The sequence below is a fragment of the Amycolatopsis sp. NPDC000009 genome (assembly GCF_055563465.1).
The window spans coordinates 1-115343 of the sequence record NZ_JBVHDI010000003.1; the positions used below are offsets into that span (position 1 = coordinate 1).

Here is a 115343-nt window from a genome sequence, read left to right on the forward strand (position 1 = left end):
CACGCGGCGTCGCTGCATCAGGCTTGCGCCCATTGTGCAATATTCCCCACTGCTGCCTCCCGTAGGAGTCTGGGCCGTGTCTCAGTCCCAGTGTGACCGGTCACCCTCTCAGGCCGGCTACCCGTCGTCGCCTTGGTAGGCCATTACCCCACCAACAAGCTGATAGGCCGCGGGCTCATCCTGTACCGCCAGAACTTTCAACCAACCCCCATGCGAGGGAAGGTGATATCCGGTATTAGACCCAGTTTCCCAGGCTTATCCCAAAGTACAGGGCAGATTGCCCACGTGTTACTCACCCGTTCGCCACTAATCCACCCCGAAAGGCTTCATCGTTCGACTTGCATGTGTTAAGCACGCCGCCAGCGTTCGTCCTGAGCCAGGATCAAACTCTCCAACAATGTCGAATTCAATCGAGGCAATTTAATGCTCTCAAAGGAACCTCAAACGAGGTTCAAATACATAAGCTCTACTGGCTTAGTTCACTAGCACACTGTTGAGTTCTCAAGCAACACACCCCAGATCGCACCGCACTACACGGCCTTATCCGAAGCAGTTATTTCTTGGCTTTTGTCCGGAGCACACCCTAGCACCTGCTCGAAACTGCCGTTTCAGCGGGGGTAGAGTTACCTCTCCGGTTCGGGACCACCCACTCTACCACCATCCGGTGGGAGCTTGGTTCGTGTTCCCGGCGGCCGCTCGGTTTCCCTGGCGACGAAGAGAACATTACACGGCCCGAAACCGGCGTTTACAGGGGGGTCCCTTTTTTCGCGCCGGGGCTCTGACCTGCATCGATCGGGCCCTCCCCCGGAACCGGCTCGCCATGGGTGGCGACGACCGTCAGGACGACGAGGGCGGCGGCGAGCCCCGCGGTGATGTGGATGGGCGCCGGCGTGAACGACGCGGCGAGCACGAGCACCGCGGTCACCGGGAAACCGATCGCGATCGGACGGCATTCGTTGGTGGGACCGATGTGCATCAGCCAGACGCTGAGCAGATAGATCGCGACGGGCACGGTCGTCGCCATGGCGGCGGGCAGGGACGCGACGTGGCCGGTGTGGGTGTCGTAGTCGACCGCGACTTCGAGACCGGCACCGAGCGCGGCCGCCGAGGCGAAGATCAGGTAGTGCCCGTAGCCCCAGCTCGCGACGGTGACCAGGCTCTTCGCCTTCTCGAGCCGGGCGTGACCCGGCTGGTCGAAGTACAGCCACCACAACGAAAAGACCAGCACGAGCCCCGCCGCGGCGAGTGAGATCAGGCTGGCGGTGTGCTTGCCCTCGTCCAGCCCTTCCTTGACCGCGGTGGTCGCGCCGAGGATGGATTCACCCAGCACGATGATCGTGAACAGGCCGTAGCGTTCGGCGATGTGGTGCGGGTGCCAGCCCGTCCAGCGCTTGCGTTCGGCGATCACCGGGACCGCGAGTTCCGCGATCAGGAGCAGGAAGAACGAAGGCAGCGCCAGCGACTCCGGCAGACCGAGGCGGACGACCCACAGGATCTGGACGATCGTGATGCCGGCGGCGTAGCGCAACGCGGCCGGGCGGCAGTGCGGATCGGTCCGCGCGGCGCGCAGCCACTGCACGACCATCGCGAGCCGCATCAGGACGTAGCCGGCGACCACGATCGCGAAGTCGCCTTCGAACGCCGACGAGACACCGGCGGCGACGGTCAGCCCGCCCGCGATCTGCACCAGCGTCACCAGCCGGTACGGGACGTCGTCGGTGTCGAACGACGACGCGAACCAGCTGAAGTTCAGCCAGCCCCACCAGATCGCGAAGAACACCATCCCGAAGCTGAGCACTCCGTGCCCGATGTGGTTCTCGGCGATCGCGTGGTGCAGGCCGGCGGCGGCCTGCGCGACGGCGACCACGAAACACAGGTCGAACAACAGCTCCAACGGGGTCGCGACCCGGTGGCCTTCGCCGGAATCGCGCATCGTCATCGGCCGGTACCAGACCCTCAGCCGATTCCGCCGCCCAGAACTCTCCGCCATCAGTGCTCCTCGCCTTGTCGATCTGCGGAGATCTTCGCAGCCGAAGGCGGTTCACACACTCGGAGAAACGCGCGGCGGGTGGGTCCGGGCCGGGTGCACCTCCCCAGGCGACCCCGCGCGAACCCACCCGCGCGAATGCCTCACCGGTACTCGGCTCGCCAGCGGTGTCGAGCCGGCCGCCGCCGAACGGTCCCCCGCGGACGCCGACGACTGTCCACCGGCTCGTGACCGCGGGTGTCCATTCCAGAGAACTCCGGACTCACCACGATCGCTCCCGCCGATCGATCCATCCCCGATCGATCGACAGAAATACCACTGTCGGTAGCCAAGTCACAGCGGTGAAGGCTCCGTTAGGTGTACCCGGTTGCTCTGAGTAGCACCAGAGGATGACGACCTCAGTCACTCGGATGGAGCATTCGGTCTTGCCGAAAGTAGTCATCGCCCGCGCGGAAGACTCAGGTGCGTTGACTGTCGGCGGCAGCCCGCTCGGCTTCCTCCCGCTCAGTGAGCACTCGCCGCTTCCGGCGTGCACGGAGTTCGATCACGGCGAGTAAAAGCGCCGTGCTCGTCAACACGGCGGCGCACAGCATCGCGGCGGTCAGCGCCGACGGATAGCCGCCGTTCGCACCTAGTACCGCGTGGAAGACCGAGGCCAGGACGACGGTGCCGATCGCGGTGCCGATCCGTTGCCCGGTCTGCAACGCTCCCCCCGCCACACCGGCCATCGACGTCGGGACGCATTCCAGCGTCAACGTGGTGTTGGGCGAGATCACCATGCCGCCACCGACCCCGGCCACCAGCAACGGCAGCGCGAACCACCAGCCCGCCGCGGCACCTGGGTCCTGACCGGCGAGGACGGCGACCGTGATCATCCCGGCGATCACCATGACCAGCCCGGTGACGGTGAGCTTGCGACCCCACTTCGGCACCAGCCGTCCCGCGATCGCCGCCGACACGGCCGAGCCGAGGGCGAAGGAGGTGACGGCGAGCCCGGATTGCAGTGGTGTGTAGCCGAGGCCCTGCTGGAAGAAGATGGCGAAGACCAGCCACATCCCGGTGAACCCGCTGAAGTACAGCGCGCCGACGGCCGCGCCCGTCGCGTAGCCCGGGGTTCCGGTGAACAGCCGGGTGTCCAGCAGCGGTGGGCGGCCGCGCCGCACCATCGAGCGTTCCCAGCGTACGAAGGCGAAACCGAAGACCACCGCGACGAGGAACAGCCACCACAGGCTGCTGAGCCCGCCCTGTTCGGATTCGATCAACGGGAGCAGGACCCCGAGGACGGCGACCCCCAGCAGCATGATGCCGACGAAGTCGATCTCGCCCCGCAGGCTTCTCGCCGGAGCCTCCGCCTTCGGCAGCCATCTCAGCGCCAGCGCGAACGCCAGGATCCCGATGGGCACGTTCACGTAGAAGACCCAGCGCCAGCCTTCCGGATCCCCGAAGACGGCGAGGATCACGCCGCCGAGCACCGGCCCGACGGCGGTCGAGATCCCGACGGTGGCACCGAACATGCCGAACGCACGGCCTCGTTCCGCGCCGCGGAACAGGTCCTGGATCATCCCGCTGTTCTGCGGCGTCATCATTCCCGACGCGAAGCCCTGCAGGAGCCGCGCGATGATCAGCGTCGTCTCGTCCGGCGCCGCGCCGGCGAACGCGCTGGTCAGTACGAACGCGGCGAGCGCGAACAGGAACATGCGGCGGCGGCCGAGCGCGTCACCGAGCCTGCCGCCGGTCACCAGCACCAGCCCGAAAGCCAGCGCGTAGCCCGAAACCACCCACTGGATCCCACCGCTCGACGCGCCGAGGTCCCGCTGGATCGAGGGCAGCGCCGTGTTGACGATGCTGACGTCGAGCAGGCCCATGAACCCGGCGGCGAGGGAGACGGCGAGCGCCTTCCAGCGCCGGGGGTCGGGTTCGGAGGTGTTCATCAGGTGCTGGCGGCGATCCCGGGGATGCCCTTGAGCTCACCGATCAGCATCGACGTCACCTTGACCGGATAGTCGTAGAGCGCGAAGACCGTCTGGTTCTTGCCGACCAGCTTGAGGTGCACCGGGGTCTCGCCCTTGTGCGCCAGCAGGGTCTGCTTCAGTTCGCTGACCACCGACTGGTCGATCTTCTCCGCCGCGGCCAGCAGGACCAGCGGCAGATCGTCGTCGCCGTTGCCGACCTCGGACAGGTCGAGCGGCACGAGCCCGCCGCCGAAGATGGACATCTTGTCCTCGCGCCAGTTCACCCGGCCCTTCACCAGCACCGCGTTGTCCTCGATGAGGTCGGCGGAGAACATGGCGTAGGACTTCGGGAAGTACAGCACCTCGAGCGAGGCGTCCATGTCCTCGATGGTGCAGATCGCCCAGGGCTCGCCCTTCTTGTTGACCCGGCGTTCCAGCGACGTGATCAGCCCGGAGACGACCAGCTCGCCTTCCTTCGGCGGGTCGGCGAGGATCGCGGCGATCGGCCGCGGCGCGTGTTTGCGCAGGATGCGTTCGGCGCCGTCCAGCGGATGTGCCGAGACGTAGAGGCCGAGCATCTCCCGTTCGTAGGCCAGGAGTTGCTTGCGCGGGTACTCCTCTTCCCCGAACTTCAGATGCGCGAGCGGCGAAGAGGACACCGCGGCTTCGGCGTCGTCTTCCCCGCCGAAGCCGAAGAGGTCGAACTGACCCATCGCCTCCTGGCGTTTGAGCGGGACTACGGCCTCGACCGCGTCCTCGTGCACCTGGATCATCGAGAGCCGCGTGTTGCCGAGCGAGTCGAACCCGCCCGCCTTGATCAGCGATTCGATGACCCGCTTGTTGCAGGCCACCAGCTCGGACTTGTCGAGGAAATCGGTGAAGGAGGAGTACTTCCCCTTCTCCTCGCGGGTCTTGATGATCGACTCGACGACGTTCGCGCCGACGTTGCGGACGGCACCCATGCCGAAGCGGATGTCCTCCCCGACGGCCGCGAACCTCAGCGCCGACTCGTTGACGTCCGGCGGGAGCACCTTGATCCCGAGGCGGCGGCATTCCGAGAGGTAGACCGCGGACTTGTCCTTGTTGTCACCGACCGAGGTGAGCAGCGCGGCCATGTACTCCGGCGTGAAGTTCGCCTTGAGGTACGCGGTCCAGTACGAGATCAGGCCGTACGCGGCCGCGTGGCTCTTGTTGAACGCGTAGCCGGCGAACGGGAGGATCGTGTCCCACAGCGCCTTGATCGACTCGGACGAGAAGCCGCCGGGGAGCAGATCGCTCGACTTCATCCCGGCCTCGAAGCCCTCGAACTCCTTCTCGAGGACTTCCTGCTTCTTCTTACCCATCGCGCGGCGGAGCACGTCCGCGCGGCCCATCGAGTACCCGGCCACCTTCTGGCCGATGTGCATGATCTGCTCCTGATAGACGATCAGGCCGTAGGTGTCGGCCAGGATCTCCTTCAGGGGCTCGTCGAGCTCGGGGTGGATCGGCTTGACCTTCTGCCGCCCGTTCTTGCGGTCGGCGTAGTCGTTGTGCGCGTTCATGCCCATCGGGCCGGGGCGGTACAGCGCGCCCACCGCCACGATGTCGTCGAACTGGGTCGGCTGCATGCGGCGCAGCAGGTCACGCATCGGCCCGCCGTCCAGCTGGAACACGCCGAGCGTGTCGCCGCGGGACAGCAGTTCGTAGGTCGCCTTGTCGTCGACGCCGAGGGTGTCGAGGTCGATGTCGATCCCGCGGTTGGTCTTGATGTTGTCGATCGCGTCGCCGATGACGGTGAGGTTCCGGAGGCCGAGGAAGTCCATCTTCAGCAGGCCGATGGCCTCGCACGACGGGTAGTCCCAGCCCGTGATGATCGAACCGTCGTCGCGCTGCCACAGCGGGATGGCGTCGGTCAGCGGGTCGCAGGACATGATGACCGCGCAGGCGTGGACGCCGGCGTTGCGGATCAGGCCTTCGAGACCACGCGCGGTCTCGAAGATCGTCTTGCACTCCTCGTCGGTCTCGACGAGGGCGCGGACTTCGGCCGCTTCGCCGTAGCGCTCGTGCTTCGAGTCGACGATGCCCGAAAGTGGGATGTCCTTCGCCATGATCGGCGGCGGGAGGGCCTTCGAAATCCGGTCCGCGATCGCATACCCCGGCTGGCCGAAGTGGACGCGGGCGGAGTCCTTGATGGCCGCCTTCGTCTTAATGGTGCCGAAGGTGATGACCTGCGCGACCTTGTCGACGCCGTACTTGTCGGTGGCGTAGCGGATCATCTCGCCGCGACGGCGGTCGTCGAAGTCGATGTCGATATCGGGCATCGAGACGCGCTCGGGGTTCAGGAACCGCTCGAACAGCAGCTTCTGCGGGATCGGGTCCAGGTTGGTGATACCGAGGACGTACGCGACCAGCGAGCCGGCGGCGGAACCACGGCCGGGGCCGACGCGGATACCGACCTTACGGGCGTAGTTGATGAGGTCGGCGACGATGAGGAAGTAGGCGGGGAAGCCCTTCCCGATGATGACGTCGAGCTCGATCTCGATGCGCTCGTTGTAGTACGGGTCCGGGACGCCGTCCGGGTACCGCCACTTGAGACCGCGCGCGACCTCTTCCCGCAGCCAGGTGCCCTGGTCGTAGCCCTCGGGGACCTCGAAGAACGGCAGCCGGTCCTTGTGCGTGTACACGTCCTTGTAGGACTCGACGCGCTCGGCGATCAGCAGCGTCGAGTCGGCGGCGCCGGGGACCTCCTTGTCCCAGTACTCGCGCATGTCGGCGGCCGACTTCAGGTAGTAGCCGTCGCCGTCGAACTTGAACCGGTTCGGGTCGTTCAGCGTCTTGCCCGCCTGCACGCACAGCAGCGCGGAGTGGGTGTCGGCCTGGTCCTTGGTGACGTAGTGCGAGTCGTTGGTGGCGAGCGGCTTGAGGTCGAGCAGCTTGCCGATCTCGAGCAGGCCTTCGCGGACCGAGCGCTCGATCGGCAGCCCGTGGTCCATCAGCTCGAGGAAGAAGTTGTCGGCGCCGAAGATGTCCTTGTAGTCCGACGCGGCCTGGATCGCCTCGGTGCGCTGCCCCAGCCGCAGCCGCGTCTGCACCTCGCCCGAGGGGCAGCCGGTGGTCGCGATGATGCCGTGGTGGTTCTCCGCGATCAGTTCGCGGTCCATCCGGGGCTTGCGGTAGTAGCCCTGCATGCTCGCGAGCGACGAGAGCTTGAACAGGTTGCGCAGGCCGGTGGAGTTCTCGGCGAGCATCGTCATGTGGGTGTAGGCACCACCACCGGAGACGTCACCGCCCTCACCGAACTCGTCGGCGCCGCGCTGGTTCGACTGGCCCCAGAAGACCGGCTTCTTGTGGAACCGGCTCTCCGGCGCGACGTAGGCCTCGATGCCGATGATCGGCTTGAGCTCGTGTTTGACCGCCTGCTGGTAGAACTCGTCCGCGCCGTACATGTTGCCGTGGTCGGTCATCCCGACCGCGGGCATGCCCAGGCGCGCCGCCTCCTTGAACAAGGGGGCGATCTTCGCCGCACCGTCGAGCATCGAGTACTCGGTGTGCACATGCAGGTGGACGAAGGAATCGTTCGACACCAGCGAAAACCTCCCCTAGGCAGACGGGACGCGAAGCGCCCGAGGCACCCCACCCTAACCCCGGCAGGAATCGCCCGCCGCCCCTACCAGGGGGTGTGTCTCCGGCGTCTTTTGATAGGGCGCTCTCAGCCGAGGTGGTGGAGCGCATCGGTCACCGCTTTGACGTCGAACGCCGCCGGGTCGAACGCCGAGCTGTCGTCGAGACCGAGCCAGTCCAGCCGGTCTTCGTGGTCCGGATGCGCCGGGTCGGCCAGGATCTCGATCAGGTCGGCATAGCCGTGGATTCCGCCGCAGTCCTCGGGCGGCGCGGCGCGGCGTCCCCCCGTGCAGCGCGGGTAGGACGTACCTGGCTCCCTGTCGAGCACCTTCTCGACGAGGATCTCGTGGTCCCAACTATCGCCGAAGTCGTACGTGTACGGGAGCTTGCCTCCGACGCCGGTCAGCACCTGTTCCAGGGTGACCTCGGAATCCGGGAGATCATCGCTGTCGACGTCCTCGATCCCGTAGTCGCCGTAGTCGGTCGAGAACACGTGCAGGTGGCTGTTGTCCCATCCGAAAGCGACCTGGATCACGTCGTGCACTTCCGCGAGACTGAAGTCCGCGGGCACTTCGAGCCGCCGCCAGATCGGAGGCTTCGCGCCGCGTAGCCCCACCTTGAGCTGATAGATGGGTGCCGGGCCATCGGCCATACCGCGTTTCGCGGGCAGGTCCGGCGCGGTGAACATGACGAAATCTTCGGAGCCGTCGAAGTCGTACTCGTCCTCGTGCGACGGCTTGGGCTTGTCGGACACCGGCAAGGCCGCGAGCCGGGTACGGAGCAGGGTCGCCAGGAGGTGGTAGGGAAGCGACTCTTCGTCGTCGGGCTCGTTCGCGGCGAGCTGTTCCGGCGTCAGGTCCTCGTCGTGCACCGCCCGCGCGTCCAGTGCCTTCTCGGCCCGCCAGCGGAATTCCGCCGGATCGAGCTCCTGCTCGGAGTAGACGATCCCTTGGAGAAAGCCTCCTTTGAGGATCATCTCCTTTGCCTCGGGCAGACGGTCGACCTCGAGCAGGTGAATCATCGCGGCGGCGCCACAATCGAGGTTGTCGACGGTCACCATGAACGCGTACGACCTTCCTGCGCGGTGGCAGGTGCAGACCAGGAACTCGGCGACGTCATCCGGTTCGGTGAACGACCGGAGGCCCGCCACCTGGACTGGCTCAAGCAACGCGGCGGCCCAACCCGGCTCGGCAACCCCGGCCGCGGCGAGCCTGTCGCCTGCCTCGGTGATCGCCTCGGTGTCTTCACCGGCGACCGACGCGATCGCGCGCAGCATCGCCAACGCTCCAGGGGCGCCGGTCTCTTCGAGTCCCGGGACCAGCTCGTCGAGCAAGAAGTTCCCGGAGCCTTCCGTCGCCACCGCGACCGCTGAGACGAACAGAGCTCCGGTGAGCTCCGCGTCGAGCGGATCCTTCTCGCTCGACAGGGCTTCGCCGCGAGCGACCAGATCGGCTGCCATAGCGGCGGGGCCGGCGTCCTCGCCGACACACGACGGGCAAGCACACTCCTCAGGCTCGCTCTCCACCGCGAACAGCGCGGACTGACCGTTCTTGGCCGTTTTCCCGCTCTTGTTCGATTTACGCCCACGGCTTGCCGGACTCATGCGCACAGTCTCCCGCAGCTGTGCCGCACGGCACATCCGGGGACCGCCACCGGTCAGCTCAGCCGGGCCAGCCGCTCGTTGACCACCTCCCTGTCGAACCACTCCGGATCGAACCCGAAGCCGCCGAGCTCTTCGAGCAGCTCCTCGTTCTCTTCGTCGTACGGATCACGCCGTGCCTCCAGCAACATCTCGTAGCTCCGCTCGTCTTCACATTCCGGCGGCGGCGCGGCGCGTTCGCCGTCGAGGCAGCTCGGTGCTTCGGGGAGGCCGACCAGCTGCTCGACGCGAATCCAATGCCTCCAGCGCTCCGCCTCGTAGAGGAGCCGATGGCCTGGCGAGCTGACGACCTGGCCGAGTGTCACTTCGTCGTCGAAGCGGTCGCCCTCACCGCTCTGCGCGTCGACGCTGAAGCCGCCGTACGCGGTCTCGAACCGGTGATACTCCCGTTCGTCACGGTCGAACGCGGCCGCGAGGATCCGGTGCAGTCCGGCGAGGGTGACGTCGGAGCGGACTTCGAGCCGTCGCCAGATCGCGTCGTCCGGCTCGGCCAGGGCGACCGCCAGCCGGAGTCCGGTGACCGGCGCGGCCGGGGGCAGGACGAGGGGCAGTGGTTCGGCCGACGGTATGCGCGGCAGCGGCTCGTAGTCGGGAAGACCGAGCCACCGGCGTAGCTGGGCCGCGCGCTCGGGCAGGTCGGGCCTCGGATCTCTCCCCAACTTCAAGAGATCGGGGATCCGCTCCCGGATCCAGGCGGCGCTGTCCGCACTGGCGATCAAGGCCGTTTCGACCTGGCTCCGGAACTCGTCGGGGGTCAGCGGTGCCTCGACCACCTCGAAGCCGCCGTTGCGAAGAACCGCCAGTGCGTCCTCGGGGACAGGGTGGAGCTCGATCACGTCGACCTCGCGACCGTTCACCACCACCTCGACGCCCACCGAGCGTTTGCCGGCGGTCAGCGTCGCGGCCAGGACCACCAGATCCTGATCGACCTGGCCTTGGACGACGCAGCCCGAAAGCCCGATCGGTCCGTGGAGCAGCTTCGGCCAGCGCTCCACCCTGGTCACGTCCAAGGGCGGACGCGTCCGGTGGGAGCGCTGGTGCTTCGGTCGTTTGGCGGGCTTGCGGCCGCGGCTGACGGGGGACACGGGAGCAGTATCGCCATCGGCACCGACAGTTTCGGCGTCATGAGCAGCGACGATCGGAAAATGCTTGCCGACCTGGGCATGGATGTGCAGACTGACCAGCCGCCAAGATCAACCGAACGCCCGGAGAGTTGATGATCGACCTGCAGGCCATGAACGAGCGCGTGATCGCGGAGTTCCGCGCGAACGGCCGCCACGGCGACGGTCTCCCGACCTTGCTGCTCACCACCACCGGCGCCCGCACCGGGCGACGGCACGTGACGCCGATGCTGTTCCTGGCCGACGACGACCGCTACATCGTCTTCGCCGCCAACGGGGGCGCGCCCGGGCATCCGGACTGGTACCGCAACCTGGTCGCGGAGCCGTCCGTCGACGTCGAAGCGGACGGAGAGGCCTTTGCCGCCCACGCGATCGAGGTCACCGGAGCGGCTCGGGACCGTCTGTTCGCGAAGCAGGCGAAGGCGTTCCCGCGGTTGGCGGAGCATCAGTCGAAGACCACGCGGCCGTTCCCGGTGATCGCGCTCAAGCGGGTGTGACGCTCACGGTGGTCGTGAGTGGCGATTCGGGTGCTGGGTGCTGGGCTTGGCCGGGTTGCGAAAGCCACTTTCGCAACGTTGAAGGTTGCGAAAGTGGCTTTCGCGACACCGGCTTCAGACCTCCAGGCCTTCACGGACCGGAAGCCGAGGAGGTTGTGACGCTGGCCACCTCCGCGCGGGAATCCGGTGCCACCACGGAACTCCGCGTCCGCGAAAGTGCCCAGCCCGGGTTCCCATTCTCGTGCGGATACCCCATCGACACGGGGCTCGCAGACCGGATCGAAGCGCTCGGCTGATCTCTTGACAAAGGCATCGGGCCGACCGCACGATCTCGTCCCATGAACCTGTCTGACAGCCAGACAGCCGGACACGGTGGTCCACGACGCGTCAGCGCGATGGAGGCCGTTCTGGCCCACCTCCGCGGTGCCATCGAGCGCGGCGAGTACCCCGTCGGCGGGAAACTGCCGTCGGAATCCGCGCTCGGCAAGGAGTTCGAGGTCAGCCGATCGGTCGTCCGCGAAGCGTTGCGGGGACTGCAGGCACTCGGGCTCACCGTGTCCAAAACGGGCAAAGGGACCTTCGTGACCGCCACCGGTCCGGTCGAGAACCCCACCTTCGGGACCTACTCGGCCCGCGACCTGTTCGAGGTGCGGCGGCATGTCGAGATCCCCGTCGCCGGTTACGCGGCCTTGCGCCGCAGCACCGACGACCTGGACCTCCTCGGTCACCTCGTCGAGCGGATGGACGTCGAAACCGACAACACCGCGTGGGTGGCGCTGGACTCCCTCTTCCACATCACCATCGCCCAGGCCTCGGGCAATCCGGTGTTCGGCAAGGTCATCGAAGAGATCCGGGACGCGCTGGCCCGCCAGTCGTCCTTTCTCAACCAATTGGGGGACCGTCGGACCCGCTCGAACACCGAGCACCGTGAGATCGTCACCGCCATCGCCTCCGGTTCCGAAGCGGACGCCATCGCGGCGATGACCTCCCATCTCGAGCACGTCGAGGACGCGCTGACCACCATCGTGCGGCCGAGCCTCACGACGCACCAGAACAAGGACGACTGACACCGTGACCGAACAGACCCTCAGCGCGGACGGCAAAGCCGCGCCGGTGCCGGCCGACGCCGGTGACGCCGGCTACGACAAGGCGCTGAAACCCCGCCACGTCAACATGATCGCGATCGGCGGCGCCATCGGGACCGGCCTGTTCCTCGGCGCGGGCGGCAGGCTCGCGCAGGCGGGCCCGGCCCTTGCGATCGTGTACGCGGTCTGCGGTCTCTTCGCGTTCTTCGTGGTGCGCTCGCTCGGCGAACTCATCCTGTACCGCCCCTCCTCCGGCGCCTTCGTCTCCTACGCCCGGGAATTCATGGGTGAGAAGGGCGCTTTCGTCGCGGGCTGGATGCACTTCCTGAACTGGTCGACGACCGGTATCGCGGATATCACCGCGATCGCGCTGTACGCGCATTTCTGGTCGTTCTTCACCCCGATCCCGCAATGGGTGCTGGCGCTGATCGCGCTCGCGGTGGTGCTGGCGCTGAACATGGTTTCGGTGAAACTGTTCGGCGAGATGGAGTTCTGGTTCGCCATCATCAAGGTCGCCGCGCTGGTGGCCTTCATGGGGATCGGGATCTTCCTGCTGGTCACGCAGCAGCCGATCGACGGCACCACGCCGGGCTTCTCGCTGATCTCCGACCACGGCGGGATCTTCCCGGCCGGGGTGCTGCCGATGGTGCTGATCGTCCAGGGTGTCGTGTTCGCCTACGCCTCGGTCGAACTGGTCGGCGTCGCCGCGGGCGAGACGGAGAACCCGCGCAAGATCATGCCCAAGGCGATCAACTCGATCATGTGGCGGATCGGGATCTTCTACGTCGGCTCGGTGATCCTGCTGGCGATGCTGATGCCGTGGGACGCCTACTCGAAGCAGGAAAGCCCGTTCGTCACCGTGCTCTCGCATATCGGGGTGCCGCAGGCGGGCAACGTCATGAACCTGGTGGTGCTGACGGCGGCCCTGTCCAGCCTCAACTCGGGTCTCTACTCCACCGGCCGCATCCTGCGGTCGATGTCGCTGGCCGGATCCGCGCCGAAGTTCACCGGCGTGATGAACAAGAACCACGTGCCCTACGGCGGGATCCTGCTCACCTCCGCGGTCTGCGTGGTCGGCGTCGGCCTGAACGCCGTCGTGCCGAGCCAGGCCTTCGAGATCGTGCTGAACTTCGCCGCCATCGGCATCCTCGGCACCTGGGCGATCATCGTGCTTTCGCATCTGCTCTTCGTGCGCAAGGCCAAGCTCGGCGAGGTCGAGCGTCCGTCGTACCGGCTGCCCTTCTCCCCCTACACCGAGATCGCGACGCTGATCTTCCTCGTCGCCGTCGTGGTGCTGATGGGCTTCGACGAGGTCGGCAGGATCACCCTGTACTGCCTGCCGGTCATCGGACTCGCGCTGGTGACGGGCTGGTTCGGGGTTCGCAAGCGGATCAACATGGACGTCTTCGAGAAGACGAAGCTGTGATCCCCGAGATCCGCGTCCCCGCGCACGAACCGCTGGTGCACCTCCTCCGCGACGGAATGGTCGAGGGGGTGCACCACGGTTCGGCCGTGGTACTCGCTCCCGACGGCCGCGTGCTGTTCGCCGCGGGCGACATCGAGGCGGCCTTCTACCCGCGTTCGGCGGCGAAACCCTTGCAGGCCACGGCGATGGCCCGGCTGGGCGTCGAGCTGGGCCCCGCCGGGTTCGCCGTCGGCGCGGCCAGCCATTCCGGTGAGGAGATCCACCTCGCCGAGGTGCGCAGGACGCTCGACGGCGCCGGCCTCACCACGGAAGACCTCCTGACGCCCGAGGACCTGCCGTTCGACCCGGTCGAGCGTGACGCGTGGGTCGCTTCGGGACGGACGGCTTCGCGAGTGGCGCACAACTGTTCCGGCAAGCACGCCGCCATGCTCGCGACCTGCCGCCTGTACGGCTGGTCCACAAAGGACTACCTGGACGCCGGTCATCCGCTGCAGCGCGCGATCGCGGACTGCGTCGAAGACCTGACCGACCAGCGGATCCCGAAGGTCGCCGTCGACGGCTGTGGCGCTCCCCTGTTCGCGGTCTCGCTGCGCGGGCTCGCCCGCGCGGTCGGCAAGATCGCCGCGTCGGCGCCGGGAACTCCGGAAGGCCTTGTCGCCGAAGGGATCCGGAAGCATCCGGAACTGGTCGCCGGTACCCGTCGCGACGTCACCGCGCTCATGCGCGCGGTGCCCGGCCTGATCGCCAAGGACGGTTTCGAAGCCGTCCAGGTCGCCGCGTTCCCGGACGGGACGGCGATCGCGATCAAGATCGCCGACGGTGGCGACCGCGCGCGGCGGCCGGTGCTCGCCGCCACGCTCGCGCTGTGCGGTGTCGATCCTGACGTGCTGGAACCCACCCCCGGCCTGCGCGTGACGGGCGCGCTGGCCGAACCCGATCTCGCCGCCTGAGGAGCCTTCGATGCACCGCGTGGAACACGATCTGCTGGGGGACAAGGAAGTCCCGGCCGACGCCTACTGGGGCGTGCACACCGCGCGCGCCAGGGAGAACTTCCCCATCACCGGCACCGCGATCTCCGCGTACCCGCATCTGATCGAGGCGCTCGCCTCGGTCAAGGAGGCCGCGGCCAGCGCCAACGCCGAGCTGGGGTTGCTGGAGCCGGACGTCGCCGACGCGATCCGCGGCGCGTGCCGTGAGATCCGCGAAGGCGCGCTGCACGACCAGTTCGTCGTCGACGTCATCCAGGGCGGTGCGGGCACTTCGACGAACATGAACGCCAACGAGGTGATCGCGAACCGCGCGCTCGAACTGCTCGGGCACGAGAAGGGCGACTACGCCCGCGTGCACCCGAACGAGCACGTGAACCTCGGGCAGTCGACCAACGACGCGTACCCGACCGCGGTCAACGTCGCGACGATCATCGCCGTGCGCGAACTGGCCGAAGCGATGGTCGTGCTGGAGCAGGCTTTCGCGGCCAAGGCCGTCGAGTTCCACGATCTGCTGAAGATGGGCCGCACACAGCTGCAGGACGCCGTCCCGATGACGCTGGGGCAGGAATTCGGCACCTACGCGGTCATGCTCGGCGAAGACCGGCTTCGGCTCACCGAAGCGGTGACGCTGCTGCACGAGATCAACCTCGGCGCGACCGCGATCGGCACCGGCCTCAACGCCGCGCCCGGGTACGCCGAAGCCGCCGTCGCGCGGCTGCGCGAGATCACCGGGCTGCCCGTCGTGTCGGCCGCGGACCTCGTCGAGGCGACGCAGGACTGCGGCGCGTTCGTGCACCTTTCCGGTGTGCTCAAGCGGATCGCGGTGAAACTCTCGAAGAGCTGCAACGATCTGCGGCTGCTTTCGTCCGGGCCGCGGGCGGGGCTCAACGAGATCAACCTGCCGCCGGTGCAGGCGGGGTCGTCGATCATGCCCGGCAAGATCAACCCGGTCATCCCCGAGGTGGTCAACCAGGTCGCGTTCGAGGTCATCGGCAACGACGTCGCGGTCACGATGGCGGCCGAGGCCGGGCAGTTGCAGCTGAACGCGTTCGAACCGCTGATCCTGCATTCGCTTTCCGAGAGCATCACGCATCTGCGGTCGGCGTGCCTGGTCCTGGCGGAGCGGTGTGTCTCCGGGATCACCGCGAACGCGGACGTGATGCGGGGCTACGTCGAGAATTCGATCGGGCTGGTGACCGCGCTGAACCCGAGGATCGGGTACGCGGCGGCGACCGAGATCGCCAAGGAGGCGCTCGAGACCGGACGCGGGGTGGCGGAGCTCGTCGTCGAGAAGGGGCTCTTGCCCGCCGAGGAGCTGGCGAAGCTGCTGAAGCCGGAGACGCTCGCCCGGCTTTCCTGAGACCTGCGGGGCGGTACCGGGCGGTCCGCCCCGCGCCATGAAAGCGTCCTTCATCGCGGCTTTCGCGGTGAAGGACGCTTTCATTTCAGGCGAGTGCGGAGCCACGCGAGTACGGTCGTAAGCGGAAGGTGATCCTCCGCACGAAAGGCGGCCAGTGTGCTCGACCGACTCCTCGACCGGTACCTCGGCCTCCCGCCCGCCGAAGGACCCGCCCCCTCGGTGACCAAGGCGATCCCCGTGCCGATGCCCGACGGCGTCCGGCTGCTGGCGGATCGCTACGCCGTCCCGGCCGGCGAGCCACGTCCGGTGGTGTTGATCCGCACGCCGTACGGCCGTAAGGGGGTGACGGGCAAGATCTTCGGCGAGACACTCGCGCGGCACGGATTGCAGACCGTCGTCCAGAGCACACGCGGGACCTTCGGTTCCGGCGGCGAGTTCCGGCCGTTCCACCTGGAGAAGGAGGACGGCCTCGCCACCGTCGCCTGGCTGCGCGAGCAGCCGTGGTGTGACGGCAGGGTCGCGATGGCGGGCGCGAGCTATCTCGGTCACACGCAGTGGGCCGTCGCCCCGTACCTCGACGAGCCGCTCGAAGCGCTGTGCCTCGGCGTCACCGCGTCGGAATTCGTCTCGACGTTCTATCCCGGCGGGATCCTCGCGGTCGACAACATGGTCTCGTGGTCGGCGCTGATCGGCCGACAGGAAGGCCGGTTCGCCGGCCTGCCGAATCCCTGGCAGACGAAGAAGACCCGCCGCGCCATGGCATATCTGCCGGTCTCCGGCGCCGACGTCGCGGCCATCGGCGAACAGGTGCGGTTCCTCCAGGACGTCTCCGCGCACGCCGAACCCGGCGACGACTTCTGGGCGCCGTCGGACCACAGCGCCGAGGTCGCCGCGCTGACGACCCCGGTCTCCATGGTGACCGGCTGGTACGACCTGTTCATCTCCGCCCAGTTGCGTGACTTCAAGGAGCTCGCCGCGGCCGGGCGCGCACCGCGGATCACCATCGGGCCGTGGGCGCACGGCGAGCCAGCGAGCCTGAAAACCCTGATCACCGACCAGATCGGCTTCCTCTCCGCCCACCTCCTCGGTGATCGCGCGCCGCTGAGGCAGTCGCCAGTGCGTCTGTACCTCCAGGGCTCCGGACGCTGGCTGGACTTCGAAAGCTGGCCGCCGGAGTCCGACCCCACCCCGTACTTCCTTCGCCCTGGCGGGCTTTCCCCCGCGGAACCCGTCGAGGCGAAACCGGGCACGTTCATCTTCGACCCGGCCGATCCGACGCCGACCGTCGGCGGCCCACTGCTGTCGGGCGTGCAGAAACAGCAGGACAACAAGGTCGTCGAACAGCGGCCGGACGTGCTGCTCTTCACCGGTGACGTCCTGAGGCGCGACCTCGACGTCATCGGCGAGATCTCCGCGCTCGTGCACGTCCGGACCGACCTCGGGCACGGCGACGTCTTCGTCCGGCTGTGCGATGTGGACCGTCACGGTGTCTCCCGCAACGTCACCGACGGGATCCTCCGTCTTCGGCCCGGCACGCCGGAATCCGATGTGGACGGTGTGGTCGCCGCCGAGATCTCACTCGACCCGACGGCGTACCGGTTCCGGCGCGGGCACCGCCTGCGGGTGCAGGTCGCGGGCGGCGCGTTCCCGCGCTTCGCCCGCAACCACGGCACCGGCGAGCCGGTGCACAGCGCGGTGGACGGGAAACCCGCGCGGTTCGAGATCTTCCACGACCCCGCGCGGCCGTCCCGGATCACGCTGCCGGTGTTCGAGGGTTAAACCGGCACGACCCGCTGGTGCGTGGTCAGCCTGCCGTCGTCGTGCAGCACGTGGAACAGCAGCGACGGCGGCAGGTCGTAGTCGACCGGCCCGCCTTCACCCCACGACCGCAGCCCGTTCCGCTCCCACGGGAACAGGATGCTCGACCCCACCGACGGCGCCGACCGCAGCGGCACTCCCGCGAACGTCGTCGACGCCGCGGCGTGGACGTGCCCGCAGAGCAGGGCGACCACGCGCGGGTGACGCGAGAGCACCTCGGCCAGCTTTTCCTCACCGTACTGGCGCATCGCGTCCACCAACGGCAGCCCGAGCGCGACCGGCGGGTGATGGAAGGCGATGAAAGCGGGGCCGTCCCCGTCGGCGAGGACGCCGTCCAGCCACGCCATGGTCTCGTCGTCGAATTGCCCGTCCGGTTTGCCGGGGATACTCGAATCGGCCATGACGAACGTGACGTCGCCGACCGTGTGCGCCGCGTTGACGGGGGCGTCGTCCGGCGCCTGGCCGAGCAGCCCTTCGCGGAACGGGCCGCGCTTGTCGTGGTTGCCGGGGCAGACGAAGAGCGGGACCTCGGCTTTGAAGAGCTCGGCCGCGCGCCGGTACTCCTCCAGGGTGCCGTGGTCGGCGATGTCGCCGGTCACCAGGATCGCGTCGACCGGTGTCGCCAGGCCTTCCAGGTACCGCATGACCCGCGCGGTGCGTTCGTCGGCGCGTTCCCCGCCGTCGAGATGGTTGTCGCTCAGATGTGCCGTCACGAACATCGTGTCACCCCATGTCTTCCAGATATGCCAACGTTTTCACCCAGTTCCGCACGAGCAGGTCCACCGCCGTCGCGAGGTCGGAGACGCGGATCGCCTCGGCGATCCGGTGGTGTTCGTCGATACTCTCCCTGGACCGTTCGACGCCACCGAAATAACGCGCGTCATAGCGTTTCAGCAACGGCTTCGTCTGCTCCAGCAGGCGCAGCAGATGCGGATTCGTGCAGCGCGAGACGAGCAGCGCGTGCCAGCGGTCGTCCAAAGTAGACAAATCGCCCTGCCGCGCGAGTTCCGCGGTCATCTCGGCGGTGATCCGGTCCAGTCCGCCGGTGAGCCCGGCGAGGTCCTGCGGCGAACTCCAGCGCAACGCGAGCGATTCGAGCTCCGCGACGAGCGGGTACAGCTGCCGGGCCTCGTCCGGATCGAACGGCGGCACGAGGAAACCCCGGTTCGGTGCGGAGACGAGCAGCCCGCGGTCGGCCAGCCCGATCAGCGCCTCGCGCAACGGGGTCCGGCTGACGCCCAGTTCGCGGGCGAGGTGCACCTCGTTGATGCGGCTGTCCGCGGCGATCCGGCCGTCGAGCACGCGGGCGGTGATCTCCTCCGCGAGGTCGCGCCGGAGCAGGTTCCTCGTCATCGGTGCAGTATTGCATGCACTTCAGCCGTACTGTATTCAGTTAGGCATGACGGACTTCGATGTGCACCGCGCCCGCGCCGAGACACCAGGCTGCGCGGAGGTGGTCCACCTCAACAACGCCGGATCGTCGCTGCCGCCCGCCCGGGTGACCGACACCGTCGTCGGCTACTTGCGGGAAGAAGCCCTGATCGGCGGATACGAGCAGGCCGCGGCGACAGCGGAGCGGATGAACGGCGTCTACGCCTCGGCCGCGCGCCTCGTCGGCGCGGATCCCGAAGACATCGCCCTGACCGACAACGCGACCCGCGCCTGGCAGGCGATCTTCTACGCGCTGCCGTTCGCCGCGGGAGACCGGATCCTGACGGCGAAATCCGAGTACGCGAGCAACGTCATCTCGTTCCTGCAGATCGCGAAGCGCACCGGCGCCGTCGTCGAGGTGGTCGAGAACGACGAGTCGGGGCAGCTGGACGTCGAGGACCTCAAGCGCCGCGTCGACGGCGACGTCAAACTCATCGCCGTCTCCCACGTGCCGACCCAGGGCGGCCTGGTGAACCCCGCCGAAGAGATCGGCGCGGTCGCGCGCGAGGCCGGGATCCCGTTCCTGCTGGACGCGTGCCAGAGCGCCGGCCAGATCGACCTCGACGTCGTGCGCCTGAACTGCGACGCCCTCAGCGTCACCGGCCGCAAGTACCTGCGCGGGCCACGCGGCACCGGGTTCCTCTACGCGCACCCGCGGCTGCGCGAGCGCGTCGAGCCCGCGATGCTCGATCTTCATTCGGCGGCCTGGACCGCGCCCGAAACCTACGAAGTCGATCCGACGGCGAAGATGTTCGAGGTCTGGGAACGCGATCACGCCGCCCTGCACGGTCTCGGCGCGGCGATCGACTACGCCCTCGAATGGGGCCTGCCCGCCATCGAAGCCCGGGTCGCCGCCCTCGCGGCGAAACTGCGCGACGCGCTGCGCGAGATCCCCGGCGTCCGCGTCCACGACCAGGGCACGCGACAGTGCGGGATCGTCACGTTCAGCGTGGCGAAAACCCCGTCGCAGGAAGTGAAGCGGCGCCTGGCGGCGGCGAGGATCAACGTCAGCGTCACGGAAGCCACGTCCGCCCAATTCGACTTCGTCGCCCGCGGTTTGCCACCGCTGGTCCGGTCGTCGGTGCACTACTTCAACACCGAAGACGACATCGCTCTCCTCGTCGGCGAAGTCGGGAAACTGGCCTAGCGACGGGAAAGCGTCGACTCGGACGGCGGGGCGTACGGCAGCCCCGTCGTTTTCGCGCGCTTACCGAGCACCAACGCCTCTCCCAGCAGGCTGACGCCGATCGACAACGTCACCGGGCGCGCGTCGGGATGCGCCCCGGCCATCGTGGCCAGGAAGCCGACCCCGAAGTTCACCACGAGCGACAGCACCCAGACGCCGAACGTCCAGCCGGTGTAACGCAGCCACAGCACGCCGTCGCGCTCGAACAGTTTCGTGGTGGCGGCGCGCACCGCGCCGAGGCCGCATCCGACGCCGGACCCCAGCACGAGCCAGGCGCCGTCGGTGAAGGTGAAGTTCTCCAGTTTGGTCAGGCCGTAGACCCCGATCGCGAGCAGCACCATCGGCGCCCCGAACACCTCCCGGGCGACCAGCGGCTCCCCGCGCAACCTGCGCACGACGATCACGATCACCACGGCGACCACCAGCGCGATCAGCAACCAGGTCCGCATGAACTCCCCCTTTGTAGCACGACTGTGCCAAATAAAATAGCAAGGTCGTGCTATAAAGGCAACATGCCCAAGATCGTCGATCCCGATGCCCGGCGCCTGGAGATAGCCGAAGCCGTCTTCCGGGTGATCCAGCGCGATGGGCTCGCGCAGGCGTCGCTCCGGAGCGTGGCCGAGGAGGCCGGTCTCGCGATCGGTTCGGTGCGGCACTACTTCCGCGGCCACGACGAGCTGATCGTGTTCGCCATGCGGTCGCTCGGCGACCGGCTCGAGGCGAGGCTGCTGGGGCACCTCCCCGACCTGCTCGACCCCGCGATACCGCGCTCACGACGGCAGGAGATCACCGAAGCGCTGCTGGGCGAACTTCTCCCGCTCACCGAGCAGACCCGCGCCGAAACCGATGTCTGGCTGGCGTTTTCGGCCGCCGCGAAGAACCGGCCGGACCTCGCCGAGGAGGCCGTCCGCGTGTATGAGGGAGTACGCGCCCTCGTCCGGCGGGTGCTCGACGGCGCGCACGAAGCGGGCGGCCTCCTCGAAGGTCTCGACCTGGCCGTGGAGACCGAGCGGCTGGCCGCGCTCCTGGACGGGCTCGCGCTGTCGACGGGCCGGACGTCGCCGGAGCTGATGCGCACGGTGCTGCGGCGGCATCTGGAGAGCCTGCGGTGCCCGGAATGAGCACGTTCTACGAGATCGCCGCCCACGATCCCGGCCGCGTCGCGGTGATCGACGTCGACGGCCGGGAGACCACCTTCGGCGAGCTGTCGGCGCGCGCGAACCAGCTGACCCACGCCTTGCGCGCACTCGGGCTCGGCGAAGGAGACGGCGTCGTCGCGATCATCCACAATGGACTCACCTATTACGAGCTCCTGCTGGCGACCCTGCAGGCGGGGATGTACTTCACCCCGGTCAACCACCGGTCCTCACCGGGCGAGATCGCCTACATAGCGGCCAACAGCGGCGCCAAGGTCGCCGTCGCGGACGCGGACATCGCCGCCACGTGCACCGCGGAACTGGCGGGCCTGCACCGATTTTCGCGCGGAGAGACACCCGGTTGGGCGGACTACGCGGCCTGGGGCGCGGACCGGCCCACCACCACACCGGAGCTACGGACCGCGGGCCAGACGATGCTCTACACCTCCGGGACCACGGGGCGCCCCAAAGGCGTCCGGCGCGCCCTGTCCGGGCGGCCGCCCGCGCTGCACCCGATCCACGCGAACGTCCTCGAACGCCTGGACGTCCGGCCAGGGCGGGGTGTGCACCTCGTCGCCTGCCCGCTCTACCACGCGGCGCCGGGCATGTTCTCGACCGCGATCCTGCATCTCGGGCACACGCTCGTGCTGATGGACCGGTTCGACGCCGAGGAAACGCTGCGGCTCACCGAAAAGCACCGGGTGACGAGCACGCATCTGGTGCCGACGATGTTCCACCGCATGCTGCGGTTGCCCGACGACGTCCGCGCGCGGTACGACCTGTCGAGCCTGACTTCGGTCATCCACGGCGCCGCTCCGTGCCCGAAGGAGGTCAAGGAGCGAATGCTCGCCTGGCTCGGACCGGTGGTCCACGAGTACTACGGCGCGTCCGAGGGCCTGATCACGGCCGTGCACGCGCGCGACTGGCTCGCCGAGCCGGGGACCGTCGGCAGACCACTGGACGGCGTGCGCGTCAAGGTGCTCGACGACGACGGCTCGGAACTCCCCGCCGGCGAGACCGGGACGCTCTACTTCAGTTCCGCGCACACGAGATTCGACTATCACGACGACCCGGACAAGACCGCCGCCGCGCGTTCCGGCGAATTCGTCACCGTCGGGGACGTCGGTTACCTCGACGCCGCGGGGCGGGTGTTCCTGTGCGACCGGCGGACGGATCTCATCCTTTCCGGTGGCGTGAACATCTACCCGGCCGAGATCGAGGCGCGGCTGCTGGGCCATCCCGACGTCGCCGACGTCGCAGTGATCGGGGAACCGGATCCCGAGTGGGGGCAACGGGTCGTCGCGGTCGTCCAGCCGGTCGAGGGGACTGCCGGGGACGCCGCGCTGGCGAAGCGGCTCGAAGAGCACTGCCGAACCGAGCTGGCCGGGTTCAAGACGCCGCGCCGGTTCGATTTCCGCGAGCGGCTGCCGCGGACCGAGAGCGGCAAGATGTTGCGGCGGACGCTTCGGGCGGAATGAACGGCCCGTTCGGGCGGTGCGCATCGCGGTACGGTTCGCTCATGCGCCTGCGGTCCGTGACCACGCTGCTCGCCACCCTCGTTCTCGCCATGGCCGTCCCGGCGACGGCCGAGGCGACCCCCGGATCCGGCGTGACCGGGACGATCTTCCACCAGAAGACCGTCGGGGACACCGATTACGTGCTGCGCGAGGTCGTCATCCAGCCCGGCGGCTACACCGGCTGGCACTACCACGACGGCAGGCTCCACGCGTACGTCAAGGCCGGCACGCTGACGCACAACTCGGCCGATTGCGGGCTCGACGGCTTGTACCGCGAGGGCGCCGTCTTCACCGAGCCGAGCGATACCGTCCACATCGGACGGAACCTCGGGACGACGCCGGTGGTGCTGGAAGTGCTCTACGTGCTGCCGCACGGAAGCCCGCTGTCGCAGGACGCGCCCAACCCCGGCTGCCCGTTCTAGGCTCCGAACCAGCCCGCGACGTCCAGGCGGAAGCCGTCCGCGGGCGCCATCGTGCGGAGGTCCGTTTCGAGCGCGCGGACCCTTTCGACGCCCAGCGTGGCGGCCCACTCCTTGCGCAGCTCCTCGAAGATCGCCGCCGTCCGGCCGAGTGAGTCGAACCCGCGGCCGGTGAGCCGCACGACCTTGCGCCGCGCGTCGGCCGGGTCGTCGATGCGCGCGACGTAGCCGAGTTGCTCCAGCTTGTCGACGGTCTTGCCCGCCGCCTGTTTGCTGACCCCGAGCCGCCGCCCGATCTCGCTCGCCGTCGCTCCTTCGCGGCCGATCGCCTGCATGGCGAAGCCGTACGCCGGGCGGACGTCGGGATGCCCTTGTCCGGCCAATTCGGCGTGCATCCGGTCGATGATCGAGCGGAAGCCCGCGAACAGCAGGAGCGGCAGCTCGTAGCCGGGCGGATCGACAACCCGCTTGCCTGAATCGACAACTTGGTTTACCTTTTCGTCAACCACGTTGACCATCTTAAGGGGAAACCTTGTTCACCGATCACACCGTCGAAACCGCGCCCGAAGCCTCGCGGCGCTCGATGGAGGCGACCATCCGGAAGTTCGGCCACCTCCCCACCGCCGTCGCCCGGCAGGCGTCGTCACCCGAACTGCTCGACGGTTTCCTGAAGCTCAGCGCGAGTTTCGAGCGGACGACGCTCGAACCCCTCGCGCGGGAAACGGTCGTGATGACCGTGGCGACCCGCAACGGCTGCGAGGTGTGCGTCGAGATCCACACCGGCAAGCTGAAGGGGCTTCACGCGGACGACGACGTCATCGCGGCGCTTCGCTCCCAGGAGCCGGTGCCCGACGAGCGGCTGGAAGCCATCCGGCAGTTCACGCTCGCGGTGCTCGAAACCGCCGGCGCGGTCGACGACGAGACCCTGCGGACCTTCTTCGGCCACGGCTACACCGAACGGAACGCCCTCGAAGTCGTCATGGGCATCGGGGCCTACACGATGTCGACCTTGGCGAACAGGCTCATTCGCGCCTAGTCGCTCTGCGTGATCGCCCCTCGCGGCCCGGATCACTCCAATGGCCGCCGATCTTGATGTATCTGGGCAGACCCGACCGCCTCTTCTCTTGTGTAGCCGAAAGTTCGCCACCCGCGGCGCGGCGCACACCGGCGGTCTGGCCTGCCGAGGGGGCAGACCAGACCGCCGAAACCGAAAACGTTCCACAGGCTTTGGGGGTGCGTGAAGGCCCCCTTCCCCCGACTGAGCCGAGGGAAGGGGGCCTTCACGTGTCTCGGCCGCATTTAGTCGGCTAATGGCGGCAGCGCCGGCGCCACGACGTCAGACCTCGAGCGACCAGCCATCCGGCACGAAGCCCCGGGCGGCGGTCTCGCGTGACGGGATGGACGACACGCGTGTCCAGGCGGACGGCTCTCACCTCGAGTCTCGTTCCGCATTTAGTCGACTAACTGCGTGACGGGTCAGACGTCGAGCGCCCAGCGCACGTAGCGCATCGCCGGCACGAAGCCCGCCTTCTCGAAAACCCCGAACGCGCCCGAAGGATCCGCCGAGTCCACGTTCGCACTCGCGCGGTCGTACCCCTGCTCGGCGGCGGCCCGCAGCGCGTGCCCCATCAGCGCGCTCGCGACACCTCGCCGCCGGTACTCCCGAAGCGTTCCGATCACCATGAAGTGCGCATCGCGGACGCCGGTGGCCTCCGTGTCCGCGTCCCAGCACATGGTCACCACCATCCCCACCGCCGAGCCCGCCGCACGAAGCAGGAAGCTGACCTCGGGCCGGAAAGTCTGGTTGGTGATCTTGTTCCGCCAGAGTTCGGCGGGCATCGGCACAGCACCCCAGTGGTCCCGGTACGCCTCGTTCCGGACCGCCCGGAAGTCCTCGTCGTTCCGCTCCGACCACGGCTCGATCCGGAACCCTTCGGGGATCACCGGACCGTCGACGACGCCGAGCGAGTGCTCCATGCGCTGGAAGTAGCGCACGGGCTCGAAGCCCCGGGAGCGGACGAGCTCGGCAAGGCCCGCGATGCGCTCGGGCCGGTTGACGTCCACCACGAGCTTCGCGGACGGGTGATGCAGCGCGTGCACTACCTTGGCCGCCGCCACGCCCGCGTCGACAAGCGCGCCGCCGATCCCCCGGCGGCGATACGCGGGGTGGACTCCGCCGTCGAGGAAGACCCGATGGACCTCCTCGGCGGACGGTTTGAAGCGGATCTTCATGTAGCCGACCATCACCTCGCCGTCGAAGGCGGCGAGACTCGCCCGTTCGAGGTCCGCGTACGGGTCGATCAGCTCCTGGAGGGTGTCCTCCGCGGTGTAGTTCTCGCCGATCTGGTCGACGGTCTCCATCGCGTTGAGGAGGCCGGCCGACGCCTCGGCGTCCTCGGGCCGCAGTGGCCGCCACGTGAGGTCGTGCATGCGGCTGAACGTAGCCCGCGCGGGCGGGGCTGTCGCCGGGTTTTCGGTGGGCGCAGTAGGGATCGAACCTACGACCGCTCGGGTGTAAACCGAGTGCTCTCCCGCTGAGCTATGCGCCCGGGAGGTGACACCCGCGCACGGGTGCCACCGGTGAAGACTCAGGCCAGCGAGGCCACGGCCTTCTTCCACGCCTGCTGGTCGCGCGCCTCGCCGGGCTGGTTGACCTCGGCGAACCGCACGACGCCGTCCTTGTCGATCAGGAAGGTGCCGCGGGTGGCCAGGCCTGCCGCCTCGTTGAAGACGCCGTAGGCCTTCGCGACCTCGCCGTGCGGCCAGAAGTCCGAAAGCAGCGGGAACTGGTAACCCTCCTGCTCGGCCCACGCCTTGAGCGAGAACGGGGTGTCCACGGACACGCCGATGACCTGGACGCCCTGGCCGTCGTAGTCCGCGAACTCGTCGCGGAGCTGGCACAGCTCGCCGGTGCAGATACCGCTGAACGCGAACGGGTAGAACACGAGCAGGACCGGCTTGTCACCCTTGAAGGACGACAGCGTCACGGACTGCTTGTTGTAGTCGTTGAGCGTGAAGTCCGGGGCTTGCGATCCGACCTCGACGGCCATACCGGCGGTTTCCTCTCAAGAGCGAACAGGGGCCTGCGACGACAACCCTATCGTGTCGATCGCGCGCCCGGAGAGGTCACCGCTTGGTCTTGGACGACTTCGGCGAAACCAGCCGCGTGCCCGCCCATTTGGGACCGGCGCTGATGTTGGCCGTCTGCGCCAGCCCGACCTGCGGCACCGCTTCGGCGATGTCACTCGGCTCGACATGCCCGGGCTGGCCCGTCTTCGGGGTCAGCACCCAGATCACGCCGTTCTCGTTCAGGGGAGTCCGGACCTCGATCAGCGTGTCACCGAGATCACCGTCGTCTTCGCGCCACCACAGCAGCACCACGTCGATGACCTCGTCGGCGTCCTCGTCGAGGATGTCGCCGCCGATCTGTTCCTCGATCGCCGCACGAAGGTCGTCGTCGACGTCCTCGTCCCAGCCGATCTCCTGGACCACCATGTCCGGCTTGATCCCGAGCCTTTCGGCGACGCTGCTCTGATCAGCGTCTCCCGCGGCGACCACTGCTGTCACTCCTCCAACTACGACGGAGCGTGGTGTCGCGTCGGCCTGATCGACCGGGCGGGCACCACACTCGGGTACACGATGCCCGTTAGCGAACACTGGTGAAGCGTTCCGCGCAACCGTCCACACCGGATCTTGAACAACTCGTGTCGCGACGTACGGACATTCGGCCCACTCTCACGGGGCCAATCCGGGCGCGCCTGGGCACCGCCGGACGGCCTGCTTTAGGGTGGGAGAGAAAACGCGCGCGCGAGTACAGGCGCGTGCGAGGCGTGTCGCAATCGGGTCCGCGAACGTTACCGATCAGTAGCGGTGACGCGAACGGAACCGGAGGACGACGATGGAAGGCGAACACGCCCGCGTACGAGCACAACCAGCTACCACCTTTCGCAAGGAGACCCCTTGGCCCCGCAGAACGACGGCGCCTCCGGCAAGGAGACCCCGGCACGCGTCCGCGTCATCCGTGACGGATTGGCGGCGCACCTGCCCGACATCGACCCGGAGGAGACCGCCGAATGGCTGGACTCCTTCGACGAGGCGCTGGCCAGGGGTGGTCAGCAGCGCGCCCGGTACCTGATGCTGCGCATCCTCGAGCGGGCCAGGGAACGCCACGTCGGCGTCCCGGCGCTGACGTCGACGGACTACGTCAACACCATCCCCACCGAGAACGAACCCTGGTTCCCCGGTGACGAGGAGATCGAGCGCCGCTACCGCGCCTACATCCGGTGGAACGCCGCGATCATGGTGCACCGCGCGCAGCGTCCCGGCGTCGGCGTCGGCGGGCACATCTCGACCTACGGCTCGTCCGCGGCGCTGTACGAAGTGGGCTTCAACCACTTCTTCCGCGGCAAGGACCACTCGAGCGGCGGCGACCAGATCTTCATCCAGGGCCACGCCTCCCCCGGCATCTACGCCCGCGCGTTCCTCGAGGGCAGGCTGTCCGAGAACCAGCTGGACGGCTTCCGCCAGGAGTTCTCGCACGCCGGCGAGGGCGGCGGCCTGCCGTCGTACCCGCACCCGCGGCTGATGCCGGAGTTCTGGGAGAACCCGACCGTGTCCATGGGCCTCGGCCCGATGAACGCGATCTACCAGGCGCGATTCAACCGCTACCTGCGCGATCGCGGCATCAAGGACACCAGCGACCAGCACGTCTGGGCGTTCCTCGGCGACGGCGAGATGGACGAGCCGGAATCGCGCGGCCTCATCCACGTGGCCGCCGGCGAGGGTCTCGACAACCTGACCTTCGTGATCAACTGCAACCTGCAGCGGCTCGACGGCCCGGTGCGCGGCAACGGCAAGATCATCCAGGAGCTGGAGTCGTACTTCCGCGGCGCCGGCTGGAACGTCATCAAGGTCATCTGGGGCCGCGAGTGGGACTCACTGCTGCACGCCGACCGTGACGGCGCGCTGGTCAACCTGATGAACACCACGCCGGACGGCGACTTCCAGACCTACAAGGCCAACGACGGCGCCTTCGTCCGCGAGCACTTCTTCGGCCGCGACCCGCGGACCAAGGAACTGGTCAAGGACCTCACCGACGCCGACGTCTGGAACCTCAAGCGCGGTGGGCACGACTACCGCAAGGTCTACGCGGCCTACAAGTCGGCGCTGGAGCACCACGGCCAGCCGACGGTGATCCTGGCCCACACCATCAAGGGTTACGGCCTCGGGCCGTCCTTCGAGGGCCGCAACGCCACGCACCAGATGAAGAAGCTCACCCTCGACGACCTCAAGCTGTTCCGGGACGCCCAGCGCATCCCGATCAGCGACGAGGAGCTCGAGCGTGACCCGAAGCTGCCGCCGTACTACCACCCCGGCAAGGAATCGCCGGAGATCGAGTACATGATCGGCCGCCGGAAGGCGCTCGGCGGCTTCCTGCCGGAGCGCCGCCCGAAGGCCTCGAAGGCTCTCGTGCTGCCCGGCGACAAGGTCTACGAAGGCATCCGCAAGGGCTCGGGCAAGCAGGAGGTCGCCACCACGATGGCGTTCGTCCGGCTGGTCCGCGAGCTGGCGAAGGATTCCGAGATCGGCAAGCGGATCGTCCCGATCATCCCGGACGAGGCGCGCACCTTCGGGCTCGACTCGATGTTCCCGACGGCCAAGATCTACAACCCGCACGGCCAGACGTACACGTCGGTCGACGCGAGCCTGATGCTGGCCTACAAGGAGTCCGAGAAGGGCGTCATCCTGCACGAGGGCATCAACGAGGCGGGGTCCACCGCGTCGTTCACCGCCGTCGGCACCTCGTACGCCACGCACGGCGAGCCGATGATCCCGATCTACATCTTCTACTCGATGTTCGGGTTCCAGCGGACCGGTGACGGCCTCTACGCGGCGGCGGACCAGATGGCCCGCGGGTTCGTGCTCGGCGCCACCGCCGGCCGCACCACGCTGACCGGTGAGGGCCTGCAGCACGCCGACGGGCACTCGCTGCTGCTGGCGGCGACCAACCCGGCCGTCGTGGCCTACGACGCGGCCTGGTCGTTCGAGATCGCCCACATCGTGCGGGACGGTCTGCGCCGGATGTACGGCGAGACCGGGCCGGACGGCAACGGCGAGAACATCTTCTACTACATGACGATCTACAACGAGCCCTACCAGCAGCCCGCCGAGCCCGAGAACCTCGACGTCGACGGCCTGCTCAAGGGTCTCTACAAGTACGCCGACGCGCCGTCGGGCGACGGCCCGGAGGCGCAGATCCTGGTCTCCGGCGTCACGATGCCGGACGCGCTCCGCGCCCAGCAGATGCTGGCCGAGGAGTGGGGCGTACGCGCGGCCGTGTGGTCGGCCACGTCGTGGACCGAGCTTCGGCGTGAGGCCGTCGAGGTCGATCACGACAACCTGCTCCACCCGGGCGACTCCCCGCGTGTGCCGTACATCACGCAGAAGCTGTCCGGCGTGAACGGGCCGGTCGTCGCGGTTTCGGACTGGATGCGCGCCGTGCCGGACCTCATCCGCCCCTGGGTGCCGAACGACATGCTGACGCTGGGCACCGACGGGTTCGGGTTCTCCGACACCCGCCCGGCCGCCCGGCGGAAGTTCCTGGTCGACGCCCAGTCGATCGTGGTCGGCACGCTGAGCGCGCTCGCCAAACGCGGCGAGTTCGACCAGGCGAAGGTGGCGGAGGCGGCGCGGAAGTACCGTCTCGACGACGTCGCCGCCGCGGGTCCGCAGTTGTCGGATTCCGGCAGCGCCTAGCCATGCCATGAACGGTCCGTTCCTTGCGGAATTCGCGAGGAACGGACCGTTTCTTGCGTCCGGAACCGGACGAGCTAGGCTAAGACATCGGATGTTTGCGAGAGGGTGAGCGAGTGTGACCAAGCGTCGACTGCCGAAGCCGAGTGAGCTGAAGCAGATCCTGCGGCCGAAGCCGATCGTGCTCAACCCGACCGACCGGCGGCTGGCGGGCGCGCACACGATCGCCGATCTGCGGATGCTCGCCCGCAAGCGCACACCGCGGGCGGCGTTCGACTACACCGACGGCGCCGCGGAGCTGGAAGACAGCCTCCGCCGCGCCCGGCAGGCCTTCCGCAGCGTGGAATTCCACCCCAACGTCCTGCGCGGGGTGTCCGATGTGGACACCGGCAAGGAGATCCTCGGCAAGCGTTCGGAGCTGCCGTTCGCATTCGCGCCGACCGGGTTCACCCGCATGATGAACCACGAGGGCGAATCCGCGGTGGCCCGCGTCGCGCAGCGCAACGGCATCCCGATGGGGCTGTCGACGATGGCGACGACGTCGATCGAAGACCTCGCCGCGGCCGCCCCCGACGCCCGCAAGTGGTTCCAGCTCTACGTCTGGCGCGACCATAAAGCGGGCGAAGATCTGATGAATCGCGCCTGGGCCGCCGGGTTCGACACGCTCATGCTGACGGTGGACACCCCGGTCGCGGGAGCTCGGCTGCGCGACGTCCGGAACGGTCTCACCATCCCGCCCGCGCTCACCCTCAAGACGTTCGCCGACGGCGCGATGCATCCGGCATGGTGGTTCAACCTGCTGACCACCGAGCCGCTGACGTTCGCGTCGCTGAGTCATTTCGACGGCACGGTCGCCGAACTGCTCGACAAGCTCTTCGACCCGACCCTGAACTTCGACGACCTCGACTGGGTCCGCCAGACCTGGCCGGGCAAGCTCGTGGTCAAGGGAATCCAGAACGTCGACGACGCTCGTGACGTGGTCAAGCACGGTGCGGACGCGGTGCTGCTGTCCAACCACGGCGGCCGTCAGCTCGACCGCGCGCCGACGCCGATCGAACTGCTGCCCGCGGTGCTCGACGAGATCCAGGGCGACGCCGAGGTGTGGATCGACACCGGCATCCTCTCCGGCGGCGACGTCGTGGCCGCGATCGCGCGCGGCGCGGACGCGGTGCTCATCGGGCGCGCGTTCCTCTACGGCCTGATGGCCGGGGGCGAGCGCGGCGTTCAGCGGTGTGTGGACATCCTGCGCGCCGAGCTGGTCCGGACGATGCAGCTGCTGGGTGTCCGCACCCTCGCGGACCTCAAGCCCTCGCACGCCACCATGCGCTGACCCCCGCGCGTTTCGTCCTCTGGATGCGGTAGTTCGCGTCGCCAACTACCGCATCCAGAGGACGAAATGCGGGGAATCAGCGGGCCGAGGCGGAGAGTTCGGCAGGCGTGGTGCGGACCTGCTTCGCGGTCCGGTTCCAGCTCCACCAGCCGTGCACGACCAGCCCGGCGAACACGATGTAGACCGCCGCGGAGAAGTACAGGCCCGAGGAGAGCTGAAGCGGGACGCCGATCGCGTCGACGACCAGCCACACCAGCCAGAACTCGACGAGACCCGCGCCCTGCGCGGCGAAGGCGACCAGCGTGCCGACGAAGATCGCGGCGTCCGGCCATGGCGCCCACGAGGCGTTCAGCGCGTCGAGGACCAGCGCCATCGCGGTGGTACCGATCGCGAACGCGCCGATCATCACCAGGCGCTCGCGGAGCGTGCCCTTGCGGACGACGACGCCGTAGACCGGGTCGCTGCGGCGGGACCAGGCCCACCAGCCGTAGATCGAGATGGCGAGGATCGCGATCTGCCTGGTCGCGAGCCCGCCGAGATGCGCGGAGACGTAGACCGAGAACAGCAGCACGGTGGCGCCGACCTGCACCGGCCAGGTCCACAACGTGCGGCGTTGCGCCAGGAAGACCACGGCCAGCGCGAAGATCTGCCCCGCCAGCTCGGCGAAGGAAATCCACTGTCCGAGCACCGTGACACCGTTGTGCAGCAGCAAGTCCACGTCCGCACCCCTCTCCGTCTACCGCTCCAACATGCTCCGTACCGACGCCATTCCCTAGGGAGTGTGAGGTGCGGAACAGGCGGGCGGCTCGAGAGACGCTCGCAGGGACGCGAAAGGGCCCTCCACCGCGTGTTCCGCGGCGACGGGCCCTGTCGACTCCGCGTGGGCCCGGTGCCTTCCTCGATCACCGGGCCCACGCGGATGCTCACGAATCTACGCGACCGATGCCCACGGGCGAAGTCGGCGGCTCCGAACGGACCTCCTGCTTGCCGTCCCCGGCCTCCAGCTGGCCCTGCAGGTTGGCCAGCCAGCCCTGCCAGCGGTCCTGCGCCGGCTTGATCAGGCCGCCGCCGAAGCCGACGACGATCACGCCGCCGATGGTGGCGAGCACGGTGATCAGGATCGGTCCGGTGATGGCGGTCGCGATGTTCACCTGGCCGAGTGCCGCGATGATGCCGAACGCCATGATCATCCAGTAGGCGATCGTGCCGAGCAGCCGTCCCGCGGGCCGGGTCGACAGCGCCCCGGTCACCAGGTCGCGGACGACCTTCGCGACGGCGGCCGCGACGATCACCAGCACCAGCGCCACCAGGATCCGCGGCAGGAACGCGATGATGTCGTTGAGCAGCGCGCTGACCGGATTGCTCTCACCGAATACGCCGAACGCGAGCTGCAGCGCGATCAGGAGAATGAAGTAGTACACGAGTTTGACGAGGATCCCGCCCGCGTCGACATTCGCTTGTTTGAGCGTTCCGGTGAGTCCGGCCTTCTCGATGAGCTTGCCGAAACCGATCTTCGACAGAACCAGTCCCAATGCCTTCGACACGGCTTTCGCGATCAGCCAGCCGATCAGCAGGATGATCAGGAAGCCGAACAATTTCGGCACGAAGGTGGCGACAAGGTTCCATGCTTGCCCCAGACCGTCTTTCAGCTGCTCGCCCACGGCGAACTCCCTCCTCTGCGCATCCGCGACCTACCCGGTGCGGCTTGCGAGGGATCGTTGATCACCAGCACCGCACCGGCAACTCGGCGCCCCACGATCGAGTGAGTGAGCTAGCGGGAAAAGATCGACAAGTCCCATACTTGTTCCACCGGTGGGGACCGGGGAGACGAGGCCGTCCGGCGCAGCGAAAAACGCTAGCGCCGGGCGGCCTCGAGTTTTATGCGAATACCTTTCAACATTCACCGCCGATGACTATCCACTTAGGACACCGGCGGCGAAAGGCCGCAGGATGACGGCCCCCTTTGCCCGGCGGACTAGGATCGGCTGACCATGGCTGATGCGACCTCCGGACGGCGTGTGCCCAAGCACCACGGGCTGTCCGCCAAGACCCTCCGGCGGCTCGAACACGCCTCCGGCCGGCTCGCGAGCGCGAGTGTGGCGGTGATGGAGGAGCGGCTGAGCTGGTTCGCCCGGCTTCCCGCCGACCAGCGCGCGAGCGTCCTGCTGATCACCCAGGCGGGTGCCGCCGGTTTCGTCGACTGGCTCCGTGACACGAAGGAGGCCCTCTCCCTCACCACCGAAGCCTTCCGCGAGGCACCCGCCGAGCTTTCCCGCTGGGTGAGCCTGCGCCAGGCGGTCGGCATGGTCCGGCTCGCGATCGAGGTGTTCGAGGAGCAGCTGCCGGAGTTCGCCGCGAACGAGGCGGAACGCGCCGCGCTGATCGAGGGGATCCTGCGCTACGGCAGGGAGATCGCCTTCGCCGCCGCGAACTCCTACGCGGCCGCCGCCGAGGCGCGAGGTGCGTGGGACGCGCGGCTGGAGGCGCTGGTCGTCGACGGCATCGTCCGCGGCGACGCCGAGGAGGCGGTGCTCTCCCGCGCCGCCGCGCTCGGCTGGGATCCGGCGGCGCCCGCCACCGCGGTGGTCGGCACCCCGACGTCGGACGACCCGCCCGCCGTCGTGTTCGAGGTGCGCAGCCGCGCCGCGCGGGTCGGGCGCCCGGTGCTGCTTTCGGTTCAGGGCTCCCGGCTGGTCGTGGTCGTCGCCGGGCCCACCGATGGCAGCGTCAAGGACCGCGAGATCCTCACCAAGCTTTCGGTCGCGTTCGCCGAGGGCCCGGTCGTCGCCGGGCCGACGGTGCCCACGCTCGCCGAAGCACACCACAGCGCGACAGAGGCGCTTTCCGGCCTGCGCGCCGTCGTCGGCTGGCCCGGCGCGCCGCGGCCCGCGAGATCGATCGACCTGCTGCCGGAACGCGCGTTGTCCGGCGACCCCGAGGCCGAACGCCTGCTCGTCGAGCAGATCGCGCGACCGCTGGAGGAAGCGGGCCCGGCACTGCTGCGGACGGTGGAGACCTACCTCGACAGCGGCGGCGTCCTGGAGACCTGCGCGCGGACGCTGTTCGTGCATCCGAACACCGTCCGGTACCGGCTGCGGAAGGCGGCCGAACTCACCGGCCGCCACGCCGCCGAGTCGCGGGACGCCTGGGTGCTGAAGGTGGCGCTGACCGTCGGGCGGCTGGCCCGTGCCCGCGGTCTCTGGTGACCGCCGTGCTCGGACACCGCACACGCGTGATCAGAGACGTAACTCGCGTGATCAGAGACGTAACTCGCGTGATCAGGGGCGTAACTCGCGTGATCAGAGGCGGCACACGTGAGTTACGCCTCCAATCACGCGAGTGCGGCTCCCGATCACACGAGTAACGCCTTCCGGCACAGGCCGCGATGAACCGGACGGTAACTCTGCGCAGTGATGGACCTCATAGGGAAAGCTGGTTGAACCCGACAAGGCTTTTGGGTTAAGCGCGGAGATCAGGAAGGCGCTTTTGGAGGGTTCCGACAATTACGTCGGCCGGACTTGGTGAGCGTCGGCATCACGACCATGGTGGCCGAGAGTGTTCTCTAATGGGGTGACAGTTGCAGTCCTCGCCCCCGGCCAGGGTTCCCAAGCCCCCGGCATGCTCTCCCCTTGGCTCGAGCTCGACGGTGCCCGCGCGCGCGTCGAAGCCTGGTCCGAGCGGGCCGGTCTCGACCTCGTCCGCCTCGGCACCGAAGCGGACGCCGAAGAGATCCAGGACACCGCGATCACGCAGCCGCTGATCGTGGCGCTGTCACTGCTGGCGTTCGAGCACCTTCAGCGTGAGGCCCCGGTCGCCGCGGACGCTCCGGTCGCCGGTCACTCCGTCGGGGAGCTGGCGGCCGCCGCTGTCGCCGGGGTGCTGAGCCCCGAAGACGCCGTCGCGCTGGCCGCCGTCCGCGGCGCCGAGATGGCGAAGGCGTGCGCGCTGGAGCCCACCAGCATGGCCGCGGTCATGCTCGGCGACCCGGAGCAGGTCGTCGCGTGGCTCGAGGGCAACGGCCTCGCCGCGGCGAACCGCAACGGCGCCGGCCAGATCGTCGCCTCCGGCGCCGCCGACGCGATCGAGAAGATCGTGGCCGAGCCGCTGGAGGGCACGAAGGTCCGCGCGCTCAAGGTCGCGGGCGCGTTCCACACCTCCTACATGGCACCCGCGCGTGAAGCGCTGGCGGCCCACGCTGCGAAGATCACCCCGGCGGACCCGACGCGTCCGCTGCTGTCGAACGCCGACGGCCAGGTCGTCACCAGCGGGGCCGAGTACCTCGACCGGCTGGTCAAGCAGGTCACGAGCCCGGTGCGCTGGGACCTGACCATGGACGGTCTGGTCTCCGCGGGTGTCACCTCGACGCTCGAACTTCCGCCGGCGGGCACGCTGACCGGGCTGGTCAAGCGGCAGCTCAAGGGAACCGTGACCACCACGATCGCTCTGAAGACGCCGGCCGAGCTGGCGAAGATTCAGGGGCAGGAGGACGCTTCGTGACCGACCGATCCACTTTGCGGCAGGCGCCGGGCGCCGCCGGGACCCGCATCCTCGGTGTCGGGAGCTTCCAGCCCGAGAAGATCGTGACCAACGACGATCTCTCGAAGATCATGGACACCAACGATCAGTGGATCCGCGAGCGGGTCGGCATCGTCGAGCGCCGGTTCGCCGAGAAGGACGAGTCGCTGGTCGACATGGCGGTCAAGGCGGGCACCGCCGCGCTGGCGGACGCCGGCGTGGACCCGTCCGAAGTGGACACGGTCATCCTGCCGAACTGCACGATGCCCACCCAGATCCCGAACGCCGCCGCACAGGTGGCCGACCGGATCGGCATCACGCATCCGGCCGCGTTCGACCTCAACGCCGCCTGCGCCGGGTTCTGCTACGGCATCGGCGTCGCTTCGGACCTGATCCGCGCGGGCAGTGCGAAGAAGGCGCTCGTCATCGGCGCCGAGAAGCTCACCGACCACGTCGACCCGGTCGACCGCGCGAACGCGATCATCTTCGCCGACGGCGCGGGCGCGGCGGTGGTCGGCGCGGCCGACACCCCGCAGATCGGCCCGGTCGCCTGGGGCAGCGCGGGCGAGCACGTCGACCTGATCTACATGCGCGACGACAAGTGGATCTACCAGGAGGGCCAGTCGGTCTTCCGCTGGGCGACCACGCAGATCGCGCCGATCGCCCTGCACGCGCTGGAACTCGCCGGGCTCGAACCGTCCGATGTGGACGTGCTGATCCCGCACCAGGCCAACCTGCGCATCGTCGAAGCCATCGCGAAGAAGCTGCGTGCCAAGGGCGCCCGCGAGGACATGGTCGTCGCCGACGACATCAAGTACTCGGGCAACACCTCGTCCGCGTCGATTCCCCTGGCGCTGGACCACATGCGCAAGGCGGGCACCGTGAAACAGGGCGACGTCGTGCTCGCCGTCGGCTTCGGTGCCGGACTCTCCTACGCGGGCCAGGCCTTCATCTGCCCGTGATGAATACTTCCCCTGCGGGCACCGTGTCCGCAGGGCAGCCGAAAGCATCACCGAGAAGGGAACAACCAGTGGCAGACAACGCAGAGATCCTCGCCGGCCTCGCCGAGATCGTCGAAGAGGTCGCCGGTGTGGCGCAGGACGACGTGACGGCCGAGAAGTCCTTCGTGGACGACCTCGACATCGACTCGCTGTCCATGGTGGAGATCGCTGTCCAGGCCGAGGACAAGTTCGGCGTCAAGATCCCGGACGACGAGCTGGCGAACCTGAAGACCGTTGGCGACGCGGTGAACTACGTGTCGGCCAACTCCAAGTAAGTCCGACTTCTTGATTGGCGCCGACCTTGGGGAGACTCCAATGAGCAACATCGACGTCGTGATCACCGGGATGGGCGCGACCACGCCGCTCGGCGGGGACGTCGCGTCCACGTGGGACGGCCTGCTCGCCGGGGCGAGCGGGATCCGCCGTATCGAAGCCGACTGGGTCGACGAACTCGAACTGCCGGTGAAGATCGGCGCCATGCTCGCCGTCGACCCGTCCGAAGTCCTGCCGCGGGTCCAGGCCCGGCGGCTGGACCGCTGTGAGCAGGTGGCGCTCATCGCCGCCCGGCAGGCTTGGGCGGACGCGGGCTTCGAGCAGCCGACCGACGAGCATCAGGATGTGGAACCCGAGCGCCTCGGGGTGACCATCGGTACCGGTGTCGGCGGTCCGGTCACCCTGATCTCCCAGAACGATCTTCTGCACAAGCAGGGACTCCGCAAGGTCTCCCCGCTGACCGTGCCGATGCTGATGCCGAACGGCCCCGCCGCGCACGTCGGGATCGACCTGAAGGCGCGTGCCGGTGTGCACTCGCCCGCGTCGGCCTGCGCGTCGGGTGCGGAAGGCATCGCCGCCGGCTACGAGATGATCCGCTCGGGCCGTGCCGACGTCGTGGTCGCCGGTGGTGCCGAATCGTGCATCCACCCGATCACCCTCGCCGGTTTCGCCCAGGCGCGGACGGTGTCCACCCGCAACGACGACCCGGCGAAGGCGTCCAGGCCGTTCGACGTGAACCGTGACGGTTTCGTCCTCGGCGAGGGCTCCGGCGTCGTGATCCTGGAGCGGGCGGACCGCGCCAAGGCCCGCAACGCGCGGATCTACGCGCAGCTGAGCGGGTACGGGATCACGTCGGACGCGTACCACATCACGGGCAACCACCCGGAGGGCGTCGGCCAGATCGCCGCCATGCGGCAGGCGATGACGATGGCCGGGGTCTCCCCTGCCGACGTCGGCCACGTCAACGCGCACGCGACCTCGACGGTCGTCGGCGACGTCGGCGAGGCCGCGGCGATCCGCAACGCCGTCGGTGAGCACGTCGTGGTGACCGCCCCCAAGGGCGCGCTCGGCCACCTGGTCGGCGGTGCGGGCGCGGTCGAGGGGATCGCCACGATCCTGGCGATCTACCACGGTCTCATCCCGGCGACACTGAACCTCGAAGACCTGGACCCGAAGGTGCAGCTCGACGTCGTCTCCGGTGAGGCGCGCAAGGTCGAGCTGGGCGCGGCGATCAGCAACTCGTTCGGCTTCGGTGGGCACAACACGGCGCTGCTGTTCACCCCGGCGGCCTGATTTCAGTACGTGAAGGCCCCCTTCACCGCGTCTAGCGCGGTGAAGGGGGCCTTCACGTACTTCTTGGGTGGCGCGGGCGGCTTCATGGTCAGCTCACCGAACGCGGTGTTGCGAAAGCCACTTTCGCAACGTTGAAGGTTGTGAAAGTTGCCGGCCTTCCACGATGTCCGTGAAGGCCTCCTTCCCTACCCTGAAGGTAGGCAAGGAGGCCTTCACGGACATCTGAAGTTCGGGGCGCGGTGGAGGCAGGCTTTCGCAACACGGCTGTCTGCCAACCGTGGCGGTTCAGGCGTCCTGGCGTTTGACCAGATGCCGCCCGATCCACCAGGCGGCCTCCACCAGCACGATCCCCACCCCGGCACAGGCGAACGCCGACAGCGTGTACGCGCTCACGCTCGGGTCCAGCGCGAAGAACTTCTGTGTGAACGGGATCAGGAACAACGCGAGCGTCAGCACGACCATCCCGCCGATCAGCAGGATCTTCCACCACCGGTACGGCCGCGCGACGATCCCGAGCACCCACAGCGCGATCGTGATGAGCGTGATCAGCGCGGTCGTCCCCGCCTGGATCTTGTCCAGTTCGGACTGTCCGGATCCCTTGTACACCAGCAGATAGCTCACGAACGTCGCGGTGGCGATGACCAGCCCGGCCGGGACGGCCATCCGCATCACCCGCCCGACGAAGCCGGTGCGGGCGCGTTCGTTGTTCGGCGCCAGCGAGAGCACGAAGGCGGGCAGGCCGATCGTGAACCACGCGGTGATCGTGATGTGCCGCGGCAGGAACGGGAACGGCACCTGCGCGATGCCGACCATCAGCGCCAGCAGGACCGAATAGACCGTCTTGGTGAGGAACAGGTTCGAGACGCGTTCGATGTTGCCGATCACCCGCCGCCCTTCGGCGACGACGTGCGGCAGGGTTGCGAACTTGTCGTCCAGCAGCACGATCTGCGCGACCGCGCGGGTGGCCGGGCTGCCGGCGCCCATGGCGACGCCGATGTCCGCGTCCTTCAGCGCGAGGACGTCGTTCACGCCGTCGCCGGTCATCGCGACGGTGTGCCCCTTCGACTGCAGGGCACCGACCATCGCGCGTTTCTGCATCGGGGTCACGCGGCCGAAGACGGCGCGATCCTCGACGGTGTCGGCCAGCCTCTCGGCGTCGTCCGGCAGTTTCCGCGCGTCGACGGGCTTGTCCGCGCCCGGCAGGTCCAGGGTGCCCGCGACGGCGCCCACCGAAATGGCGTTGTCGCCGGAGATGACCTTGACCGCGACGTCCTGGTGCGCGAAGAAGTCCAGGGTGTCCTTCGCGTCCGGGCGGACCTTCTGTTCCAGCACCACGAGCGCGACCGGTTCGATCTCGCCGGGGCCTTCGGCCGCGTCGACGGCCCGCTCGGCACGGCCCAGCAACAGGACTCGCAAACCGCGCGAACCGATCTTCTCCGCCTCCGCCCGGTGCTCGCCCTCGGGCAGGAGGACGTCTGCCGCGCCGAGCACCCAGTCGCCGTCGGGGCCGAACGAAGCACCACTCCACTTGCGCGCCGAAGAGAACGGCATGGTCGTGGAGACCCGCCAGCCCGGATCGGCCCGGTGCGCCTCCGCGATCGCCTGAAGGCTCGCGTTCGGGCGCGGATCGGCGGCGGCGAGCGCGGCGAGCACGTCGTCCACCGGATGGCCCGGCGTGATCTCCCGGACCTCGGAAAGCCGCATCGCGTTCTCGGTGAGCGTGCCGGTCTTGTCCGCGCACACCACGTCGACCCTGGCGAGTCCCTCGATCGCCGGGAGTTCCTGCACCAGGCACTGCCGCTTGCCCAGGCGGATGACGCCGACCGCCAGCGCGACACTGGTCATCAGCACCAGGCCCTCGGGCACCATCGGCACGAGCGCCGCGACCATGCCGCGCAGCGCGTCCGGCCATGCCTGGTCGCCCGCGAGCTGGTTGTAGATCGTCAGCGCGCCGGCCGGGATGAGCAGGTACGTGATGAACTTGAGGATCTTGTCGATGCCCTGGCGCAGTTCCGACTTCACCAGGGTGAACTTGCTGGCCTCCGCGGCCAGCTTCGCCGCGTAGGACTCGTCGCCGATGATGTCCGCGCGATAGGTGCCGCTGCCGGCCACGACGAAGCTGCCGGACAGCACCTTGTCGCCGGGCTGCTTGACCACCGGATCGGATTCACCGGTCAGCAGCGATTCGTCGACCTCCAGCGCGTCGGCCGTCAGCGCCGGGCCGTCGACGACGATCTTGTCACCGGGCCCCAGTTCGACGAGGTCCCCGAGCACGACGTCTTCCGGGGCGATCTCGCTGCTCTGCCCGTCACGGCGGACGGTGGGCTTCGCCTGCCCGACGATCGCGAGCCGTTCCAGTGTCCGTTTCGCCCGGAGTTCCTGGATGATGCCGACCGCGCTGTTGACGATGATCAGCCCGCCGAACAACCCGTCGATGAAGTAGCCCGTCGACAGGATGAGCACGAACAGCACGCCGTAGATCGCGTTGATCCGGGTGAGGACGTTCGCCCGGATGATTTCGCCGGTCGTCCGGCTGGTCTTCGTCGAGACCGTGTTGGTCTGGCCCGCGGCCACCCGCTGGGCGACCTCTTCGCTGGTGAGCCCCCTCGAGGCGTCGGTCAGCAGGGCCGGCTGATCAATTGCCATGCCCGCGACTCTATTCCGCCCGGCTCCCGCTCGCGTCAGCCTCGGGGACCATGTCACCCCTTACTTCAGCATCTTTCGTGCTCGGGGTTGGTCCCGCCGTCGGTCGTGTCGACGCGCCACGACCCGCTCTCCAGTCGCAGCGGCAGTACCAGCCGCCAGCGGATGCACCCCTCCGGCAGGTACAGCGGCGCGTCTTCGACGTCCTGCGTACTGGTGAAGGCGACGAGCACCCGGAGCGTGGTCGGCGTGCCCGGCTCGACGCGGTAGACGAGGATGCTGCCGTCCCGAGTGGACTGATAGTCCTTCCTCCACTCCGCCGCGGTCTTGGTCTTGGCCCGCTCGCGGCTGACCACCGATGTCCACTTCGGATAGTCGCGGTCGTTGATGGCGTCGAAATACCCCTGCAGCACCTGCCGGACGCTCTGGTACCGCGGATGTGCGAAGACGTCCGGGGTCACCTCGACGACGGGCGAGCCGGGCTGCTGCTCCGGGGCGACGGACGTCGGCGACTCGCTCACGACCGGCTCGGTGGGCGCGGCCTCCGGGCGCGTGTAGAGATCACGTGCCAGCAGCCCCACGCCGACGGTCAGGGAGATCACGACCACGAGGACGGGGATCAGCCACCGCTGGCGAGAGAGGGGGCGAGGCTGGGCGGTCACCCTGAAAGGTTAGCCGCCCGCCTCTTCCGTCATCACCGGCGTCTACCCGACCTGGTGCAGCCAGGTGACCGGGGCGCCGTCACCGGCGTGCCGGTACGGTTCGAGCGCTTCGTCCCAGTTGGCGGCGAGGAGCTCGTCGAGCTTGTGCGCCAGCGATTCGCCGGTGCGGACCTTGCTCACCAGGGCGCGCAACTGGTCCTCGCCCACGACGATGTCGCCGTTGGCGCTGGTCCTGCCGTGCCACAGGCCGAGGCCCGGAGCGAAACAGAACCTCTCTCCGTCGACCCCCGCACTGGGCTCTTCGGTGACTTCGAACCGGATCATCGGCCACGCCTTGAGCGCGGACGCCAGCTTTCCGCCGGTGCCCGAAGGCGCACGCCAACCACATTCGGCGCGGAGCTGTCCTGGACTGGCGGGCTGCGCCGTCCACTTCAACTCGACTCGGGCACCCAGGGTGCCCGAAATGGCCCACTCGACGTGCGGACACACCGCAGACGGCGACGAGTGGACGTACACCACGCCACGGGTGTTGCCACGGGTGCTCACTGCTGACCTCCGCTACTCGACGAGGGGCGTCTTCCCCTACGACCTCGCGAGCTGCGCTGGTCAGGTGGCTCGTGCCGCCTCCCGGTACGCGTGAGCACATTGTGCACCCCAACTGTGCTGTTTGGCCACATGAACACCACAAGTCGCACCTGATTGGGACGCACGACTCGCGTGAAGGCCCCCTTCCCTCGGCTGAGCCGAGGGAAGGGGGCCTTCACGAGGGTTAACCCTGGGCGCCGAGCGACTTCGCCGGGGCGAAGGTGTCCACCAGGCCGGTGCCCTTGTCACCGCGGTCCCGTGTCGGCGACAGCCGGAGGGACCCCTCACGCGGGTGATCGGGTCTGCGGCGAGGAGCGGCGTCTCGCCTGAAGTACGTGAAGGCCCCCTTCACTACCTTCAGGGTAGGCAAGGAGGCCTTCACGGACTTTGGGACGGTTAACCCTGGGCGCCGAGCGACTTCGCCGCGGCGAAGGTGTCCACCAGGCCGGTGCCCTTGTCGAAGCTCGACGTGTACGGTCCGGCCGCCACGTACGGCGAGCCGTTGGCGAATTTGTACGCCGTGCCCTTGATCGCTGCCTCGATCTCACCCGGGCTCGCGTTCGGCGCGACCTGGAACAGCTGCGCGACGATCCCGGTGATCTGCGGCGCCGCCATCGAGGTCCCGCTGATCACGTTGTAGGTGCCGAGGTCCAGCAGTCCCGGGCCGTTCTTGGGCTGGAGACCCTGGGTGCAGATCGGCTGCGTCGGACGGCACGCCGAGAGGATGTTCTCCCCCGGCGCGGAAACGTCGGGCCAGCTCGCCTGGTCGGTCTTGAGGCCGCGCGAGGAGAAGTCGGACACCGTGCCGTCGCGGGTGCCGGTGCCCTGGTCGTTGAACGACGCCGCGGAAAGCACGCCCGGCGTCGGGTCCTGCCCCGGCGGGTTGGAGAGGTTCGCCGAACCGTCGCCGCCGTCGTTCCCGTTCGCCCACACCGTGACGACGCCTTCCGCGGCGAGCGCGCGCTGCAGCTTCACCGTCGCCGAGTTCGGGTCGAAGGTGCCGCCGCCGCTCGGGCCGTAGGAATTGTTGGTCACCTTGATCGGAGGGCACACCGAGGCCGCGACGCCCGCACCGCAGGGCGCCTTGTGGTTCTCCAGTACCCAGTTCAGCGCCGCGTCCGTGCCGAGCACGAGCAGCGCGGCCCCGGTCGAGACCGAAACGATCTTCGAGCCCGGCGCCGAGCCACCGACCTCGGTGCCGTCGGACAGCTTCAGCCTGCTCCCGGCGGCGATACCGGTGACGTGCGTGCCGTGGCCGCCCAGCGACAGCGTGTCGGTGTCGACGGAGGTCGGGACGTCGACGATGCAGTTCGTGGCGGTGCCGTTCAGGCAGAGGCTCTTGAGGTTGCGCACGACCCGCGTCTTGCCGTCGGCGCCCTTGAACGCCGGATGCGTCGGGTCGACGCCGGTGTCGATGACCGCGACCGAGACGCCCCTGCCGTCGACGGGAGCACCACCGGCGTCCTTGAGCTGCGTCTGGGTCTGGAGGCTTCGCGTCGCCGTGGTGCCGGGGCTGCCGTGCGCCTTGAGCTTCTCGTTGCCTTCGACGTAGGTGACCCCGGCGGCCCCGCGGACCGCGCGCACCTGGTCCGCCGTGCCCCGGACGGCGACGACGCCGATCTTCCGGAACGAGGTGATCTTCGCGAGCCCGGCCGTGCGGGCGGCGCGTTCGGCGGTGGCGATGTCGTCGGCGTGCACGAGCGCGGTCACCCCGGTGGCGCCGGTGGTGGCCGAGAGCAGGCGGGAAAGTCCGGGAGCGACGGGTGCGAGCGGTCCCGCGGCCTGCGCGGGAACCATCCCCACGGCCGGGACGGCTAGCAGGGCGACGACGAGTGCTGCACGTCGACGCCAGTGGCGAAATGCGGCCATGTGTTTCTCCTGGTGACAGAGGGCAGGGAACTGTCACCTACCAACGAGTACCACCCGGACGGGTGACGGTGCTCACGCGCATTACAACTTTTCGGACCAACATCACCCCGCCTACCTGCGACGTGTCTTTCGGTTGCTCCGGATGGAGGCGCTAGTTTGTGCAGCGAGACCGACGAGATGGGGAGGGGTTCGGTGCGACTCGTTCGCCTCGCTCAGCAGCCGTCCCGGGTGGCCGAGGACGTCCGCGCCGCGCTGGCTTCACTCGGCCGGGGCAGCAACGTCGTGGGCGGGGTCGCCCTGATCGGCGCCAGCCCGGTCGACGGCAGGCCGGTCGAAGCCGTCGTCGTCATGCCGAAGGGTGTCCTCATCGTCATCGGCGTCGACCTGCCGGATCCGGCGCTGAAACTCGAAGCCCCGCTCGGCGGGCCGTGGAAGGCCGACGGCTGGCCGCTGGTCCACGGCGACACGTCGATCAACCCGGCCACGGACGCGCTCTCGCTGTCCGCCGCGTGCACCCACAAGATCGCGGACGTCGCCCCTGGCGCCGGGCCGATCGGCACGATCATCGCCGTCGGGCCGTATGTGGAGACGGTCGACCAGCCCGCCGCGGATCTCGCCGGCTCGGTCCGCGTCCTCTACCCGACGGCGACGACGATGCTCGCCGCGACGATCTCCCTGGCCAGCGCGCCCCGCCCCCGGTCGGTCCAGCAGGCGCAGGAGCTGATCGCCGCGCTCGCCCCGGACGCGCCGCCGATGCCCGAAGAGATGTTGCTCGGGGAAGGGTTCAGCGCCTACTCCGACGACGAGCCGACGGTGATCCGCGAGAACCCGCTCGTCGCGATCGCGCCGACGGTTCCGGTGGAGCATCCTGGAAAGAGACCCAAGAAGTCGGCGGTCCCGCCCGCCAAGCCGGTGCAGGCCGCTCCGCCCGTTCAGCAGGCTGTCGCCGTGAAGCCCCCGCAACCGGAGGCCGCCCCCGCCGAGCCCGGTCCGAAGACACCGCACCAGTCCAAGACGGTGAAATGGCTCCCGGTCGCCGCGATCGGCCTGCTCATCGTGCTGCTGATCGCCGCCATCAGCGTCGCTTCCGGCGGTGACGACACGGCGTCCACGCAGCCTCCCCCGCCCCCGGCCCCCTCGACCAGTCCGCCGCCGAGCAGCAGCGCGGTGGAGAGCATCCAATTCACGTCGCGGGCGTCCGCCGCGGACCAGAAGTGCGCGTCGCACGCGTACGGCGACGTCCAGTCGAGCCTCCAGCAGACGAGTTGTTCCGCGGTCAAACGAGCGAGCTTCGCCGGCTCCATCGACGGCCGGAACGCCGCGGTGACCATCGCCGTCGTGGAGTTCCCCGACGCCGGGCAGGCGACCGCGTTCAAGGCCACCGCCGACACCCCCGGCGGGGGCGGCATCCTCGACCTCGCCACCGAGACCACTCAGTGGCAGGGCGAAGTCCCGGTGTTCGAAGGCGCCGCCTACCAGAGCAGCCTTGACGGGAAGTCGGTCCGGCTGGTCCAGGTGGTGTGGGTGCCGGGACCGTCCACTCCGGACGATCCCGGCCTCGTCCGCGGCGCGAAGGCCGCGCTCGAACTGCCTGTGCAGGGCTAGAGGCCGTACGCCTCCAGAAGGCGCAACCACACCTCGCTGATCGTGGGGAACGACGGGACCGCGTGCCACAGCCTCGGCAGCGGGACCTCCCCGACGATCGCGATCGTCGCCGCGTGCAGCAGCTCCGCCACGTCCTGCCCGACGAAGGTCGCGCCGACGAGGACACCGCGTTCGGTGTCGACGACGATCCGCGCCTTGCCCGCGTAACCGTCCGCGTGCAGTGACGAACCGGCCACCGCGATGTCGATGTCGACGACGCGGTGCGGCTTGCCCTCCTCCGGCCCGGCGAGCCCGACCGAAGCCACCTCCGGGTCGGTGAACACGACCTGCGGGATGGCGTGGTGATCGGCCGTGGCGCTGTGCGCGCTCCACGCGGCGGAGTCGACGGGCTCGCCCGCCGCCTGCGCGGCCACCGCGTCGCCCGCGGCCCTGGCCGCATATTTGCCCTGATGGGTCAGGGGCGCCCGGCCGGTGACGTCGCCGACGGCGAACAGCCAGTCACCGTCCACAGCGGACACCCGGCCGTTGTCGTCCGTGGTGAGCGGCGCGCCCGCTTCGAGCCCCAGCGTTTCGACGCCGAGCCCGTCGGTGGCCGGGCGGCGGCCGGTGGCGACGAGCAATTCGTCGACGACCAACCGCCGGCCACCCTTCAAGGCCAATTCCTTACCACCGTCCACAGCGGACACGGAGTCGAGACCCGAGCCGGTGTGCACGGTGACCCCGGCTTCGCGGAGCCCCTCGGCGACGGCGTCTCCCGCGAACTCCGGCAGCCGCGGCAACGGACGTTCACCCGAGATGATCAGGTGGACTTCGGCGCCGAGGGTGGCGAAGGCCTGCGCCATTTCGACACCGACGACACCGCCGCCCAGTACGCCGAGGCGGCCCGGAACCTTCTCCGCCGAGGTCGCCTCTCGCGAACCCCACGGGGAAACGGTGTCCAGCCCGGGGATCGACGGCGTCCGCGGGACGCTGCCCGTGGCGACGATCACCGCGTGCCGCGCGGTCAGGACGTCCCCGCCGTCGACCGTGATCTCCCGTTCACCGGTGATCCGCCCGTGGCCGCGGATCGGGACGATCCCGGCGCCTTCCGCCCACTCGACCTGTCCGGTGTCGTCTCCCTTGCCGGTGAACCAGTCCCGGCGCGCGAACACCTCGGCCGGGTCGACCGCGTCGCCCACCGGGACGCCGGGAACCCGTTTGGCGGCGGCGAGGAGGTTCCCCGGCCGCAGCAGTGCCTTGCTCGGAATGCAGGCCCAGTAAGAACATTCGCCGCCGAAGCGTTCGTGTTCGACGAGCGCGACCCGGAGGCCGCCCCGCGTTGCCCGCTCGGCGGCGACCTCGCCGACCGGGCCGCCTCCGATCACGATCACGTCAAAATCCTGTGCTGACATGCATTCAGCGCACACCACCGCGCAGCTTCGCGCAACCTGCCGCTATCCTCGTGTCGCTGCGTGAGTCATCAGCCGCGGGTCAGGTTTCACCGTGCCGGTTACGCAGTAGAACGATCGAGCGCGGGAGGTTTTTCATGGCCAGGAACACTGCTGTGCATTTGCTGGATGATCTGACCGGCGAGGCGGCCGAGGAAACGGTCGCCTTCGGTTTGGACGGAATCGCTTACGACATCGACCTTTCGGCCGACAACGCCACCGCACTCCGGGAAATCCTGCGTGCCTATGTGGAGAACGGCCGCCGGATCGGCGGACGGAAACTGCGGCCTCGGGTCGTGCAGCGGCCCAAGGGCACACGCGTGACCAAGTCGACGCCCAAGACCGCGGCCACCGCGGCGAAGGCCGAGTCGAAGACGGCCGCGAAGCCGGGCCGCAAGCCCGCCGCGAAGGGCGTCGCCGGCCGCAAGCCCGCCGCCGCCAAGAAGGCCGCCGCCACCCCCAAGGCTCCGGCCAAGACCACGGCGAAAGCCACCGCCGCCAAGGCGAAGTCGACCCGCGGCACGGCGGCGAAGACCACCGCGGCCAAGGCGCCCGCCGGTCGCGCGAAGGCCGCGGCCGCGGCGAAGACCCCGGCCAAGGCCGCACCGAAGGCCACTGCCAAGACGACGGCCACGAAGGCGGCTCCGAAGAACGCGGCCGCGAAGACGGCCTCCGCCAAGGCCGCGCCGAAGGCCGCGGCCAAGGCTCCGGCGAAGAAGGCAGCCGAACCGAAGAAGACCGCGCGCGCCTCTCGCAAGGTGCCCGCCGTCACTTTCTCGGCCACGGAAAAATAGTTTCGCTAAAGGTAAATGGCCCCCTTCGCGTAATCGCGCGAAGGGGGCCATCTTGTGTCCGGTCTCGTGAGTGGTAATGACGGTTCTAACCGTCATTACCACTCACGAGACTTTTCGCTGAGCGCCTTCGGCATGCCATTCCGGGTAGTGGTACCGCGTGTGCTGGAGCGAGCGATACAGCTCCAGCTCCTCGGCCGAGGGCTTCCGGGTGGTGAGTTCACCCAGTTGCGCGGCCGCCGCCACGCGGACCGCGGCCGTGACTTCGGCAACACCTTTGCGCAGGCCGTGCTCGGCGAGCGACGCGACCCGGCTCCGGTGGGAGTCGAGCGGACGGGGATCGGCGGGTGCCGAAGTGAGATACCGGCCGACCCGTTCCGCCGCCGTCGAGACGAGCAGCGTGGAATGCGCGAGCAAGCCCGTTCTCGTCCGGAACACGGCGAAACCGCACAGCTTCGCGTCACCCACGAACAGGCCTCGATCACCGAGCCGCGACGGCAGCCCGAGTTCGGCCACCGTCGCGGCCATCAGTTCCCCGAGTGCTTCCAAGGGTCTGACGGACTTCTCCGCCAGACCGAGCCCCGGCAGGACGAGCGTGATGTTGAGATTGCCGGGATCGTGGAACACGGTGCCGCCGCCGCTGGCCCGGCGCAGCACCGGGACGCCGTCGCTCGCGCAGACGTCGGCCTTGACCTCGCGTTCGATCTTCTGCCCCCGCCCCACGACCACACAGTCGGTGTTGCGCCAGATCCACAGGACCGGCGCCTCCGGTGCGGCACGCAGGAGGGCTTCGTCGAACGCGAGGTTGTCGGCCGGGTCGTCGAACGAGGCGACGACTTCCGAGGGACCGATCACAGTGCTTTGAGTTCCTCCACGATCTCGCCCACCGACGATTTGGCGTCGCCGAAGAGCATGCTGGTCTTCGCATCGTAGAAGAGCTCGTTGTCGATGCCGGCGAAGCCCGAGCTCATCCCGCGTTTGAGCACGATCACCGACCGGCTGTGGTTCACCTTGAGGATCGGCATCCCGTAGATGGGCGAGCCCGGATCGGTCTCCGCGGCCGGGTTCGTGACGTCGTTCGCGCCGATCACCAGCGCGACGTCGGTCTGGGCGAACTCGGAGTTGATCTCGTCCATCTCCTTGAGCTGCTCGTACGGGACGTCGGCCTCGGCGAGGAGCACGTTCATGTGCCCCGGCATCCGGCCTGCCACCGGGTGGATGGCGTACGCGACCGTGATCCCCTTGGCCTCCAGCAGTTTCGCCATCTCGCGGACGACGTGCTGCGCCTGCGCGACGGCCATGCCGTAGCCGGGCACGACCACGACCTTGTTGGCGTACGCCATCTGGATCGCGGTGTCGGACGCGCTGGTGCTGCGGACCGGCCGGACCTCGCCGGATCCGCCGCTCGCGACCGCCGTGCCGCCGCCGAACCCACCGGCGACGATGGCCGGGATCGACCGGTTCATCGCCTTCGCCATCAGGTTCGTCAGGATCGAACCCGAGGCGCCGACGATCATGCCCGCCACGATCAGCGCGGTGTTGTCGAGCGCGAGCCCCATGGCCGCGGCCGACAATCCGGTGAGCGCGTTGAGCAACGAGATGACGACCGGCATGTCCGCGCCACCGATCGGCAGCACGACCACCACGCCGAGCACGCCGGCCGCGACCAGCAGGCCGATCATCAGCAGTTCGGCGTCACCGCCGCTCGCGATGACCACCGCGAGGACGATCGCGGCGATCAGCACCAGGGCGTTCACCGGCTGCTGCAGTTTGCCCAAGGTGATCGGGCGGCCGGAGATGAGTTCCTGCAGTTTCCCGAACGCGATGTTCGAGCCCCAGAAGGACACCGAACCGACGATCGCGGCGAACAACGACGCGATCGCGACGTACGCGGGCTCATGCGCGTAGCCCTCGGTGGTGCGGAACTCGACCCACGCGATGAGCGCGACCGCCCCGCCGCCGACGCCGTTGAACAGCGCCACCATCTGCGGCATCGCGGTCATCTTCACCTTGCGCGCGGAAGGCACGCCGACGACGACACCGATCGCGACGCCGAGCGCGATGAGCAGCCAGTTGCTCATGCCCGGCGTCAGCAGCGTCGCGATCACCGCGATGGCCATGCCGACCGCGGCGATCCAGTTGCCGCGCACCGCGGTGCGCGGACCGGTCAGGCCCATGAGGCCGTAGATGAACAGGGCGAAGGAAATGATGTAGAGGACGGCGATGAAGTTCGTCACTTGTCACCACCGTCTTCCGGCTTCTTCGCCTTGAACATCGAGAGCATCCGGTCGGTGACGAGGAAGCCGCCGACCACGTTGATCGTGCCGAAGGCGATCGCGATCACCAGCAGGATCTTGTTCAGTACGCCGTCGACCCCGAGGCCGAGCACGATCAGCCCGCCGAGCAGGACGATGCCGTGGATCGCGTTGGTGCCCGACATGAGCGGGGTGTGCAACGTGTTGGGCACCTTGGAGATGACCGTGAAACCCACGAATCCGGCGAGTACGAGGATCGCCAAACTGCCTACGAGCATCACTCGCCTCCTTCTTCTTTTCCGGCCACGCAGGCCCCGGCGACGATCTCGTCGGAGAAGTCGAGCGCGAGCTTGCCTTCGGAGTCGACGAGCAGTTCGAGCAATTCGGTGACGTTGCGCGCGTAGAGCTCGCTGGAATGCGCGGGCATCTCCGCGGCGAGGTTGAGCGGCGAGCAGATCGTGACGTCGTGCTCGACGACCTCCTCGCCCGGTTTCGTCAGTTCGCAGTTGCCGCCGGTCTCTCCGGCGAGGTCGACCACGACACCACCGGCGGGCATCCCCTTCACCGCGTCGGCGGTGACGAGGACCGGAGCCCGGCGGCCGGGGACGAGCGCGGTGGTGATCACGACGTCGAACCTCGTGATCGCCTCCGTGAGCCTGCGTTGCTGCTCGGCCTTTTCCTCGTCGGTCAGCTCGCGGGCGTACCCGCCCTCACCGACCGCCTCGATGCCGAGGTCGAGGAATTTGGCGCCGAGCGACTTCACCTGCTCGCCGACCTCGGGCCGGACGTCGTACCCGGTGGTCTGCGCGCCGAGCCGTTTCGCCGTCGCCAACGCCTGCAACCCGGCGACACCGGCGCCGAGCACGAGCACCTTCGCCGGCGGCACCGTCCCGGCCGCGGTGGTGAGCATCGGGAAGAAGCGGGTGAGCTTCTCCGCGGCGAGCAGGACCGCGCGATATCCCGCGACGCTGCTCTGCGACGACAACGCGTCCATCGCCTGCGCGCGGGAGATCCGCGGGATCGCCTCGACGGCGAAGGCGCGCACGCCCGCCGATTCGAGCGCCGTTATCCCGTCGGGATCACCCCTCGGATTCAGGAAGCCGATGAGAATGGTGCCCTGTTTGAGCTTCGCGACTTCGGCCGCGCTCGGAGGCGCCACCTTCACCACGATGTCGGCATCCCACGGATCGCCGATCACCGCACCCGCCTGCTCGAAGGTCTCGTCGGCGAGCAGCGCGCCGGCGCCCGCCCCGGGCTCGACCACCACCCGCAGTCCGCGTCCGGAAACGCGCTCGATGAGTTTCGGTACCAGCGCGATACGGCGTTCGCCTTGTCCGGTTTCCCGGACCACACCGACCGTGAGCTGCTCGTTCTCTGCCGCCACAGGCGACCTCCTCGCTGGAGAGGACCACACGAACCCGCACTTCTTACCACGCCCGGCCGACAACTTTCCTGGCTGAACGTATCCGGGCGGCATCTTTCCGTGACATCGCTCATCACGATCGATCCAGCCAACGATCCAGGTGTGCGATGTCATAAGGGGCTTATGGCAGCGCTTTCCGCATCACGGAACGCTGCGCCAGTTCGGCACGCCCAGGAAGATCAGCCGCAGCCGCCGTTCGGCCGTGCGCCCGATCTCGTCGTCACGCGAAGGCGCTTCGAGCAACTCCAGCACCGTCGTGAGCATGGTGGTCACGATCAGGTCGGCGAGCAGGTGGAGATCTTCGGTGCTCCATTCGCGGAGGAAATCGAACCGCGCGAGGTCCACGGCGAGTTCGCTGACGAAGAGCTTGAGCTCGAACGCGATCGCCTGCCGGACCGGTCCGGTGCCGCCGTACCGCTCCCTGGTCAGGAAATGGAAGTGATCCTCGTGCGCCCGGACGTGCTCGCGAAGGATGCGCACGGACGTCCTGATCATGTCGTTGTACGCGGCCGGCCTGGTGCGCGCCGACCGGATCATCGTGCGCAGCGTGCGCATCGATTCCTCGACGAGCGCCACGCCCAGCTCGTCCATCGACGCGAAATGGCGGTAGAACGCCGTCGGCACGATCCCGGCCTGCTTCGCCACCTCTCGCAGGCTGAGCCCGGAGAACCCTCGTTCCGCCACCAGGTCCAGGGCGGCGTCCAGCAGCGCCTGCCGTGTGCGCTGTTTGCGCTCCTGCCGGGAAACGGGCTCCGTTGTCACGACGGACAGCGTAATCGCCTCCGCACTATCACCCACGTCACATCACCCTCCTCTCGCGTTGACAAGCGCGACCGTCGCCACTTCACTATTCAGTGTACAAGCGTTCACTGAATTTGGGAGAAGTGATGACGGCACTGGTACCGCGCAGGGCCAGGCGGCTGGCCTCGCTGGCCGAGGCCCTGCTCACGCCCCATGGCATGGACCGCTACCTCGAACTCGTCGACCCGATGCTGGTCCGCCGCGAGATCCGCGGCCTGGTCACCGACGTCCGGCGGCAGACACCCGACACGGTCACGCTGACCATCCGGCCGAGCCGGGCCTGGCGGGGACACGTCGCAGGCCAGTACGTGCGGGTGACCGTCGAGATCGACGGCGTCCGCCGGACCCGCTGCTACTCGCCCGCCGGTTCGGAGCACGACGGATCACTGGAACTGACCATCAAGGCCGACCCGCAGGGGCTCGTCTCGCGGCACCTGAACCGGACGGTCACCATCGGCTCGGTGCTCGGACTGTCCACTCCGGACGGTGAGTTCACCCTGCCTTCGCCGAGGCCCCGGCGGATCCTGCTGCTGAGCGGCGGGAGCGGGATCACCCCCGTCCTGTCGATGCTGCGCACGCTGGCGGACGAGAAGTACGAGGGCGATCTCGTCTTCCTGCACTACTCCAACGGCGCCGAGGACGCGCTCTACCGCGCCGAACTCGACGGCCTCGCCCGCCGCCTGCCCGGCCTGCGGGTGGTACACGCGTTCACTCACGCAAAGACCGGCGGCGACCTGCACGGGTTCTTCTCGAAGGAGCACCTCGCCGAGGCCGCGCCGTGGTACCCCGACGCCGAAACCTTCCTGTGCGGACCGAAGCCATTGATGGATTCGGTCCGCGAAGTCTTCGAGGCCGACGGCCTGGGCGCACATCTGCACACCGAGGAGTTCACCCCGCCGGCGCTCACCTTCGACACCGAGAACGCCGAAGGGCAGGTGCGGTTCGCGCGCAGCGGCCGCGAGTTCGCCAACTCCGGGAAACCGTTGCTGGAGCAGGCGGAAGAGGCGGGGCTCAGCCCGGAACACGGCTGCCGGATGGGCATTTGCTTCTCCTGCACGCAGATCAAGACCTCCGGCTGTGTGCGCAACGCCAAGACCGGCGAGACCTCCAGCGAAGAGAACGAAGAGATCCAGCTCTGCATCTCCGTCCCGGTCGGGGACGTCGAGATCAACGCTTAGAAAGGAGCCCGTGATGACCGGCTTGCAGGACAAGCTCACCCCAGCCCAGGTCGAGGAGTTCGGCCGCGAACTGGACGAGATCCGGCAGCGGATCGTCGCCGATCTCGGCCAGGCCGACGTCGACTACATCCACAACGTCATCAAGACCCAGCGCGCGCTCGAGGTCGCCGGCCGCGGGCTGCTGTTCGCCGGGTTCTTCCCGCCGGCGTGGGTCGCCGGGGTGACCGCGCTCTCGGTGGCGAAGATCCTCGACAACATGGAGATCGGCCACAACGTCATGCACGGCCAGTACGACTGGACGCGCGACCCGGCGCTGAGCTCGCAGAAGTTCGAATGGGACACCGTCGCGCCGTCGGAGAACTGGCGTCACTCCCACAACTACATCCACCACACGTACACGAACATCCTCGACAAGGACCGCGACATCGGTTACGGCGTCCTGCGGATGGACACCGCGCAGAAATGGCACCCGTACTACCTGGGCAACCCGGTGTACGCGACGCTGCTCGCGCTGTTCTTCCAATGGGGCGTCATGCTGCACGACCTCGAGTTCGACCGCGTCGTCAAGGGCGAGCGCAAGTGGTCGGACAACAAGGAGGTCGGCCTGAAGATGCTCAAGAAGGCCGGCCGCCAGGTGGGCAAGGACTACGTGCTGTTCCCGCTGCTGACCGGTCCGCTCGCGCCGCTGACCTTCCTCGGCAACGCCACCGCGAACCTGACCCGCAACCTGTGGGCGTTCTCGATCATCTTCTGCGGGCACTTCCCCGCCGACGTCGAGAGCTTCACCGAGGAGGAGACCGAGAACGAGTCGCGGGGCCAGTGGTACCTGCGGCAGATCCTCGGCTCGGCGAACATCACCGGCGGCAAGCTCTTCCACGTCATGACCGGGAACCTCTCGCACCAGATCGAGCACCACCTGTTCCCGGACATCCCGGCGCGCCGCTACCCGGAGATCGCGGGCGAGGTGCGGGCGATCTGCGAGAAGTACGGCCTGCCGTACAACACCGGCCCCCTGCACAAGCAGCTGTTCTCGGTGGCCAGGAAGATCGTGAAACTGGCCCTTCCGTGGAACGGTGAGCCCCGGACACCGGCTACCGTGGAGAGCGACAAGACCCTCCGAGCGGCTTAAGGTGTCTGACATGGTCGGTCAGTTCGAAAGCACCAAGGACGTGGTCCAAGAGGTCACCGAGTCCGCGGCCACCCACATCGGCAACATCGCGACGATCATCACCGGCGCGATCCGGGACATCGCCCGCGAGACCGGCGACTGGCTGACGGACGTCATCGAGATGCGCGAGGCGTCCCAGCGGGCGCAAGCGGACGAGAGCCGCGAAGACTAACGGCAGGACCGCGGACAAGACTCGCGGAACGCGACCTGCCGAAGATTACGGAAAACCGGATGGGCACGGGGCGGGTGGCCACGGCACGCTGAAGTCGTGATCACCCTGCCTCGGCGCATCCTCCGCGCCCAGCTGAGCCGCGCGTACTGGGCCGAGCTCGCCTGGGTGATCATCGGCGCGCCGCTGACGCTGGCGTGCGTGGTGCTCGTCGTCGTCGGGCTGGTCCTCGGCGTCGGCCTGAGCCTGCTCACCATCGGGCTGCCGGTGCTCATCGGTGTCCTGGCGGGCGCGCGGCTGCTCGGCATCGCCCACGTCGGGCTGGCGCGTGCCCTCCTCGGGACGACGGTCACCCCACCCGCCCGGCCCGAATTGCGGCCGGGGCTCTGGAACGGCGTCAAAGGGCGGCTCGGGGATCCGCTCGGCTGGCGGTCGGTCGCCTATCTGGTGATCCGGCTGCCGCTGTCGTTGATCGGGTTCTTCCTGGTCGCGACCCTGTTCGTGTACGCCGTGAGCACGCTGAGCTATCCGCTGTTCTGGTTCACCCTGGACGGCGCGGCCATGCCGACGTTCGACCTCCGCGTCGACACCTGGCCCCTGACCCTGCCGCTCGCCGTCACCGGGCTGGCCGTCCTGCTGGCGGCGCCGTGGGTGGTCCACGGGCTCACCGAATTCGACCGCCTGCTGGTGCGCGGAGTCCTCGGCGCCGAGGATCTCTCCCAACGCGTGCGCGACCTCGAACGCAGCCGCGCGACCGCGGTCGACGACGCGACGCGGCGGCTGCGCCGGATCGAACGCGATCTGCACGACGGCGCGCAGGCCCAGCTGGTCGCGCTGGCGATGAAGCTCGGCATCGCGAAGGACGAGCTCGCCGGCGACGGTGACATCGAGCAGGTCACCGCCCTGGTCACCGCGGCACACGCCAACGCGAAACAGGCGCTGGTCGAGCTGCGTGATCTCGCCAGAGGCATCCATCCCGCCGCGCTCGACGCGGGCCTCGGCGTCGCACTGTCCACATTGGCCGCGGGCTCGGGCATCGACGCGCGGATCACCGTGGACCTGCCGGAGCGGCCGTCGCCGTCGATCGAGACCATCGCCTACTTCACCGTCGCCGAGCTGCTGACGAATGCCGCCAAACACACTTCCGCCGCGATCGAGGTCGACGTGGGTATCGTCGGCGAAGACCTGCGGCTCGTGGTGCGCGACGGCGGCGAAGGCGGGGCCCGGCCGGTACGCGGCGGAGGGCTCGCCGGGATCGCCGAGCGGCTCGCGACGGTGGACGGCGGGCTCGACATCGACAGCCCGCCGGGTGGGCCTACGGTGATCAGCGCGGGAATACCGATACGGAAATAGGGGGCGGCGTGCGCGTCGTGATCGCGGAGGATTCGGCAATCCTCCGGGCGGGGCTCGTCGAACTGCTGAACCTTCGGGGGCACGAGGTCGTCGCGGCCGTCGCCGACGGGGACAGCCTGTGCGCGGCGGTGCGCGAACACCGCCCCGACGTGTCCATTGTGGATATCCGGATGCCGCCGACGCACACCGACGAAGGGCTGCGCGCGTCCATCGCGCTGCGCGCGGAACTGCCGGGGTGCGCGATTCTGCTGTTCTCGCAGTACGTCGAGACGCAGTACGCGACGGAGCTCCTGGCCGACCGCGCGGGCGGTGTCGGCTACCTGCTGAAGGACCGCGTCGCGGAGGTGTCGGACTTCCTCGACGCGCTCCGGCGGGTGGCCGACGGCGAGACCGTGCTCGACCCGGAGGTGGTCAGCCAGCTGTTCACGGCCACCCGCAAGACGGACGCGCTCGCCGGGCTGACGCCGCGTGAGCGGGAAGTGCTGGGTTTGATGGCCGAGGGACGGTCGAACTCGGCCATCGCGACCGCGCTGTTCCTCTCGGCGGGCTCGGTGGAGAAGTACGTGTCGAGCATCTTCGGGAAGCTGGCGCTGCCGCAGTCCGAAGGGGACAACCGGCGGGTTCTCGCCGTGCTGCGGTACCTGGAGTCCTAGAACGGCTCCGAAGGCACGCCGTCCACCTCCGGCAGGCACAGCTGCACCCAAGCGACATCCCGCCAGGCCCCGTGCTTGTACCCGATCCGCCGGTACGTCCCCACGGGCTCGAATCCCAGCGCGCGGTGCAGCCCGGCGCTCGCATCGTTCGGCAGCACCATTCCCGCGCAGAAGTTCCGGAAGCCGCGCGACGCCAGCTTGTCCAGCAGCGCCTGATAGAGCGCGCGCCCGCCACCCGTCCTCCGGCGGCCGAGCTCCAGATAGATGCTGACCTCGCACGACCACCGATAAGACGGCCGACCGCTGAAAGGTCCTCCGTAGGCGTAGCCGGCGACGCGGCCTTCGTCGTCTTCGAGCACGAGCCACGCGTGTGATCGCTGCGCCTTGGCGATGCGCTCGGCCATCTCGTCCGGCTTGGGCGGCTCGGTTTCGAACGAGATCACCGTGTCGGTGACATACGGCGCGTAGATCTCCGCGCACGCCGTCGCATCGGCTTCCGTCGCTTCCCTGATCACCATGGCGACCATAGTAACCGAGGCTGCCACTATAGTGAGCAGCATGTCGGATCCCTTGTCCGCGTCGCTCGCCGCGACGCTCCAGTCCGCGAGACTCGACCAGAACCTTTCGGCCAACGCCCTCGCCGAGTCCTCGGGCGTGTCCAGGGCGATGATCGGCAAGATCGAACGGGGCGAGGCGCAGCCGACGGCGGTCCTGCTCGGCAGGCTTTCCGCCGCGCTCGGGATGACGTTGTCCGAGCTGATCGCCCGCGCCGAACACGGCGACCGGCGCCTGGTGCGCGCCGCCGATCAGCCGACTTGGACCGACCCCGACACCGGGTACGTGCGCCGCGCGGTCTCACCTTCGCTCGGCGGCCCGCTGGAACTGGTGGAGGTCGTACTGCCCGCGGGCGCCGAGGTCGCCTTCCCCGCGCACACCTACGCGCTGACCCATCACCAGATCTGGGTGCTCGATGGACATCTGCGCTTCCGCGAGGGCGACGTCGAGCATGAACTCGACGCCGGCGACTGTCTCCAGCTCGGCAACCCCAAGCCGTGCGCCTACGTCAACCCGACGGGCGAGCCGGTCCGATATCTGGTCGCGCTCGCCCGGCGGCACGCCTGATACTCGGCTGATGAAGTCCCGGGCCCTCGCCTACGTCGCGGAGAAAGTTCGCGGCGGGCACGAGGCTGGGCTGCCGGTGACGCTGCACTTCCATCCGGACAGGTCCACAGTGGACGGCCGCCCGCTGCTGGCCGCGATGGCCGAGGACGGGTTCTACCGCAACCAGTTCGAAACCGGGACGAGCAACGGAGGGCTCACCGCGCGTCCCGGCGGAGACCGCTGGCAGTGGGAAAGCCGGATGTTCGGCGGCGCCTACGACGACGCGCCCGCCGCCGAACGGCCCAAGTACGGCGCCTTGAACTTCCGCCGCCGCGCGGTCGGCGGCGCGCCGAGATTCGGCTCCGCCCATTTCCGGATGGCCGCGCACACGGTCGCGCGGACGACGTTCTGCTATCCGGACAGCGTGCTGAACCCGGCGGATTTCGGCTGCGGCACCAGGGTTTCCGCCCTGATCGAGCTGGCGGCCCGCGACGACACCGACCTTCTCGACGACTACATCGAGGCGCACGTCCACGGGCCGATCGACCTCACGAAGGACGTCGAAGCCCTGGTTCTCGACCCGAGCCACCGCGGCACCGACGTCGAGAAGGCCGCGTCGCGACTCGGCTGCTCGGTCGAATGGCATCCCGGTTTCCGCCTGTCCACCGGAGAACTCGCCCGGCACCCGGCCTACCGCGGTCCCGAATTCGTCGAACTCGGCCTGGCGCTGGCCGAAGACGGCTACCTCGACCCGCGTGTCCTCGGCGAAGCCCGCGGCATCGACCAACAGGCCCTCAAACGCGTCTGGCACTACGTCGCCCGCTTCGGGGCACTACCGTGAAGAGCATGTACTCCACGGAGATCGAGGTGCGCACCGGCAGCGTGGCCGTGGTGCACGACCTGACCAAGGACGCCGAGTCCTTCCTGCGCGACGCGGACGCCGAGGACGGGATCCTGCACGTCTTCGTCCCGCACGCGACGTCCGGGCTGGCGATCCTCGAAACCGGCGCCGGCAGCGACGAAGACCTGCTCACGGCGCTCGACGAGCTGCTCCCCCGCGACGGCCGCTGGCGGCACCAGCACGGCAGTCCCGGTCACGGCCGTGACCACGTCCTGCCCGCGCTGCTGCCGCCGTTCGCGACGATCCCGGTGCTCGGCGGGGTGATGACGCTGGGCACCTGGCAGTCGCGAGAACAGCCAGCGGAGCGAAGCTCCTCCGCTGAGGGTGGCGGCGGGGGCATGGATGGACTAGTGGACACCAACCTGGACAACCCGGTCCGGCGCGTCCGCTTCAGCCTTCTGGAGGGCTGACCGGCCCGGCCACAGCGCGAGGGCCAGCCCCGCCACGAGCAGTCCGCCGAGCACCCACACCCCGGTCGCGACGTCCGGCGCGCCGGGCACGCCCTGCAGCAGGCTCCGGAGTCCTTCCGCGGCGAACCGGAACGGCGTCCAGGACCACAGCACCGCGCGGTACGCGGGGTTCAGCAGCTCCGGCACCTGACCCGCGACGGCGGGCGCGACCAGGTACAACGGCCCGAGGATCGCCATCGCCCGTACCCCGAGCAGGCGCAGCAGCCCGGTCTGCAGGGCGGCGAACCCGGTCGAGGTCAGGAAAAGGAAGCCGAGGACGTCCCAGCCGAGCGGGAGCGACGAGTCCCACAGCTTCAGGAATCCGGCCAGCGCACCGGTGACCAGCACGCCGGCCGAAACGATCTGCGTGAAGCGCGCGGCGGTTCCCGCGTCCCGGCCGATCCGCCGTCCGACCAGGATCAGCACGGCGCCCGCGGCCAGGCAGCCGACCCATGCCAGCGCGCTCAGCGCGAGCGGCGCGACCCGGCCCGCCGCGCTCGCGGGATGCAGCGTTTCGACCTTCGGCGTCCCGCCGATGGCTTGCGCGGCGCCGGTCAGGACCTGTTGCGCGATCTGCGTTCCGGACGGGTTCACCGCCCCGGAGACCACGACCGTCGACGGCAGTTCCAGAACGCCGTAGACCTCCTTGTCCGCCAGCAGTTTCCGGCCTTCCTCCGGCGAGGTCACCCGCCACGAGACCTGACCTCCGCCATGGGACGCGATCCCGTTCGCGGCCGCCTGGAGCGGTCCCGGGGGCGCGGCCACGGCGATGGGCAGCCCGTCGGGCGCGACGGTGGCCTGCGCGCCGAAGGTGAGAAAGCCGAGCACGACGGCGACCAGCGCACCGGCCACCGCGGCGAGTAAGGCGAAGGCCCCGGCGGGGCGACGGTTCGACATGACCGTCCTCCATTTATTCGTCAACTGTTGAATTAGTGGCCAAGGTAAGCCTCCCGGCCACAGAAGTCAACAGACGTTGAATTAGCTCACCGGTACCGTCGGCCGCGTGACTACTCCGCATCGGCTCGTGCTGTGGGACATCGACCAGACCCTCGTGGACCTGCGCGGCGTCGGCGCCGCCTGGTACACGACCGCGCTCGCCGAGGTCGCCGGCGTCGAACTGCGGGCATTGCCGAATTTCGGCGGCCGCACCGAACGCGCCATCAGCGCGGACATCCTGACCTCGCACGGCATCGAGCCCACCGAGGAGAACGTGCGCAAGCTCTGGCTCGCGCTGGTCGCGGTCTCCGAAAGCCACGCCCCGACGCTGGCTTCGAGCGGCCGGGCGCTTCCCGGCGCCAAAGAGGCGCTGAACGCCTTCGCGACGCAGGGCGGCATCGTCCAGACCCTGGTCACCGGGAATCTGCCGGAGATCTCCGTGCACAAGCTGACCGCGTTCGATCTGCACGAGCACGTGGACTTCGAGATCGGCGGCTACGGCTCGCTCTCGGCGCACCGCCCCGATCTGGTGCCCGCCGCCGTCGGCCACGCTTCGGCGAAACACGGCACCGAGTTCGCGCCGGCGTCGGTCGTCGTCATCGGCGACACCCCGGACGACGTGCGGGCCGCCCTCGACAACGGTGCCGTCGCGGTGGCCGTGGCGACCGGGCAATTCAGCGCGGAGGAACTGGCCGACGCGGGCGCGCACACCGTGCTCGCGGACCTGTCCGACCTGGCAGCGGTGCATGCGGCCGTGCTCAAGGACGTTAACTAAGCTCGCTTCATGGCATACCCAGGCGGAGGCAACGGCTGGCCGGAGCAGCAGCCCTATCAGCAGCAACCCCCGCAGCAGGGGTATCCGCCCCAGCAGCAGTACCAGGGCTACCAGCAGCAGGGATTCCAGCAGTTCCCGCAGCAGACGTACCAGGGTTTCGCGCCGGAACCGCCGAAGAAGGGCAACAAAGGGCTGTGGATCGGCCTCGGCGCGCTCGTGCTGGTGATCGCCGTCGGCGCCACGCTTTTCTTCGTCTTGCGTGACGGCGAAGAGCCGCAACCCCAGGCCGGCCCGCCGCCTTCCTCCGCGCCGGTGCCTCCGTCGTCTTCGGCTTCGAAGCCGCCGTCCTCAGCCAGTGGTGCCCCGAAGGACAACAAAGTCCCCTCGACGACTCCTGGCTGGCAGGGGATCCTGTCAGTGAAGGACAAAACCGCCTACGACCTGCCCCCGTCGGGCTGGGAGACCAAGCCGGGCCAGATCGTCGGCTACAACGAGGGCGAGTTCAAGATGGTCATCCACGAGGCGTCGACGTACAAACTCGGCGCCTGCCCGGATGCCCGCGGCTCGAACCGCGGTGTCGTCGGCTTCGCCACCGCGGACCGGATCCCCGTCGAGAACGCCGCCAGGGGCGCCGTCCGGCTCTGGATCCAGTCCGCCACCGGCAAGCCCGACGTCCCGATGCCCGCCATCACGCAGGTCCCGATCGCGGGCGGCTCGCTCCAGGCGGTCAGCTCGACCGGGACGTTCACCCCCGCCGAGACCGAGGACTGCCGGGCGCCGAGCGTGAAGGTCACTTCGGCCGCGTTCAAATCCGGTGACCAGACCATCTGCTTCGTCATGGCCATCGACCAGGGCACGCCCGACGCGCTACCCGAGGCGGACGCCCAGAAGATCCTCGCGAGTCTGAGGCCGCGGCAATGACCGGCCCCGGTGGGCCGATCGACGAACCCCGGCCGTGGTTCGTCGATCCGCTCACCGGGCAGCCGCTCGAAACCGAAGCCGAACAGACGAGGCCGCTCCCGGTCGTCCGGGACGCCGACCCGCCGCGCCGTCGCCTGCGCCTGAGGCCGACGCTGGGTGTCCTCGGGCTGGCCGTCGTCCTCGCCGTCGGCACGACGGCGACCTACCAGGCCAAGACCGCGCCGCCACCGCCGTCCGCCCACGACCTCGTCCTGCCCGATCCGGTGCCCGCGACCCGGATCCGGCCGGTGATCGAGGGCTGGCAACCGGTGGTGTCGAACGACCACCAGTTCGTCTACGACGTCCCGCCGGACTGGACGCTCGAAGAACCCGACGTCGCCATCGGTTACGAGACCCAGGCCGGGGACCTCGTCACCCTCCAGGGGGTCGCGCGGTTCCGCCGCGCCTTCTGCCCGGCTTCCGATCTCTCGGCACGCGCGACGGCGGGATTCACCACCATCGACGAGGGCGAAGTCGGCGGCCTCGCCCAGGCCGCCGAGGAAACGACGTTGCGCTGGGCCGAAGCGGCGTACGGACGCTCCGCGACGGCGGAGATCGGCGAAACCGGGCCGGTGCCGGTCCTGAACGGCGGAACGATCGCCACCGCCGTGACCACCACCGTCGTCCCCGCCCCGGACGGACCGTGCCCCGCCCCGTCGGTCGCGATCACCGCGATCGCCCTCCCGCTGCGCGCGCTGCCCGGATCGGGCCGCTACCACGTCCTGCTCGTACTGGCGGACCAGGAGATCCCGGGTGCGATAGCCAGAGGTGTCGTCCTCAAGATGGGTGAGAGCATCCGTCGCGAGTAGCACTCCCCTAAGGGAAAAATGGGTCCCGTGCCGGATGTGTCCGAGCACCTCCCGGACCTAATTTGAGTTCCATGCCAAAAGGGGGAAGCGGGACGGCCGCGCCGGGCCGGACGCGCAAGATCATCACGGTGCTGAGGCGCCGGCTGCCTTTCACGAGCCTCGTCACGCTGACCATGCTCGCGCTCGCCTTGGCCACGGGCGCGCTCTGGTCGGCCGCCGAGGACCGCGCGGTGTACCCGTACATCGCGTATGGGCTGCCGTCGCTCGAATCAGGCCGGTGGTGGACCTTGTTCACCGGACCGCTGTTCGCGGTCGTCCCGCTGTACTACCTGCCGATGGTGCTCAGCTTCGCGTTGTTCGCCGGATTCGCGGAATGGCGGCTCGGCACGCGGCGGGCGATGGCCGTCGCCATCGGCGGCCAGTTCGTCAGTGTGCTCGTGGCGGTCCAGTTCCTGGCGCTGAGCCGCAACTCCGGCTGGGAATGGGCGGAACGGGTCGCCGCCAGCCTCGACGTCGGGTTCTCCGGCGGCGCGCTCGCCGCGGTCGCGGTCGCCAGCGCCACCCTGCGCCCGCCGTGGCGCCTCCGGTTGCGCGCCGGGCTGTGCGTCTACGCCGGGGTCGCGATCATCTTCGTCGGCACGCTCGCCGATCTCGTGCACTTCTTCGCCCTGGTCCTCGCCCTGCCTTTCGGCCGGAAGTTCCTCGGTGCCAAGGATTCCTCGCGCGAACGGCGGCCGAGCCTGCGCGAGTGGCGGTTCTACGTCGTGGCCGGTCTGCTGGTGCTGACGGTCGCCGAACTGGTGATGTCCTTCGTGCCGGGCAACGGTCCCTTCGGTTCGTCCGAAGAGCTTTCGCTGTCCACCTGGGAAGTCGTCGTCCTGTGCCTGATCGTGGTGCCGATCATGAACGGCCTGCGCAAGGGCAGCCAGGTCGCCTGGTGGTGCGCGATGATCCTGACCTCGTTCGTCATCCTGCAGGTGATGGTCTACGGCGGGGTGCTCACGCTGGCGGAGATCTTCGGCGAGGACGCCGGCGTGGTGGATCCGCCGCTGTTCTTCGTGGACAACCTGCTCTGGACGGTCGAATTCGCCCTGCTGGTCTCTTCGCGTGGCGCCTTCCGCGTGCCGTCGCGGCGGAAGTGCCGCCGTCTCGGCCGGATGGGCAACCCCGCGCTGGCCCGCACGCTGCTCAGCCGCCACGGCGGGAGCACGCTTTCGTGGATGACGACCTGGCCGCAGAACTCGTACTTCGTTGCCGCGGACGGCAAGTCCTACCTCGCCTACCGGCGGCACGCCGGGGTCGCCATCGCCCTCGGCGACCCGATCGCCCCCGACGGCGCCGCCGACCGGACGATCGCCGAGTTCATCACGATGTGCGAGAACACCGGCCTCGTGCCGTGCCTGTTCTCCGCGACCGGCGACACCATCGCCAAAACCGAAGAGCTCGGCTGGAAACAGGTCCAGGTCGCCGAGGACACCCTGATCGAACTGGAAACACTGGAGTTCCGCGGCAAGCGCTGGCAGGACGTGCGGACCGCGCTCAACCGGGCCGGGAAGGACGGCATCGAGTTCCGGCTCGTCCGGCTCGCCGACCAGCCGCGCGCGGTGATCTCGCAGGTCCGCGCGATCTCCGAGGAGTGGATCAGCGACAAGGGCATGCCGGAAATGGGCTTCACCCTCGGCGGCGTCGACGAGGCGATGGATCCCGAGACCCGCGTGGGGCTCGCGGTGGACGCCGACGGCGTGGTCCACGGCGTGACGTCGTGGCTGCCGGTCCACACCGGCGCGGGCGCGATCGGCGGCTGGACCCTCGACGTCATGCGCAAACGCGCCGACGGATTCCGCCCGTCGATCGAGTTCCTGATCGCGTCGTCGTGCCTGGCCTTCCGCGAGGAAGGCGCGAAGTTCGTCTCGCTGTCCGGCGCCCCGCTGGCGAGCTCCGGCGAACCCGCGCACGCCGTCGAGCGGGTGCTGGACGCGCTCGGCACGATGATGGAGCCGTTCTACGGCTTCCGTTCGCTGCACGCGTTCAAGGCGAAGTTCCAGCCGCGCCACGTGCCGCTGTACCTCGCGTTCCGCGACGAGGCGGACCTGCCGCGGATCGGGATCGCGCTCGGCCGGGCGTACCTGCCGAACACCGGGCTGCTGCGGCTGGCGAAGCTCGCGCGGTCGGGCAAGAAGCCTCAGCGCACCGTCGAAGGCGGCGGCGTGCTGGTCTTGCGGTCGGCCTCCGGGACACCCCGGTAGGTCTTGAGGATCTTCAGGATCAGCTCGCGATCCGCACCGCCCGGCGCGTCCTGGCCCGAATAGACGGCCAGGGCCGCCGAGGCTTCGCCCAGCTGGGGCGCGAGCACGCCGACCAAGGCGCGCTGGGCACCACATGGTCCAGGCGGGGTGACGACCTCCGCGAGGACGATGCTGGCGGGGACCTTCTTGCCGGTGCCGAGGGTGAACTCGGTCGCCTGGGGCGGTTCCGGGGTGATCTTGGCGGTCAGCGGGCCGTTCTCCGGGTTGAAGGCGCTGACGGTGAGATCGTCGACCGCCTTCTTCGCCGCGGCGGCGTGCTCGGCGAGCTTGATGTTGGCCACTCCGGCGCCGCCGATCCTGCTTCCCTTCTCCTGCGGGCAGTAACCCTCGCCGACGAAGGCGCTGGCGACCATGGTGATACCCGGGACCTGCGTGCCCTTCTCCCAGCCGTGGATCGTGCCGGGTTTCGGCGTCCAGTTCGGAGGGACGTCGTAGGCGTAGACGCCGTCCTTCCCGGCCACCGACTGCCAGCCTTCGGTCACCGGCGGCGCGACGACCCGGGGCGAAGGCGTGTAGACGACCGGGGCCCGGGTGGTCGGCGCGCTGCTGTCCGACCTGTCGCCGCTGTTCGAGAGAGCGGCGACCGTGATGACGCCGAGCGTCGCGAAGAAGCCGTACATGGCCCTTCGCCCGCTCCGCGACATCGGCTGCTTCGCGGGCTTCTCCGGCTCCGGCTCGGCTGGAGCCGGGGTCTGGGGAGCGGGCGTGTAGCCGGACGAGTCCGAGGGCTGATAGCCCCCGAACCCGTCCAGCGCCGCGTTGTCCTCGTAGCCCGGGGAATCCCGGCGCTTCTTGCCGAAAAGGCCCATTACGAACGGACGAGTTTGACCAGGTGCTCCACGACCGCGTCGACGGCGATCTCCTCGCGGTCGCCGGTGCGGCGGTCCTTGACCTCGACGACCCCGTTCGCCAGGCCGCGCCCGACGACGAGGATCGTCGGCACACCGACGAGTTCGGCGTCCGCGAACTTCACGCCGGGGGTGGCCTTGCGGTCGTCGAGGACGACCTCGATACCGGCGGCGTCCAGTTCGGCGGCGAGCTTCTCCGCGCCCGCGGCGACCGTCTCGTCCTTGCCCGCGATGACGACGTGCACGTCGAACGGCGAGACCTCGCGCGGCCAGACGATGCCGAGGTCGTCGTGGTTCTGCTCGGCGAGCACGCCGACCAGCCGCGAGACGCCGACGCCGTACGAACCCATGGTGATGCGGATGGGCTTGGAGTCCGGGCCCAGCGCGTCGAGCTCGAACGCGTCCGCGTACTTGCGGCCCAGCTGGAAGATGTGCCCGATCTCGATACCGCGTGCGGCGACCAGGGTGCCCTTGCCGTCGGGCGACGCGTCGCCCTCGCGGACCTCGGCGGCCTCGATGGTGCCGTCACCGGTGAAGTCGCGGCCCGCGACCAGGTCGACCACGTGGTGGTCGCGCTCGTCGGCGCCGGTGACCCAGGCGGTGCCGTCGACGACGCGCGGGTCGAGCAGGTAGCGGACGCCGTTGTCCTTCAGCGCCTTCGGGCCGATGTAGCCCTTGACGAGGAAGGGGTTCTTGGCGAAGTCGGCCTCTTCGAGCAGTTCGAACTCGGCGGGCTCGAGCGATGCTTCGAGGCGCTTCGTGTCGACCTCGCGGTCGCCGGGGAGGCCGATGGCCAGCAGCTCCCACTCCTTCGCACCCGGCTGGCGGGTCTTCACCAGGACGTTCTTGAGCGTGTCCGCGGCGGTGAAGGTGCGGCCGAGATCGGCGTTGTTGAGGAACGCGACCAGGGACTCGATGGTCGGGGTGTCCGGCGTGTGGTGGACCTTCGCCTCGGGCAGGCCCTCGATCGGCTTCGCCTCGGGAGCGGGCGTGGTGACCGCTTCGACGTTGGCCGCGTAACCCGATTCGGTGCTGCGGACGTAGGTGTCCTCACCCGTCTCGGCGACGGCGAGGAACTCCTCGGAGGCCGAGCCGCCCATCGCGCCGGAGGTCGCCTTCACGACGACGTACTCGATGCCGAGGCGGTCGAACAGCTTCGTGTACGCCTGCCGGTGCAGCTCGTACGACTTGGTCAGGCCCTCGTCGTCGAGGTCGAAGGAGTAGGAGTCCTTCATGACGAACTCGCGCCCGCGCAGGATGCCGGCGCGGGGACGCGCCTCGTCGCGGTACTTCGTCTGGATTTGGTACAGGACGACCGGGTAGTCCTTGTACGAGCTGTATTCACCCTTCACGGTGAGCGCGAAGAGCTCTTCGTGCGTCGGGCCGAGGAGGTAGTCGGCGCCCTTGCGGTCCTTGAGGCGGAACAGCGCGTCGCCGTACTCGGTCCACCGGCCGGTGGCCTCGTAAGGCTCCTTCGGCAGCAGCGCGGGGAACTGGATCTCCTGCGCGCCGATGGCGTTCATCTCTTCGCGGACGACGTTCTCGATACGGCGCAGCACCCGCAGGCCCAGCGGCAGCCAGGAATAGCCGCCCGGGGCGACCCGGCGGACGTAGCCGGCGCGTACCAGGAGCCGGTGGCTCGGTACCTCGGCGTCCGCCGGATCCTCACGCAGGGTGCGAAGGAACAACGACGACATCCTGGTGATCACTTCTGGGCTCCTCGCTGGAATTACGTGCTTAGACGTTCTGCGCAGCGTAGTCACCCCGCCCCGGGCCGGTTCAACCGGTTATCGCGGGCGCCCGGTTTTGTCGGTGGGTGCCGCTAGCGTGCCGCCATGGGTATCGAGCTGGGCATGATCACGATCGACTGCGCGGATCCGCGCGGGCTCGCGGCGTTCTGGACGAAGGCGCTCGGGGTCGAGGTGGATCAGGACCACGACGGCGAGTTCCTGATCCTGCGCGCCAAGAAGGAGAACGGGCCGGTGTTCGCCTTCCAGCGCGTGCCGGAGGAGCGGGCGGGCAAGAACCGGGTCCACATGGACTTCGGTACCGACGACATGGAGAAGGAGGTGGAGCGTCTGGTCGGTCTGGGCGCGAAGAAGCTGGACAGGCACGAAATGCCGGGTTTCGCCTGGACGGTGCTGGCCGATCCCGTCGGCAACGAGTTCTGCGTCGCGGGCCACGGAGGGTGACGCCGGTCGCGACGGCCAGAATGGCGGCATGACGGAGCGAGCCATCCTGCCCTGGTCCGACATCGAGCTGCCCGAGGGCCTGAGCGCGCGGCTCTACGACGGTCTGGGGCCACTGCCGGACGAGGGCCTCGACGACGTCGAGGTCTACGTGCTGCCGTACGACACCGGCGCCGAGCCGATGAAGCTGCTCTCCCGGCTCCCGTCGCTGAAGCTCGTGCAGTCGTTGTCGGCCGGGGTGGAGAAGCTGATCCCGCTGGTGCCGCCGGGAGTGCGGCTGGCCAACGGCCGCGGCCTGCACGACCTCAGCGTGGCCGAACACGCGCTGGCGCTGGTCCACGCTTCACAGCGGGATCTGCCGCGCTGGTTCGCGCAGCAGGCGACGGCGTCATGGGAGCGCGAGCACACGCGCTCGCTGGCCGACAGCCGGGTGCTGCTGGTCGGGTACGGCTCGATCGGCCAGGCCATCGAGCGGCAGCTGGTCGCGGCCGAGGCGATCGTGACCAGGGTGGCGAGCACGGCCAGGCCCGCGGAGCGCGTGCACGGCGTGGCCGAACTGCCGGAGCTGCTGCGGTCCGCCGACATCGTGGTCCTGATCCTGCCCGAGACGCCCGCGACCATGGGCCTGTTCGGCGCCGCGGAGCTCGCCGCGCTGCCGGACGGCGCCCTGGTGGTGAACGTCGGGCGGGGTTCGGCGATCGACACCGAGGCGCTCACGGCCGAGGCCGTCTCCGGGCGGCTGCGCGCCGCGCTGGACGTCGTCGATCCGGAACCGCTGCCCGCCGGGCATCCACTGTGGACCACGCCGGGCGTGATCATCACGCCGCATATCGCGGGCGGGTCGGCGTCGTTCTACCCGCGCGCGAAACGGCTGGTCGCCGAGCAGTTGCGCCGGTACGCAGCCGGTGAGGAGCCGCTGAACCTCGTGAGTGGTAAGGACGGTTAGAACCGTCCTAGCCACTCACGAGCCGCTGCTGCCGCGTGCCTTGCCTGCCCTGCCGGAGGCGTTGCGAAACTGGCTTTCGCAACGTCCGCCCCCCGGCGGCCAGGAATCGCAAGGGCTCTGGGCCGCGCCATGTCCCGAAAGCCACTTTCAGGACACCGAAAGTCGCTTTCGCGACACACCTCGACGCGTCGTGATGCGCCCAATGTGGCATTGGGGACGCTCGCCGTCTCCCATGCCACATTGGGCGCTTTCGCCTCGCCGAATCCGAGGCGGTAAGGCGAACAGCGCGCCATCAGCAAGAAGGGGCCTATCGCCGCATCAGCTGCAGCGAAAGCTCCCCCGCAGCTCCTCTCGTGAGTGGTTAGGACGGTTAGAACCGTCCTAACCACTCACGAGCCGGGCGGCTACTGCCAGTGCGTCCGGTAGGCGAGCCACTCCCGCATGGCTCCCGCGAGACGGCGCTGCGCCGCGCGGACGCCCGTCGTCGCGGGCGGTTCCGGCAACCGGGACGCGCGTTCGGCGTGCCCGGCCAGCGCGACACCGAAAGCGGTGACCGCCCAGACCGGGACACCGGCCAGCACCGGGCGCCGCCGGAGCAGGCGGTCGACGTCGGCGGGCTCGTGCCCGGCGTCGAGCAGGTACGGGACGAGCGCGACCAGATCGAGCCAGCCCGCGCCCCGCGCCGGGTAGCGCCAGTTGGTGACCAGCACCCTGCCCGGCCCGGTCCGCACCAGGTATTCGGGCTGGATGTCGTTGTGCAGCAACGTGTCCCCGGCCGACCAGGGATGCCAGGACGTCTCCAGCTGGACGAGCCGGTCGAGGTTGCGGACGGCCCAGCCGTCGAGATCGTCCGGCGGTTCCTTCGCCAGTTCGTGCCAGCCGCGCAGGAGTGGGCCGAGATCGTCGAGGGCGTCCGGGACGTCGGGCAGCGGGCACGGCGTGAGCGTGCGCCCGAGCGCGCCGAAGGTGGCCAGCACCGCGGAGAGGTCCGGCGATCCGGGGCGCAGGTTCGGCCTGGTGCCGTCGAAATCGGCGAACGCGAGCACCAGCCACTCACCATCCACAAAGGACAGAAGCTTCGGGGTTGGCGCCTCCGGGGGAAGCCGTCGCGCGATGGCGGCCTCCGTCCGGTAGCCGCCCGCACGCGGGCTGACCGCCGGGATCGCCTTCAGAAAGACCCAGCGACGACCGCGTTCGAGTTCGAGCCGCGCGGCGACACCGCCGTCGAACTCCGGGGTCTGCCACAGCGAACGACGGACCGCCGAACCGAGCTCACGCTCCAGGGCGTCACGCGTCGCCGACGGCAGGTCATGCCAGCCGAGGCGTGCGGAAACCGGCAACGCCCTACCACCCCCAGCGATCACTCCGAGAAGATCGACTGTACCGAAATCCACCCTTCCGGGTGACAACCGGTCAGGTCGGAACGGGCTTCACGTACCCGGCCCAGCGCTGGAACTCGCTGAACCCGACACGTTCGTAAACCCCGAGAGCGCGGTGGCTGTTGTCCTGGTCGACGTTGAGCGAAGCCCGCTGGAAACCCTTGGCCTTGGCCTGGACGATCGTGTGCCCGAGCAGCGCGCCCGCGATCCCGCGCCCGCGAAGTCCCGCGTCGGTCGCGACGTGGCTGACGTACAGGTCCTTCACGCCGGTGGCGGCCGTGTCGGAGGCGAAGTGGGCGCTCAGCACCATCGCGACCACCCGGTCCCGGTCCGGGCTCAGCAGCAGGAACGACAGGTCCGGCTGGAAATCCTTCCCGCCGACCACCAGATGCCGCCAAGCCTCCGGGGACTGCTCCGTGCTCCCCCAGTGGTCGGCGAAAGTCTCGTTACGGGACCGCAGCGTGAGGGCCTCGTACTTCTGCTCGTACGCGACGAGCGGGAACTCTTCGGGCAGCGGTTTGACCGGCGGGATCGAGCCGAGGTCGGCCCGCATGTCGACGAACCACCGGGCGTGCTCGTACCCGGCGGCCACGAGTGCCTCGGAGAGCCAGCGCTGCTTGGTGTTGACCCCGGCGTGCAGTTCCAGCGGTACGTCCGGGTGGGACTTCGCGTGCAGCGCCTTGCCCGCCTCCTCGAACCAGCCGGTGAGACGCGCGGCGATGGCGTCGTCGCGGTACGCGGGGTGGACGACCGTCTCGACCCGCATCATGTGCACCGGGTCCGCCGCGTCGCGCTTCCGGAGCAGACCGTAGGCGACCAGCGTTTCGCCGTCCCACGCGCTGGTGGACGCCGTCGGCAGGTCGACGGTCGGCGTACCGATCTCTTCGGCGAGATCCTCCGCGCTGTAGTGCTCCTCGATCGGCTCGGCACGCTCCGCCTCGGCGAAGGTCTCGGCCAGTCGCGGCATGTCGTCCATGGTCAGCGGGCGCCAGGTCAGGCTCATGCGGACGAGGCTAAGCCCGCGCCTCGGGGTGACGCACTCCATTTAGTTACGCTTCCGTGGTGCTCGTGCTCCTCCCCCCATCCGAGACCAAGGCCGCCGGCGGCACCGGCGCGCCGCTGGACCTCGACGCGCTGTCGTTCCCGGAGCTGAATCCGGCCCGCGCGAAGCTGGCCGACGCGCTGACCGAACTGGCGGGCGACGTCCCGGCCAGTGTCGCCGCGCTCGGTATCACGCCGAGGCAGGCCGACGAGGTCGCCCGCAACGCCGAACTGTGGACTTCGCCGACGATGCCCGCGCTGCGCCGCTACACCGGGGTCCTCTACGACGCTCTCGACGTGAAGTCCTTCACCAAGGCGACGCTGGCGAAGGCCGAGAAGCGCCTCGCCGTCGCTTCGGCGCTGTTCGGAGTGGTCGCGGCGACCGACCCGATCCCCGCGTACCGGCTTTCGGGCGGGAACGCGCTGCCGTCGCTCGGCACCGTCCGCAGCGTGTGGAAGCCGGTCCTCGAACCGGTGCTCCAAGGTGTCGAGGGGCTCGTCGTCGACCTGCGTTCCGGGACCTACTCGGCGCTGGCGAAACTCCGCCCGGACGCGGTGACCGTCCGTGTCGTGACCGAGGACGCGAAGGGCAACCGGACCACGGTGAGCCACTTCAACAAGGCGTACAAGGGACGGCTGGCCGCGGAGCTGGTGAAGTCCCGCAGCGAACCGTCCACTGTGGAGCAGCTGATGCGGGTCCTGGCGAAGGCCGGCCTCGACGTCGAGCGCACCGGTGACCACAGTATCGAGCTGTTGACCGGCGACGGGGCGCATTAGTTCCGTACCCATACGGGCTTCTTCCTCGGTTGTTCCACCAGGCGCGGATGCGGAAAGTGATTTCCAGCCACCTGGAAAGGAACCACCGTGAACAGAAGAAAACGGCTACTGGGGATCGCCACCGCCACCCTCGGCTGCCTCTCGGTCCTCCTGCCCGCTCCGGCGGCCGCCGCGAACCTGCCCGCCGTCACTCCGACGGATCAAGCGGTCGTCCCCGGTGGACTGCACACGAACTCCATCGGAGGCACCCCCGCCTCGGTCAAGGATCACCCCTTCATCATCGCCGGCCTGCGCGAAGGGGGAACGCGGCCGCAAGGACAGACCTGCACGGGGTCGGTCGTCGCGCCGCGCAAGATCCTGATCGCCGCGCACTGCAAGGACGCGGCGGGGGAGAAGTCCTTCCTCTACGGGCTGGACGATCTCAACGCCGGTGGCGGAACGCGGATCGGCGTCGTCAGCTACGAGAAGCACCCGAAGTACGTCAACTTCGACCAGGGCTACGACGTCGCGGTGGTCACCACCGACGCGGACATCCCGGTGCCGGGCGGCCAGTACGCGAAGGTCGCGACCTCGGCCGACACGGAACTCCACAAGCCGGGCAAGTCCGGGCTCGGGCTCGGCTACGGCAAGAAGAACCACAACGACAGTCCCGCGAACGTCGAACTGCACAAGTTCACCCTGCCGATCGTCCAGGGCAGCAACTGCAGCGGTGTCGGAGCCGGCTTCAAGGAAGCCACGATGATCTGCAGCGGCTACAGCGACGGCCGCGTCACGATCCTGCCGGGCGACAGCGGTGGGCCGCTGATCGTCGACAACACGGTCGTCGGCGTCGCGTCCTGGAGTCGCAGCGACTTCAAGTGGTACAGCGTGTACGGCAGGCTCAACAACGAGATGGGCGACTGGGTCAAGCAGCAGATCGGCGAGCCGCAGAACCCGGAGAAGTTCTCGCTCGGGGTGACGCCGTCCTCGCTCAAGGTCGAGCCGGGCAAGTACGTTTCGGCCACGGTGACCAGCAAGCCCGGCAAGAACGGCGCGGAGAAGGTCGATCTCAGCGCTTCGGGACTCCCCGAGGGCGCGACGGCCACGTTCCAGCCCGCGACCATCAACTCGGGCGAGTCGGCGAAGGTGAGCATCGAGGTTCCCGCCGGAACGGCCGAAAAGGACTACGCGGTCACGATCTCGGGCAAGGGCACCTCCGACACCGCGACCACGAAGCTGACACTGACCGTCGGCGACGGCGCGCCGCAACCCGGTGACCTCAAGGTGGGCCTGAGCCCCACCAGCGGGACTTCACAGCCCGGTTTCTTCAGCAACGTCACGGTTTCCGCCACCGGCGGCACGGGCACGATCACGTTGTCGGCGTCCGGGCAGGGTCTGCCGTTCGCCCCGTTCTTCAACCCGAAGACGATCTCGAGCGGCGGCAGTTCGACCATGCAGGTGGTCGCGCCGTTCCAGCGCGGCACCTACCCGGTGACCGTCACCGCCACGGACTCGGCAGGCAAGACCGCCACCGCCGTTTACACCCTCACCGTCCAGTAAGCGGACAAGTCCGTGAAGGCCTCCTTGAGGGACCCTGGGTCCCTCAAGGAGGCCTTCACGGACTTCAGGGTCGGGCCAGCACCGCCATCGCGGCATTGTGGCCGGGGATGCCAGAGACCCCGCCGCCCCGGACGGCACCGGCGCCGCAGAGCAGCACCCGCTCGTGCGCGGTCTCGACGCCCCAAAGCCCCACTTGGGCGGCATCCGCGGCGTACGGCCATGACAGATCGCGATGGAAGATGTGCCCCGCGGGGAGTCCCAGCTCGGCTTCGAGGTCCAGCGGCGTCTTCGCCTCGACGCACAGCCGGCCGTCCGGCGCGCGCAGCACGCAGTCCTCGATCGGCTCGGCCAGCACACTGTCCAAAGAGGACAAGGTCGCACGCAATGCCTCCTCTCGGGCGGTGTCGTTCCGCCCCTCGAACAGCCGAGCGGGCATGTGCAGCCCGAACAACGTCAGCGTCTGCACCCCGGCGGCCAGTTCGGCCGGGCCGAGGATCGACGGATCGGTCAGCGAATGGCAGTAGATCTCGCACGGCGGCAGCGACGGGATCCGTCCCGCGTCGGCCTCGGCGTAGGCCGTCGCCAGTTGCTCGTAGCCCTCGTTGACGTGGAACGTCCCGCCGAACGCCTCCCGCGGATCGACACTCGAATCACGCAGCCGCGGCAGCCGTGAAAGCACCATGTTCACCTTGAGCTGCGCGCCTTCCGGCGCCTCCGGCGGCTCCTCCCCCAGCAACCGCGCGAGTGTCCGAGGCGCGACGTTCGACAGCACGTGGCCGCCACGCACCACGACCTCGTCGTCACCGAGCCGGTACCGCACCGAGCCACCTGGGTCGATCGACAACACTTCGGCGCCGGTCGTCAGCCGTGCCCCGGCGGAAGACGCGGCCGACGCGAGCGCCCCGGTCACCGCGCCCATCCCGCCGACCGGCACGTCCCAGTCGCCGGTCTCGTTGCCGATCACGTGGTAGAGCAGGCAAAGGTTCTGCCGGAAGTCACCGGCGCCGGCGAAGGTGCCGATCAGCGCGTCGGTCAGGACGACGCCGCGGACGGTGTCGTCGCCGAACATCCCGGTCAGCGTTTCCGAGATCGGCCGTTCGAACAGCGCGTTCCACGCCTCCGGCTCGATACCCGAACGCAGTTCCTCCCTGGACACCAGCGGTTCGGTCAGGGTGGGGAACGTCCTCTCCGCGACCTGGGCCGTCATCGCGTAGAACCGTTGCCACGCCTCGAAGTCCTTTGCAGACCCGGTGAGCGCGGAGAAGGACGACGCGGTGCGGCCGTCGTCGCCCGTGTCGACAAGGAGACCGCCGTCGCCGACGGGCGTGTACGACGACATCCGCCGCCGCCGGAGGTCGAGGCCGAGCCCCAGCTCCGCGATGATCTCGCGCGGCAGCAGGCTCACCAGGTACGAGTACCGCGACAGCCGGACGTCGACGCCGGGAAAGGCACGGGAGGAGACCGCCGCCCCGCCGACCTCGCCGCGCCGTTCCAGCACCAGCACCGAGCGGCCGGCCCTGGCCAGGTAGGCCGCCGCCACCAGGCCGTTGTGCCCGCCGCCGACGATCACGGCATCGTAGGACTCCATCCAGGGGCCTCCCCGCGAAAACGACAGTGCGCCGCGGCCATCGTGACCGCGGCGCACCGCCGTTCGCAAGGACTCAGAAGGTGATGGAGAAACCTTCGATCGTCCCGCTGTCGAACCGGTAGACGTCACGGACCCGCAGCTTCCAGGTCCCGTTCGCCGGTTCGGACGAGGCGTTCACCGTGTACGACGTGTGCACGCCGGTCGCCTCGCCTATCCCTCCCGCTTGCTTGAGGCCGAACACCGCGCCGCTCGGCCCGATCAGGTCGATCGCCAGGTCACCGGTGTAGGTGTGCGCGATGTCGACCTTGACCGGCAGCGTCGCCGACGCCTTGCCGTCGCAGCCGTCCTGCGTCACCGAACTGGTCACCGCGTCACCCGCGTCCGGAATGGACACCGGTGTCGTGTTGGATTTGACCCCGCACGTCGGCGTGGGGCCCCCGCCGCCGATGAACGACACGTTCAGCAGTTTGTTGACCGTGCCGGACGGCAGTCCCTTGAGCACGCCGGCGGTGGCGTTGTTCACCAGCGCGTCCCGCGTCTGCTGCGGGGTGGCACCGGAGTTCGCCGCGAGGTACATCGCCGCCGCGCCCACCACGTGCGGCGTGGCCATCGACGTCCCGCTCATGTTCGCCGAACCACCGTTGGACGTGGACAGCGACGTGATGTTGCTGCCAGGGGCGAAGATGTCCACGCACGAGCTGTGGTTGGAGAACGAGGACTTGTTGTCGCTCTGGTCCGAGGCGCCGACCGTGATCGCCTCGGGGACCCGGGCGGGGCTGACATTGCACGCGTTCTGGTTCTCGTTGCCCGCCGCCACCACGTAGACGAAGCCCGCCGCGATGGACTTCTTGATGACGTCGTCGCCGACCCCGGCCTGATCCATCCGGAGGCTCAGGTTCGCCACCGCCGGTTTGGTGCCGTTCGCGGTGATCCACTCGGCCGCGTCGATGATGCCGGAGTCGGGACCGTTGCCCGAACAGTCGTTGCCCAGCACCTTCAACCCGACGAGCTTGACCTTCTTCGCCACGCCGTAGGTCTTGCTGCCGATGGTGCCCGCGGTGTGACTGCCGTGCCCGTTGCAGTCCTTCCCGTTGCCACCGAAGAAGTCCTTGCCGACCGACGCGCGTCCCTCGTACTCCGGGTTCTCCGGGTTGATCCCGGTGTCGAGGTCGTACGCGGTGACGCCCTCGCCCATGTTCGGGTAGGTGTAGCTCTTGTCGAGCGGCAGGTTCTTCTGGTCGACCCGGTCGAGGCCCCAGGTGGGGTTGGTCTGGGTACCGACGGCACGCGCGGTGCCGTCCTGGTAGACCGTCTTGACCGCCGGGTCGGCCGCGAGCCGCCGGGCCTGCCGCTCGGACATGCCCTTGACCGAGAACCCGCGCAGGACGTTCTTGTACGCCGACCGGACCTCGCCGCCGTAGCGGCCGGTCAGCGCGGCCGAGGACTGCTCGACCGCCAGGGTGCCGATATCGTGAAGTTCCACGATGTACTGATCGCCGTAGTGCTGCTTCGCCTGCACGACAACGCCTTCCGCCTCCGCGGCGAGAGCGTTGCCCGCGGCGAGCGCGGCCAGCGCGGTGGCCGCGACGGCCACCACACCGGCCCGCACGCCGCGCCGCATCAGAGACCCGCCACGTTCAGCAGCTTGTTGGTCGAACCGTAGCCCGGGTTGATCACGACGCCGGAGGAGGCGGCGTTGGCCAGACCGGAGGCCACGGCGGCGGGGGTGGCCGACGGGTTCGAGGTCAGGTAGATCGCGGCCGCGCCGGCGACATGCGGAGTCGCCATCGAGGTACCGCTCATCTGCTGGGTGCCGCCACCGTTGCGCAGCGAGGTGATGCTGGTACCCGGCGCGAAGATGTCGGTGCAGCTGCCGTAGTTCGAGAACGAGGACCGGCGGTCGTCGCTCTGCGTGGCGTTGACCGTGATGGCCTCGCGCACGCGGGCCGGGCTGGTCGAGCAGGCGTCCGTGTTGGAATTCCCGGAGGCCACGGTGTTCGTGATGCCCGCCGAAACCGCGCGGCGCACGGCGGAGTCCACCCCGGAGTCGGCCGGTCCGCCGAGGCTCATGGTGAGCACCGACGGGCCCTTGGCGTTCCGCACGACCCAGTCGATCCCGCTGATGATCTGCGAGTACTGACCGCTGCCCTGGCAGTTCAGCACGCGGACCGAGACGATTTTGGCGCCCTTGGCCACGCCGTAGGTGGCGCTGCCGACCGTCCCGGCGACGTGCGTGCCGTGGCCCTGGCAGTCACGGGCGTCGCTGTCGTTGTCGATGAAGTCGTACCCGCTGGTCGCGCGGCCGCCGAACTCGGACTGGCGGTAGTCGACACCGGTGTCGAGGACGTAGACCGTCGCCCCGGAACCGGTGTTCGGGTAGGTGTACTTCCGGTCCAGCGGCAGGTTCTTCTGGTCGATCCGGTCCAGGCCCCAGGTGGGGTTGGTCTGGGTGCCGAGCAGGTGTGCGACGGCGTCCTGCTGGACGAAGTCCACGTTGGGGTCGGCGGCGAGGCGTTTGGCCTGCGCCTCGGTCATCTTCGCCGAGAAACCGTTCAGCGCGGCGGTGTAGGTCGCCTTCACCTGGCCGCCGTACTTGGCCGCGAGGCCGGCGTCGCCGCTCTTGAGCGAGACGATGTACCCGTCCGTGACGGCTCCCGGCACACCGGCGCCGCGGATCTGCCCCTCGGCGGCCGCGGCCGGTCCGGCGAAGGCGACGGTGGCCGCCGCACAGGCCCCGGCGAGCACCGCACCCGCGATCCGGTGACGTCGAAGTTCTCCACGCATTTCCTGAGCTCCGTTCACTCGAACAGGTGGTTCACGCCGGCGGGGTTCCGGGCCGGCGCCGTGACGTGCAGTCACGCATGAATCACTTTCAGGTGGCGGGACCTGCGCGAACAAGCGAGGCAACGGTCCGTAGGACTACGTATCTAATGGGGAAACTCCCCGTCCCTACGAAAGTTCTGTGCCGGTCCGGGTGGGTTCCGCGAGCACTGAGCAGGCGCTTAAGCTGCGTTCACTCGAACGGTGTGGTTCGTGAAGCGGGGGTGACCCGGCAATGGTGATCGGTGACTGCCGACGCAGGACGAGTTCGCCCGTGCTCGTCGGCCGCGAGGCGGAACTACGCGGACTCCTCGACGGCGCGATGCGCTCGCCGTCGGTGCTCATGCTCGAAGGCGAAGCGGGGGTGGGCAAGACCCGGCTCGCCGCCGAACTGCTGGCCTGCCCCGAACTGGCCGGGCGGCCGGTCCTCACCGGAACCTGCCAGCCGCTGCGCGAGCCGTTCCCGTACGGCGTGGTCTTCGACGCGCTGAAGGACATCCGCCCGGCGCGCGACCTCAACCCCGTGACCGGCGTCCTCGCGCCCTTTCTTCCGGAACTCGCGGCCTTCCTGCCGGAGCCGCCGCCCCGGCTCGGTGACCCGAGGGCCGAACGGCACCGGCTCTTCCGCGCCGTCCGGGAACTGCTCGGCTCGCTGGGCCCGCACGTCCTCCTCGTCGAAGACCTCCATTGGGCGGACGACGGATCCCGTCGCCTGCTGCGGTTCCTGATGACCGACCCGCCCGCGGGCCTGACCCTCCTGCTCACGTACCGGCGCGAAGAGACGCCCGGCGGCATCCCGCTCGGCAGCGCCTACCGGCCGGCACCCGGCACCGCGCACGCGCTCGTCACGCTCCGGCCGCTGGACCGCGACGGCGTCCAGGCGCTGGTTTCGGCCCTGCTCGGCGAAGCGAACGTGTCCGCCGAGTTCGCGGCGCGGCTGCACGAGCGGACCGCGGGGATCCCGTTCGTGGTCGAGGAGATCGTGCACGCGATCGGCGGCGTCGAGGGCGCGGTGCACGCCGACGGCGCGACCGCGCGGCACCTGCTCGACACGGTCGAAGTCCCGGCGCTGCTGCGGGAGGCGACGGTCGAACACCTCGTCGCGCTGCCGCCCGCCGCCCGGCGGATCGCCGAGGCCGCCGCGGTCCTCGCCACACCGTCCACTTCGGACCTGCTGGCCGCCGCGGCCGCGCTCACCCCCGAGCGCGCCCACCGCGCGCTCGTCCTCGCGCTCGAACGCAACGTGCTGGTGGAGACCGGTGAAGGCACGTACGGCTTCCGTCACGCGTTCGCCCAGCAGGCCGCGTACCGCACCATCCCCGGCCCCGATCGCCAGGAACTGCACCGGCGGGCCGCGCGGCTGCTGCGCGACCGCCTCCCGCAATCCCTGGTACGCCTGGCCGAGCACTGCCGTAAGGCCGGCGACCGGGCAGGCGCCCTGAAGTACGGCGAAGCGGCCGCGGATCAGGCGTCGGCGGTCGGTGATCTCGCGACCGCGACGGATCTGCTCCGCACCCTGCTCGACGAACCGGGCCTGCAACCGTCCGATGTGGACAGACTGGCGGTCAAGTTCAGTTCGGTGGCGTGCAACGGCCTCGCCCAGACCGAAGTCGTCCCGGCACTGGAGCGGTTGCTCACCGACGGCAGGCTGTCCGGACGCCTGAGCGGCGAAGTCCGGCTGGGGCTCGGGCTCCTGCTGGTGCGCCAGGCGGGCGGGCTGGAGGCCGCGAGGACCGAGATCGAGATCGCCGTCAACGACCTCGCCGACCGGCCCGACCTGGCCGGACGCGGGATGGGTGTCCTCGCGCAGCCGTGGGTCGGCGCGACCCCGCTGCGGGAGCACCGGCGCTGGATGGACCGGGTGGACGGGCTCATCGAGCGGGCCACCGACCGGCGGCTGAAGATCATCCTGCTGGCCAACAACACGGCGTCGCGGCTGCACATCGGGGACGCACGGGGCTGGGACATGCTGGACCGGGCGCCCACCAGCGTCGGTTCCGCCGACGAACAGCGCCATCTGGCGCGGCTGCACTGCAACAGCGCCGACGCCTGCGCCTGGACCGGCCATCATCGGCGGGCCAGAAGCCTGCTGCACAGCGGAATGCAGCTGGCCGCCGACTGCGGGGCGCCGTACGTCGTCAGCACCGCCCGCGCGACGGCCGTCCACACCGACTGGCTCACCGGGAACTGGGACGGCCTCGCCGAACGGGCCTGCGCGCTGATCGACGAGTACCGCGATCTCCTGCCGGTGACCAGTGAACTGTGCCTGGTCCTCGGCCTGCTCGCCGCCGCGCGCGGCGAATGGGACGAGGCCGCCGCCCGGTTCGCCGGCACCGCGGCGGACCAGCCGGAGAACGCGTTCACCCCGGTCGCGATCGCCGCGCACGCCGGGATGGCGGGCATGCTGCTCGCGCAGGATCTCGGCGAGGCCGCCGTCGCGCAGGCCGAGACGGGACTGGAACTCTTGCGCGCCAAGGGTGTCTGGGCCTGGGGCGCCGATCTGCTGATGGCCGCTGTCGACGCGTACTGCACCACCGGACGGGACGCCGACGCACAAGAATTGACCGACGAGTTCGAACGGGAGATCGGCGACCTCGACGCGCCGTCGACCGGGGCGGCGCTGGCCGCGAACCGCGGGCTGATCGCGGCGTCCCGGGGCGAGCACACTGAGGCGATCGAGGCCTTCGAGCTGGCTCGGACCCGGTTCGACGCCCTTCCCGCGCCGTATCACGCCGCTCTGATCGCCGAACGCGCCGCGCGGTGCCGCCTGGCCCGCAACGAGGACGTCGCCGAGACCTTCGCGGCGCTCGCGGAGACCTTCGACCACCTCGGCGCCACCCGCGACGCCGCGCGCTGCCGCCACGCCTTCCGGTCCACCGGCGCGGTCGCCCCGTCGAGGCGCGGCCGCCGTGGTTACGGCGACGAGCTGTCCCCACGCGAGCGCGACGTCGCCCGCCTGCTGGCCGCCGGGCACACCAACCGGGAGATCGCCGAGGTGCTGTTCCTGTCGCGGCGCACGGTGGAACAGCACGTGGCGAGTGTCCTGCGGAAGCTGAAGGTGCGGTCGCGGAGCGAGCTGGCGGGGCTGAGGTCGGCGTAGGCGCGACGGTCTTAGATACCCGCTTCGTACCGGTGTTTCCCGCTCGCCGGGTCTTGCCGGGTGCCGGTCTCGGCCGGGGGTTGCGAAAGCCACTTTCGCAACGTCGAAGGTTGCGAAAGTGGCTTTCGCAACGTCGGCCGCGGCCGGGCCGGGTACCGCCTGAGCCGGAAAGCAGCCGGGAAGCCGGTAGGCACCCGCGCCACCACACCGGAAATCAAATCGGTTGCGCGCGCCTCACCGCGTCCGCCATGATCGTGCGCGATCCGGCAGGGAGCCGGTGGATGCGACCGGGAGGTGCCTCGTGCTGATGACTGTCCGGGGCCTTGGCCGCCCCCATCCACTCGCCCCTCGCGGCTGAGCGCGGAGTTACGACGCTCGCCCGGTGGGGCACCCCTGATCTAGGAGAACCCACCAGTGCGCAAGCACGATCTCGAAGAGTCTTACGAACAACGTCCTCGCCGCACCCGTCGTGCTCGTTTCGACGACGAACCCGAACCCACCCGAGGCGGACGGCTCACCGAAGCCGAACGCGTCCGCCTCGCCCGGTTGCGGGAGGACGCCTACACCGAGACCGCCATCCCCGACGGCGCCGACCGCTGGAGCACTTGGGGTGAAGCGGAGCAAGGACCGTTGCCACGCCCGGACTGGGTGATCACCGAGCTGGCGGCGGTGGACACCGAACTCGGCGTCCTCAAGACCGGCAAGGAGGCGGACGTCCATCTCGTCCGGCGCAACCTGCCCGGCACCGACGGCACCGTGCTCGCAGCCAAGCGGTATCGCAGCGGCGAGCACCGGTTGTTCCATCGCGACGCCGGCTACCTCGAAGGCAGGCGGATGCGGCGGTCGCGCGAGATGCGGGCCATGGAGTCGCGCAGCAGCTTCGGCCGCAACCTCATCGCCGAACAGTGGGCCGTGGCCGAATTCGGCGCGCTGAGCAGGTTGTGGTCGGTCGGCGCTCCGGTGCCGTACCCGGTGCAGCGCGACGGCACCGAGCTGCTGCTGGAATTCCTCGGCGACGGCGAGACGGCCGCGCCGCGCCTGGCACAGGTCCGCCCGGAGCCCGAGCTGTTGCGGGAACTGTGGTTCCAGACCGCGGCGATGCTGGAATTGCTGGCGTCGCAGGGGCTCGCGCACGGCGACCTCTCGGCGTACAACCTGCTCGTCCACCGCGAGCGGATCATGGTGATCGATCTGCCGCAGGTGGTCGACATCGTGGCCAATCCCGGCGGGCTGGAGTTCCTCGCGCGGGACGTGCGGAACATCGCGACGTGGTTCCATTCGCGCGGGCTGCCGGAGCGGCTCACGGCGGTCCCGGAGCTGATCGAGGAGCTGAAGGAGATCGCCGGTCTCCGGTGACCGTCCACAGTGTCATGAAAGGGTCGTTCCCGGCGTGCGGCGCCGGGAACGACCCTTCGTGGAGACCCTGCCCACAATCGGTCCCTCGGGTTGGGCGGCCGGATAACGGTCCGGTACAGTAGTCACAGACCGCAACCGGCGGCGTGGATGAGTTGGTGTCCGTCGCCTCCAAAGCCAACCGAATGGCTCGCGGTATCCGTATCAACCAATTGGCGCGCGGTGTCACGCAGACGCGGTGTGCCGGGTTCGTCCCTGTGAACGCCCATCTGTGCACACCATCTTGCCTTGCCTGCGTGCGGGCAGCCCGGGCCTCCTTGTGACGTGCCACGTCCGAGAGGCATTTGTGACAGTCACGTTCAACTCCGGCCACGTCTCACCGTCGGCGCGTCAGCACCGCAGCAAGCCGCGTACCCGCCCCGCGGGTGACGCGATGCTGCGCGACGACGCCGTCGAGACGGTCAAGGCGAAGACCTGGGCGGAACTCGGCCTTCCCGAGCCGCTGCTGCGGGCTCTGGCCGACGCCGGTATCACCTCCCCGTTCCCCATCCAGTCGGCGACCATCCCCGACGCGCTCTCCGGCCGCGACGTGCTCGGCCGCGCCCAGACCGGTTCCGGCAAGACCCTCGCCTTCGGCCTGGCGATGCTGACCAGGCTCAACGGCGGCCGTGCCCGTCCGAAGCACCCGCGCGCGCTGATCCTGGTCCCGACCCGCGAGCTGGCCATGCAGGTCGCCGACTCGCTGACCCCGCTGGCCAAGTCGCTCGGCCTGTGGTGCCGCACCGCCGTCGGCGGCATGGCCTTCACCCGCCAGGCCGACGCGCTTTCCCGCGGCGTCGACCTGCTGATCGCCACCCCCGGCCGGCTGTCGGACCACGTCCGCCAGGGCACCGCGTCGCTGTCCGACGTCAACTTCGTCGCGCTCGACGAGGCCGACCAGATGGCCGACATGGGCTTCATGCCGCAGGTCCGCGAGATCCTCGACCTGACCCCGGCCCGCGGCCAGCGCCTGCTGTTCTCCGCCACCCTCGACGGTGACGTCGACAGGCTGGTCCGCGCGTACCTGACCGACCCGGTCACGCATTCGGTCGCCCCGTCGACCGCGAGCGTCACCACCATGGATCACCACGTGTTCCAGGTGTCGCACCAGGACAAGCAGGACATCATCACCGAGATCGGCGCCCGCGAGGGCCGCACGATCATGTTCGTCCGCACCAAGCACCACGTGGACCGCCTCACCGAGCGCCTGCGCGAGAAGGGCGTCCACGCGGCCGCGCTGCACGGCGGCAAGACCCAGGGCCAGCGCAACCGCGTCCTCGCGGACTTCAAGGAGGGCTACGCTCCCGTCCTCGTCGCCACGGACGTCGCCGCGCGCGGTATCCACGTCGACGACATCTCGCTGGTGCTGCACGTCGACCCGGCCGCCGACCACAAGGACTACCTGCACCGTGCCGGCCGCACCGCGCGCGCCGGGGCGTCCGGTGTCGTGGTCACGCTGGTCACCCACGACCAGCGCCGCATGGTGCGCCGGATGACCGACCGCGCCGGTGTCCGCGCCGAGCAGACCACGGTCCGCCCGGGCGACGCCGAGCTCGCTCGCATCACCGGTGCGCAGCAGCCCAGCGGCGAGCCGGTCGTCGAGCGTCGTCGTGAGTCCCCGCGTCGTGGCGGTGGCCGCGGCTACGGTGGCGACCGCGGCGGTTACCAGGGCTCGCGCGAGGGTCACGGTCACCGCGAAGGCGGCCGTCCCGGCGGCTTCCGCGGCCGCCCGCGTCGTGGCGAGTCCGGTGGCGGCAGTGGCCGTCCGCAGCGTCCGGGCAACGGCCGCCCGCGTCGCGGCTACGACAGCTGAGGTAATCCCGGCCAGAAGTACATGAAGGCCCCCTTCCTTGCGCCAGGCGCAAGGAAGGGGGCCTTCATGTACTGGCGGAACGCGGATGGGAGACTGCGGGACGTGACTTCTCCCGGCCCCGCTTCCCAGAACCTCCCGCCCGACCAGGTCTTCGACTGGCTCGACGTGGAGGCGGAGAAGCGGGCCGAGGCCGGGCTGGTGCGCAAGCTGCGCATCCGGCAGGCGCAGGAACCGGAGCTGGATCTCGCGGGTAACGACTACCTCGGGCTCGCCAGGGACAAGCGCGTCGCCGGTGCGGCGGCCGCGGCCGCGTTGCGCTGGGGCGCCGGGGCCACCGGCTCCCGGCTCGTCTCCGGCACCACCGAGGTCCACGCGGAACTCGAACACGAGCTCGCCCGCTTCTGCGGCACACAGGCCGCGCTGGTCTTCTCGTCCGGCTTCACCGCGAACCTCGGCGCCGTCACGGCGCTGTCCGGGGCGGATTCCGCGATCGTCACGGACAAGTACATCCACGCCTCGCTGATCGAGGGCTGCCGCCTGTCCCGTTCGGATATCGCCGCCGTCGCGCACAGCGACCCGAGCGCCTTCAAACACGCGCTCGCGACCCGTCGTAAGCCGCGCGCGCTCGTCGTCACCGATTCCGTGTTCTCCGTCGACGGCGACATCGCCCCGCTGGAGCAGCTCGCCGGTGTCTGCCGGGAGCACGGCGCGTCCCTGCTCGTCGACGACGCGCACGGCTTCGGCGTCCTCGGCGAAGGGGGCCGCGGTGCCGTCCACGCGGCGGGACTGTCCGGCGCACCGGACGTCGTCACCACCATCACGCTGTCGAAATCCCTTGGGGCACAAGGCGGTGCGGTGCTCGGGCCGCGTCGGGTGATCAAGCACCTCGTGGACACCGCGCGCAGTTTCATCTTCGACACCGGTCTCGCGCCCGCCAGCGCCGCTGCCGCACTGGCCGCGCTCACCGCGTTGAAGGCCGAGCCCGAGCTGGCCACCAAGGTGACCGAAGCCGCCGGAAACCTCGCCATGCAACTGAAATCCGCGGGTTTCCGGGTCGGTCTCCCGGACGCCGCGGTGATCTCGGTGCAGGCGCCGTCACCGGAATCGGCCGTCGCGTGGGCGGCCGCGTGCGCCGATCAGGGCGTGCGGGTCGGGTGTTTCCGTCCGCCGTCCGTGCCCGACGGCATCTCCCGCCTGCGCCTGACCGCGCGGGCCGACCTCACCGAGGCCGACGTGGACCGCGCGGTCGGGGTGATCACGGCCGCGGCGCCTCCCGGCGCCACATCGTGATGTGCGGGATCCCGTCTTCCATGAACTCTTCGCCTTCGACCACGAAGCCGTACTTGGCGTAGAAATCCGTCGCGTACGTCTGCGCGTCGAGGACACACGGCGCGTCCCCGATGCCCGCGAGCGCGGTCTCCATCAGGCGTCCCGCCAGCCCCTTGCCGCGTGAGCGGACGGCCGTGCACACCCGGCCGATGCGGAAGGTGCCGCCGGCGTCCTGCAGCACCCGCAGGTACGAGTCGACGGCGACGGAACCCCCGATCCAGAGATGCCGGGTGCCGGGCAGGAGATCACGCCCGTCGATCTCGTGATAGGCGCAGTCCTGCTCGACGACGAACACGTCCACCCGCAGGCGGAGGATGCCGTGCAGCTGCGCGGCGGTGATCTCGTCACCGGCGACGGACAGCGGGAACGACGAGGTCTCGATGATCGGGGTGTCGGTGGTCACGCCCACTTGTTAGCACATCGGGCGTGAAGAACGCACCGATCAGCCGATCAGGCCCCGGTTCTTTTGCCGGGAGATCTCGTTCGCGAAGTGGGAGACACGGGTGTAAACGCCGGGTTTGCCCGCCTTCGCGCAGCCGTCGCCGAACGACACGATCCCGATCAGCGTGTCGCCGACCACGAGCGGTCCACCCGAATCGCCCTGGCAGGCGTCGATACCGCCTTCGGGGTAGCCGGCGCACACCATGTCGCTCGGGTCGTAGCCCGAGTAGGCGGTGCGGCAGCTCTTGTCGCTGACCACCGGGACGACCGCGCTGCGCAGGTACTCCGACCGTGCGCCACCCTCGGCGACCCGGCCCCAGCCGAGGACCGTCGCCTTCGTACCTTCCTCGTACAGGCCCGCGTCGCCGTCGTCCGCGACCTTCGCGGGCCGGTACGGCAGCTGCCCGCTGACCGTCAGCACCGCGATGTCGTCACCCTTGCCGGGGTCACCGCTGTAGTCGGGGCTGACCCAGATCCGCGAAACGCGCAGTTCCAGGCCGTCCCGGGAGCGCTTGTTGTCCCGGCCCGCCACCACGCGGACATCGGCACGTTTGACCGCGACCGCGCAGTGCGCCGCCGTCGCGACCGTCGTGGAGCTGACGATCACCGCGCCGCAGTACTGGTTGCCGCCGCGGTCGGCGAGATAGACGGCGTACGGGTGCTGCGAGACCGAAGCCTTGCCGCCGCCCACGATCCTCGGCTGGGCCGCCTGTTCCGGGCCGCTCGCCGAGCTGTCGTCCGCCGCCGCGCTGTTGACCGCGACCGGCACCATCACGGCCGTCGCGAGTACCGCTCCGACCGCGAGCAGCAGGGTGCGACGTGACTTCTTGGGCATGTTCTGTCCCTTCACCGGGGCGTACGTACGGTCAAACCCTGGGAAGTCATTCGACTCCAGCGCGTACACGAGCGATCGCGAATACCCTAATCGGAGAAAGCCCGATGCGGTGTCACTGAAACGGGTGGACCTGTGCTCACCGAACGCATCTGTCACCCTGGACCCCGTGCGGGCTACGGCGACGATTCTGGCGGCTACGGCCCTTTTTCTCTCCTCGTGTTCGAGCCCGCCGCCGCCTGCGCCGTCCACTCCCGCGGTGACCAGCGCGCCTGCCGAAACCTCTTGGGCGGCAACGACTCCGCCCACCTCGGCCCCGCCGCCCGCCCCCGTCTGGCAGGTCGGTGCGAAGCCGCTTCCCTTGCGCCGAGACGGTTTCGGGCAGATCCTCCCGACTCCTCCCGTGCTGGTGAACCGTTCCCTGCCGACCACCGACCTGCTTCCGCCGCCTGCCGGGAACCGGTTCTCGGGCTCGGTGAACCCCGTTCCCGCCGAGGTTCTCGCACGCAGCACCTGGCAGGCGGGCTGCCCGGTCGCCGCGGGCGAACTGCGCTATCTCACGCTCTCGTTCTGGGGTTTCGACGGCCGCGCGCACACCGGGGAAATGCTCGTGAACGCGTCGGTGGCGAACGCCGTCGTCACCGTGTTCGGGCGGTTGTTCGCCGCGAAGTTCCCGATCGAGGAGATGCGAGTGACCGCTCCCGCGGAACTCGCGGCTCCCCCGACGGGTGACGGGAACAACACCACCGCCTTCGTCTGCCGTCCGGCGCGCGGCCGGACGAACTGGTCCGCGCACGCCTATGGGCTCGCGATCGACGTCGACCCGTTCTGCAATCCGTACACCAAGGGCGACCTCGTGCTGCCCGAGCTCGCGTCGGCGTACCTCGACCGGGGGAACCGGCGGCCGGGGATGATCACCGCCGGGGATCCGGCCGTGGCCGCCTTCTCCGCGATCGGCTGGACCTGGGGTGGTACTTGGACGACGCCGAAGGATCGGATGCACTTCAGCGCCAACGGGCGCTGAAGCGGGAACAACCGCTCGCCGTGACAAGTTGGCTAGAGTCGGAACCACCCGCTCCCCCGCCGCAAAGGAAGACAGCGTGCCCCACTACGACCTGGTGATCGTCGGTACCGGATCGGGCAACTCGATCCTCGACCCGCGCTTCGCGGACTGGAACACGGCGATCGTGGAGAAGGGCACGTTCGGTGGGACCTGCCTGAACGTGGGCTGCATCCCGACGAAGATGTTCGTGCACGCCGCCAACGTGGCGGCCACCCCAGCCACGTCGGCGAAGTTCGGCGTCGACGAGGAGCTGACCGGGGTCCGCTGGCGCGACGTACGCGACCGGATCTTCGGCCGGATCGACCCGATCGCCGCCGGCGGCCGTGAATACCGCGTCCAGCACGAGGACAACAAGAACGTCACCGTGTACGAGGCCGAAGGCCGCTTCACCGGGCACAAGGAACTGCAGGTCAGCTACTCCGACGGGCGCCCATCGGAAACGATCACCGCCGACAAGTTCGTGCTCGCCGCCGGCGGTCGCCCGGTGCTCCCGGACATCCCGGGCCTCGCCGAAACCGGCTACCACACCTCCGACACGGTGATGCGGCTCGACGAGCTGCCGTCGAGCATCGTGATCCTGGGCGGCGGGTACATCGCGGCCGAGTTCGCGCACGTCTTCGCCTCGTTCGGGGTGACCGTGACCGTGGTCAACCGGTCCGGCGCGCTGCTGCGCTCCGAGGACGACGACGTCAGCGCCCGGTTCACGGAACTGGCCACGCAGCGGTTCGACGTCCGGCTCGACCGGAAGACCGTCCGCGCGCGCAAGACCGCGTCGGGCGTCGCTTTGGACCTCGAAGGCCCGGAAGGCGCCGAGACCGTCGAGGCCGACGTGCTGCTGGTCGCCACCGGCCGCAAGCCGAACTCCGACCTCCTCGACGTCGCCGCCACCGGGGTGACCACTGGTGAGCGTGGGCACGTCGTGGTCGACGAGTACCAGCAGACCGTGGTCGACGGGATCTACGCGCTCGGCGACCTCTCGTCGGTCTTCGAGCTGAAGCACGTCGCGAACCACGAGCAGCGCGTCGTGCAGCACAATCTGCTGCACCCGGACGAGCGGATCGAGGCCGACCACCGGTTCGTCCCGCACGCGGTGTTCACCTCGCCGCAGGTCGCCTCGGTCGGGCTGACCGAACGCGAGGCGCGCGAGCGCGGCGTCTCGTACGTGACGTCGCACCAGGACTACGCGGGCATCGCCTACGGCTGGGCGATGGAGGACACCACGGGCTTCGCGAAGCTGCTCGCCGACCCGGCCACCGGGCAGCTGCTGGGCGCGCACATCATCGGCCCGCAGGCGTCTTCGGTGATCCAGCCGCTGATCCAGGCGATGAGCTTCGGTCTCGACGCGAAGAGCATGGCGCGCGGGCAGTACTGGATCCACCCGGCGATGCCGGAACTCGTGGAGAACGCGCTGCTGAACCTGCCCCTGGACTGACCCCCGCCCGCATTTAGTCCTCTGAATGCGTTTTTCGGACGCACGCCAAGTCCGAGGACGGCGCATTTAGAGGACTGAATGCGGTCGGTCAGACGACGCGGGCGCAGGCGCGGGCCCCGTTCCGCGCCGCGAGCGCGCTCACCGCGTTCCTCTCGACGTCCGAGGCGCCCATCAAGACGGCCGAGCGGGCCCCCTCCCCGGAGAACCGCTCGCCCGCCTCGACGTACCGGCGGATCGCCGCCAGGAACTCCTCCCGCGCGGATGCCGCCCCTCCTGGCACCGCACGGACCCCTGTCGCCCCCTTGAGGACGTCCTTGGCGTCGTCCACCCGCGTCGCGACGTAGTGCTGCCACTTGCGCAGCTCCGTCGCGGCGTCCCCCTTCGGATCCGGCCAGTAGCGCTCGATCTCCGCGCCGCTGTCCTTCCACACCCGTACGCACACCCGGTCGACGGCGCGGTAGAACTCGTGCGGCGAGAGCACCGCCGGGGCTCGCTCCGGCACCACGGCGACGCACACCGCGGCGAAACACGCCAGAGCCGAGCCGTACGCCAGTCCCTCCACCACGCCGACCCCCAGGACCGAGTTTTTGAACAGGTTCAACTCGATCAGGCTATGGCTCCGCCCCCTGTGGGGTCAAGATGTTTTTTGAACGCGTTCAGACGAAGCGGCGGCGGCCGGCCAAGGCGCCGAAGGTCATCTGCGCGGCGAAGACGGCGAGCATCATGATCCAGGGAACGGTCCAGCCGTGGGTGAGATCGTGAAGCAGCCCGAAGAGGAACGGTCCGACGGCGGCCATCAGGTAGCCGATGCCCTGCGCCATCCCCGACAGCCGCGCGGTGTCCTCGCCGGTGCGCGCCCGCAGCGCGATCACCGTCAGCGCGAGCGAGAAGACGCTCATCCCGAGCCCGATGAGGAGGCACCAGAGCAGCGGCGAGGCGGCGGGCGCGATCATCATGCCTGCCATGCCGACGAAACCGGGAACACCCAGCCCGACGATCCACGGGCTCTGGCTCTTGTGCCGCGCGGCCATCGGCGCCACCACGAGACTGATCGGGACGGCGATGAGCGAGATCAGCCCGAGCAGCAGGCCGGAATCACCCTTGCTCACCCCCGCGTCGATCATCACCTCCGGCAGCCAGCCCATCACGACGTAGGCCAAAAAGGCCTGAGTTCCGAAGAAAAGCGTGACCATCCACGCAAGCGGGCTACGCAGGAGCGATCGCCCGCTACCCTGCTTGCCTGCCTCGGCAACGGACGCACGCCCCGTACCGCGGGCTGCGAGAATCCAGACGAGGAGTGCGAGCACCGCCAGTACCGACCAGGCGCCGAGACCTTGGCGCCAGCCGCCGAACGCGTTCTCCAAGGGAGGGGTGAGCGCGGACCCCAGGGCGCCCCCGCCCTGCAGAGCGGCGGTGTAAACGCCGGTCATCATGCCGACACGTGCCGGGAAGGAGTCTTTGATGACGACCGGGATCAGTACGTTCGCCAGTGCGATTCCCGCCGTGGCCACCAGGGTTCCCCCGAGCACGACGTACGGTCCGTCGAGCACGCGCAACACCAGGCCGACGGCCAGTACCGAAAGCGCGGAGGCGATGGCCGCGCCGATGCCGAACCGGCGGGCCAGCAGGGGCGCGGCGAGACCGGCGGCGGCGAAACAGAGGCCGGGCAGCGTGGTGAGCACGCCGGCCCAGGTCGCCGTGGCGCCGAGGTCGTCACGCATCTCGCCGAGCATGGGCCCGACACTGGTGATGGCGGGGCGCAGGTTGAGCGCCACCAGGATCACCGCGACACCGAGCAGAACGCCGCCGGTGACCACCCCCGGCCGCCACTCCGTTTCGATCGAGCCTTCGAGTTCAAGGCTTTCATCGAACGGGGCCACGGATTCTCGAGAGTCGACACGCACGTCGGCTAGTATCACATACATAGGATGATTGGATGAAGGGACAACGCTGTGCCATTGGCCACCACGCGCCGTGCCGGCCTGGTCGATCAGGTCATCGAGCAGCTGCGTGACGCCGTCACGCAGGGAGAATGGCCCATCGGTCAGCGGATTCCGACCGAACCGGAGCTGGCAGGGCAGCTCGGCGTCGGGCGCAACACCGTCCGCGAGGCCGTGCGCGCGCTCGCGCACACGGGGCTGCTCGAGGTCCGGCAGGGCGACGGGACCTACGTGCGGGCGACGAGCGAAGTCTCGGGCGCGATCCGGCGGTTGTGCGGTTCGGAGCTGCGCGAGGTGCTGCAGGTGCGGCGCATCCTCGAGGTCGAAGGCGCCCGGCTCGCGGCCGCGTCGCGGACCGACGAGGAGGTCGCCGAGCTCAAGGCACTGCTCGAACGCCGCAACGCCGAGCTGCGCGAGGGCCATTGGGAGGATTTCGCCCGCCTCGACGCGGAATTCCATTTCGCCGTCGTCCAAAGTGGACATAACACCCTGCTGACCGAGATGTACCGCGGGCTCACCGAGGTGATCACGGCCAGCGTGGCCGCGACGTCGAACGTGACGCCGGGGGGCGAGTACCTGCCGGAGATAGGGCATGAAGGCCTCGCCGAGGCCATCGCCGACCAGGATGCCGACCGGGCCGCCACCGAGGCATGCGGTTTCCTGGACGAGCTCCTGGCCAGGGTGGAGCAGGACGACGCCTGACCGACACAGGCTCGTGAGTGGTAAGGACGGCTAGAACCGTCCTTACCACTCACGAGGTGTCTACGGCAGGGTGAGGATTTCGGCGCCGTCCTCGGTCACCACGAGGGTGTGCTCGAACTGCGCCGTCCACTTCTTGTCCTTGGTAGTGACGGTCCAGTCGTCGGCCCAGATGTCGTAGTCGATGGTGCCGAGGGTGATCATCGGTTCGATCGTGAAGGTCATCCCCTGCTCGATCACCGTGTCGACCGACGGCTCCTCGTAGTGCAGCACGGTCGGCGCGGTGTGGAACGCCGGACCGACGCCGTGTCCGGTGAAGTCACGCACCACGCCGTAGCCGAACCGCTTCGCGTACGCCTCGATGACGCGGCCGATCACGTTGAGCTGCCTGCCGGGGCGGACGGCCTTGATGGCGCGCATGGTCGCCTCGCGCGTGCGCTCGACCAGCAGCCGCGCCTCCTCGGAGACGTCACCCGCCAGGAAGGTCGCGTTGGTGTCGCCGTGGACGCCGCCGATGAACGCGGTGACGTCGATGTTGCAGATGTCGCCGTCCTCGATCACCGTCGAGTCCGGGATGCCGTGGCAGATCACCTCGTTCAGCGAGGTGCAGCACGACTTCGGGAACGCGCGGTAGCCCAGCGTCGACGGGTATGCGTGGTTGTCCAGCAGGAACTCGTGGATCACCTTGTCGATGTCGTCGGTGGTCGCACCGGGCTTGACGGCCTTGCCGCCCTCCTCGAGCGCCTGCGCCGCGATCCGGCCCGCGACCCGCATCGCCTCGATGACCTCGGGCGTGCGGACGCCGTTGCCCGTGTCGCGTTTCGGCGCCGGCCGGTCGACGTATTCGGGACGGGCGATGCTGGCGGGGACGACTCGCCTCGGCGTCTGGACGCCGGGCTTCAAGGGGGAGCGAACGGACATGGGCCCAGCCTACGACCTGACGGCTAGCCGAGCCCCGTCAGGAAGCGCTGGGCGGCCTCGACCGCGGGCCTGGACGTTCCCGCGTCGGTCGTCAACACCGCGAAGGCCAGGTCGCCGGTGTAGCCGACGAACCAGCCGTGCGAATGCGTGCCGTCGCCGAACTGGGCCGTCCCGGTCTTGCCCCGGACGTCCGGCAACGGTTTGAGCAGCGTCGCCGTGCCGTCGGTGACGACCTCGCGCATCATCCCGCGCAGCGCGTCGAGCACCTCCGGCTTGATCGGTTTGCCGAGCCCGGACGACGTCGTGGCCATCCCGCGCACCAGCGTCGGCACCGGGACCTTCCCGGACTGGACCGTCGCGGTGGCGACCGCCAGCCCGAACGGGCTGGTCACGACGGTCCCCTGCCCGAACCCGTTCTCCGCCCGCTGCGCGACGGTGTTCGCCGGCGGGACCGAACCGGTGATCGTGGTCAGGCCGGGGATCACGAAGTCGGCGCCGACGCCGAGGTCGCGCGCGGCGTCGGTCAGCGCGGCGGGCGGCAGGTCGGTCGCGAGTTTCGCGAACGTCGTGTTGCAGGATCTGGCGAACGCCGTGGACAACGGGACGACGCCGAGCGCGAACTTGCCCTCGTTCGGCACCGTCCGGTTTTCGAAGGTGGCCGTGCCGGGGCAGTCGACGGGACTGTCCGCCCGCACCGAACCCGCGGTCAGCCCCGCGACCGCGGTGGCCATCTTGAAGGTGGAGCCTGGCGGGAACCGGCCGGTGAGCGAGATCGCGCCCTGCGTGTCGGCCGGGGCGTTCTGCGCCACCGCCAGCAGCTCGCCGGTCGACGGCTGGATCGCGACCAGCGCGGAGGCGGTCGGGACCGGGGCGAGCGCCCGCTCCGCCGAACCCTGCGCCTTCACGCTGAGCGTGCTGACGACGGCGGGCGCGGGCTTGGGTTTCTCCGAGTGCAGGTCGGTGATCTCGCCGCCGCCCGTGTCGAGGGTGACGACGCGCCAGCCCGCCGAGCCCTCCACCTGGTCCTCGACGAGCGACCGGACCGCGGGCAGTACCTGCTTGCCGAAGTTCTTGTCGTCGGCCAGCAGCCTTTCCTGCTGGCTGAACCGGACGCCGGGCAGGTCGTAGATCTCGGGCTTCACCTCTTGATAGCTGTTCGCCCGCAGGCTCACCACCGGATAGCCGGAGCCGGGCTTGAGCGTCTTCACCCCGTCGCGGATCGACTGGCCGGTCACCGACGCCTCGAACCGGTTGAGCGCCGCGCCGAGTTTGTCGGTGACGGCCACCAGATCGCCCGCCTTGGCCGGGTCGAGCACCACGCTGACGACCGTCTGCGGGCGCAGCAACGGCATCCCGTCGCGGTCCAGCACCGGCGCGAGATCCGGCGGATCGGCCTTCAGCGCGATGCTCTGCTGCGCGGCGAGCTGCGGATGGAGCGCCGTCGGCAACCATCGCACCTTCCAGCCGTCCTGCGTGGAATGGACCTGCGCGTCGGCCTTGTACGTCCAGGTCCGGCCGCGCGGCAGCTTCCAGGTGAGCTGGTAGGTCGCCGTCCCGTTGTCCGCCCCGGACGAATGCCGGACCTGCTTGTCCACGATGGTGATCGACTCGGGCGAGAGCGCTTTCCGAGCCATCTCCAGCGACCCGCGCGCGGCCTCGGGCGAATCGGTGAACGAGGCCGCGGCGGTGACGTCGCCGGACGAGAGGCCGCCGAGGAAGCCCGAGACGGCGTCTTCGGGGCCGGAATCGGCGAAGAGGCCGCACCCGGTGGCCGAAAGGCCCACCACCCCCGCGAGCACGACGACGGCGACACGACGACCTGCAGGCATGCTTCGAATCCTGCCAGTCCCGGCCCTTCCCGGCCGGACGCGACACGGTCTAGAACAGAACCGTCGCGTACTGCCCGACCTGCTGGAAGCCGATCTTCCGGTACGCGGCGAGCGCCGGGCCGTTGTAGGCGTTGACGTACAGGCTCGCCGTACGGCCCATCCCGCGGACGAGCCTGGTCACCACGGACGCCGTCCCGGCCGTGCCGACCCCGCCGCCGCGGCGTTCCGGATGCACCCAGACGCCCTGGATCTGGCCGACCGTCGAGGACATCGCGCCGATCTCCGCCTTGAAGACGACCTCGCCGTCCTCGAACCGCGCGAACGCCCGGCCGCCGGCGATCAGCTCCGCGACGCGGGCGCGATACCCGGCGCCACCGTCACCGTTGCGGGGGTCGACGCCGACCTCCTCGACGAACATGGCGATCGCGGCCGGGAGATACCGGTCGAGTTCCTCGGGGCGTACCGCGCGGACCAGCGGATCCGCGGCCACGGACGGGATCCCGTCGAGCGCCAGCAGTGGCTGGTCGTGCCGGACTTCGCGGGCGGGGCCCCATTCCGGCTCGAGTTCGGCCCAGAGCCCCAGAACCTGCTCGGCCGGGCCGACCAGTGACGAACAGGTGCGCTGACGGCGCAGGGCGCGGTCGGCGAAGGAACGCAGAGCGGAGGCGTTGCCGCGCAAAGGGATCAAGTTCGGCCCGGAGAAGCACAGCCCCTGGAGCCTGCCCGCGCGAACGGGACGGGAATCGGCGGCCCAGAGCTCACCACCGAGCCGCCAGGGGTCGAGACCCGCGGTCTCCACCCTGGCACTGACCATGCAGCTGCCGACCGGGTCTGTGGCGAGCGCGGCACGGACCGCGGGATAGTCCCGATCATCGAGCAGCCGTGCACCTGCAAGCCGCAACACCACTCCAGGGTGCCAGATGAGCGGCGTAAACGGAACGCAAGCTTCACGACACGCTGAGAGAACTTCGGCAGGTCGAGATCACCACGCCGGGAAACAATCCGGTCCCGGCGTGGTCCCGACCGGTCAGCCGACGGTGACGGTGGGCTCGCCCTCGCCGATCGTCTGGCCCGACTCCTCGGCGATGCGCATGGCCTCTTCGATCAGCGTCTCGACGATGGCGTGCTCGGGCACGGTCTTGATGACCTCGCCCTTCACGAAGATCTGGCCCTTGCCGTTGCCCGAGGCGACGCCGAGGTCGGCCTCGCGAGCCTCGCCGGGACCGTTGACGACGCAGCCCATGACCGCGACGCGCAGCGGGACCTCCATGCCCTCCAGGCCGGCGGTGACCTGCTCGGCGAGCGTGTAGACGTCCACCTGCGCGCGGCCACACGAAGGGCAGGACACGATCTCGAGCTTGCGCTCCTTGAGGTTCAGCGACTGCAGGATCTGGATCCCGACCTTGACCTCTTCCACCGGCGGCGCCGAGAGGGACACGCGGATGGTGTCGCCGATGCCCTGCCGCAGCAGCGCGCCGAAGGCCACAGCCGATTTGATGGTGCCCTGGAACGCCGGGCCCGCCTCGGTGACGCCGAGGTGCAGCGGATAGTCGCACTGCTCGGCGAGGATCTCGTACGCACGCACCATGACCACCGGGTCGTTGTGCTTCACCGAGATCTTCACGTCGTGGAAGTCGTGCTCGGCGAACAGCGACGCCTCCCACAGCGCCGACTCGGCCAGCGCCTCCGGGGTCGCCTTGCCGTACTTGTCCATGATCCGCTTGTCCAGCGAACCCGCGTTGACGCCGATCCGGATCGGGGTGCCGTGGTCCTTCGCGGCCCGCGCGATCTCCTTGACCTGGTCGTCGAACTTGCGGATGTTGCCCGGGTTCACCCGGACCGCCGCGCAGCCCGCCTCGATCGCGGCGAAGACGTACTTCGGCTGGAAGTGGATGTCGGCGATCACCGGGATCTGCGACTTCTTCGCGATCGCGGGCAGCGCCTCGGCGTCGTCCGCCGAAGGGCACGCGACGCGGACGATGTCACAGCCCGCAGCGGTCAGCTCGGCGATCTGCTGCAGGGTCGCGTTGACGTCGGAGGTGAGCGTGGTGGTCATCGACTGCACCGAGATCGGGTGCTCGCTGCCGACGCCGACCGGCCCGACCTGCAGCTGTCGGGTCTTGCGACGCTCGGAGAGGACGGGAGGAGGAAGCGCTGGCATACCAAGAGCGACAGTCACGCCCTCAAGCGTACCTACCCCGATCGGCGGACATCCACGACGTCAGCCGTCACGGTGAGCAGCATTACCTGGGCAGCGCAACGATGCTGACAGCGCGCTCTCCCGCCGTCCTCCCGCGTCACTGAAACAGCTTGACCGGGTTCACGATGTCGGCGGTGACGGTGAGCAGTGTCACCGCGCCGCCGATGAAGACGAGCACCATCGTCACCGCGGACAGCTTCGTGTAGTCGACCGGTCCGCCCGCCGCCTTCCCGCGCAGTTTGCGGAACCAGTCCCGCACCCGCTCGTACCAGACGACGGCGATGTGCCCGCCGTCGAGCGGGAGCAGCGGCAGCAGGTTGAACACGCCGATGAAGAAGTTCAGGCTCGCCAGCAGGAGCACGAAGATCTCCCACAGGCCGCGCTCGGCGGCCTCGCCACCGATCCGGCTGGCGCCGACCACGCTGACCGGGGTGTTCGGGTCGCGCTCGCCGCCGAAGATGGAATCCACCACCGCGGGGATCCGCGACGGGAACTCGATCAGCCGCTTGGCGGTCTCGGAGAACATCGTGCCGGTGAAGCTGACCGTCGCCCCGACCGCGTCGACCGGGCCGTAGGTCGCCACCAGCGTCTTCGGAACCGGCGAGGCTCCGATCATGCCGACGTCCTTGACCGTGGTCTTGTTCTCGCCGTCGGCGACCAGGCGCTGCACCCGCGGCACGTCGACGGTCAGGTTCAGCCGCTGCCCACCGCGTTCGACCACGAACGGCGTCGGACCACCGGCGACCTGGACGGCCGCGAGCACCTCGGTCCAGGTCGGCGTCGGCTTGCCGTCGACCGACACGATCTTGTCACCGGCCTGGATACCGGCGGTCTTCGCCGGGGTCGGCGCGTCCGCCGGACAGGTGGTGTCGTTGAGCTGCTCAAGGGTGGTGGCCGTCCGGGCGCAGGAGGTGGCGTTGATCACCGGCTGCGTCGGAGCGGCCTGCGCCTCCGGGTTCGGCAGGCCCATGGTGATGGCCATCAAGTAGAGGATGATGAACCCGAGGATGAAGTGCATCGCCGAACCCGCCGACATCACGACGGTGCGCTTCCAGGTCTTGAAGCGCCACATCGCGCGCTTCGACTCTTCCGGGGTCACCTCGTCGAGCGCGGTCATGCCCGCGATGTCGCAGAACCCGCCGAGCGGGATCCACTTCACGCCGTACTCGGTCTCGCCGCGGCGGAAGGAGAAGATCGTCGGCCCGAAGCCGATGAAGTAGCGCCGGACCTTCATGCCGAAGGCCTTGGCCGCCCACATGTGGCCGGCCTCGTGCAGCGCGACGGACAGGCAGATCCCCAGCGCGAACAGCACGATCCCGAGAATGAACCAGAGCACGCGCTACTTCCCCTTACCGATCAGCGCACCGGCACGTGCGCGAGCCCAGCGCTCGGCGGCTAGTACGTCATCAACGTCGCGAGGTTCACGACGCCATTCGTCGGCGGCTTCCACCACCTGGGCAATAGTGTCCACAATCGAGGTGAAGCCGGTGTTCTGTGCCAGGAAGGCGGCCACCAGCTCCTCGTTCGCCGCGTTGTAGACGGCCGGGATGCAGCCTCCGACGGTCCCGGCGTGCCGCGCCAGCTCGACGGCGGGGAACGCGTCGTAGTCCAGCGGCTCGAAGGTCCAGCTCGCGGGCTTGTCCCAGACGCACGCGGCCGCGGCGCCGGGCACGCGGTCCGGCCAGTGCAGCGCCAGCGCGATCGGCAGCCGCATGTCGGGCGGGCTGGCCTGGGCGATCGTGGAACCGTCCACGAAGGTCACCATCGAGTGGATGATCGACTGCGGGTGGACGACCACGTCGATGCGGTCGGTCTCGATGTCGAACAGGAGCTTCGCCTCGATCAGCTCCAGCCCCTTGTTGACCAGGGTGGACGAGTTGATCGTGATGAGCGGGCCCATCGACCAGGTCGGATGCGCCATCGCCTGCTCGACGGTGACGTCGGCGAGTTCCTCGCGCTTGCGCCCGCGGAACGGGCCACCCGAGGCGGTGAGCACCAGCCGGGCGACCTCGGACTCGCGGCCGGCGCGCAGGGCCTGCGCGATCGCGGAATGCTCGGAGTCGACCGGGACCAGCTGGCCGGGCTTGGCCGCGGCCAGCACGAGCGGCCCGCCCGCGATCAGCGACTCCTTGTTGGCCAGCGCGAGCGTGGCACCGGTGGCGAGCGCGCGCAGGGTCGGCGGGAGCCCCTGGGAGCCGGGGAGCGCGTTGAGCACGACGTCGACCGGGGTGGCGTCGATCATCTCGACGACCGCGTCGGCCCCGGCGAAGATGCGCGGGAGCTTGAAGTCGCCACGGTTGTAGCCGCGCTTCTGGGCCTCGGCGTACAGCGCGAGCTGCAGGTCTTCCACGGCCGTCGGCCTGCTGATCGCCACGGCGTCGACCTGGTGCGCCAGGGCCTGCGCGGCCAGCGCGGCGGGGTCGGACCCGCCCGCGGCGATCCCGGCGACCCGGAACAGCTCCGGGTTGCGGGCCGCGACGTCGAGGGCCTGGGCGCCGACCGATCCGGTCGAACCGAGCACGAGCACACTTCGCGAGGTAGTCATCGGGACTCATTGTCGCTTGGGGCCCGTCGGGCGCGTGCAGCCAGGTGTGGGATCATTCGCGGGCAAGCGAACCATCGGGTTTTGAGGAGTTGATCGTGGCGAGCAAAGCGGTCGAAAAGCGCGGCCGGGTGGGCGTCGACACCGTCGACCCCCGCGACGAGCCGTCGGCCGAGTGGGGCTGGCACGGTTCCTTCCCGAAGGCGACGCGGATCGCGGGCTGGCTGAGCGCGATCATCCTGCTGGTGATGCTGTACGGCAACCACCACGGCTGGACCGAGAACCTGTGGCTGATCGGCCTGTCGCTGACGCTGATGTTCGGCCTCGTGCTGGACATCCGCAAGCAGCGCACGGCCTGGCGCAAGTAGCTTCCGCACGGCTCAATGGCCCCTGTCCACCTTCGTGGGCAGGGGCCATTGGCCGTTTTGCGACCACAGCTCGTTGACGATCTTGACCGCGTCGCCCGCCTCGACCGCGTAGCGATGCCGGTACTTCGCCGCCGGCCGCTGGACGACCGCGGCGACCTCCCCGATGGCGACGTTGTTCCACGAATCGTTCGGGTAGAACTGCCGCATCACGGCGAGGAACCGGCCGGTCGCCCAGACCGGGTCGGTCCGCTGCTCGAAACTCCCCCAGCTCGCGCGCTGCTGGAAGAGCCCGACCGAGTCACCGAGGCCGCCGTCGAGGTTGGCGATGCTCGACTCGACGATCACCGTCGCGATCGCTATGGCCGCCGCGCGATCGTTGAGGCCGGATCTCTGGACCGTCTCGACGATCACTCTGGCGCACGAGGTGTTGTACGGGTTCATGTAGCCGCGCATCTTGGTGGCGAGCTGCTGGTTGAGTGTTTTGGCGGCGTCCCCGTCGTCGGTCGATGCGCCCGACTGGGCGCATGGCAGGGCGACGTGGTCGACCTGGTCGGGCCGGATCTCGGTCGGCGGGAGCAGGAGCAGGGAAAAGGCGAGGTACGCGGCGGTGAACATACGGCTCCGTTGGTCGTGAGTGGCGATTCGTGTTCTAACCCGATTCGCCACTCACGACCACCTGGACCGATGCCTCACCGCCATCCTCACCCGCCCGATGTACGTGAAGGCCTCCTTCACTACCCTCAGGGTAGGCAAGGAGGCCCTCACGGCTGGACCCGCAGCAGGTCCAGCGCGACCCACGTGAACGGCTACCCGACGACCATCCTTTTGGGTTAGGTTCCCCCTCATGAAGCTGCGCTGGGGTCTCACCGCTGTCGTTTCCGCTCTCGCCGCCGTCCTGCTGCCCGGCGTCGCCACCGCCGCGCCCGCCCCGGCGTCCCTGCCGATCGTGCGCTGCGAGTTCACGCCGACGCCGGAAAACCCCGCGGCCCGCCCGGTACTGCGCCCGCTCCCCTTCGCCTTCACGCGCGGCACCGTCGACGTCACCTTCCGCTTCAACTACGGCCCGGTGACCGTGCGCCTGAACCGCGCCGGCGCCGCGCCGTGCGCCGTCCACAACCTGGCGAGCCTGGCACTGCAGCGCTTCTACGACCACAGCCAGTGCTGGCGCCTGACGAACTCCTCACGTCTCGGCGTCCTGCAGTGCGGCGACATCTACGAAGCCGAGAAGGGCGGGCCGGGCTACAAGTTCCCGGACGAGGTCGACGGCACCGAGACCTACGAACGCGGCACCATCGCCATGGGCAACCAGGGCCCCGGCACGAACGGCAGCGAGTTCTTCATCGTGCACTCGTTCGCGAACATCCCGAAGAACTACTCGGTGATGGGCAAGGTCGTGCGGGGTATGGAGGTGCTGGACCGGATCGTGGCTGCCGGGATCATCCCGACGGATCCGAACGGCCCTGCCGACGGGCTGCCCGCGAAGCCGGTGAAGATCCAGATGGCGACCGTGGGTTTCTGACCCTTCAAGGGAATGGGCCTTCATGACCTGGTTCGGCAGGCGGCGCAAGGAGAAAGCGGTCCGAGTACGACTTTCGGTGCTGGCGGACGAAATCGGTGCGAGGACGGGCGAAGTGCTCGACGAGGAATTCTGCGGCGGCATGGGGATCATGGCCTCTCCCATCAGCCTGGTGATCCTCTCGCTCCGCCCGGACCCGGACGACTCCGTGGTTGAAACCGTGATCGACGCCGCCCGTGCCGCCGGGTACACCTCACCGCTCGACGTCCCGCTCCCACAGAGCCGCAGCTACCTGTTCCGCTGCCATAACGGCCTTCCGCAGCTGTCGGTCAGCTTCACCCCCGCCGGCCAGCGGATCGGCTACCACGGCGACGTTCCGGAAGGACGAGTCGGCGTCACGTTCAGCATCAGCGCGTGATCGCGCCGCGGTTCGCCACCACGCGAAAAAGAGCACCGGCCTCCTGCCGGAATCAGCCCCCGCCAACGGCAAGCCTCACACATCCGCCTATCCCACGATGCGGGAAAGCCGAACGCGCCCCGGCCAGCAGGTGAGCAATTCTGGCGAAGCGCCCTTGTCCCGATCCGGTAGTCTTGGGCACCAAGGTCGAGAGGCGCTGCAACGGACCGCCGGGTCCGCCACGCTCGGCCCCGGACTTCACCGCAAGGGCGCCTCCCACGACATGGGAGGAGCGCTGGATGGAAACGACCGCCCTGCGAAAGCTGCTGGATGAGCGCATCGTCGTGCTCGACGGGGCGTGGGGGTCGATGCTCCAGAACGCCGGCCTCAAGCCAGAGGACTACCGCACCGAGCGGTTCCAGGACCACCCCCGTGACATCACCGGTGACCCCGACCTGCTGAACATCACCAGGCCGGACGTCGTGCTCGACATCCACCGCCAGTATCTGGACGCCGGCGCGGACATCACGACCACGAACACGTTCACCGCCACCACGATCGGCCAGGCGGACTACGGGCTCGAGCACCTCGCGTACGAGATGAACCTCCGCGGCGCCCAGATCGCCCGCGAGGCGGCGGACGCGGCGGGCGGGAAGTTCGTCGCCGGGTCGGTCGGGCCGCTGAACGTCACGTTGTCGCTGTCGCCCAAGGTCGAGGATCCGGCGTTCCGCGCGGTCACCTTCGACGAGGTGTACGCCGCGTACGCCGACCAGATCAAGGCGCTCGCCGAGGGCGGCGTGGACCTGCTGCTCATCGAGACGATCTTCGACACGCTCAACTGCAAGGCCGCCATCGCCGCCGCCCGCGACGTCGCGCCGCATCTGCCGCTGTGGATCTCGGTGACGATCGTCGACCTGAGCGGCCGGACGCTGTCGGGGCAGACGGTCGAGGCGTTCTGGAGCTCCATCGAGCACGCGGATCCGCTGCTCGTCGGCGTCAACTGTTCGCTGGGCGCCGAGGAGATGCGCCCGCACATCGCCGAGCTGTCCCGCCTCGCGGGCACGTACACCGCCTGTCACCCGAACGCGGGCCTGCCGAACGCGTTCGGCGGATACGACCAGACGCCCGAGGAGACCGGCGGGCTGCTCGGCGACTTCGCCACGGCCGGGATGGTCAACGTCGTCGGCGGCTGCTGCGGCACGACCCCCGCGCATATCAAGGAGATCGCCGACGCCGTCCGCGGGATGACGCCGCGGGACGTCCCGGCCCCGAAGCCGCACACCCGGTTCAGCGGGCTGGAGCCGTTCGAGATCGGCAAGGACACCGGGTTCGTCATGATCGGCGAGCGGACCAACGTCACCGGATCCGCCAAGTTCCGGAAGCTGATCGAGGCCGACGACCACCAGGCCGCCGTCGACGTCGCGCTGGAGCAGGTCCGCGGCGGGGCGAACCTGCTGGACGTCAACATGGACGCCGACCTGCTCGACAGCGAAAAGGCGATGACCACGTTCCTGAACCTCATCGCCACCGAACCCGAGGTCGCCCGGCTGCCGATCATGATCGACAGCTCGCGCTGGACGGTGCTCGAGGCCGGGCTGAAATGCGTGCAGGGCAAGGGAGTCGTCAACTCCATCAGCCTCAAGGAGGGCGAGGAGCAGTTCCTCCAGCAGGCCCGGCGCATCCGCGACTACGGCGCGGGCGTGGTCGTGATGGCCTTCGACGAACAGGGCCAGGCCGACACCGCCGACCGGAAGGTCGAAATCTGCGGGCGTGCCTACGACCTCCTGACGCAGCAAGCCGGTTTCGTCGCCGAGGACATCATCTTCGACCCGAACGTGCTCGCGGTGGCGACCGGTATCTCCGAGCACAACGGGTACGCCAAGGCGTTCATCGACGCGCTGCCGCGGATCAAGGAACGCTGCCCCGGCGTGCACATCAGCGGCGGTATCTCGAACCTCTCCTTCTCCTTCCGCGGCAACAACGTCGTGCGCGAGGCGATGCACTCGGCCTTCCTGCTGCACGCGGTGCGCGCCGGGCTGGACATGGGCATCGTCAACGCCGGGCAGCTCGCGGTCTACGAGGACATCCCCAAGGATCTGCTGGAGCTGGTCGAGGACGTGCTCTTCGACCGCCGCGAGGACGCCACCGACAGGCTGGTCACGTTCGCGGAAACGGTCAACGGCAAGGGAACCCAGCGCACGATCGACCTCTCCTGGCGCGAGAACACGGTCGAGGCACGGCTGAGCCACGCGCTGGTGCACGGCATCGTCGACTACATCGAAGAGGACACCGAGGAAGCGCGCCAGAAGCTGCCGCGGCCGCTCGAGGTCATCGAAGGCCCCCTGATGGACGGCATGAAGATCGTCGGCGACCTGTTCGGGTCCGGCAAGATGTTCCTGCCGCAGGTGGTCAAGAGCGCGCGCGTGATGAAGCGGTCGGTCGCCTACCTCGAACCGTTCATGGAGGCCGAGAAGGAGAAGGCACGCCTCGAAGGCCGGATCGAAACCCGGCAGGGCAACGGAAAGGTCGTCCTGGCGACGGTCAAGGGCGACGTGCACGACATCGGCAAGAACATCGTCGGCGTCGTCCTCGGCTGCAACAACTACGAGGTCATCGACCTCGGCGTGATGGTCCCGGCCTCGGTCATCCTGGACACCGCCGTCTCCGAAGGCGCCGACGCCATCGGGCTCTCCGGCCTGATCACGCCGTCGCTGGACGAGATGGTCAACGTCGCCGCCGAAATGGAGCGCCGCGGGCTGAAGCTGCCGCTGCTGATCGGCGGAGCGACCACGTCGCGCCAGCACACCGCGGTCCGCATCGCGCCCGCGTACGAGCACACGACCGTGCACGTTCTCGACGCCTCCCGTGTCGTCGGCGTCGTCGGCGACCTGCTCGACGCCGACCGCGCCGAAATCCTCGACAAGAAGAACCGTGAGGACCAGGAAGAGCTGCGCGTCCAGCACGCGAACAAGCAGCGGACGCCGTTGCTGACGGTCGAGCAGGCGAGGGCCAACCCGGAGAAGGTCTCCTTCGACGACGTCCCAACGCCCGCGTTCACCGGCGTCCGGTACGTCTCGCCCTCGCTCACCGAGCTGCGCGAGATGATCGACTGGACCTTCCTGTTCCTGGCCTGGGAGCTGAAGGGCAAGTACCCGGCGATCCTGGACAACCCGGTGGCGCGGGAACTGTTCGACGACGCGAACACCCTGATGGACCAGATCATCGCCGAAGAGCGGTTCCAGGCGAAGGGCGCGTACGCGTTCTGGCCGGCGCACTCCGAGGGCGACGACATCATCCTGGAGTCAGGTGTCAAGTTCCCGATGCTGCGCCAGCAGACCAAGAAACCGCTGTCGCGGCCCAACCGCTGCCTGTCCGACTACATCGCCCCGGCGGGCGCGGGCGATCACCTGGGCGGCTTCGCGGTCACCATCCTCGGCGCCGAGGACTTCGCGGCCGAGTTCGAGGCGAAGCAGGACGACTACCGCGCCATCATGGTGAAGGCGCTCGCGGACCGGCTCGCGGAGGCGTTCGCCGAGTACCTGCACCTCCAGGCGCGACGGGAGTGGTTCGAGCCGGACGCCGATCCGAAGCTGGAGGACCTGCACGCCGAGAAGTTCCGGGGCATCCGCCCGGCGCTGGGCTACCCGGCGAGCCCGGACCACAGCGAAAAGCAGGAGTTGTTCGACCTGCTGGACGCGGGCAGCTTCGGCATGGCGCTGACGGAGTCGTTCGCGATGACACCGGCGGCGAGCGTCAGCGGGCTGATCTTCGCCCACCCCGATTCGCGGTACTTCACCGTCGGACGGCTCGGCAAGGACCAGGTCGAGGACTACGCGGCCCGTCGTGGCGTCGAACTGTCCACTGTGGAGCAGTGGCTGCGCCCGAACCTCGCCTACGAGCCCGAATGACACAATGATCAGGTGACTGCCGAAGGCTCGGACTTCCTGCAGCTGGACATCGGGGACGCCCCGCCGGGGCGCCGGTCGGACTGGCTGGCGTCGCGGTTGCGACACGCCATCTCCGATGGCCGCCTGCCGGTCGGCAGCAGGCTGCCCGCGACCAGGGCGCTGGCCGCGGACCTGCGGGTCTCCCGCGGCGTGGTCACCGAGGCCTACCAGCGGCTGGTCGAGGACGGGCACGTCGCCGGACGCGGCCGCGCGGGCACGGTGGTCGTCGCGGCACCGGCGAGGACCAAGGAGCAGACGGCATCCGGTCCCCCGGCCGCGGGCACGATCTTCCGGCCCGCGCCCGGGATCGGTGTCTTCGACTCCCTGCGGTCGACCCCGGCGAGGATCGACCTGTCCCCCGGCGTGCCGGATCTGACGGCGTTCCCGCGAACGGCCTGGCTACGGGCCGAACGCACCGTGCTCAACAACCTCTCGGCGGCGGACTTCGGCTACGGCGACCCGCGGGGCGCACCCGCGTTGCGGCTGGCCATCGCGCACTGGATCGCCCGCACCCGCGGCATCACCGCCGACGCCGACGACGTGCTGATCGTCGCCGGTGTCGCGCAGGGCCTCGGGTTGCTGGCCCAGGTGCTGGCCGACAACGGGATCTCCGAGATCGCCGTCGAGGATCCGAGTTCGCTGGGCGCGCGACAGCATCTGCACGACCGGCGGCTGGCGACGCCGCCGATCCGCGTCGACGAAGACGGGGTCGACGTCGGCGAGCTCGTGCGCAGTGGCGCGCCCGCCGTCCTGCTCACGCCCGCGCACCAGTTCCCGACCGGGGTCGTGCTCGGCGGGGAACGCCGTCGCGAGCTCATGCGCTGGGCCGCCGACGGCGGGCTGATCATCGAGGACGACTACGACGCCGAGCACCGCTACGACCGCCCGCCCGTGCCCGCGCTGCGCTCGATGCTCGCCGAGCAGGTCTGCTACGCGGCCAGCGTGTCGAAGTGGCTCGCGCCCGCGCTCCGGGTGGGCTGGATGCTGGTCCCGCCTCGCTACCGGGACGAGGTGGTGGCGGCCAAACGGTTCGCCGACCTGGGCAACGCCGTCCTCCCGCAGCTGGTGCTCGCGCATCTGATGGAATCCGGCGAGATGGAACGGCAGCTGCGGTTCGTGCGCAAACGGCACCGCCGCCGCCGGGACGCGATGATCGACGCGCTCCGGACGCATCTCCCGGACGCCGTGGTGCACGGCGCCGCCGCCGGGCTGCACCTGACGATCACCTTCGACGCGGAGTTCTCCGATCTCGACTTCGCCGCCGCCGCGCTGGAGCAGGGTGTGAAGGTGCAGCCGCTGTCGTGGCACTGTCAGCGGCCGATGAATCCGGGGCTCGTCCTCGGCTACGGGGCGAGCCCGGCGAGTGACATCGCAGAGGGCATCGCCGTCCTGGGCAAGCTCCGGCGCTAGCGACCACCGCATTTCGTCCTCTGGATGCGGTGGTTCGTCGTCGAACTACCGCGTTCAGAGGACGAATTGCGCGAGGAAAGCCAGGAGCACGGCCGGATCTTCGACGTGGGCGTTGTGGCCAAGCCCGGGAAGCTCGACGGAAGCCTCGCTGAGCGCGCGAAGCTGTTCGGGGCGGCTCATGGGGTCGTGTTCACCGGCGGCGAGGACGACCGGGCAGCGCGCCGCGCCGAGCAGGCCGGGCATGTCGGGAGCGCCGACAGCGAACGCGCGGGGATCCAGGGCCAGCCGCCAGCCGCCCTCGGTTTCGACGATGCCGTCGGGGTCCGCTTCGGCCAGGCCGGTCAACCCCGCGATCTTGAGGAACGCTCGTTCGGCGTCCTCGCGGGCCGGGAACACCCTGGGCGGTTTCGCCGCCATGTCGGCTGCCTTCGCGAGGTCGGACTCGCTCCAGTCGACCTTGACGCCCACCGCGAGCACCCCGTCGACCCGGAGTCCGAACCACCCGCCGGCCAGCGCGAGCCCGACCACGCCGCCCAGGGAGTGGCCGATCACCAGCAGCGGACCGCGTTCCGGGAGCGCCTCGGCGACCGCCGCGGCCAAGCCGCCGAACGAGTAGTGCGCCGAGTGCGGTGAGGCCCCGTGCCCAGGCAGATCGGGCGCCAGCCAGCGGTAACCGGGTTGCAGCATCAGGCCGTCCCAGACCGCGCCCGTCGCGCCGAGGCCGTGCAGCAGCAGCACGGCGGGGCCCTCGGTTCCGGCGGTGCGCATCTTCAGCGTGTCCACCGGACGGATCTTTCCGCAGTCCCCCGCTCGCGGGCTAGTCTCGACGCCGTGATCACCGATCCGGACGTCTACACCCGGGGTGTGCCGTACGAGCACCTCGCGTCGCTACGCCGGGAGTCACCGGTCGTGCGCGTCGACGATTTCTGGGCCGTGCTGCGGCATTCGGACGTCAAGCACGTGCTGAAGAACCCGAAGCGGTTCTCGTCGCACCTCGGCGGGACACAGATCCGGGATCCGGCGACCGAGCAGGACCTCGGTTACGTCCGCCGGATGATGCTCAACATGGATCCGCCCGAGCACGCCCGGCTGCGGGGCCTGCTCACCAAGGCGTTCACGCCGCGCGCGGTCGCCAGGCTGACCGAGCGGATCCAGGGCTGGGCGAGGGAGCTGATCGCCGCCGTCCGCGCGGACGGCGAGTGCGACTTCGCCGCGGTCGCCGCCGATCTCCCGCTGCTGACGCTCGCCGAGGTCTTCGGGATCCCCGAGCGGGACCGGCGGCTGATGTACGACTGGAGCAATCGCGTGATCGGCTACCAGGACGCCGACTACGCGGTGAGCGCGACCGTCGACGCGGACGAGGTCACCGATCTCGCGCGGGCGGCGCTGGCGGTCCGACCGGTTCCGGGGCCGGACGGGTCGATGCCCGATCCGCGCACTCGCGAGGGGATGCCGGATCTCTACGCGTACGCCACCGCGCTCGGCGAGTACAAACGCCGGAATCCGGGTGACGACGTGATGAGCAATCTGATGGGCCACGTCGAAGATGGCGGGCGGGTGTCCATCGCGGAGTTCGAGAACCTGTTCTGGCTGTTTTCCGTGGCGGGCAACGAAACGCTGCGCAACGGCATACCAGGCGGGATGCAGGCGCTGCTGGCGCATCCGGATCAGTACCGGCGGCTGCTCGCCGACCGTTCCCTGCTTCCCGGTGCGGTGGAAGAGATGCTGCGCTGGTGGACGCCGGTCATGCATTTCCGCCGGACCGCGACCGAGGACGTCGTTCTGTCCGATGTGGACATCCGCGCCGGGGAAAAGGTGGTCGTCTGGTTCTCCGCCGCGAACCGCGACGAGACCGTTTTCGAGGATCCGGACCGCTTCGACATCGGCCGCGCTCCCAACGATCACCTGACCTTCGGGCACGGCCCGCATTTCTGCCTCGGCGCCCAGCTGGCCAGGGTGCAGCTGCGTGCGATGTTCGAAGCGGTCCTCGACCAGCTCGGCGAGGTCGAGCCCGCCGGTGCTCCGGTGCGGTTGCGGTCGAATTTCCAGAACGGGCTGAAATCCCTGCCGATCCGCTGGTAGCGATGGGCCCCTTCCCGCCCCCGAGCGCGGGAAGGGGCCCATCGCCCCTAGGTCATTCGGCCGCGGCGAACTCCGGTTCGGCGACGGTGGAGCGGGCTTCGGCCTTGCGCAGGCCGACGATTCCGGACAGCGCCACCAGGACACTGATCACGGCGATCCCGGTGACCACGGTGAGCGCGGGCGCCAGACCGTTCAGCAACGCGGCCGGGCCGGTGGCGCCACCGGAGTTCCCGGTCAGGACCGCGGTCACGATGGCGAGCCCGATGGCGCCGCCGACCTGGATCGACGTGTTCAGCAGCCCGCCGGCGAGCCCCTGCTCGTCGTCGGAGATACCGCTGGTCGCCTGGATGTTCAGCGAGGAGAACGCCAGCATGAAGCCGATGCCCAGCAGGATCATGCTCGGCAGCACCGAACCGGCGTAGCTGGAACTCTCGTCGATCCGCAGGAACAGCGCGTACCCGATGACGTGGGCGACGACACCGGCGAGGATCGTGCGCGGGGTGCCGAGCCGGTCGATCAGCGGCTCGATCCTGGGTGAACCGAAGGCCACGATCAGCGCGGCGGGCAGGAATCCGAGCGCGGTCTGCAACGCGGACCAGCCCAGCACGGTCTGCAGGTACAGCATGACGACGAACTGGAAACCGATGTAGGCGCCGAAGAACGTCGCGCCGCCGAGGTTGGCGCGGGCCAGTGGGCCGGAGCGCAGGATGCCGAGCCGGAGCAGCGGGTGCTTGCTGCGCTTCTCGATGAACACGAAGGTGACGAGCAGGGCGAGCGCGAGGGCGAACGAGATGAGCGTCCGCGGCGCGGCCCAGCCGATCTCCGGCGCTTCGACCACGGCGAAGACCAGCAGGAGCGAACCGGCGGCACCGGTGATCGCGCCGGGGAAGTCGTAGCCGCCACCGGTCTGCGGCGAGTAGGACGGGATCAGCTTGATCGCGGCGACCAGCGCGGCGAGCGCGATCGGCACCGGCAGCAGGAACGTCCAGCGCCAGCCCACCTCGGTGAGCAGACCGGAGAAGACGAGGCCCGCGGAGTAACCGCTGGCACCGAAGACGGCGAAGATGCTGATCGCCCGGTTGCGGGCGGGGCCTTCGTGGAAGGTCGTGGTGATGATGGACAACGCGGCCGGCGCGGTGAACGCGGCGGCGAGCCCCTTGATGAAGCGGGTGGCGATCAGCAGCGCGCCGTCGTCGACGAGGCCGCCGAGCAGGGAAGCGAGCGCGAAGACCGCGACGGCGACGAGGAAGACCCGGCGCCTGCCGAGCAGGTCGGCGGTGCGCCCGCCGAGGAGCAGCAGGCCGCCGTAGCCGAGCACGTAGGCGCTGATGATCCATTGCAGGGCACCGGTGGAGAGGCCGAGTTCGGCCTGGATGGACGGGAGGGCGACGGCGACCATCGACACGTCGAGCGCGTCGAGGCCCACGACGACGGACACAGTGAGCAGGACACCCCAGAGGCGCGCGTCCCACCTTGTCGAGCTGGTGGACAGCTGCACGGAAGAACTCATGATCCGTACAGTACATGCACACGCATCTAATGCAAGTGCATTTAATGACTTTGCATAAAATTCACGTGCATGCTATCTTGGGCCGCGTGAGCGACGTCGCCGAACAAGGCCTGCTGCAGGAGTGGCACGAACTGTCCGCCCGGCATGCGGCGGTCTTCGGGCGCCTCGAGTGCCGTCTCCAGGAGCGCCACGGCCTCGGTGTCACCGAGTTCGAAGCCCTGGAACGACTGGTGACCTGCACTGTGGGCAAATGCCGCGCGGCCGACCTGACCGAGGTCGTCCACCTGAGCCAGAGCGCCACCTCGCGACTCGTCGCCCGTCTCGAGCGCGAAGGACTCGTCCAGCGCGCGCTCTGCGAGTCGGACCGGCGCGGGATCTTCGTCGTCGTGACCGATGAGGGCCGCCGTCGCTACGAAGAGGCGAAGCCGACGCACCGGGCGACGCTCGAAGAGACCCTCACCGTCGAAGCTTGAAGCCCGAAGGCCTCACTTCTCGCCGATTTTGACGGCGGTCAGGGTGATCACCGCGTCCGCGGTCACCTTCGTCCCGGGTGCCGGATCCTGCCCGGTCTGAACCCAGTTCCGGTCCAGCGCGAGCATCCGGCCCTTCCCCGTTCCGTCGACTTCGCGCAGGTTGTACAGGCCCGCCGCCTGCATCGCCGCGTCCTGCGCGGCCTGATGGTTCATCCCCGAAACATCGGGGACGACGATCAGCCGAGTGGCGGAAGACGCCGGCCCACTGATCTCCGCCGGTCGCTGAACACTCACGGATGTCTCGGTCACCGTCGACGGCGCCCCCGGCCGCGTGCCCGGGGCACCGCAAGCGGTCAGCACGGCGACACCGGCGACGAGGAGCAGTGCGACGGTCTTCGGCATTCCCGGACTCCACTCTGAGACAGTGAGACCGAAAAGAGTCGCGCCCGGACCACGGACCGTTACCACCCCATCCGGGTCAACTTCGGGCCAGCTCCTCGCGGATCGCCGGGACGACCTCGTTCCCCCAGCGGCCGAGCGCGCTGTCAGTGGTGGTCCCGTCTTCGACCGGGAAGTAGATGAACCCCGCGGCCCCGTGGTCGCGCACCGCCGTGACCAGTTCCTCGACCCACTGCCCCGGCGAACCACCGACCCACCGTCCCTCGTCGTCACGCGGCGACGGCGTGGGCTTTTCCGTGATGCGGCCGGGGAAGTTGTAGATGGTGGCGACCTCGCCGGGATCGCGGCCCGCGTCGACGGCGGCCTGGTCGATCACCGGACGGGATTCGGCGAACCGCGGGCTGAGCCAGTCCGCGGCGTGCCCCGGGATCCAGCCGTCGGCGAGTTTTCCGGTCACCGCGAGGGATTTGGGCCCGACAGCGCCCGTCCAGACCGGGGGTGCGGGCGCGGCCGCCGGCACCAGCCCGTCGACGGAGTAGAACTCCCCCTCGAAGGTCACCGGTGCCCCGCCGCCGGAAAGCGCCTTGATCAGGGTGATCGCCTCACCCATCGCCCGGACCGCCTCGGCGGGTGTCCGGTGCCCGACGCCGAGTTTGGTGATCTCCCGCCAGAGCCCGCCCGCGCCGATACCGAGCGCGACCCGGCCACCGGAGAGCGCCGAAAGCGACGTGATCGTCCTCGCCAGCATCGGCGCGGGACGGCTCGGCAGGTTGGTTACGTTGACCGCGGCCGTGACCCGTGACGTCCGGCCGAGGATCACGCCCAGCGCCGCGTAGGCGTCGAGCCGGTCGGCGAAGTAGGGGTGATCGGACAGGCTGACCAGGTCGAGTCCCGCGCGGTCCGCCTGTTCGGCGTGCCGCAGGAGGTCTTCCACCTCGCCGACGCCGGTTTCGAGCCCGAAGCCGAACAATGTCATCGCCAACTCCTTAAGTTCGTAGTACGCACTATATGTATCACGAACCACTTGCCGCTGTCGAAGTAAAGAATGTTTGACACGATGTCTAGAACTCTTTACCTTGGGCTTCGTGGCGATGGAAGAGAAACGCGCGTGGATCATGGTGGTGGTCACGGTCTTCGGGTACGCCGCGTACCTGATCGTCGTCCTCCGCCGGGCGGGCTCCGGCCCGCTCGTCGATATCCCTTATGTGGCACCGTTGCTGTGGACGATCGGCGCGGCCATCGTGGCTTCGATCGTGCTGAACGTCGCCGCCGCGATCGCCGCACCGCGGGACGCCGGCCGGAAGGACCAGCGAGACCGCGAGATCGGCCGGTTCGGCGAGCACGTCGGACAGTCGTTCGTCGTGATCGGCGGTGTCGCCGCCCTCGTCATGGCGATGGCGGAGCTGGACCACTTCTGGATCGCCAACACCGTGTACCTCGCCTTCGTCCTGTCCTCCCTGCTCGGCTCGATCGCGAAGATCGCGGCCTACCGCTGGGGATTCCAGGCATGGTGAAACCGACCAAGGTCACGAACTCCATCCGCGCCCTGCGGTTCGCCAAGGGTGAGATGACCCAAGCGGAACTCGCGGACCGGATCGACGTCACCCGCCAGACGGTGATCGCCATCGAACAGGGCCGCTACTCGCCGTCCCTGGAGATGGCCTTCCGGATCGCCAGGGTGTTCGGCGTCGGGCTCGACGACGTTTTCCAGTACCCAGACCAGGAATGAGGCCGCCATGAAGGCGATCGCCCAGAACCAGTACGGCTCCACCGATGTCCTGACCCTGACCGATCTGCCCGAACCCGAAGCCGGACCGGACGGCGTGGTCGTGCGGATCCGGGCGGCGGCGGTCGATCCCGGGGTCTGGCACCTCATGGAGGGCACGCCGTACCTGGTGCGCCTGATGGGTTTCGGCGTGCGGAGACCGAAGGCCCGGGTCCGCGGGCTGGACTTCGCCGGCGTGGTGCACGCCGTCGGCGACGGCGTGACGCGATTCCGGCCGGGCGACGAGGTTTTCGGCACCTGCCAAGGCTCCTTCGCCGAGTACGCACTGACCACAGTGGACAAGATCGCCCGCAAGCCCGAACGGCTCGGCTTCGACGAAGCGGCGGCTGTTCCCATCTCCGCTTTCACCGCGCTCCAAGCGCTTCGGGACAGAGGCCGGGTCGCGCCCCGGCAGAAGGTCCTGGTCATCGGCGCCGGTGGTGGCGTCGGCACCTTCGCGGTGCAGATCGCCAAGGCGTTCGGAGCCGAGGTGGACGGCGTATGCGGCACGGGCAAGGTCGACCTGGTCCGCTCACTCGGCGCGAACCGCGTTTTCGACTACACCCGTGAGGATTTCGGCGGCGGCTACGACCTCATCCTCGACATCGCGGGCAGCCGGTCGCTCACCGCGCTGCGGAAAGCCCTTACCCCGCAAGGCACTCTCGTCCTCGTCGGCGGCGAGAGCGAGGGGAAGTGGATCGGCGCGGTAGGGCGCAACGTGCGGGCGCTGCTGCTCGGGCCGTTCGTGAAGCACAAGCTCCGCGGCCTGTTCTCCACAGAGAACCACGATGATCTCCAGATGCTGCGGGCGCTCATCGAAGCGGAGAAACTGACGCCCGTCGTCGACCGGACCTACCCGCTGGCCGAGGTGCCCGAAGCCATCCGCTACGTCCGCGAAGGGCACGCACGCGGCAAGGTCGTCATCACCGTCTGATGTTCTCCCCCACGTCGGACTCCGGACATCTTGGCAGTGTTCGGTGTCGGAGAGCGATCCGCCGAGTGCCGAGGAGACCACCGATGCCCGTCAACCGCCGCGACCTGTTGCGAGGCGCCGCCACCGCCGGTGCGCTGGGGCTGGCCTGGCCGTTGAGTTCGCGGATGACGGTCGCGCAGGCCGAGGAGGCCGCGGTGGCGTTGGGCGCGACCTGGGACGAAGCGCCGTTCACCCTCGGGGTCGCGTCCGGCGACCCGGTCCCGTACGGCGTCGCGCTCTGGACCAGGCTCGCGCCGAAGCCGATGGAGTTCGAGCAGCCACTGGACGACACCGTCGAGGTCGCTTGGGAGGTCGCCACCGATCGCGGGTTCCGCCGCCGCGTGGCGCACGGGACGACGGCCGCCACCGCCGGGCTCGGGCACAGCGTGCACGTCCCGGTGTCCGGACTGGAGCCGGGCGCTCAGTACTACTACCGCTTCCACGCGCTCGGCAAGGTCAGCCGGATCGGCCGCACCCGCACCGCGCCGGTCGGGCCGGTGCGGCGGGTGCGGTTCGCGTCGGCGAACTGCCAGGCGTTCCACGACGGGTTCTACGCGGCGCACGCCGGGATCGCCCGGGAAGAGCTGGATTTCGTCGTCCACCTCGGCGACTACGTCTACGAGCACGGTCAGGTCGGCGGGAACCCGCTGCGGGATCACGAAGGACCCGAGGTGC

Annotated in this window: 103 protein-coding genes, 1 tRNA gene and 1 rRNA gene (1 of these 105 running past the window's edge); 54 read left to right on the plus strand and 51 right to left on the minus strand. The window is 69.2% G+C overall.

Annotated elements, in window-relative coordinates:
- The 6 genes from ACZ3HL_RS09865 to ACZ3HL_RS09890 all read right to left on the minus strand — a co-directional run.
- A 16S ribosomal RNA gene (locus ACZ3HL_RS09865) occupies window positions 1–398 on the minus strand; the annotation flags it as partial.
- A gap of 347 nt (window positions 399–745) precedes the next feature.
- On the minus strand, window positions 746–1990 hold the full coding sequence (locus ACZ3HL_RS09870) for a low temperature requirement protein A (RefSeq protein ID WP_465413185.1): 1245 nt from the start codon (window positions 1988–1990) through the stop codon (window positions 746–748).
- Window positions 1991–2445: 455 nt separating this feature from the next.
- Complete coding sequence (locus ACZ3HL_RS09875) at window positions 2446–3918, minus strand: MFS transporter (RefSeq protein ID WP_465530059.1); 1473 nt, start codon at window positions 3916–3918, stop codon at window positions 2446–2448.
- Window positions 3918–7502: a DNA polymerase III subunit alpha gene (gene dnaE / locus ACZ3HL_RS09880; RefSeq protein ID WP_465413189.1), complete on the minus strand. Its 3585-nt coding sequence runs from the start codon at window positions 7500–7502 to the stop codon at window positions 3918–3920. Before dnaE ends, ACZ3HL_RS09875 begins: the two co-directional genes overlap by 1 nt.
- 125 nt (window positions 7503–7627) lie before the next feature.
- The gene (locus ACZ3HL_RS09885; protein WP_465530061.1) at window positions 7628–9142 is read right to left on the minus strand and encodes a plasmid pRiA4b ORF-3 family protein; all 1515 of its coding nucleotides are present in this window, start codon (window positions 9140–9142) and stop codon (window positions 7628–7630) included.
- Between the two features lie 53 nt (window positions 9143–9195).
- Entirely contained in the window at window positions 9196–10284 is a 1089-nt protein-coding gene (locus ACZ3HL_RS09890; RefSeq protein ID WP_465530063.1) for a plasmid pRiA4b ORF-3 family protein, read from the minus strand.
- 131 nt (window positions 10285–10415) lie between these two features.
- Here ACZ3HL_RS09890 and ACZ3HL_RS09895 point away from each other — a divergent pair, with 131 nt between their 5' ends.
- The 6 genes from ACZ3HL_RS09895 to ACZ3HL_RS09920 all read left to right on the plus strand — a co-directional run bounded on the left by ACZ3HL_RS09895 (window position 10416) and on the right by ACZ3HL_RS09920 (window position 17456).
- Window positions 10416–10817, plus strand: a complete 402-nt coding sequence (locus ACZ3HL_RS09895) for a nitroreductase/quinone reductase family protein (RefSeq protein ID WP_465530065.1) — start codon at window positions 10416–10418, stop codon at window positions 10815–10817.
- Window positions 10818–11212: 395 nt separating this feature from the next.
- Complete coding sequence (locus ACZ3HL_RS09900) at window positions 11213–11884, plus strand: FadR/GntR family transcriptional regulator (protein ID WP_465531030.1); 672 nt, start codon at window positions 11213–11215, stop codon at window positions 11882–11884.
- 4 nt (window positions 11885–11888) lie between these two features.
- On the plus strand, window positions 11889–13328 hold the full coding sequence (locus tag ACZ3HL_RS09905; protein ID WP_465530067.1) for an amino acid permease: 1440 nt from the start codon (window positions 11889–11891) through the stop codon (window positions 13326–13328).
- Window positions 13325–14278: an asparaginase gene (locus ACZ3HL_RS09910; protein WP_465530069.1), complete on the plus strand. Its 954-nt coding sequence runs from the start codon at window positions 13325–13327 to the stop codon at window positions 14276–14278. Before ACZ3HL_RS09905 ends, ACZ3HL_RS09910 begins: the two co-directional genes overlap by 4 nt.
- Window positions 14279–14288: 10 nt before the next feature.
- Window positions 14289–15677 (plus strand): aspartate ammonia-lyase, encoded by a 1389-nt coding sequence (gene aspA, locus ACZ3HL_RS09915; RefSeq protein WP_465530071.1) that lies wholly within the window; start codon window positions 14289–14291, stop codon window positions 15675–15677.
- A gap of 156 nt (window positions 15678–15833) precedes the next feature.
- The gene (locus tag ACZ3HL_RS09920; RefSeq protein ID WP_465530073.1) at window positions 15834–17456 is read left to right on the plus strand and encodes a CocE/NonD family hydrolase; all 1623 of its coding nucleotides are present in this window, start codon (window positions 15834–15836) and stop codon (window positions 17454–17456) included.
- Here the strand turns inward: ACZ3HL_RS09920 and ACZ3HL_RS09925 are convergent.
- Together ACZ3HL_RS09925 and ACZ3HL_RS09930 are read right to left on the minus strand one after the other, a co-directional pair.
- The gene (locus ACZ3HL_RS09925) at window positions 17453–18214 is read right to left on the minus strand and encodes a metallophosphoesterase (RefSeq protein WP_465530075.1); all 762 of its coding nucleotides are present in this window, start codon (window positions 18212–18214) and stop codon (window positions 17453–17455) included. The genes ACZ3HL_RS09920 and ACZ3HL_RS09925 overlap by 4 nt on opposite strands.
- A 4-nt stretch (window positions 18215–18218) precedes the next feature.
- Complete coding sequence (locus ACZ3HL_RS09930) at window positions 18219–18848, minus strand: GntR family transcriptional regulator (protein ID WP_465413205.1); 630 nt, start codon at window positions 18846–18848, stop codon at window positions 18219–18221.
- Window positions 18849–18894: 46 nt separating this feature from the next.
- On the opposite strand from ACZ3HL_RS09930, the gene ACZ3HL_RS09935 reads away from it, so the two are divergent.
- Entirely contained in the window at window positions 18895–20073 is a 1179-nt protein-coding gene (locus ACZ3HL_RS09935; RefSeq protein WP_465530077.1) for an aminotransferase class V-fold PLP-dependent enzyme, read from the plus strand.
- On the opposite strand, the gene ACZ3HL_RS09940 is transcribed toward ACZ3HL_RS09935, so the two are convergent.
- Window positions 20070–20561, minus strand: a complete 492-nt coding sequence (locus tag ACZ3HL_RS09940) for a DUF1453 domain-containing protein (protein ID WP_465530079.1) — start codon at window positions 20559–20561, stop codon at window positions 20070–20072. The genes ACZ3HL_RS09935 and ACZ3HL_RS09940 overlap by 4 nt on opposite strands.
- Window positions 20562–20624: 63 nt before the next feature.
- Here ACZ3HL_RS09940 and ACZ3HL_RS09945 point away from each other — a divergent pair, with 63 nt between their 5' ends.
- The 3 genes from ACZ3HL_RS09945 to ACZ3HL_RS09955 are packed head-to-tail and all read left to right on the plus strand — an operon-like array spanning window position 20625 to window position 23187.
- Window positions 20625–21233 carry a TetR/AcrR family transcriptional regulator gene (locus ACZ3HL_RS09945; RefSeq protein ID WP_465530081.1) on the plus strand — a complete coding sequence of 203 codons (609 nt, stop codon included), beginning with the start codon at window positions 20625–20627 and terminating at the stop codon, window positions 21231–21233.
- Window positions 21230–22726 carry an AMP-binding protein gene (locus ACZ3HL_RS09950; protein ID WP_465530083.1) on the plus strand — a complete coding sequence of 499 codons (1497 nt, stop codon included), beginning with the start codon at window positions 21230–21232 and terminating at the stop codon, window positions 22724–22726. The genes ACZ3HL_RS09945 and ACZ3HL_RS09950 overlap by 4 nt, the downstream gene beginning before the upstream one ends.
- 41 nt (window positions 22727–22767) lie before the next feature.
- Complete coding sequence (locus tag ACZ3HL_RS09955; RefSeq protein ID WP_465530085.1) at window positions 22768–23187, plus strand: cupin domain-containing protein; 420 nt, start codon at window positions 22768–22770, stop codon at window positions 23185–23187.
- Here ACZ3HL_RS09955 and ACZ3HL_RS09960 read toward each other — a convergent pair.
- Window positions 23184–23702 (minus strand): MarR family winged helix-turn-helix transcriptional regulator, encoded by a 519-nt coding sequence (locus tag ACZ3HL_RS09960; protein ID WP_465530087.1) that lies wholly within the window; start codon window positions 23700–23702, stop codon window positions 23184–23186. The genes ACZ3HL_RS09955 and ACZ3HL_RS09960 overlap by 4 nt on opposite strands.
- A 14-nt stretch (window positions 23703–23716) precedes the next feature.
- Between ACZ3HL_RS09960 and ACZ3HL_RS09965 the strand changes: the two genes are divergently transcribed.
- Entirely contained in the window at window positions 23717–24220 is a 504-nt protein-coding gene (locus tag ACZ3HL_RS09965; RefSeq protein WP_465530089.1) for a carboxymuconolactone decarboxylase family protein, read from the plus strand.
- Between the two features lie 440 nt (window positions 24221–24660).
- Here the strand turns inward: ACZ3HL_RS09965 and ACZ3HL_RS09970 are convergent, their stop codons facing one another.
- The 4 genes from ACZ3HL_RS09970 to ACZ3HL_RS09985 all read right to left on the minus strand — a co-directional run bounded on the left by ACZ3HL_RS09970 (window position 24661) and on the right by ACZ3HL_RS09985 (window position 26742).
- Window positions 24661–25614: a GNAT family N-acetyltransferase gene (locus tag ACZ3HL_RS09970; protein ID WP_465530091.1), complete on the minus strand. Its 954-nt coding sequence runs from the start codon at window positions 25612–25614 to the stop codon at window positions 24661–24663.
- Window positions 25615–25661: 47 nt separating this feature from the next.
- A tRNA-Val gene (locus ACZ3HL_RS09975) sits at window positions 25662–25733 on the minus strand.
- 39 nt (window positions 25734–25772) lie between these two features.
- On the minus strand, window positions 25773–26234 hold the full coding sequence (locus tag ACZ3HL_RS09980; protein ID WP_016336116.1) for a peroxiredoxin: 462 nt from the start codon (window positions 26232–26234) through the stop codon (window positions 25773–25775).
- 76 nt (window positions 26235–26310) lie between these two features.
- Window positions 26311–26742, minus strand: a complete 432-nt coding sequence (locus ACZ3HL_RS09985; RefSeq protein WP_016336117.1) for a DUF3052 domain-containing protein — start codon at window positions 26740–26742, stop codon at window positions 26311–26313.
- Between the two features lie 402 nt (window positions 26743–27144).
- Between ACZ3HL_RS09985 and aceE the strand changes: the two genes are divergently transcribed.
- Together aceE and ACZ3HL_RS09995 are read left to right on the plus strand one after the other, a co-directional pair.
- Complete coding sequence (aceE, locus tag ACZ3HL_RS09990; protein WP_465413225.1) at window positions 27145–29940, plus strand: pyruvate dehydrogenase (acetyl-transferring), homodimeric type; 2796 nt, start codon at window positions 27145–27147, stop codon at window positions 29938–29940.
- 115 nt (window positions 29941–30055) lie between these two features.
- A complete protein-coding gene (locus ACZ3HL_RS09995) occupies window positions 30056–31267 on the plus strand; it encodes an alpha-hydroxy acid oxidase (RefSeq protein ID WP_465530093.1) in 1212 nt (403 codons plus the stop codon).
- A 76-nt stretch (window positions 31268–31343) separates the two neighbouring features.
- Here the strand turns inward: ACZ3HL_RS09995 and ACZ3HL_RS10000 are convergent, their stop codons facing one another.
- Together ACZ3HL_RS10000 and ACZ3HL_RS10005 are read right to left on the minus strand one after the other, a co-directional pair.
- Window positions 31344–31985 carry a nicotinamide mononucleotide transporter family protein gene (locus tag ACZ3HL_RS10000; protein ID WP_465530094.1) on the minus strand — a complete coding sequence of 214 codons (642 nt, stop codon included), beginning with the start codon at window positions 31983–31985 and terminating at the stop codon, window positions 31344–31346.
- Window positions 31986–32190: 205 nt separating this feature from the next.
- Entirely contained in the window at window positions 32191–32928 is a 738-nt protein-coding gene (locus ACZ3HL_RS10005; RefSeq protein ID WP_465530096.1) for a mechanosensitive ion channel family protein, read from the minus strand.
- Window positions 32929–33258: 330 nt separating this feature from the next.
- Between ACZ3HL_RS10005 and ACZ3HL_RS10010 the strand changes: the two genes are divergently transcribed.
- From ACZ3HL_RS10010 to ACZ3HL_RS10030, 5 genes are all read left to right on the plus strand, one after another.
- A complete protein-coding gene (locus ACZ3HL_RS10010; protein WP_465413233.1) occupies window positions 33259–34473 on the plus strand; it encodes a PucR family transcriptional regulator in 1215 nt (404 codons plus the stop codon).
- A 364-nt stretch (window positions 34474–34837) separates the two neighbouring features.
- Window positions 34838–35764 (plus strand): ACP S-malonyltransferase, encoded by a 927-nt coding sequence (locus ACZ3HL_RS10015; RefSeq protein ID WP_465530098.1) that lies wholly within the window; start codon window positions 34838–34840, stop codon window positions 35762–35764.
- On the plus strand, window positions 35761–36744 hold the full coding sequence (locus tag ACZ3HL_RS10020) for a beta-ketoacyl-ACP synthase III (RefSeq protein WP_465413237.1): 984 nt from the start codon (window positions 35761–35763) through the stop codon (window positions 36742–36744). The genes ACZ3HL_RS10015 and ACZ3HL_RS10020 overlap by 4 nt, the downstream gene beginning before the upstream one ends.
- A gap of 68 nt (window positions 36745–36812) precedes the next feature.
- Window positions 36813–37058: an acyl carrier protein gene (locus ACZ3HL_RS10025; RefSeq protein ID WP_004559006.1), complete on the plus strand. Its 246-nt coding sequence runs from the start codon at window positions 36813–36815 to the stop codon at window positions 37056–37058.
- Between the two features lie 40 nt (window positions 37059–37098).
- Window positions 37099–38349, plus strand: coding sequence for a beta-ketoacyl-[acyl-carrier-protein] synthase family protein (locus ACZ3HL_RS10030; RefSeq protein ID WP_340687428.1), 1251 nt, complete (start codon window positions 37099–37101; stop codon window positions 38347–38349).
- Window positions 38350–38634: 285 nt separating this feature from the next.
- On the opposite strand, the gene ACZ3HL_RS10035 is transcribed toward ACZ3HL_RS10030, so the two are convergent.
- The 5 genes from ACZ3HL_RS10035 to ACZ3HL_RS10055 all read right to left on the minus strand — a co-directional run bounded on the left by ACZ3HL_RS10035 (window position 38635) and on the right by ACZ3HL_RS10055 (window position 44108).
- On the minus strand, window positions 38635–40995 hold the full coding sequence (locus tag ACZ3HL_RS10035) for a cation-translocating P-type ATPase (RefSeq protein ID WP_465530101.1): 2361 nt from the start codon (window positions 40993–40995) through the stop codon (window positions 38635–38637).
- 65 nt (window positions 40996–41060) lie between these two features.
- A complete protein-coding gene (locus ACZ3HL_RS10040; RefSeq protein ID WP_465530103.1) occupies window positions 41061–41654 on the minus strand; it encodes a hypothetical protein in 594 nt (197 codons plus the stop codon).
- A gap of 42 nt (window positions 41655–41696) precedes the next feature.
- Window positions 41697–42200, minus strand: coding sequence for a DUF3145 domain-containing protein (locus ACZ3HL_RS10045; RefSeq protein ID WP_091599164.1), 504 nt, complete (start codon window positions 42198–42200; stop codon window positions 41697–41699).
- Window positions 42201–42423: 223 nt separating this feature from the next.
- Window positions 42424–42591: a hypothetical protein gene (locus ACZ3HL_RS10050; RefSeq protein ID WP_465530105.1), complete on the minus strand. Its 168-nt coding sequence runs from the start codon at window positions 42589–42591 to the stop codon at window positions 42424–42426.
- 44 nt (window positions 42592–42635) lie between these two features.
- A complete protein-coding gene (locus ACZ3HL_RS10055; RefSeq protein WP_465530107.1) occupies window positions 42636–44108 on the minus strand; it encodes a S8 family serine peptidase in 1473 nt (490 codons plus the stop codon).
- Between the two features lie 192 nt (window positions 44109–44300).
- Between ACZ3HL_RS10055 and ACZ3HL_RS10060 the strand changes: the two genes are divergently transcribed.
- The gene (locus tag ACZ3HL_RS10060; RefSeq protein WP_465530109.1) at window positions 44301–45713 is read left to right on the plus strand and encodes a hypothetical protein; all 1413 of its coding nucleotides are present in this window, start codon (window positions 44301–44303) and stop codon (window positions 45711–45713) included.
- On the opposite strand, the gene ACZ3HL_RS10065 is transcribed toward ACZ3HL_RS10060, so the two are convergent.
- Complete coding sequence (locus ACZ3HL_RS10065; protein ID WP_465530111.1) at window positions 45710–47083, minus strand: dihydrolipoyl dehydrogenase family protein; 1374 nt, start codon at window positions 47081–47083, stop codon at window positions 45710–45712. The genes ACZ3HL_RS10060 and ACZ3HL_RS10065 overlap by 4 nt on opposite strands.
- A gap of 155 nt (window positions 47084–47238) precedes the next feature.
- Here ACZ3HL_RS10065 and ACZ3HL_RS10070 point away from each other — a divergent pair, with 155 nt between their 5' ends.
- Window positions 47239–47934 (plus strand): Lsr2 dimerization domain-containing protein, encoded by a 696-nt coding sequence (locus ACZ3HL_RS10070; protein ID WP_465530113.1) that lies wholly within the window; start codon window positions 47239–47241, stop codon window positions 47932–47934.
- 102 nt (window positions 47935–48036) lie between these two features.
- Here ACZ3HL_RS10070 and ACZ3HL_RS10075 read toward each other — a convergent pair whose 3' ends face one another.
- The 5 genes from ACZ3HL_RS10075 to ACZ3HL_RS10095 all read right to left on the minus strand — a co-directional run bounded on the left by ACZ3HL_RS10075 (window position 48037) and on the right by ACZ3HL_RS10095 (window position 52407).
- Window positions 48037–48786 (minus strand): lipoate--protein ligase family protein, encoded by a 750-nt coding sequence (locus ACZ3HL_RS10075; RefSeq protein ID WP_465530115.1) that lies wholly within the window; start codon window positions 48784–48786, stop codon window positions 48037–48039.
- Window positions 48783–50168 (minus strand): NAD(P)(+) transhydrogenase (Re/Si-specific) subunit beta, encoded by a 1386-nt coding sequence (locus tag ACZ3HL_RS10080; protein ID WP_465413257.1) that lies wholly within the window; start codon window positions 50166–50168, stop codon window positions 48783–48785. Before ACZ3HL_RS10080 ends, ACZ3HL_RS10075 begins: the two co-directional genes overlap by 4 nt.
- Window positions 50165–50464, minus strand: coding sequence for an NAD(P) transhydrogenase subunit alpha part 2 (locus ACZ3HL_RS10085; RefSeq protein ID WP_007032801.1), 300 nt, complete (start codon window positions 50462–50464; stop codon window positions 50165–50167). Before ACZ3HL_RS10085 ends, ACZ3HL_RS10080 begins: the two co-directional genes overlap by 4 nt.
- Window positions 50464–51570, minus strand: a complete 1107-nt coding sequence (locus ACZ3HL_RS10090; RefSeq protein WP_465530117.1) for a Re/Si-specific NAD(P)(+) transhydrogenase subunit alpha — start codon at window positions 51568–51570, stop codon at window positions 50464–50466. Before ACZ3HL_RS10090 ends, ACZ3HL_RS10085 begins: the two co-directional genes overlap by 1 nt.
- Window positions 51571–51750: 180 nt before the next feature.
- Window positions 51751–52407, minus strand: coding sequence for a TetR family transcriptional regulator (locus ACZ3HL_RS10095; protein ID WP_465413262.1), 657 nt, complete (start codon window positions 52405–52407; stop codon window positions 51751–51753).
- A gap of 89 nt (window positions 52408–52496) precedes the next feature.
- On the opposite strand from ACZ3HL_RS10095, the gene ACZ3HL_RS10100 reads away from it, so the two are divergent.
- The 5 genes from ACZ3HL_RS10100 (at window position 52497) to ACZ3HL_RS10120 (ending at window position 56931) form a co-directional block, all read left to right on the plus strand.
- Window positions 52497–53588, plus strand: coding sequence for a ferredoxin reductase (locus tag ACZ3HL_RS10100; RefSeq protein ID WP_465530119.1), 1092 nt, complete (start codon window positions 52497–52499; stop codon window positions 53586–53588).
- Between the two features lie 13 nt (window positions 53589–53601).
- Complete coding sequence (locus tag ACZ3HL_RS10105; protein ID WP_465530121.1) at window positions 53602–54717, plus strand: fatty acid desaturase family protein; 1116 nt, start codon at window positions 53602–53604, stop codon at window positions 54715–54717.
- Window positions 54718–54727: 10 nt separating this feature from the next.
- Entirely contained in the window at window positions 54728–54928 is a 201-nt protein-coding gene (locus ACZ3HL_RS10110) for a hypothetical protein (protein ID WP_340687415.1), read from the plus strand.
- A gap of 96 nt (window positions 54929–55024) precedes the next feature.
- The gene (locus tag ACZ3HL_RS10115) at window positions 55025–56278 is read left to right on the plus strand and encodes a sensor histidine kinase (protein ID WP_465530123.1); all 1254 of its coding nucleotides are present in this window, start codon (window positions 55025–55027) and stop codon (window positions 56276–56278) included.
- Between the two features lie 8 nt (window positions 56279–56286).
- Window positions 56287–56931, plus strand: coding sequence for a response regulator transcription factor (locus ACZ3HL_RS10120; protein ID WP_465413270.1), 645 nt, complete (start codon window positions 56287–56289; stop codon window positions 56929–56931).
- Here ACZ3HL_RS10120 and ACZ3HL_RS10125 read toward each other — a convergent pair.
- Entirely contained in the window at window positions 56928–57458 is a 531-nt protein-coding gene (locus tag ACZ3HL_RS10125; protein ID WP_465531032.1) for a GNAT family N-acetyltransferase, read from the minus strand. The two genes, ACZ3HL_RS10120 and ACZ3HL_RS10125, sit on opposite strands and share 4 nt — an antisense overlap.
- A 31-nt stretch (window positions 57459–57489) precedes the next feature.
- Between ACZ3HL_RS10125 and ACZ3HL_RS10130 the strand changes: the two genes are divergently transcribed.
- From ACZ3HL_RS10130 to ACZ3HL_RS10140, 3 genes are read left to right on the plus strand one after another with little or no spacing between them, the layout of a single operon-like run.
- Window positions 57490–58053 (plus strand): helix-turn-helix domain-containing protein, encoded by a 564-nt coding sequence (locus ACZ3HL_RS10130; protein ID WP_465413272.1) that lies wholly within the window; start codon window positions 57490–57492, stop codon window positions 58051–58053.
- Between the two features lie 10 nt (window positions 58054–58063).
- Window positions 58064–58873 (plus strand): DUF3626 domain-containing protein, encoded by an 810-nt coding sequence (locus ACZ3HL_RS10135; protein ID WP_465530125.1) that lies wholly within the window; start codon window positions 58064–58066, stop codon window positions 58871–58873.
- A 5-nt stretch (window positions 58874–58878) separates the two neighbouring features.
- Window positions 58879–59343, plus strand: a complete 465-nt coding sequence (locus ACZ3HL_RS10140) for a YjbQ family protein (protein WP_465530127.1) — start codon at window positions 58879–58881, stop codon at window positions 59341–59343.
- Here the strand turns inward: ACZ3HL_RS10140 and ACZ3HL_RS10145 are convergent.
- Window positions 59281–60279, minus strand: a complete 999-nt coding sequence (locus tag ACZ3HL_RS10145; protein ID WP_465530129.1) for a YhgE/Pip domain-containing protein — start codon at window positions 60277–60279, stop codon at window positions 59281–59283. The two genes, ACZ3HL_RS10140 and ACZ3HL_RS10145, sit on opposite strands and share 63 nt — an antisense overlap.
- Before the next feature lie 127 nt (window positions 60280–60406).
- Here ACZ3HL_RS10145 and ACZ3HL_RS10150 point away from each other — a divergent pair, with 127 nt between their 5' ends.
- The 4 genes from ACZ3HL_RS10150 to ACZ3HL_RS10165 all read left to right on the plus strand — a co-directional run bounded on the left by ACZ3HL_RS10150 (window position 60407) and on the right by ACZ3HL_RS10165 (window position 65108).
- On the plus strand, window positions 60407–61093 hold the full coding sequence (locus ACZ3HL_RS10150) for an HAD hydrolase-like protein (RefSeq protein WP_465414123.1): 687 nt from the start codon (window positions 60407–60409) through the stop codon (window positions 61091–61093).
- 9 nt (window positions 61094–61102) lie between these two features.
- Entirely contained in the window at window positions 61103–62014 is a 912-nt protein-coding gene (locus tag ACZ3HL_RS10155; RefSeq protein ID WP_465413278.1) for a DUF8017 domain-containing protein, read from the plus strand.
- Window positions 62011–62862, plus strand: a complete 852-nt coding sequence (locus tag ACZ3HL_RS10160) for a DUF8017 domain-containing protein (protein WP_465413280.1) — start codon at window positions 62011–62013, stop codon at window positions 62860–62862. Before ACZ3HL_RS10155 ends, ACZ3HL_RS10160 begins: the two co-directional genes overlap by 4 nt.
- Before the next feature lie 71 nt (window positions 62863–62933).
- Window positions 62934–65108, plus strand: a complete 2175-nt coding sequence (locus tag ACZ3HL_RS10165) for a bifunctional lysylphosphatidylglycerol flippase/synthetase MprF (RefSeq protein ID WP_465530131.1) — start codon at window positions 62934–62936, stop codon at window positions 65106–65108.
- On the opposite strand, the gene ACZ3HL_RS10170 is transcribed toward ACZ3HL_RS10165, so the two are convergent.
- Both ACZ3HL_RS10170 and ACZ3HL_RS10175 read right to left on the minus strand, forming a co-directional pair.
- Entirely contained in the window at window positions 65045–65977 is a 933-nt protein-coding gene (locus tag ACZ3HL_RS10170; RefSeq protein WP_465530133.1) for a DUF8017 domain-containing protein, read from the minus strand. The two genes, ACZ3HL_RS10165 and ACZ3HL_RS10170, sit on opposite strands and share 64 nt — an antisense overlap.
- Window positions 65977–67725 carry a proline--tRNA ligase gene (locus ACZ3HL_RS10175; protein ID WP_465530135.1) on the minus strand — a complete coding sequence of 583 codons (1749 nt, stop codon included), beginning with the start codon at window positions 67723–67725 and terminating at the stop codon, window positions 65977–65979. Before ACZ3HL_RS10175 ends, ACZ3HL_RS10170 begins: the two co-directional genes overlap by 1 nt.
- Window positions 67726–67851: 126 nt before the next feature.
- Between ACZ3HL_RS10175 and ACZ3HL_RS10180 the strand changes: the two genes are divergently transcribed.
- Window positions 67852–68208 (plus strand): VOC family protein, encoded by a 357-nt coding sequence (locus ACZ3HL_RS10180; protein ID WP_465413289.1) that lies wholly within the window; start codon window positions 67852–67854, stop codon window positions 68206–68208.
- A gap of 28 nt (window positions 68209–68236) precedes the next feature.
- Window positions 68237–69151, plus strand: coding sequence for a 2-hydroxyacid dehydrogenase (locus ACZ3HL_RS10185; protein ID WP_465530137.1), 915 nt, complete (start codon window positions 68237–68239; stop codon window positions 69149–69151).
- Window positions 69152–69555: 404 nt separating this feature from the next.
- On the opposite strand, the gene ACZ3HL_RS10190 is transcribed toward ACZ3HL_RS10185, so the two are convergent.
- The gene (locus ACZ3HL_RS10190) at window positions 69556–70491 is read right to left on the minus strand and encodes an aminoglycoside phosphotransferase (RefSeq protein ID WP_465413295.1); all 936 of its coding nucleotides are present in this window, start codon (window positions 70489–70491) and stop codon (window positions 69556–69558) included.
- A 73-nt stretch (window positions 70492–70564) separates the two neighbouring features.
- Window positions 70565–71533: a GNAT family N-acetyltransferase gene (locus tag ACZ3HL_RS10195; RefSeq protein WP_465530139.1), complete on the minus strand. Its 969-nt coding sequence runs from the start codon at window positions 71531–71533 to the stop codon at window positions 70565–70567.
- Between the two features lie 59 nt (window positions 71534–71592).
- Between ACZ3HL_RS10195 and yaaA the strand changes: the two genes are divergently transcribed.
- Together yaaA and ACZ3HL_RS10205 are read left to right on the plus strand one after the other, a co-directional pair.
- Complete coding sequence (yaaA, locus tag ACZ3HL_RS10200; protein ID WP_465530141.1) at window positions 71593–72348, plus strand: peroxide stress protein YaaA; 756 nt, start codon at window positions 71593–71595, stop codon at window positions 72346–72348.
- Window positions 72349–72435: 87 nt separating this feature from the next.
- The gene (locus ACZ3HL_RS10205; RefSeq protein WP_465530143.1) at window positions 72436–73887 is read left to right on the plus strand and encodes a trypsin-like serine protease; all 1452 of its coding nucleotides are present in this window, start codon (window positions 72436–72438) and stop codon (window positions 73885–73887) included.
- A 64-nt stretch (window positions 73888–73951) separates the two neighbouring features.
- Here ACZ3HL_RS10205 and ACZ3HL_RS10210 read toward each other — a convergent pair whose 3' ends face one another.
- From ACZ3HL_RS10210 to ACZ3HL_RS10220, 3 genes are all read right to left on the minus strand, one after another.
- Window positions 73952–75475: a phytoene desaturase family protein gene (locus tag ACZ3HL_RS10210; RefSeq protein WP_465530145.1), complete on the minus strand. Its 1524-nt coding sequence runs from the start codon at window positions 75473–75475 to the stop codon at window positions 73952–73954.
- Window positions 75476–75548: 73 nt separating this feature from the next.
- Complete coding sequence (locus ACZ3HL_RS10215; protein WP_465413306.1) at window positions 75549–77096, minus strand: S8 family serine peptidase; 1548 nt, start codon at window positions 77094–77096, stop codon at window positions 75549–75551.
- Window positions 77096–78259, minus strand: a complete 1164-nt coding sequence (locus tag ACZ3HL_RS10220; RefSeq protein WP_465413309.1) for a S8 family peptidase — start codon at window positions 78257–78259, stop codon at window positions 77096–77098. Before ACZ3HL_RS10220 ends, ACZ3HL_RS10215 begins: the two co-directional genes overlap by 1 nt.
- Before the next feature lie 310 nt (window positions 78260–78569).
- Between ACZ3HL_RS10220 and ACZ3HL_RS10225 the strand changes: the two genes are divergently transcribed.
- From ACZ3HL_RS10225 to ACZ3HL_RS10240, 4 genes are all read left to right on the plus strand, one after another.
- Window positions 78570–81395 carry an ATP-binding protein gene (locus ACZ3HL_RS10225; protein WP_465531034.1) on the plus strand — a complete coding sequence of 942 codons (2826 nt, stop codon included), beginning with the start codon at window positions 78570–78572 and terminating at the stop codon, window positions 81393–81395.
- A 414-nt stretch (window positions 81396–81809) separates the two neighbouring features.
- A complete protein-coding gene (locus tag ACZ3HL_RS10230) occupies window positions 81810–82751 on the plus strand; it encodes a serine protein kinase RIO (RefSeq protein ID WP_465413311.1) in 942 nt (313 codons plus the stop codon).
- A 343-nt stretch (window positions 82752–83094) separates the two neighbouring features.
- The gene (locus ACZ3HL_RS10235) at window positions 83095–84600 is read left to right on the plus strand and encodes a DEAD/DEAH box helicase (RefSeq protein WP_465530147.1); all 1506 of its coding nucleotides are present in this window, start codon (window positions 83095–83097) and stop codon (window positions 84598–84600) included.
- Window positions 84601–84702: 102 nt separating this feature from the next.
- Complete coding sequence (locus tag ACZ3HL_RS10240; RefSeq protein ID WP_465413315.1) at window positions 84703–85890, plus strand: 8-amino-7-oxononanoate synthase; 1188 nt, start codon at window positions 84703–84705, stop codon at window positions 85888–85890.
- Here ACZ3HL_RS10240 and ACZ3HL_RS10245 read toward each other — a convergent pair.
- Both ACZ3HL_RS10245 and ACZ3HL_RS10250 read right to left on the minus strand, forming a co-directional pair.
- Complete coding sequence (locus ACZ3HL_RS10245; RefSeq protein ID WP_126736046.1) at window positions 85856–86338, minus strand: GNAT family N-acetyltransferase; 483 nt, start codon at window positions 86336–86338, stop codon at window positions 85856–85858. The two genes, ACZ3HL_RS10240 and ACZ3HL_RS10245, sit on opposite strands and share 35 nt — an antisense overlap.
- A 33-nt stretch (window positions 86339–86371) precedes the next feature.
- Window positions 86372–87205 (minus strand): S1 family peptidase, encoded by an 834-nt coding sequence (locus tag ACZ3HL_RS10250; RefSeq protein ID WP_465413317.1) that lies wholly within the window; start codon window positions 87203–87205, stop codon window positions 86372–86374.
- Window positions 87206–87461: 256 nt separating this feature from the next.
- Between ACZ3HL_RS10250 and ACZ3HL_RS10255 the strand changes: the two genes are divergently transcribed.
- Both ACZ3HL_RS10255 and ACZ3HL_RS10260 read left to right on the plus strand, forming a co-directional pair.
- A complete protein-coding gene (locus ACZ3HL_RS10255) occupies window positions 87462–88226 on the plus strand; it encodes a M15 family metallopeptidase (protein ID WP_465530149.1) in 765 nt (254 codons plus the stop codon).
- 76 nt (window positions 88227–88302) lie between these two features.
- Complete coding sequence (locus ACZ3HL_RS10260; protein ID WP_465530151.1) at window positions 88303–89697, plus strand: mycothione reductase; 1395 nt, start codon at window positions 88303–88305, stop codon at window positions 89695–89697.
- 88 nt (window positions 89698–89785) lie between these two features.
- Here ACZ3HL_RS10260 and ACZ3HL_RS10265 read toward each other — a convergent pair whose 3' ends face one another.
- Window positions 89786–90298 (minus strand): hypothetical protein, encoded by a 513-nt coding sequence (locus ACZ3HL_RS10265; RefSeq protein WP_465530153.1) that lies wholly within the window; start codon window positions 90296–90298, stop codon window positions 89786–89788.
- Window positions 90299–90353: 55 nt separating this feature from the next.
- The gene (locus ACZ3HL_RS10270; RefSeq protein ID WP_465530155.1) at window positions 90354–91601 is read right to left on the minus strand and encodes a CynX/NimT family MFS transporter; all 1248 of its coding nucleotides are present in this window, start codon (window positions 91599–91601) and stop codon (window positions 90354–90356) included.
- Between the two features lie 48 nt (window positions 91602–91649).
- Here ACZ3HL_RS10270 and ACZ3HL_RS10275 point away from each other — a divergent pair, with 48 nt between their 5' ends.
- Entirely contained in the window at window positions 91650–92339 is a 690-nt protein-coding gene (locus ACZ3HL_RS10275; protein WP_465530157.1) for a FadR/GntR family transcriptional regulator, read from the plus strand.
- Between the two features lie 60 nt (window positions 92340–92399).
- Here the strand turns inward: ACZ3HL_RS10275 and map are convergent, their stop codons facing one another.
- From map to dxr, 6 genes are all read right to left on the minus strand, one after another.
- Window positions 92400–93257: a type I methionyl aminopeptidase gene (map, locus tag ACZ3HL_RS10280; protein ID WP_400935199.1), complete on the minus strand. Its 858-nt coding sequence runs from the start codon at window positions 93255–93257 to the stop codon at window positions 92400–92402.
- 23 nt (window positions 93258–93280) lie between these two features.
- Window positions 93281–95086 (minus strand): penicillin-binding transpeptidase domain-containing protein, encoded by a 1806-nt coding sequence (locus ACZ3HL_RS10285; protein ID WP_465413331.1) that lies wholly within the window; start codon window positions 95084–95086, stop codon window positions 93281–93283.
- A gap of 49 nt (window positions 95087–95135) precedes the next feature.
- The gene (locus ACZ3HL_RS10290) at window positions 95136–95990 is read right to left on the minus strand and encodes a GNAT family N-acetyltransferase (RefSeq protein ID WP_465413333.1); all 855 of its coding nucleotides are present in this window, start codon (window positions 95988–95990) and stop codon (window positions 95136–95138) included.
- Window positions 95991–96113: 123 nt separating this feature from the next.
- A complete protein-coding gene (gene ispG, locus ACZ3HL_RS10295; RefSeq protein WP_007032842.1) occupies window positions 96114–97265 on the minus strand; it encodes a flavodoxin-dependent (E)-4-hydroxy-3-methylbut-2-enyl-diphosphate synthase in 1152 nt (383 codons plus the stop codon).
- A 118-nt stretch (window positions 97266–97383) separates the two neighbouring features.
- Window positions 97384–98622 (minus strand): M50 family metallopeptidase, encoded by a 1239-nt coding sequence (locus tag ACZ3HL_RS10300; RefSeq protein WP_465413336.1) that lies wholly within the window; start codon window positions 98620–98622, stop codon window positions 97384–97386.
- Window positions 98623–98625: 3 nt separating this feature from the next.
- Window positions 98626–99831 (minus strand): 1-deoxy-D-xylulose-5-phosphate reductoisomerase, encoded by a 1206-nt coding sequence (gene dxr / locus ACZ3HL_RS10305; protein ID WP_465530160.1) that lies wholly within the window; start codon window positions 99829–99831, stop codon window positions 98626–98628.
- Window positions 99832–99926: 95 nt separating this feature from the next.
- Here dxr and ACZ3HL_RS10310 point away from each other — a divergent pair, with 95 nt between their 5' ends.
- On the plus strand, window positions 99927–100196 hold the full coding sequence (locus ACZ3HL_RS10310) for a DUF2631 domain-containing protein (protein WP_026466804.1): 270 nt from the start codon (window positions 99927–99929) through the stop codon (window positions 100194–100196).
- 12 nt (window positions 100197–100208) lie between these two features.
- Here the strand turns inward: ACZ3HL_RS10310 and ACZ3HL_RS10315 are convergent, their stop codons facing one another.
- Entirely contained in the window at window positions 100209–100811 is a 603-nt protein-coding gene (locus ACZ3HL_RS10315) for a hypothetical protein (RefSeq protein WP_465530162.1), read from the minus strand.
- A 229-nt stretch (window positions 100812–101040) separates the two neighbouring features.
- Here ACZ3HL_RS10315 and ACZ3HL_RS10320 point away from each other — a divergent pair, with 229 nt between their 5' ends.
- The 4 genes from ACZ3HL_RS10320 to pdxR all read left to right on the plus strand — a co-directional run bounded on the left by ACZ3HL_RS10320 (window position 101041) and on the right by pdxR (window position 107466).
- Entirely contained in the window at window positions 101041–101715 is a 675-nt protein-coding gene (locus tag ACZ3HL_RS10320; protein WP_465530164.1) for a peptidylprolyl isomerase, read from the plus strand.
- A gap of 22 nt (window positions 101716–101737) precedes the next feature.
- Window positions 101738–102130: a hypothetical protein gene (locus ACZ3HL_RS10325; RefSeq protein ID WP_465530166.1), complete on the plus strand. Its 393-nt coding sequence runs from the start codon at window positions 101738–101740 to the stop codon at window positions 102128–102130.
- A 278-nt stretch (window positions 102131–102408) separates the two neighbouring features.
- On the plus strand, window positions 102409–106017 hold the full coding sequence (gene metH / locus ACZ3HL_RS10330; protein WP_465530168.1) for a methionine synthase: 3609 nt from the start codon (window positions 102409–102411) through the stop codon (window positions 106015–106017).
- A gap of 12 nt (window positions 106018–106029) precedes the next feature.
- Window positions 106030–107466 (plus strand): MocR-like pyridoxine biosynthesis transcription factor PdxR, encoded by a 1437-nt coding sequence (gene pdxR, locus ACZ3HL_RS10335; protein ID WP_465413355.1) that lies wholly within the window; start codon window positions 106030–106032, stop codon window positions 107464–107466.
- Between the two features lie 54 nt (window positions 107467–107520).
- Here the strand turns inward: pdxR and ACZ3HL_RS10340 are convergent, their stop codons facing one another.
- Window positions 107521–108249, minus strand: coding sequence for an alpha/beta fold hydrolase (locus ACZ3HL_RS10340; RefSeq protein WP_465530170.1), 729 nt, complete (start codon window positions 108247–108249; stop codon window positions 107521–107523).
- A gap of 48 nt (window positions 108250–108297) precedes the next feature.
- On the opposite strand from ACZ3HL_RS10340, the gene ACZ3HL_RS10345 reads away from it, so the two are divergent.
- Complete coding sequence (locus tag ACZ3HL_RS10345; RefSeq protein WP_465530172.1) at window positions 108298–109548, plus strand: cytochrome P450; 1251 nt, start codon at window positions 108298–108300, stop codon at window positions 109546–109548.
- A 52-nt stretch (window positions 109549–109600) separates the two neighbouring features.
- Here ACZ3HL_RS10345 and ACZ3HL_RS10350 read toward each other — a convergent pair whose 3' ends face one another.
- Window positions 109601–111058 carry an MFS transporter gene (locus ACZ3HL_RS10350; RefSeq protein WP_465530174.1) on the minus strand — a complete coding sequence of 486 codons (1458 nt, stop codon included), beginning with the start codon at window positions 111056–111058 and terminating at the stop codon, window positions 109601–109603.
- A gap of 86 nt (window positions 111059–111144) precedes the next feature.
- Here ACZ3HL_RS10350 and ACZ3HL_RS10355 point away from each other — a divergent pair, with 86 nt between their 5' ends.
- The gene (locus ACZ3HL_RS10355) at window positions 111145–111531 is read left to right on the plus strand and encodes a MarR family winged helix-turn-helix transcriptional regulator (RefSeq protein WP_465413363.1); all 387 of its coding nucleotides are present in this window, start codon (window positions 111145–111147) and stop codon (window positions 111529–111531) included.
- Between the two features lie 12 nt (window positions 111532–111543).
- On the opposite strand, the gene ACZ3HL_RS10360 is transcribed toward ACZ3HL_RS10355, so the two are convergent.
- Window positions 111544–111933, minus strand: coding sequence for a PASTA domain-containing protein (locus ACZ3HL_RS10360; protein WP_465530176.1), 390 nt, complete (start codon window positions 111931–111933; stop codon window positions 111544–111546).
- Window positions 111934–112009: 76 nt separating this feature from the next.
- Entirely contained in the window at window positions 112010–112906 is an 897-nt protein-coding gene (locus ACZ3HL_RS10365) for an LLM class flavin-dependent oxidoreductase (protein WP_465530178.1), read from the minus strand.
- Window positions 112907–113015: 109 nt separating this feature from the next.
- Here ACZ3HL_RS10365 and ACZ3HL_RS10370 point away from each other — a divergent pair, with 109 nt between their 5' ends.
- From ACZ3HL_RS10370 to ACZ3HL_RS10385, 4 genes are all read left to right on the plus strand, one after another.
- Window positions 113016–113444: a hypothetical protein gene (locus ACZ3HL_RS10370; RefSeq protein ID WP_465530180.1), complete on the plus strand. Its 429-nt coding sequence runs from the start codon at window positions 113016–113018 to the stop codon at window positions 113442–113444.
- Window positions 113438–113659 carry a helix-turn-helix transcriptional regulator gene (locus ACZ3HL_RS10375; RefSeq protein ID WP_125673158.1) on the plus strand — a complete coding sequence of 74 codons (222 nt, stop codon included), beginning with the start codon at window positions 113438–113440 and terminating at the stop codon, window positions 113657–113659. Before ACZ3HL_RS10370 ends, ACZ3HL_RS10375 begins: the two co-directional genes overlap by 7 nt.
- A 7-nt stretch (window positions 113660–113666) precedes the next feature.
- The gene (locus tag ACZ3HL_RS10380; RefSeq protein ID WP_465530182.1) at window positions 113667–114629 is read left to right on the plus strand and encodes an NAD(P)-dependent alcohol dehydrogenase; all 963 of its coding nucleotides are present in this window, start codon (window positions 113667–113669) and stop codon (window positions 114627–114629) included.
- A gap of 83 nt (window positions 114630–114712) precedes the next feature.
- Window positions 114713–115343, plus strand: the 5' portion of a protein-coding gene (locus tag ACZ3HL_RS10385) for an alkaline phosphatase D family protein (RefSeq protein WP_465530184.1). Its footprint extends 905 nt past the window's final position; only the first 631 of its 1536 coding nucleotides appear in the window; its start codon is at window positions 114713–114715; the stop codon falls past the right edge of the window.

Bases quoted from the DNA above. Each gene is read 5' to 3' on its own strand.
- ACZ3HL_RS09870 (WP_465413185.1), bottom strand. From the start codon at position 1,990: ATGGCGGAGAGTTCTGGGCGGCGGAATCGGCTGAGGGTCTGGTACCGG.
- ACZ3HL_RS09875 (WP_465530059.1), bottom strand. From the start codon at position 3,918: ATGAACACCTCCGAACCCGACCCCCGGCGCTGGAAGGCGCTCGCCGTC.
- ACZ3HL_RS09885 (WP_465530061.1), bottom strand. From the start codon at position 9,142: ATGAGTCCGGCAAGCCGTGGGCGTAAATCGAACAAGAGCGGGAAAACG.
- ACZ3HL_RS09895 (WP_465530065.1), top strand. From the start codon at position 10,416: ATGATCGACCTGCAGGCCATGAACGAGCGCGTGATCGCGGAGTTCCGC.
- ACZ3HL_RS09900 (WP_465531030.1), top strand. From the start codon at position 11,213: ATGGAGGCCGTTCTGGCCCACCTCCGCGGTGCCATCGAGCGCGGCGAG.
- aspA (WP_465530071.1), top strand. From the start codon at position 14,289: ATGCACCGCGTGGAACACGATCTGCTGGGGGACAAGGAAGTCCCGGCC.
- ACZ3HL_RS09925 (WP_465530075.1), bottom strand. From the start codon at position 18,214: ATGTTCGTGACGGCACATCTGAGCGACAACCATCTCGACGGCGGGGAA.
- ACZ3HL_RS09930 (WP_465413205.1), bottom strand. From the start codon at position 18,848: ATGACGAGGAACCTGCTCCGGCGCGACCTCGCGGAGGAGATCACCGCC.
- ACZ3HL_RS09935 (WP_465530077.1), top strand. From the start codon at position 18,895: ATGACGGACTTCGATGTGCACCGCGCCCGCGCCGAGACACCAGGCTGC.
- ACZ3HL_RS09940 (WP_465530079.1), bottom strand. From the start codon at position 20,561: ATGCGGACCTGGTTGCTGATCGCGCTGGTGGTCGCCGTGGTGATCGTG.
- ACZ3HL_RS09945 (WP_465530081.1), top strand. From the start codon at position 20,625: ATGCCCAAGATCGTCGATCCCGATGCCCGGCGCCTGGAGATAGCCGAA.
- ACZ3HL_RS09950 (WP_465530083.1), top strand. From the start codon at position 21,230: ATGAGCACGTTCTACGAGATCGCCGCCCACGATCCCGGCCGCGTCGCG.
- ACZ3HL_RS09955 (WP_465530085.1), top strand. From the start codon at position 22,768: ATGCGCCTGCGGTCCGTGACCACGCTGCTCGCCACCCTCGTTCTCGCC.
- ACZ3HL_RS09960 (WP_465530087.1), bottom strand. From the start codon at position 23,702: ATGGTCAACGTGGTTGACGAAAAGGTAAACCAAGTTGTCGATTCAGGC.
- ACZ3HL_RS09970 (WP_465530091.1), bottom strand. From the start codon at position 25,614: ATGCACGACCTCACGTGGCGGCCACTGCGGCCCGAGGACGCCGAGGCG.
- ACZ3HL_RS09980 (WP_016336116.1), bottom strand. From the start codon at position 26,234: ATGGCCGTCGAGGTCGGATCGCAAGCCCCGGACTTCACGCTCAACGAC.
- ACZ3HL_RS10010 (WP_465413233.1), top strand. From the start codon at position 33,259: ATGGCTGATGCGACCTCCGGACGGCGTGTGCCCAAGCACCACGGGCTG.
- ACZ3HL_RS10030 (WP_340687428.1), top strand. From the start codon at position 37,099: ATGAGCAACATCGACGTCGTGATCACCGGGATGGGCGCGACCACGCCG.
- ACZ3HL_RS10035 (WP_465530101.1), bottom strand. From the start codon at position 40,995: ATGGCAATTGATCAGCCGGCCCTGCTGACCGACGCCTCGAGGGGGCTC.
- ACZ3HL_RS10055 (WP_465530107.1), bottom strand. From the start codon at position 44,108: ATGGCCGCATTTCGCCACTGGCGTCGACGTGCAGCACTCGTCGTCGCC.
- ACZ3HL_RS10070 (WP_465530113.1), top strand. From the start codon at position 47,239: ATGGCCAGGAACACTGCTGTGCATTTGCTGGATGATCTGACCGGCGAG.
- ACZ3HL_RS10085 (WP_007032801.1), bottom strand. From the start codon at position 50,464: ATGCTCGTAGGCAGTTTGGCGATCCTCGTACTCGCCGGATTCGTGGGT.
- ACZ3HL_RS10100 (WP_465530119.1), top strand. From the start codon at position 52,497: ATGACGGCACTGGTACCGCGCAGGGCCAGGCGGCTGGCCTCGCTGGCC.
- ACZ3HL_RS10105 (WP_465530121.1), top strand. From the start codon at position 53,602: ATGACCGGCTTGCAGGACAAGCTCACCCCAGCCCAGGTCGAGGAGTTC.
- ACZ3HL_RS10110 (WP_340687415.1), top strand. From the start codon at position 54,728: ATGGTCGGTCAGTTCGAAAGCACCAAGGACGTGGTCCAAGAGGTCACC.
- ACZ3HL_RS10125 (WP_465531032.1), bottom strand. From the start codon at position 57,458: ATGGTCGCCATGGTGATCAGGGAAGCGACGGAAGCCGATGCGACGGCG.
- ACZ3HL_RS10130 (WP_465413272.1), top strand. From the start codon at position 57,490: ATGTCGGATCCCTTGTCCGCGTCGCTCGCCGCGACGCTCCAGTCCGCG.
- ACZ3HL_RS10135 (WP_465530125.1), top strand. From the start codon at position 58,064: ATGAAGTCCCGGGCCCTCGCCTACGTCGCGGAGAAAGTTCGCGGCGGG.
- ACZ3HL_RS10140 (WP_465530127.1), top strand. From the start codon at position 58,879: ATGTACTCCACGGAGATCGAGGTGCGCACCGGCAGCGTGGCCGTGGTG.
- ACZ3HL_RS10145 (WP_465530129.1), bottom strand. From the start codon at position 60,279: ATGTCGAACCGTCGCCCCGCCGGGGCCTTCGCCTTACTCGCCGCGGTG.
- ACZ3HL_RS10155 (WP_465413278.1), top strand. From the start codon at position 61,103: ATGGCATACCCAGGCGGAGGCAACGGCTGGCCGGAGCAGCAGCCCTAT.
- ACZ3HL_RS10160 (WP_465413280.1), top strand. From the start codon at position 62,011: ATGACCGGCCCCGGTGGGCCGATCGACGAACCCCGGCCGTGGTTCGTC.
- ACZ3HL_RS10165 (WP_465530131.1), top strand. From the start codon at position 62,934: ATGCCAAAAGGGGGAAGCGGGACGGCCGCGCCGGGCCGGACGCGCAAG.
- ACZ3HL_RS10170 (WP_465530133.1), bottom strand. From the start codon at position 65,977: ATGGGCCTTTTCGGCAAGAAGCGCCGGGATTCCCCGGGCTACGAGGAC.
- ACZ3HL_RS10180 (WP_465413289.1), top strand. From the start codon at position 67,852: ATGGGTATCGAGCTGGGCATGATCACGATCGACTGCGCGGATCCGCGC.
- ACZ3HL_RS10185 (WP_465530137.1), top strand. From the start codon at position 68,237: ATGACGGAGCGAGCCATCCTGCCCTGGTCCGACATCGAGCTGCCCGAG.
- ACZ3HL_RS10195 (WP_465530139.1), bottom strand. From the start codon at position 71,533: ATGAGCCTGACCTGGCGCCCGCTGACCATGGACGACATGCCGCGACTG.
- ACZ3HL_RS10210 (WP_465530145.1), bottom strand. From the start codon at position 75,475: ATGGAGTCCTACGATGCCGTGATCGTCGGCGGCGGGCACAACGGCCTG.
- ACZ3HL_RS10215 (WP_465413306.1), bottom strand. From the start codon at position 77,096: ATGCGGCGCGGCGTGCGGGCCGGTGTGGTGGCCGTCGCGGCCACCGCG.
- ACZ3HL_RS10220 (WP_465413309.1), bottom strand. From the start codon at position 78,259: ATGCGTGGAGAACTTCGACGTCACCGGATCGCGGGTGCGGTGCTCGCC.
- ACZ3HL_RS10250 (WP_465413317.1), bottom strand. From the start codon at position 87,205: ATGCCCAAGAAGTCACGTCGCACCCTGCTGCTCGCGGTCGGAGCGGTA.
- map (WP_400935199.1), bottom strand. From the start codon at position 93,257: ATGTCCGTTCGCTCCCCCTTGAAGCCCGGCGTCCAGACGCCGAGGCGA.
- ACZ3HL_RS10285 (WP_465413331.1), bottom strand. From the start codon at position 95,086: ATGCCTGCAGGTCGTCGTGTCGCCGTCGTCGTGCTCGCGGGGGTGGTG.
- dxr (WP_465530160.1), bottom strand. From the start codon at position 99,831: ATGACTACCTCGCGAAGTGTGCTCGTGCTCGGTTCGACCGGATCGGTC.
- ACZ3HL_RS10315 (WP_465530162.1), bottom strand. From the start codon at position 100,811: ATGTTCACCGCCGCGTACCTCGCCTTTTCCCTGCTCCTGCTCCCGCCG.
- ACZ3HL_RS10320 (WP_465530164.1), top strand. From the start codon at position 101,041: ATGAAGCTGCGCTGGGGTCTCACCGCTGTCGTTTCCGCTCTCGCCGCC.
- ACZ3HL_RS10325 (WP_465530166.1), top strand. From the start codon at position 101,738: ATGACCTGGTTCGGCAGGCGGCGCAAGGAGAAAGCGGTCCGAGTACGA.
- metH (WP_465530168.1), top strand. From the start codon at position 102,409: ATGGAAACGACCGCCCTGCGAAAGCTGCTGGATGAGCGCATCGTCGTG.
- ACZ3HL_RS10350 (WP_465530174.1), bottom strand. From the start codon at position 111,058: ATGAGTTCTTCCGTGCAGCTGTCCACCAGCTCGACAAGGTGGGACGCG.
- ACZ3HL_RS10360 (WP_465530176.1), bottom strand. From the start codon at position 111,933: ATGCCGAAGACCGTCGCACTGCTCCTCGTCGCCGGTGTCGCCGTGCTG.
- ACZ3HL_RS10365 (WP_465530178.1), bottom strand. From the start codon at position 112,906: ATGACATTGTTCGGCTTCGGGCTCGAAACCGGCGTCGGCGAGGTGGAA.
- ACZ3HL_RS10375 (WP_125673158.1), top strand. From the start codon at position 113,438: ATGGTGAAACCGACCAAGGTCACGAACTCCATCCGCGCCCTGCGGTTC.
- ACZ3HL_RS10380 (WP_465530182.1), top strand. From the start codon at position 113,667: ATGAAGGCGATCGCCCAGAACCAGTACGGCTCCACCGATGTCCTGACC.